This window comes from Desulfovibrio cuneatus DSM 11391, from assembly GCF_000430005.1.
In the GTDB taxonomy this organism is placed as follows: Bacteria; Desulfobacterota; Desulfovibrionia; order Desulfovibrionales; family Desulfovibrionaceae; genus Frigididesulfovibrio; species Frigididesulfovibrio cuneatus.
On the sequence record NZ_AUCY01000004.1, the window covers coordinates 57,672 to 173,014 of the forward strand.

General features: G+C 52.9%; 102 protein-coding genes, 1 pseudogene and 1 riboswitch (2 of these 104 cut by a window edge). Of the genes and pseudogenes, 52 read left to right on the forward strand and 51 right to left on the reverse strand.

Annotated features, from left to right (window positions below; translation table 11 throughout):
- From G497_RS0100235 to G497_RS0100245, 3 genes are all read left to right on the forward strand, one after another.
- On the forward strand, positions 1 to 2,180 hold the 3' portion of the coding sequence (locus G497_RS0100235) for a hypothetical protein (protein WP_027186633.1). The gene continues 373 nt to the left of window position 1, outside the view; only the last 2,180 of its 2,553 coding nucleotides appear in the window; its start codon lies beyond the left edge, outside the window; it ends in the stop codon at positions 2,178 to 2,180.
- Positions 2,181 to 2,292: 112 nt separating this feature from the next.
- A complete protein-coding gene (locus G497_RS0100240; RefSeq protein ID WP_027186634.1) occupies positions 2,293 to 2,811 on the forward strand; it encodes a hypothetical protein in 519 nt (172 codons plus the stop codon).
- Positions 2,812 to 2,961: 150 nt separating this feature from the next.
- Complete coding sequence (locus G497_RS0100245) at positions 2,962 to 3,480, forward strand: hypothetical protein (RefSeq protein ID WP_027186635.1); 519 nt, start codon at positions 2,962 to 2,964, stop codon at positions 3,478 to 3,480.
- A 455-nt stretch (positions 3,481 to 3,935) separates the two neighbouring features.
- Here the strand turns inward: G497_RS0100245 and lpxB are convergent, their stop codons facing one another.
- The 3 genes from lpxB to rfbB form a co-directional block, all read right to left on the reverse strand.
- Positions 3,936 to 5,060, reverse strand: a complete 1,125-nt coding sequence (gene lpxB, locus G497_RS0100250; RefSeq protein ID WP_027186636.1) for a lipid-A-disaccharide synthase — start codon at positions 5,058 to 5,060, stop codon at positions 3,936 to 3,938.
- A gap of 91 nt (positions 5,061 to 5,151) precedes the next feature.
- Positions 5,152 to 6,024: a dTDP-4-dehydrorhamnose reductase gene (gene rfbD, locus G497_RS0100255; RefSeq protein WP_034635915.1), complete on the reverse strand. Its 873-nt coding sequence runs from the start codon at positions 6,022 to 6,024 to the stop codon at positions 5,152 to 5,154.
- A complete protein-coding gene (gene rfbB, locus G497_RS0100260; RefSeq protein ID WP_027186638.1) occupies positions 6,024 to 7,043 on the reverse strand; it encodes a dTDP-glucose 4,6-dehydratase in 1,020 nt (339 codons plus the stop codon). The genes rfbD and rfbB overlap by 1 nt, the downstream gene beginning before the upstream one ends.
- A 200-nt stretch (positions 7,044 to 7,243) precedes the next feature.
- Between rfbB and G497_RS15920 the strand changes: the two are divergent.
- Positions 7,244 to 8,560: pseudogene (locus G497_RS15920) on the forward strand (endonuclease Q family protein); the annotation flags it as partial.
- A 193-nt stretch (positions 8,561 to 8,753) separates the two neighbouring features.
- Positions 8,754 to 9,542, forward strand: a complete 789-nt coding sequence (locus G497_RS0100270; RefSeq protein WP_034635963.1) for a sirohydrochlorin cobaltochelatase — start codon at positions 8,754 to 8,756, stop codon at positions 9,540 to 9,542.
- A gap of 221 nt (positions 9,543 to 9,763) precedes the next feature.
- Here G497_RS0100270 and tatA read toward each other — a convergent pair whose 3' ends face one another.
- Positions 9,764 to 9,958, reverse strand: coding sequence for a twin-arginine translocase TatA/TatE family subunit (gene tatA, locus G497_RS0100275; protein ID WP_281171036.1), 195 nt, complete (start codon positions 9,956 to 9,958; stop codon positions 9,764 to 9,766).
- 340 nt (positions 9,959 to 10,298) lie between these two features.
- Between tatA and G497_RS0100280 the strand changes: the two genes are divergently transcribed.
- Positions 10,299 to 11,993: a rhodanese-like domain-containing protein gene (locus G497_RS0100280; protein ID WP_027186641.1), complete on the forward strand. Its 1,695-nt coding sequence runs from the start codon at positions 10,299 to 10,301 to the stop codon at positions 11,991 to 11,993.
- Between the two features lie 63 nt (positions 11,994 to 12,056).
- Here the strand turns inward: G497_RS0100280 and G497_RS0100285 are convergent, their stop codons facing one another.
- From G497_RS0100285 to G497_RS0100320, 7 genes are all read right to left on the reverse strand, one after another.
- Positions 12,057 to 12,530: a hypothetical protein gene (locus G497_RS0100285; RefSeq protein WP_156907854.1), complete on the reverse strand. Its 474-nt coding sequence runs from the start codon at positions 12,528 to 12,530 to the stop codon at positions 12,057 to 12,059.
- Positions 12,531 to 12,821: 291 nt separating this feature from the next.
- Positions 12,822 to 13,373, reverse strand: coding sequence for a 4Fe-4S single cluster domain-containing protein (locus G497_RS0100290; RefSeq protein ID WP_245576322.1), 552 nt, complete (start codon positions 13,371 to 13,373; stop codon positions 12,822 to 12,824).
- Complete coding sequence (gene nrdD / locus G497_RS0100295; RefSeq protein WP_211228729.1) at positions 13,363 to 13,491, reverse strand: anaerobic ribonucleoside-triphosphate reductase; 129 nt, start codon at positions 13,489 to 13,491, stop codon at positions 13,363 to 13,365. The genes G497_RS0100290 and nrdD overlap by 11 nt, the downstream gene beginning before the upstream one ends.
- A gap of 140 nt (positions 13,492 to 13,631) precedes the next feature.
- Positions 13,632 to 15,881, reverse strand: a complete 2,250-nt coding sequence (locus G497_RS0100300; protein ID WP_027186645.1) for an anaerobic ribonucleoside triphosphate reductase — start codon at positions 15,879 to 15,881, stop codon at positions 13,632 to 13,634.
- 138 nt (positions 15,882 to 16,019) lie between these two features.
- Positions 16,020 to 16,201: riboswitch (cobalamin riboswitch) on the reverse strand.
- A 728-nt stretch (positions 16,202 to 16,929) separates the two neighbouring features.
- Positions 16,930 to 17,364: an META domain-containing protein gene (locus tag G497_RS0100305; protein WP_051257674.1), complete on the reverse strand. Its 435-nt coding sequence runs from the start codon at positions 17,362 to 17,364 to the stop codon at positions 16,930 to 16,932.
- Between the two features lie 251 nt (positions 17,365 to 17,615).
- Complete coding sequence (locus G497_RS20005; protein ID WP_156907855.1) at positions 17,616 to 17,870, reverse strand: hypothetical protein; 255 nt, start codon at positions 17,868 to 17,870, stop codon at positions 17,616 to 17,618.
- 490 nt (positions 17,871 to 18,360) lie between these two features.
- Entirely contained in the window at positions 18,361 to 19,020 is a 660-nt protein-coding gene (locus G497_RS0100320; protein WP_156907856.1) for a hypothetical protein, read from the reverse strand.
- A 203-nt stretch (positions 19,021 to 19,223) separates the two neighbouring features.
- On the opposite strand from G497_RS0100320, the gene G497_RS0100325 reads away from it, so the two are divergent.
- Both G497_RS0100325 and G497_RS0100330 read left to right on the forward strand, forming a co-directional pair.
- Entirely contained in the window at positions 19,224 to 20,798 is a 1,575-nt protein-coding gene (locus G497_RS0100325; RefSeq protein ID WP_027186648.1) for a fused MFS/spermidine synthase, read from the forward strand.
- Between the two features lie 160 nt (positions 20,799 to 20,958).
- Complete coding sequence (locus tag G497_RS0100330; RefSeq protein WP_027186649.1) at positions 20,959 to 22,398, forward strand: SDR family oxidoreductase; 1,440 nt, start codon at positions 20,959 to 20,961, stop codon at positions 22,396 to 22,398.
- Between the two features lie 29 nt (positions 22,399 to 22,427).
- Here the strand turns inward: G497_RS0100330 and G497_RS15925 are convergent, their stop codons facing one another.
- The 15 genes from G497_RS15925 to G497_RS0100405 all read right to left on the reverse strand — a co-directional run bounded on the left by G497_RS15925 (position 22,428) and on the right by G497_RS0100405 (position 34,494).
- Positions 22,428 to 22,745 (reverse strand): hypothetical protein, encoded by a 318-nt coding sequence (locus G497_RS15925; RefSeq protein WP_034635917.1) that lies wholly within the window; start codon positions 22,743 to 22,745, stop codon positions 22,428 to 22,430.
- A 2-nt stretch (positions 22,746 to 22,747) separates the two neighbouring features.
- Entirely contained in the window at positions 22,748 to 23,404 is a 657-nt protein-coding gene (locus G497_RS18760) for a hypothetical protein (RefSeq protein WP_027186651.1), read from the reverse strand.
- A gap of 2 nt (positions 23,405 to 23,406) precedes the next feature.
- Positions 23,407 to 24,735: a hypothetical protein gene (locus G497_RS0100345; protein ID WP_027186652.1), complete on the reverse strand. Its 1,329-nt coding sequence runs from the start codon at positions 24,733 to 24,735 to the stop codon at positions 23,407 to 23,409.
- Complete coding sequence (locus tag G497_RS0100350; RefSeq protein ID WP_027186653.1) at positions 24,732 to 25,490, reverse strand: hypothetical protein; 759 nt, start codon at positions 25,488 to 25,490, stop codon at positions 24,732 to 24,734. Before G497_RS0100350 ends, G497_RS0100345 begins: the two co-directional genes overlap by 4 nt.
- Positions 25,491 to 25,523: 33 nt before the next feature.
- Positions 25,524 to 26,039, reverse strand: a complete 516-nt coding sequence (locus G497_RS0100355) for a virion core protein, T7 gp14 family (protein WP_027186654.1) — start codon at positions 26,037 to 26,039, stop codon at positions 25,524 to 25,526.
- Between the two features lie 64 nt (positions 26,040 to 26,103).
- Positions 26,104 to 26,673, reverse strand: coding sequence for a hypothetical protein (locus G497_RS0100360; RefSeq protein ID WP_156907857.1), 570 nt, complete (start codon positions 26,671 to 26,673; stop codon positions 26,104 to 26,106).
- A gap of 89 nt (positions 26,674 to 26,762) precedes the next feature.
- The gene (locus G497_RS0100365; RefSeq protein WP_245576323.1) at positions 26,763 to 28,835 is read right to left on the reverse strand and encodes a phage tail protein; all 2,073 of its coding nucleotides are present in this window, start codon (positions 28,833 to 28,835) and stop codon (positions 26,763 to 26,765) included.
- A gap of 14 nt (positions 28,836 to 28,849) precedes the next feature.
- Positions 28,850 to 29,473, reverse strand: coding sequence for a phage connector family protein (locus tag G497_RS0100370; protein WP_051257675.1), 624 nt, complete (start codon positions 29,471 to 29,473; stop codon positions 28,850 to 28,852).
- Entirely contained in the window at positions 29,466 to 29,636 is a 171-nt protein-coding gene (locus G497_RS20010; RefSeq protein WP_156907858.1) for a hypothetical protein, read from the reverse strand. The genes G497_RS0100370 and G497_RS20010 overlap by 8 nt, the downstream gene beginning before the upstream one ends.
- Positions 29,637 to 29,799: 163 nt before the next feature.
- The gene (locus G497_RS0100380; RefSeq protein ID WP_027186658.1) at positions 29,800 to 30,201 is read right to left on the reverse strand and encodes a hypothetical protein; all 402 of its coding nucleotides are present in this window, start codon (positions 30,199 to 30,201) and stop codon (positions 29,800 to 29,802) included.
- 96 nt (positions 30,202 to 30,297) lie between these two features.
- Positions 30,298 to 31,212: a major capsid protein gene (locus tag G497_RS0100385; RefSeq protein WP_027186659.1), complete on the reverse strand. Its 915-nt coding sequence runs from the start codon at positions 31,210 to 31,212 to the stop codon at positions 30,298 to 30,300.
- An 88-nt stretch (positions 31,213 to 31,300) separates the two neighbouring features.
- Positions 31,301 to 31,936 (reverse strand): hypothetical protein, encoded by a 636-nt coding sequence (locus tag G497_RS15935; RefSeq protein WP_051257676.1) that lies wholly within the window; start codon positions 31,934 to 31,936, stop codon positions 31,301 to 31,303.
- A gap of 51 nt (positions 31,937 to 31,987) precedes the next feature.
- Positions 31,988 to 32,482: a hypothetical protein gene (locus G497_RS18765; protein WP_051257677.1), complete on the reverse strand. Its 495-nt coding sequence runs from the start codon at positions 32,480 to 32,482 to the stop codon at positions 31,988 to 31,990.
- A 67-nt stretch (positions 32,483 to 32,549) separates the two neighbouring features.
- Complete coding sequence (locus G497_RS15945) at positions 32,550 to 34,253, reverse strand: portal protein (RefSeq protein ID WP_051257678.1); 1,704 nt, start codon at positions 34,251 to 34,253, stop codon at positions 32,550 to 32,552.
- Position 34,254: 1 nt separating this feature from the next.
- Positions 34,255 to 34,494, reverse strand: a complete 240-nt coding sequence (locus tag G497_RS0100405) for a hypothetical protein (protein WP_027186660.1) — start codon at positions 34,492 to 34,494, stop codon at positions 34,255 to 34,257.
- A gap of 104 nt (positions 34,495 to 34,598) precedes the next feature.
- On the opposite strand from G497_RS0100405, the gene G497_RS0100410 reads away from it, so the two are divergent.
- From G497_RS0100410 to G497_RS0100440, 6 genes are all read left to right on the forward strand, one after another.
- Positions 34,599 to 34,880, forward strand: coding sequence for a hypothetical protein (locus tag G497_RS0100410; protein ID WP_156907859.1), 282 nt, complete (start codon positions 34,599 to 34,601; stop codon positions 34,878 to 34,880).
- A 519-nt stretch (positions 34,881 to 35,399) separates the two neighbouring features.
- Complete coding sequence (gene ald, locus G497_RS0100420) at positions 35,400 to 36,515, forward strand: alanine dehydrogenase (protein WP_027186663.1); 1,116 nt, start codon at positions 35,400 to 35,402, stop codon at positions 36,513 to 36,515.
- Positions 36,516 to 36,866: 351 nt separating this feature from the next.
- Positions 36,867 to 38,282 carry an alanine/glycine:cation symporter family protein gene (locus G497_RS0100425; protein ID WP_245576324.1) on the forward strand — a complete coding sequence of 472 codons (1,416 nt, stop codon included), beginning with the start codon at positions 36,867 to 36,869 and terminating at the stop codon, positions 38,280 to 38,282.
- Positions 38,283 to 38,584: 302 nt separating this feature from the next.
- Positions 38,585 to 39,208 carry a hypothetical protein gene (locus G497_RS0100430; RefSeq protein ID WP_027186665.1) on the forward strand — a complete coding sequence of 208 codons (624 nt, stop codon included), beginning with the start codon at positions 38,585 to 38,587 and terminating at the stop codon, positions 39,206 to 39,208.
- A gap of 2 nt (positions 39,209 to 39,210) precedes the next feature.
- Positions 39,211 to 41,418 carry a diguanylate cyclase domain-containing protein gene (locus G497_RS0100435; protein WP_027186666.1) on the forward strand — a complete coding sequence of 736 codons (2,208 nt, stop codon included), beginning with the start codon at positions 39,211 to 39,213 and terminating at the stop codon, positions 41,416 to 41,418.
- Positions 41,419 to 41,433: 15 nt separating this feature from the next.
- Positions 41,434 to 45,204: a hypothetical protein gene (locus G497_RS0100440; RefSeq protein WP_027186667.1), complete on the forward strand. Its 3,771-nt coding sequence runs from the start codon at positions 41,434 to 41,436 to the stop codon at positions 45,202 to 45,204.
- Between the two features lie 110 nt (positions 45,205 to 45,314).
- Here G497_RS0100440 and G497_RS18770 read toward each other — a convergent pair whose 3' ends face one another.
- Positions 45,315 to 46,280, reverse strand: a complete 966-nt coding sequence (locus tag G497_RS18770; protein ID WP_051257679.1) for a glucokinase — start codon at positions 46,278 to 46,280, stop codon at positions 45,315 to 45,317.
- A gap of 322 nt (positions 46,281 to 46,602) precedes the next feature.
- Here G497_RS18770 and G497_RS15955 point away from each other — a divergent pair, with 322 nt between their 5' ends.
- From G497_RS15955 to G497_RS18775, 6 genes are all read left to right on the forward strand, one after another.
- Positions 46,603 to 48,375, forward strand: coding sequence for a hypothetical protein (locus G497_RS15955; RefSeq protein ID WP_211228727.1), 1,773 nt, complete (start codon positions 46,603 to 46,605; stop codon positions 48,373 to 48,375).
- 12 nt (positions 48,376 to 48,387) lie between these two features.
- Positions 48,388 to 49,473, forward strand: coding sequence for an aminomethyl transferase family protein (locus G497_RS0100455; protein WP_027186668.1), 1,086 nt, complete (start codon positions 48,388 to 48,390; stop codon positions 49,471 to 49,473).
- 174 nt (positions 49,474 to 49,647) lie between these two features.
- Positions 49,648 to 50,367: a 16S rRNA (uracil(1498)-N(3))-methyltransferase gene (locus G497_RS0100460; protein ID WP_027186669.1), complete on the forward strand. Its 720-nt coding sequence runs from the start codon at positions 49,648 to 49,650 to the stop codon at positions 50,365 to 50,367.
- Complete coding sequence (locus G497_RS0100465) at positions 50,364 to 51,575, forward strand: replication-associated recombination protein A (RefSeq protein ID WP_027186670.1); 1,212 nt, start codon at positions 50,364 to 50,366, stop codon at positions 51,573 to 51,575. The genes G497_RS0100460 and G497_RS0100465 overlap by 4 nt, the downstream gene beginning before the upstream one ends.
- 47 nt (positions 51,576 to 51,622) lie before the next feature.
- Positions 51,623 to 52,441, forward strand: a complete 819-nt coding sequence (locus G497_RS15960; RefSeq protein ID WP_051257680.1) for a lysophospholipid acyltransferase family protein — start codon at positions 51,623 to 51,625, stop codon at positions 52,439 to 52,441.
- 134 nt (positions 52,442 to 52,575) lie between these two features.
- Positions 52,576 to 53,829, forward strand: a complete 1,254-nt coding sequence (locus G497_RS18775) for an HDOD domain-containing protein (RefSeq protein ID WP_051257681.1) — start codon at positions 52,576 to 52,578, stop codon at positions 53,827 to 53,829.
- Positions 53,830 to 54,183: 354 nt separating this feature from the next.
- Here G497_RS18775 and G497_RS20015 read toward each other — a convergent pair whose 3' ends face one another.
- Positions 54,184 to 54,360 carry a hypothetical protein gene (locus G497_RS20015; RefSeq protein ID WP_156907860.1) on the reverse strand — a complete coding sequence of 59 codons (177 nt, stop codon included), beginning with the start codon at positions 54,358 to 54,360 and terminating at the stop codon, positions 54,184 to 54,186.
- Here G497_RS20015 and G497_RS0100490 point away from each other — a divergent pair.
- The 15 genes from G497_RS0100490 (at position 54,359) to G497_RS0100560 (ending at position 69,569) form a co-directional block, all read left to right on the forward strand.
- The gene (locus tag G497_RS0100490) at positions 54,359 to 54,745 is read left to right on the forward strand and encodes a cytochrome c maturation protein CcmE (protein ID WP_027186671.1); all 387 of its coding nucleotides are present in this window, start codon (positions 54,359 to 54,361) and stop codon (positions 54,743 to 54,745) included. The two genes, G497_RS20015 and G497_RS0100490, sit on opposite strands and share 2 nt — an antisense overlap.
- Positions 54,746 to 54,995: 250 nt before the next feature.
- Positions 54,996 to 57,038, forward strand: coding sequence for a heme lyase CcmF/NrfE family subunit (locus G497_RS0100495; protein WP_027186672.1), 2,043 nt, complete (start codon positions 54,996 to 54,998; stop codon positions 57,036 to 57,038).
- Positions 57,039 to 57,101: 63 nt separating this feature from the next.
- Entirely contained in the window at positions 57,102 to 57,782 is a 681-nt protein-coding gene (gene ccmA / locus G497_RS15970) for a heme ABC exporter ATP-binding protein CcmA (RefSeq protein WP_034635921.1), read from the forward strand.
- Positions 57,779 to 58,453, forward strand: coding sequence for a heme exporter protein CcmB (locus G497_RS0100505; RefSeq protein ID WP_027186673.1), 675 nt, complete (start codon positions 57,779 to 57,781; stop codon positions 58,451 to 58,453). The genes ccmA and G497_RS0100505 overlap by 4 nt, the downstream gene beginning before the upstream one ends.
- 32 nt (positions 58,454 to 58,485) lie before the next feature.
- On the forward strand, positions 58,486 to 59,208 hold the full coding sequence (locus G497_RS15975; RefSeq protein ID WP_245576325.1) for a cytochrome c biogenesis protein: 723 nt from the start codon (positions 58,486 to 58,488) through the stop codon (positions 59,206 to 59,208).
- Positions 59,209 to 59,455: 247 nt separating this feature from the next.
- Positions 59,456 to 59,599, forward strand: coding sequence for a CcmD family protein (locus G497_RS19515; RefSeq protein ID WP_084515794.1), 144 nt, complete (start codon positions 59,456 to 59,458; stop codon positions 59,597 to 59,599).
- Positions 59,596 to 60,201 carry a tetratricopeptide repeat protein gene (locus G497_RS0100520; RefSeq protein WP_027186674.1) on the forward strand — a complete coding sequence of 202 codons (606 nt, stop codon included), beginning with the start codon at positions 59,596 to 59,598 and terminating at the stop codon, positions 60,199 to 60,201. The genes G497_RS19515 and G497_RS0100520 overlap by 4 nt, the downstream gene beginning before the upstream one ends.
- Positions 60,202 to 60,488: 287 nt before the next feature.
- On the forward strand, positions 60,489 to 61,952 hold the full coding sequence (gene guaB / locus G497_RS0100525; protein WP_027186675.1) for an IMP dehydrogenase: 1,464 nt from the start codon (positions 60,489 to 60,491) through the stop codon (positions 61,950 to 61,952).
- A gap of 2 nt (positions 61,953 to 61,954) precedes the next feature.
- Positions 61,955 to 63,496, forward strand: a complete 1,542-nt coding sequence (gene guaA / locus G497_RS0100530; RefSeq protein WP_027186676.1) for a glutamine-hydrolyzing GMP synthase — start codon at positions 61,955 to 61,957, stop codon at positions 63,494 to 63,496.
- A 123-nt stretch (positions 63,497 to 63,619) separates the two neighbouring features.
- Positions 63,620 to 64,330, forward strand: coding sequence for a twin-arginine translocase TatA/TatE family subunit (locus G497_RS19520; RefSeq protein ID WP_084515796.1), 711 nt, complete (start codon positions 63,620 to 63,622; stop codon positions 64,328 to 64,330).
- 392 nt (positions 64,331 to 64,722) lie between these two features.
- On the forward strand, positions 64,723 to 65,517 hold the full coding sequence (tatC, locus tag G497_RS0100540) for a twin-arginine translocase subunit TatC (RefSeq protein WP_027186677.1): 795 nt from the start codon (positions 64,723 to 64,725) through the stop codon (positions 65,515 to 65,517).
- Between the two features lie 101 nt (positions 65,518 to 65,618).
- Positions 65,619 to 66,215, forward strand: a complete 597-nt coding sequence (gene hisB / locus G497_RS0100545; protein WP_027186678.1) for an imidazoleglycerol-phosphate dehydratase HisB — start codon at positions 65,619 to 65,621, stop codon at positions 66,213 to 66,215.
- The gene (locus G497_RS0100550; RefSeq protein WP_027186679.1) at positions 66,215 to 66,856 is read left to right on the forward strand and encodes a hypothetical protein; all 642 of its coding nucleotides are present in this window, start codon (positions 66,215 to 66,217) and stop codon (positions 66,854 to 66,856) included. The genes hisB and G497_RS0100550 overlap by 1 nt, the downstream gene beginning before the upstream one ends.
- A complete protein-coding gene (gene hisA, locus G497_RS0100555; RefSeq protein WP_027186680.1) occupies positions 66,853 to 67,590 on the forward strand; it encodes a 1-(5-phosphoribosyl)-5-[(5-phosphoribosylamino)methylideneamino]imidazole-4-carboxamide isomerase in 738 nt (245 codons plus the stop codon). The genes G497_RS0100550 and hisA overlap by 4 nt, the downstream gene beginning before the upstream one ends.
- A gap of 233 nt (positions 67,591 to 67,823) precedes the next feature.
- Entirely contained in the window at positions 67,824 to 69,569 is a 1,746-nt protein-coding gene (locus G497_RS0100560; protein WP_027186681.1) for a YcaO-like family protein, read from the forward strand.
- 83 nt (positions 69,570 to 69,652) lie between these two features.
- Here G497_RS0100560 and G497_RS0100565 read toward each other — a convergent pair whose 3' ends face one another.
- On the reverse strand, positions 69,653 to 71,005 hold the full coding sequence (locus G497_RS0100565; RefSeq protein ID WP_051257682.1) for an SLC13 family permease: 1,353 nt from the start codon (positions 71,003 to 71,005) through the stop codon (positions 69,653 to 69,655).
- Positions 71,006 to 71,175: 170 nt separating this feature from the next.
- Positions 71,176 to 71,934: a sulfite exporter TauE/SafE family protein gene (locus tag G497_RS0100570; RefSeq protein ID WP_027186683.1), complete on the reverse strand. Its 759-nt coding sequence runs from the start codon at positions 71,932 to 71,934 to the stop codon at positions 71,176 to 71,178.
- 1,041 nt (positions 71,935 to 72,975) lie between these two features.
- On the opposite strand from G497_RS0100570, the gene G497_RS0100575 reads away from it, so the two are divergent.
- From G497_RS0100575 to G497_RS0100635, 12 genes are all read left to right on the forward strand, one after another.
- A complete protein-coding gene (locus G497_RS0100575; protein WP_439328852.1) occupies positions 72,976 to 73,935 on the forward strand; it encodes a TRAP transporter substrate-binding protein in 960 nt (319 codons plus the stop codon).
- A gap of 106 nt (positions 73,936 to 74,041) precedes the next feature.
- Complete coding sequence (locus G497_RS0100580) at positions 74,042 to 74,548, forward strand: TRAP transporter small permease (RefSeq protein WP_027186685.1); 507 nt, start codon at positions 74,042 to 74,044, stop codon at positions 74,546 to 74,548.
- On the forward strand, positions 74,548 to 75,846 hold the full coding sequence (locus G497_RS0100585) for a TRAP transporter large permease (RefSeq protein ID WP_027186686.1): 1,299 nt from the start codon (positions 74,548 to 74,550) through the stop codon (positions 75,844 to 75,846). Before G497_RS0100580 ends, G497_RS0100585 begins: the two co-directional genes overlap by 1 nt.
- 412 nt (positions 75,847 to 76,258) lie before the next feature.
- Positions 76,259 to 77,137 carry an NAD(P)-binding domain-containing protein gene (locus tag G497_RS0100590; RefSeq protein WP_027186687.1) on the forward strand — a complete coding sequence of 293 codons (879 nt, stop codon included), beginning with the start codon at positions 76,259 to 76,261 and terminating at the stop codon, positions 77,135 to 77,137.
- Between the two features lie 160 nt (positions 77,138 to 77,297).
- A complete protein-coding gene (locus G497_RS15985) occupies positions 77,298 to 79,025 on the forward strand; it encodes an L-aspartate oxidase (RefSeq protein WP_034635924.1) in 1,728 nt (575 codons plus the stop codon).
- A 41-nt stretch (positions 79,026 to 79,066) separates the two neighbouring features.
- Positions 79,067 to 79,405 (forward strand): succinate dehydrogenase, cytochrome b556 subunit, encoded by a 339-nt coding sequence (locus G497_RS0100600; RefSeq protein WP_027186688.1) that lies wholly within the window; start codon positions 79,067 to 79,069, stop codon positions 79,403 to 79,405.
- 91 nt (positions 79,406 to 79,496) lie between these two features.
- Positions 79,497 to 80,780: a 2Fe-2S iron-sulfur cluster-binding protein gene (locus G497_RS0100605; protein WP_027186689.1), complete on the forward strand. Its 1,284-nt coding sequence runs from the start codon at positions 79,497 to 79,499 to the stop codon at positions 80,778 to 80,780.
- Entirely contained in the window at positions 80,780 to 82,180 is a 1,401-nt protein-coding gene (locus G497_RS15990) for a cytochrome b N-terminal domain-containing protein (protein WP_051257683.1), read from the forward strand. Before G497_RS0100605 ends, G497_RS15990 begins: the two co-directional genes overlap by 1 nt.
- A 34-nt stretch (positions 82,181 to 82,214) precedes the next feature.
- Positions 82,215 to 83,096 carry a fumarate hydratase gene (locus G497_RS0100615; RefSeq protein ID WP_027186690.1) on the forward strand — a complete coding sequence of 294 codons (882 nt, stop codon included), beginning with the start codon at positions 82,215 to 82,217 and terminating at the stop codon, positions 83,094 to 83,096.
- A 10-nt stretch (positions 83,097 to 83,106) separates the two neighbouring features.
- Positions 83,107 to 83,700: a FumA C-terminus/TtdB family hydratase beta subunit gene (locus tag G497_RS0100620; protein ID WP_027186691.1), complete on the forward strand. Its 594-nt coding sequence runs from the start codon at positions 83,107 to 83,109 to the stop codon at positions 83,698 to 83,700.
- A 532-nt stretch (positions 83,701 to 84,232) separates the two neighbouring features.
- The gene (locus tag G497_RS15995) at positions 84,233 to 85,861 is read left to right on the forward strand and encodes a sigma-54 interaction domain-containing protein (protein WP_034635926.1); all 1,629 of its coding nucleotides are present in this window, start codon (positions 84,233 to 84,235) and stop codon (positions 85,859 to 85,861) included.
- Between the two features lie 288 nt (positions 85,862 to 86,149).
- The gene (locus tag G497_RS0100635) at positions 86,150 to 87,442 is read left to right on the forward strand and encodes a DUF401 family protein (RefSeq protein ID WP_027186692.1); all 1,293 of its coding nucleotides are present in this window, start codon (positions 86,150 to 86,152) and stop codon (positions 87,440 to 87,442) included.
- A 409-nt stretch (positions 87,443 to 87,851) separates the two neighbouring features.
- Here G497_RS0100635 and G497_RS0100640 read toward each other — a convergent pair whose 3' ends face one another.
- The 20 genes from G497_RS0100640 to G497_RS0100745 form a co-directional block, all read right to left on the reverse strand.
- Entirely contained in the window at positions 87,852 to 88,271 is a 420-nt protein-coding gene (locus G497_RS0100640) for a hypothetical protein (RefSeq protein ID WP_027186693.1), read from the reverse strand.
- A 354-nt stretch (positions 88,272 to 88,625) separates the two neighbouring features.
- Complete coding sequence (locus G497_RS0100645) at positions 88,626 to 91,241, reverse strand: PEP/pyruvate-binding domain-containing protein (protein WP_051257684.1); 2,616 nt, start codon at positions 91,239 to 91,241, stop codon at positions 88,626 to 88,628.
- Positions 91,238 to 91,615 (reverse strand): response regulator, encoded by a 378-nt coding sequence (locus tag G497_RS0100650; RefSeq protein WP_027186695.1) that lies wholly within the window; start codon positions 91,613 to 91,615, stop codon positions 91,238 to 91,240. Before G497_RS0100650 ends, G497_RS0100645 begins: the two co-directional genes overlap by 4 nt.
- A gap of 79 nt (positions 91,616 to 91,694) precedes the next feature.
- Complete coding sequence (rapZ, locus tag G497_RS0100655; protein ID WP_027186696.1) at positions 91,695 to 92,573, reverse strand: RNase adapter RapZ; 879 nt, start codon at positions 92,571 to 92,573, stop codon at positions 91,695 to 91,697.
- Between the two features lie 177 nt (positions 92,574 to 92,750).
- Positions 92,751 to 93,293: a ribosome hibernation-promoting factor, HPF/YfiA family gene (gene hpf / locus G497_RS0100665; RefSeq protein ID WP_027186697.1), complete on the reverse strand. Its 543-nt coding sequence runs from the start codon at positions 93,291 to 93,293 to the stop codon at positions 92,751 to 92,753.
- A 206-nt stretch (positions 93,294 to 93,499) separates the two neighbouring features.
- On the reverse strand, positions 93,500 to 94,927 hold the full coding sequence (gene rpoN / locus G497_RS0100670; RefSeq protein ID WP_027186698.1) for an RNA polymerase factor sigma-54: 1,428 nt from the start codon (positions 94,925 to 94,927) through the stop codon (positions 93,500 to 93,502).
- Positions 94,928 to 95,448: 521 nt separating this feature from the next.
- The gene (locus G497_RS0100675) at positions 95,449 to 95,853 is read right to left on the reverse strand and encodes a hypothetical protein (protein ID WP_027186699.1); all 405 of its coding nucleotides are present in this window, start codon (positions 95,851 to 95,853) and stop codon (positions 95,449 to 95,451) included.
- Between the two features lie 237 nt (positions 95,854 to 96,090).
- The gene (gene rlmD, locus G497_RS0100680; protein WP_034635930.1) at positions 96,091 to 97,494 is read right to left on the reverse strand and encodes a 23S rRNA (uracil(1939)-C(5))-methyltransferase RlmD; all 1,404 of its coding nucleotides are present in this window, start codon (positions 97,492 to 97,494) and stop codon (positions 96,091 to 96,093) included.
- Between the two features lie 233 nt (positions 97,495 to 97,727).
- Positions 97,728 to 98,462: an outer membrane protein assembly factor BamD gene (locus G497_RS0100685; RefSeq protein ID WP_027186701.1), complete on the reverse strand. Its 735-nt coding sequence runs from the start codon at positions 98,460 to 98,462 to the stop codon at positions 97,728 to 97,730.
- Position 98,463: 1 nt separating this feature from the next.
- The gene (gene trxB / locus G497_RS0100690; protein WP_027186702.1) at positions 98,464 to 99,378 is read right to left on the reverse strand and encodes a thioredoxin-disulfide reductase; all 915 of its coding nucleotides are present in this window, start codon (positions 99,376 to 99,378) and stop codon (positions 98,464 to 98,466) included.
- Positions 99,378 to 99,701 carry a thioredoxin gene (gene trxA, locus G497_RS0100695; RefSeq protein ID WP_027186703.1) on the reverse strand — a complete coding sequence of 108 codons (324 nt, stop codon included), beginning with the start codon at positions 99,699 to 99,701 and terminating at the stop codon, positions 99,378 to 99,380. The genes trxB and trxA overlap by 1 nt, the downstream gene beginning before the upstream one ends.
- A 306-nt stretch (positions 99,702 to 100,007) precedes the next feature.
- Entirely contained in the window at positions 100,008 to 101,159 is a 1,152-nt protein-coding gene (locus G497_RS0100700; RefSeq protein ID WP_027186704.1) for a tRNA (adenosine(37)-N6)-threonylcarbamoyltransferase complex transferase subunit TsaD, read from the reverse strand.
- 80 nt (positions 101,160 to 101,239) lie between these two features.
- Positions 101,240 to 102,262, reverse strand: a complete 1,023-nt coding sequence (fbp, locus tag G497_RS0100705) for a class 1 fructose-bisphosphatase (RefSeq protein ID WP_027186705.1) — start codon at positions 102,260 to 102,262, stop codon at positions 101,240 to 101,242.
- A 322-nt stretch (positions 102,263 to 102,584) separates the two neighbouring features.
- A complete protein-coding gene (locus G497_RS16000; protein WP_156907861.1) occupies positions 102,585 to 103,367 on the reverse strand; it encodes a hypothetical protein in 783 nt (260 codons plus the stop codon).
- A gap of 128 nt (positions 103,368 to 103,495) precedes the next feature.
- Entirely contained in the window at positions 103,496 to 104,605 is a 1,110-nt protein-coding gene (locus G497_RS0100715; RefSeq protein WP_027186706.1) for a hypothetical protein, read from the reverse strand.
- Positions 104,589 to 104,915 (reverse strand): FtsB family cell division protein, encoded by a 327-nt coding sequence (locus G497_RS0100720; protein WP_034635937.1) that lies wholly within the window; start codon positions 104,913 to 104,915, stop codon positions 104,589 to 104,591. The genes G497_RS0100715 and G497_RS0100720 overlap by 17 nt, the downstream gene beginning before the upstream one ends.
- Before the next feature lie 2 nt (positions 104,916 to 104,917).
- Positions 104,918 to 105,196 (reverse strand): hypothetical protein, encoded by a 279-nt coding sequence (locus G497_RS0100725; RefSeq protein WP_027186708.1) that lies wholly within the window; start codon positions 105,194 to 105,196, stop codon positions 104,918 to 104,920.
- A 23-nt stretch (positions 105,197 to 105,219) separates the two neighbouring features.
- Positions 105,220 to 105,804 carry a CDP-diacylglycerol--glycerol-3-phosphate 3-phosphatidyltransferase gene (gene pgsA / locus G497_RS16005; protein WP_051257693.1) on the reverse strand — a complete coding sequence of 195 codons (585 nt, stop codon included), beginning with the start codon at positions 105,802 to 105,804 and terminating at the stop codon, positions 105,220 to 105,222.
- Positions 105,805 to 106,144: 340 nt separating this feature from the next.
- Entirely contained in the window at positions 106,145 to 106,978 is an 834-nt protein-coding gene (locus tag G497_RS16010) for an Mrp/NBP35 family ATP-binding protein (protein WP_156907864.1), read from the reverse strand.
- A gap of 390 nt (positions 106,979 to 107,368) precedes the next feature.
- Positions 107,369 to 108,013 (reverse strand): protein-L-isoaspartate(D-aspartate) O-methyltransferase, encoded by a 645-nt coding sequence (locus tag G497_RS0100745; RefSeq protein WP_027186710.1) that lies wholly within the window; start codon positions 108,011 to 108,013, stop codon positions 107,369 to 107,371.
- A 352-nt stretch (positions 108,014 to 108,365) separates the two neighbouring features.
- Between G497_RS0100745 and G497_RS0100755 the strand changes: the two genes are divergently transcribed.
- From G497_RS0100755 to tilS, 5 genes are all read left to right on the forward strand, one after another.
- Positions 108,366 to 109,037, forward strand: a complete 672-nt coding sequence (locus tag G497_RS0100755; RefSeq protein WP_027186711.1) for a precorrin-2 dehydrogenase/sirohydrochlorin ferrochelatase family protein — start codon at positions 108,366 to 108,368, stop codon at positions 109,035 to 109,037.
- Positions 109,027 to 109,845, forward strand: a complete 819-nt coding sequence (ccsA, locus tag G497_RS0100760) for a cytochrome c biogenesis protein CcsA (protein WP_027186712.1) — start codon at positions 109,027 to 109,029, stop codon at positions 109,843 to 109,845. The genes G497_RS0100755 and ccsA overlap by 11 nt, the downstream gene beginning before the upstream one ends.
- Before the next feature lie 2 nt (positions 109,846 to 109,847).
- The gene (gene hemA, locus G497_RS16015; RefSeq protein WP_051257688.1) at positions 109,848 to 111,212 is read left to right on the forward strand and encodes a glutamyl-tRNA reductase; all 1,365 of its coding nucleotides are present in this window, start codon (positions 109,848 to 109,850) and stop codon (positions 111,210 to 111,212) included.
- Positions 111,213 to 111,445: 233 nt separating this feature from the next.
- Positions 111,446 to 111,781: a hypothetical protein gene (locus tag G497_RS0100770; RefSeq protein ID WP_027186713.1), complete on the forward strand. Its 336-nt coding sequence runs from the start codon at positions 111,446 to 111,448 to the stop codon at positions 111,779 to 111,781.
- Positions 111,782 to 111,783: 2 nt separating this feature from the next.
- Positions 111,784 to 112,878: a tRNA lysidine(34) synthetase TilS gene (gene tilS, locus G497_RS16020; protein ID WP_051257689.1), complete on the forward strand. Its 1,095-nt coding sequence runs from the start codon at positions 111,784 to 111,786 to the stop codon at positions 112,876 to 112,878.
- A 110-nt stretch (positions 112,879 to 112,988) separates the two neighbouring features.
- Here the strand turns inward: tilS and G497_RS18780 are convergent, their stop codons facing one another.
- Positions 112,989 to 115,343, reverse strand: the 3' portion of a protein-coding gene (locus tag G497_RS18780) for a hybrid sensor histidine kinase/response regulator (RefSeq protein ID WP_051257690.1). 1,008 nt of this gene lie beyond the right edge of the window; 2,355 of the gene's 3,363 nt are visible here — the last part of the coding sequence; its start codon lies beyond the right edge, outside the window; it ends in the stop codon at positions 112,989 to 112,991.

The following is a 115,343-nucleotide window of genomic DNA, read 5'->3' on the forward strand; positions in this document are numbered from 1 at the left end:
CTGCCCCGGCGCTGCAAAAGCCCGGCACAAGGCATAAAAAAGAACGCAAGGGATTATTTTCCTTTTTAAAACGTATTGAAAAAAGTGCCACAATACCCGCCAATGCAGGTGCCACACCCGCGGGGGAATCATCCCCCCTGAACAAAGCCCATACCCTTGCTACACAGGCGGCCAGTGACCATTCGGAGGGCTTTCCCCCTACCCAGCCCCAAGAGTTATGGGAGCAGGAGCTGGAGGCACAACCGCAGCCTTTACCCGCCCCGCAGCAGCATAACCCGCCCCGTGCCCCCCAGCAGGAAGATTTGTTGCACCCTTTTCCGGCGGAACAGCAGGTGCCAGCCCATGCACAACCTGCACCACATAGCCTTAAGGCCACTGAACAAATAACGCAGCCAGCCACGCCGCTGGTAAATTCTGCCCCCGTTGCCTTGGAACAGCCCCAGCCTGTGCCGCACAACCATGACGAGCCCAAAGGAACTGAGGCCAGCACTTCTGCCAGTGCTCCAAAACTACAGCGCATTCGGGTGCAGGCTGTTATTGTTGAAGATGCCTCGCAACCCGCTGGGGGCCCAGCAACGGCTATGCAACCCATGGCCCGCACGTTACAAACTCCGGGGCACACACCCGCAGCAGGCCGCCCGGCACCACCACCCGGTTCCCCTGCTGCAAAACTGCTGGAAAAAGCCCGAGCCCTGCAAGAAGCAGAGCTTCAGGAAAATGCCGCCCTTGCAGCCCAGGAAGAACAAGCCCTGAACGCTGCCAGGCAGGCCGAAATGGAAGAGCAGGACGCACTGCGCGAACAAGCCAGAAACACTGTGGAGTTCACCAACGGCCTCCCCCCCCTGCTGGCAACGGAAATTCTTGGGGCAGAGAACGCAGAAGTATCCTGCATGCCCGTTACGGGCCAAAAGGATGAGGCACCCCCTGCCCCTGTAGCCAGCCAAATGCCCCCTTGGGCAGAGCAGGTACCCGCAAAAACATCTTCCGGGCATATGCTGGAAGAGAATGAACCTTCTCCCAGCAGTAATGTTGAACAAATTGAAGCCGATTTGCCAGCCGTGCTGCACGATGAAGTAATAGCACTGCAAGAACAGCAAAATAATACCTTGCCACAAAAAGAGCCTCAGGCAGAGACTGTTCCGGCCGGAGCTTTGCCGCGCATTCGGGTGCGCCCCGTGCGCCAGGAATATTTAGAACCAGAACCCCTTGCTGCAGAAAATAACGACACGGCTACTCCTGCCGTTTTCCCTGCTGGCAAGGAACCAAACCCAGCCGGGCGTTTTTTGGGCACTCTGTACCCGGAAATGGAAGACCGTCATGTTGTCACAGGAACTGAAGAACCAGCAAAGGACACTGACGAGAGCAAAGCTAAACTGACCCCCCGTGTTATGGTGGCACGCCTCCTGCCTTCCCCCCATGCAGCAGCTACCCCTAAAGAAGTGGAGCTGCGGCCTGATGCTGCTGATGAAGCGGTGCCGGGGAGTATAGAAGAAAAAGTAGCAGGCGACCTGTTGCTTATGCTTGCCCCTGCCCAGCGCCCTGTGCGCAACCTGGGCACCCTTGACGAATTTAATGCTCATGATAGGGAAGATGGCCCCCAGTTGCTTCAGGGCATTCCATGGGAAAACCTGCGCCAAGCGGGCTGGATTCGCGGTTTTTTTTCCACCATTCACATGGTTATGTTTAACTCTGCTTTTTTCTACTCCCATATAAAAGAACGCGGCAGCCTGACTCCCAGCTACCTGTTCATGCTGCTCCTTGGCTACATTGCCCTGCTGTGTTCTTCATTGTGGGTACAAGCCCTGAATGCCTTTATGGGGGAAAGCACTGCCCCGTTGCTTACCCCGGCTTTTGCCCTGCCCACCTTGCTGTTACTTACCCCTGTGTACCTGGGGGCACTACAAATTGTTACAGCCACACTCATTCAAAGCATCCTGCGGCTTTCCACTTCGGAAAAAGGGCAGTTTCCCCTTATTTTCAAAATGCTTGGTTATGCGTTCGCCCCGCTTGTGTTAAGCGTTATTCCCTTTGTGGGGCCAGTTGCTGGTGGGGTGTGGTTTTTCTTTTCCCTTGTCACAGGGTGCAGGGTTGCCCTTGGCCTTAGCTGGGGGCAACTTGCCCCGGCATTGTTGCTGCCCCTTGCCCTGGTGGGGGGCTGTGTCGCCTTGTTGTTCATGTAGCCTGCTGCATAGGTTCCCCCTGTAACAGGCAGCTCCATTTTTGCCCGCAACAGCTCTCCAACCTTGTTCAGGAAACCACTGCTTCTACCGCGTTTCCTCAGGAACCTTGCCCATGCGTGCCATAGCCCACCCCTTTTTTGAAACCCTGTATATAGACCCGGAAACCGGTCTTTATTGGGAAGAAGTAAAAAACTGGGGCAAGGGCAACTCCTGCCTGTTTTCCCTGCTTATTGAAGACCCAGCCAAGGTCACGCCCGAAGCTGTGGAATTTGCTGTTTCTGCCCTGGCCGACGTTGCCGCCCTGAACACCCTTGCCCGAAAAGCCCTGCAAAATAACAGAACCCACCAGCCCCATGGTCCTGTAGCGACGTTTTGTGAGCAGTGCGTTGCGCCTGTTTCCGGCTCATTACTCAGCCAAAGTATTCAGGAAGATGCCGCCCAAACATTGACCGAAGATAATTTTTTGCAGCTTCTGCGTCTACCATTGGTAGCCGTTTACCCGGAACAGGAAGAAGCCCCCCTGATGCTTGAGTATGCCCTGCCCTTGGGGTTTGAGTCCCAAAAAACGCTCCAGGTGCTATTTTCCCGGCTTGGCGACCCTTTGGATGTGGTGTTTAATAATGGATTATAATCTATTATTGCATATAGTCAAAAATTGTAACACGTCATACAATCCAAACCATTGCTTACGCTCACATGCCATTTGCAACATGTAACGCCTCAAACCCACGCTTGCAAAAAATTGAATATTCTATAAATGATGCAAAAAAGGAGATTGCTTATGTCTCGCTGGACTATCCTATTTTCTTTTGCTGCCTGGGTCTTTTTGCTAACAAATGCACACGCCGCCGCTACTTCGCCTCAGCTCTCTCCTGCAAGGGCTGCAGTGTTTGAATTATGCAACAGCCCTGATTTGGAAACACATCTCGCGGCGGTGCTTTTATCGACCGATCTGGCTAGACCTGACGAAATTGAACAATGTTTACTGGAACGTATGAAAACAACTACTGTTCCCTGGGCCAAGAGCATTCAACTCTACGCCCTAGCCAAGATACGGCTAGAGGAATCAGATGACCTCCGGTTTGTAGAAGGTTTGCCCAGCGACCAAAAAAACTTTAGGCAACTGATTGATTTTGAATCCAATATGTATCGCCATCCCCCCAGCCACATTCTTGGCTACCTGATGGACTTGGCTGAAAGAAAAGAACGTCCAGATTTGCAAATGAAAAGTAGAGCCAAGCAGTCAGCGCTTTTTGAGATGGCGGACGGTTGGATTGCGGACTTTTTACAGCCCCAATAAGTAAGGAGAGACACTATGCCTTGGTTATTTGATGGAGAGAATCTACAAGATGCAGCAGGCAATTCTTAGACAGCACTGAGCGGCCCCCATAAAAAAGGAAGTCTCCCCGCTGGAGAATACACCATTGGTACTGCTACAGCCATTGCCAATGTTGCCAGCAATAAAAGCTTTAAAGACCCATCTGGGAATTATTGGTGGTGCGACATAACTCCTAATTTTTCTACAGACAGGAAAGATCTTGGTATACACCCGGATGGTGGAACACGTGGAACAGAAGGGTGTATTGGTATGACAAGCTACAATACCATGGCAACATACAGGGCCCTGCGCGAAGCAAATGGCCAAAAGCTTGTTGTTAAATAGCCAACATACACCAAAAATAATGTACAGATTATACGAAAAAGCCCCAGCTTGCACTGGGGCTTTTTCGTATAAAAGAATGCACAACAAAAAAACTATTCTGCAAAATCACCCAGAATAAGATTAGCAGCCCGCTTCGGTGCGCCCTTTTCCCCCAGCATGGGGCGCAAGGTGGCAAGGGTTTGGCGTATGTCTTCCAGGGGGTTGCTGCCATCTGCCGGGGCAAGCCAGCGCAAAGCCGCTTCCGCAAGGGGCCCGGCATTACAGGCAGCTTGCAGCATTTCCGGGAATACCTGACGGTTTAAGATGAGGTTGGGCAAACTGATGTACGGCACCCGCACGAACTGCTTGAGCACATGGTAAGAGAAAGAGGAAAGCTTGTACGTAACCAGGGTGGGCGTGCCTGCCAGGGCACTTTCCAGGGTAACCGTGCCGGAAGCCACAATAAGCATTTGGCACTGGCGCATAAAGGCCCAGCGGTTATCCGGTTCTTGCAGGGTCATGGGCACGTCAGCAGGCCAAAATGAACGGATAAATTCTTCACTCAGCCCAGGGGCGCGGGTAATGGCAAAGCGCAAATGGGGCAAGCGCTGCAATAGAATGCGGGCTGCCCCGCCAAATTCCGGCAACAGGGCGGAAACCTCTTTTTTGCGGCTGCCGGGCAGCAAGCCAATAAGTCCAGGCTGCGGCGTTATGCGTGCCAAGGCGGCTTCATCCACCACATCCACCAGGGGGTTGCCCACATAATCCACTTCCATGCCAAACTTTTGGTAAAAGGGCACTTCAAAAGGAAGAATGGAGATAACCCTACGTACATTTTCTTTAATAAATTGAGCACGGTTCTGGCGAGAAGCCCACACCTTGGGGCTTATGTAGTAGTATACCGGAATGCCCAATTTACGGGCCGCCTTGATGAGGGGAAAATGGAAGCTTGGGGCATCAATGACCACCACAGCCTGGGGCCGCAGCCGGGCAAGGGTGCGTTCCATTTCCCGGAGCATACAAAAAATACGGGGCAGGTGCCCCAGTACTTCCGTAAAGCCCATAACAGAAAGAGACTCCGTGCGGAACAACGCTTCCAGCCCGGCGGCACGCATGGCAGCCCCCCCCATACCCTGGCACACAATACCGGGCTGGGCAGCACGCAATGCTTCCACCAAAAGGCCGCCGTGCAGGTCGCCGGAAGCTTCCCCGGCGCTAATCCAAATTCGTTCCAGCAAAATACCTACTCCCAATAATGTTCGGTTATCTTTTTGTTGCCGGGCTAGCTTCCCCTCCTTGCAATCCTGCTCATGCGCACGGTTGCAAGGCCTATTCCGTTAAAAATTCCCGAAACACATAGTCGCGCAGGGCCTGGGGCCACGGGCGCGGAGTTACCCCGGTAAGCGCGGTAAAGGCCGAAGTATTCAGCACCGAATAGGCCGGGCGTACCGCTTTTTGCGGATATGCGGAAGAAGGCACGGGCTGCACCGCGCAGGGAAGGCCCGCCAGTTGCACTGCCTCGTCTGCCAGTTCACACCAGCTTGCTTCCCCACTGTTCACCACATGAAATAACCCTTCCGCTTTTGCTTTCACCAGTTGCATGGAATGGGTGGCAAGGTCTACTGTGTAGGTGGGGGAGCCAATCTGGTCATGCACCACCTTCAATTCTGCGTTGGTTTTGCACTTTTCAAGAATGGTACGAACAAAATTGCCTTTGCCTGGGCCGAACAGCCACGCGGTACGCACCACACAGCAGCCTTTCAGCCCGGCCTGGAGTAATGCTTGTTCCCCGGCGAGTTTTGTTTTTCCATACACACTCAAAGGGCCTATTTCATCTTCCACCAAATAAGGAGTGCGTTTTTTTCCGTTGAAGGCAAAGTCTGTGCTGTAATGCACCAAATGGCAGGGGAAGCGGCGCAGCACCCGCGCAAGCAGGGCAGGCACCTGTACGTTGAGCAGGGAAGCTTCCTCCGGGCACTCTTCGGCCTTGTCCACCGCTGTGTACCCCACCGTATTGAACACGCAGCCAGGTTCCGTGCGCTCCACAAGGTTGGCCAGGGCCGTTTCCACCCCTTGGGCCGCAAAATCCACATCATGCCGGGTTGAAGCCGTTACCTCCCAGCCATTCTTGGCAAGCACTTCACACAAGGCCTGCCCCACAAGTCCGGTTTTTCCGCCAAGAACAAGAGCTGTGCGCTTCATTATTGCCTGCCCCCATACCACAGTTTGGCAAACTCGCGGTAAGCCCCGCTTGTTACATCCCCCACCCATTGCTGGTTGTTGGCGTACCAGTTCAACGTTTGTTCCAGCCCCTTCTCAAACGTCCAGGCCGGAACAAAGCCCAATTCTTTTTGGGCCAGGGAAAAGTCCATGGCATAGCGTTTGTCGTGCCCAGGGCGGTCTGTTACATGGCGAATAAGGCTGTGCGGCTTGTTGCAGTAATCCAAAATGCTGGTGACCACCTGCATGTTGGTGCGCTCTGCGTCGCCCCCCAGGTTATACACCTTGCCGGGGGTGCCGCGGGTAAGGGCCAGCCACACGCCGTTGCAGTGGTCTTCCACGTGAATCCAGTCACGCACGTTGGTGCCGTCGCCATACACGGGCAAGGCTTCTGCATTGCGGGCCTTGATATACATAAGGGGAATGAGTTTTTCTGGAAACTGGTATGGCCCGTAGTTGTTGGAGCAACGGGTTATGACCACGGGGTAGCCATATGTTTCATACCAGGCCCGGCAAAAAAGATCTGCCGAGGCCTTGGAAGCGGAATACGGGCTGTTGGGGGCAATGGGAGTACTTTCCGTAAATTTGCCTGTGGGGCCGAGGGTGCCATACACTTCATCGGTGGAAACATGCAAAAACTTGGCAACATCAAACGCTTTTGCAAGGGTAAGTAGCGTTTGAGTGCCTGTAATGTTTGTGCGCAAGAAGGGGGTGGGGTCGTGAATGGAACGGTCCACATGTGATTCAGCTGCGAAATTGACAATGGCATCAAAGGAATATTGCTTGAAAAGAGCCTGCATGGCGTCTTTGTCAGCAATGTCTGCCTGCACAAAGGCATACGCCCCAGCATATTTTTCTGCCACGTCACGCACGCTGGCAGGGTTGCCAGCGTAGGTAAGCAGGTCTACGTTCACCACGAATACATCAGGCATGGCCTTGTATAAAAAACGTATAAAGTTGCTGGCAATAAAGCCACAGCCACCAGTAACGAGAATTCGCATGTGTACTCCTTAGTATAAAAACATCAGCACCCTTATACCGTTGAAAAAAGACACGGTCAATTGCAGCGTTGCAACTTCCGTCTTGCCCTCCCGCCATATGCACGGTAAGAAATAGCAGGGCATTGCCTGCCTTATCGGCTGACAGGGCAAAAACACTACTACTAAAAACTCATCAGGCGCTCCTACCGCACAATTCCCACATGAACACACCACTTTTCCGTGCTGATTTGCACATCCATTCCCGCTATTCTCGCGCCACCAGCACCCGCCTTACACCGCGCAACCTTGCAGCCTGGGCAGCGGTAAAAGGGCTGCACGTGGTGGGCACTGGCGACATAACCCATGCCCGCTGGCGCGACTCACTACGCGAAACCCTGGAATGGGACGAAGCCAGCGGCCTGTACCGCTTGCGCAACCCACGGGGTTTTCTTGACGAATTGCCGGAATTTGCTCACCTGGAACGTAGCGTTCCTCCCCCACTCTTCATGTTGCAGGGGGAAATAAGCTCCATTTACAAACGCGGCGGTAAGGTGCGCCGGGTACACAACCTCGTATATTTCCCCACTCTGGAAGCGGCAGAAGCCTTTGCCACCCGCCTTGGCGGCATTGGCAACCTGGAATCAGACGGCAGGCCCATTGTGGGGCTGGATTCCCATGACCTTTTGGAAATGGTGCTGGAAACTGCCCCCGGTGCCTTTGTAGTGCCAGCACACATTTGGACACCGTGGTATTCTCTGTTTGGTTCCAAGTCTGGCTTTGACAGTATGCAAGAGTGTTTTGGCGACCTGACCCATGAAATTTTTGCCCTGGAAACGGGCCTTTCTTCCGACCCGGACATGAACCGCATGTGGAGCGCCCTGGACGCCTACCGCCTGGTTTCCAATTCAGACGCCCATTCCGGGGAAAACCTGGGGCGCGAGGCCACCCTGTTTTCCGGCACCCCCAGTTACCTGGGTATTTATAACTCCCTGAAATACCCGGAAACGGCTGGAGAAGGCTGTAGCTTCCTGGGAACGCTAGAATTTTTCCCTGAAGAAGGCAAATACCACTTAGATGGCCACCGGGCCTGCAACGTGGTGTTGGAGCCGGAGGAAAGCCGTAAGCGTGGAGGTATTTGCCCGGTGTGCGGCAAGCCACTTACCCTTGGGGTGCTGTACCGCGTGCAGGAACTGGCCGACAGGCCCGCCCCCATACACCAGCCAGGCAACACCTTTGCCTCTCTTGTGCCCCTGCCGGAACTGCTGGGGGAAATTTTGGGAGTAGGGGCAAAAAGCAAAAAAGTGGGGGCCTTGTATGCCAAGGCCTTGCACAAATTTGGTTCTGAACTGGACATTTTACAAACTATCCCCACAAGCGAACTGGAAAAATTCCACCCTGCCCTGGGGGAAAGCCTGCACCGCATGCGTAGCGGGCAAGTAACCCGCAAGGGCGGCTATGATGGGGAATACGGCGTGGTGCGTGTGTTTTCCCCGCAAGAACAACAATCCATCCGCCACGGTTCCCTGTTTGCCAGTGCCCGTCCCTTGTTTCCGCACCAGGAATGATGTATTCTCTAATACGTTCAATTTCTCCACAAAATCCAACTACATGCGGCGAACACACTGCCTACTTCACAAACGCTCAACCATAACGGCCCATTAGGTTCCTGGCACGCTCAAACGTTATTTCACGCTTCTCGCCATGGGCTTTTCCGTGCCGCAACACATTCCTATGACTACCCAAAATACTGCCATACTGCTTGCCGCCTTTGGGGCCACAACCGCCCTTGGCAGTTCTGCCATACATACATTTGAAGACGAAGTGCGCCGGGCCTTTCCTCAGGTAACGGTGCGTTGGGCTTATACTTCGCCCCTTGCCCTCAGGCGCCTTGCCAGTAGGAATATTGAGGTTGATTCCGTGGCAAAAGCCCTTACCCGCCTGCACCTTGATAACTTCACTCAGGTTGCCGTGCAGTCGCTGAACATTATTCCTGGCAAGGAATATGAAACGCTGCAAAAGCAATGCATGAACATTGCCAGGGAAACCGGCCTGCGCCTTTCCCTTGGCGCACCGCTTTTGGCCACTGAAGCAGACGTAGAACGAGCCGCAGATGTTCTGCTGCAACATTTACCCCTTGAACGCCAGCCGGATGATTTGGTGCTGTGTATGGGCCACGGCACAGCCCACAGCGCGGCAGCCAGCTATTCCGCCCTGGCCGATGCCTTGCAAAAACGTGACCCACGTGTCTTCATTGGCACACTTGATGGCGAACGCTGCATTGAGTTCATGCTGCCAAAGCTGCACGCAACAGGGAGTAAAACGGTATGGCTGTTGCCGTTACTTTCCGTTATTGGCAAACACGCGCAGCATGATATGGCAGGGGAAGAACCCGGCTCCTGGCGGTATATTTTAGAGCAGGAAGGCTTTACCTGCCACCCGGTGCTACGCGGCACGGCCGAATACAGCGGGTTTGCTCACATGTGGCTGGAGCACCTGGCAAAGGCCATGGCGGCGCTATAGCAATACACATACGCAAAAAAAGGCGGGTAGGAAAATTCCTTACCCGCCTTTTTATAGGAAGCAATTCAAACACAACCAGCATTTCTTTGCACGAAGTATCGGCTGATTCCCTACAATAATAAGGGGAAAAGTCTGTACAGCCTGTAAAGCAAAGCGCCATAAAAAGAGCTCATACCAAGCGACATTACACAACAACGCCCGCCTTCCCAAAACAAAAAAAGCTACGCTTCGTCGTCGTCGTTCTTTTTTGTGCCTGTTTTGGCATTTTTTTGCGGGGTAATGTCAATTTCGTCGGGTTCAGTTGTGGCTTTTTTAAAGTTCTTGATGGCACGTCCCACGCTGCTGCCAATTTCCGGCAGTTTTTTGGAGCCGAACAACACCAGCACCACCACAAGAATAAGAAGTATTTCAGACATGCTGGGCATTCCCATAACCAACCTCCAAAGCATTCGGGGCGCAATATTTACTGCGCTTCCCAGGTGAGTGCAACAACAGCGTGTGTGTGTAGTATTTTTACCACACCACACATACACGGTGTGCTTGTCATACCTGTGCAGGCGGCATTGGTCAAGATGCCTGAACACCTCTTGCACCCCTTGTGAAAAAAAGTTTTTAGACTTGGCAGCGGCTTGCAGGAAGAGTAAAAACAAGGTAGCATATTTTGTAGCTATCTTTTCCGCTATTTCCATAGGTTACGGCACACACTGCTGGCATGCCCGCCAGCTTAACGCACACAAGACGATAAGGAAAACGGGTATGAAAAGAATAGTTGTTATAGCCTCCAGCAACGCTGGAATAGAATGTGCCCTGGGCATTAAAAGCCGCCTGCCTGCCGATGAAATTAACCTGATACTTCCTGCCGGGCTTTCCTCTTTCCCCGACCCGGTAGGCCCTGCAAGCCAGCGCGCTGCTGCCTGCCTGCCCAACATAAACCAGCTTGCTGGCAGAGATATTGGCATTATTGAAGCACACGAACTTATGCCCGACCTTGCCAAAAACGAGGTAGTGGTTTCTTCTACCCGCGGGGTACTGCCCGTGCGCTTTCACCACCTAGTGGTGGAAACACAGGTCACAGCCCGTGTACCCCGTGCCATTGGGGCCATGGCAAACGTTTTTGCCTGGCCGCAGGAAGGGTTTGCAGCAAGCCCCCATGCTGTGGACAATGCCCTGTTTACCGCAGCTTCCCACAACACACCTGCCCTGGTGGTAGGCGCTGGCATGGCAGCCCTGGATGCCGTGCTTGGTGCCCATGAAGCCGGATGCGAAGTTGTGTGGCTATTCCCCGGTGCCTCGGCTGAACCATGCATTGCTTCCCACCTGCTGCGGTACACCCTGAAGGAACTGGGCAGCGCCGTGCGCTTTGTGCATTTGCCGGAAGCAGGCATTGAAGACTTTGCATTTGCCCTTTCACCTGATGGCTCGTTGCTTGAAGCTGTGGTGACCCCGGATGGCACCCCACACCCTGCCGGGGTATGCCTGTGGACAGCCCCCATGCTTACACGCCACCCATTATTGCGTGAAGAAGGCTTCAGCCTGGATGCCTATGGCCGAATTGAAGTGGACCCTGCCCTTGCCACGCAGGTTTCCGTAATTGGCAGCGGGGCAGCCATGCCCAGCTTTTTAGCCGCCGGGGGCACCCTGCCCTTGCCCGTGGCCACGGGCGGGCCGGAAAGCGCCCTTGCCACGGCGCATGCCTGTGCCTGGGCTGTAGCAGAAGATAAAGTGCCTGCCATTGACCTGCTGGGGATGCAACGTGCTGCCAACAGCAAATACTGTGTACTACGGGCCGGTTTTGGCACCCGCGAAGCGGAAAAACAGAATTTGGAAACTGAACAGGCTGTACAATGCCTTTCCATTGCCCTGGAGGGGGAAGCGGAAACCGCCAATACCGTGGTGGGTCAGGTGGCCTTACGCATTGTGTGCCACAGCCCCACCCACACCATTATTGGGGTGCAGGTGCTTGGCATTAATGCCCCTGAGGTGATTAGCACAGCCGTGTTTGACCTAGCCATTGCTGCCATGCGGGCAGCCACTCCCCTGGCCCAACTGGCCCGGGAAGAGTATGCGGGCCAAGCCGCTGACTTGCTGGCCAAAACCGCCACTATTGCCCTGCGTAAAATGGCAGGCGGCGTGTTTGGCATTAGCCCGGCAGAGCTTTTAGCTTCACGCCAGGCCGGGGCAGAGTTTTTTACCCTGGACCTGCGCCACCAGGACGAATGGGAAAGAGCCCACCTGGAAGGGGCATACAACATTCCATTTTTACAGCTCAAAAAACGGCTGCAAGATGAAGTACCCCGCTTTACCCCGCTGGTGCTGGTTTCAGACACCAGTGAAGCGGCCTATGCCGCAGCTTCCCGCCTGAGCGCCCTGGGTGCTGTGGATTTATATGTGCTGGACGGGGGCATGCGCCTGTGGCCCTACCCCACGGTAACCAAAGGCGATGACGAGTAACCTATTGAAACGAGAAAGGGGAGGCTTGGCCTCCCCTTTTTTTATGCAAACAACGGCATCAGCTTATTGCAGAGCCAGTTTATCGTTCTTGAATTTAATGGTTTTCAACGTGCTTGCAGCAGCATCCAGGTCGCCGCTTACCACCACTGTGGCCATGATTTTGCCTGTGGGGTCTGCCAGCAGCAGCATCTTCAAGGCAACCGGGCCTTGTGCTCCATGCAATTCTGCATAGTGTGCATCGGCTTTCACGATTTTCATATTCATGGCAACGCCTGCGGCCTCCATGTTCTTAACCGTGCCTTCTGCAAGGGTTTTGGCGTCTTCCCCATTGGTTGGGGCATAGGTAATATTAATGGCGCTTTGCTTGGCAGGGTTATTTACAATAACCATGATAGCACCCTGGTTTTGAATTGGATCGCTCACCATTTGCCACCCTTCACCAAGGTCAATGGAAAACTCGCCAAAATCTTTGGGGGCAGCCAGAGCAGCCGTGGAAAACAAACAAAAGGCCAAGGTCAGAAGAATCTTTTTATACATGAAATATTCCCTCAAAAAAGCCGCATTGTGTATAACAATTACCAAACCGGTGCCACAAGTGTATTCCCTAATGCCAATCATCGGGCATCTCATAGCATACGAGTCTGAATTTACCACAAAGGTATGCCTTGGACGGCCTTGTAAGTCAACATAAAAAATAACAAACAAAAACAATAACATGCGTCACTTTTTTTGCGAGGTACATGTAAACATATTCATAGAATACAGAAAAAAGGATTCCACGGGACTGGACAAAAAGAACTCAATCATAAATTCAATAAAAACAGAACCCTACCCATTCGGCACGTTTCCCTGGCGAAGTTGCAACACATTCCAGAGGGAACCAATGGCCTCGTTATCTAATATTCGCTGGTTACTGCTGCCTTTCAAGCCGGAATCCAGTTCCCGCAGGGCCGCTACATAGGGGCCATCAATAAGCAGGTCTGTTTGTTCCAGCAAGGAAGCCACAGCCGGGCGTTCCTGGGCAAGGGGGTACAGCGCTTCAAGGGTATAGCCGGTGTACACCACAACCGTTTTACCCAGGGCATGTACCTGTTTTGCCAAAAAAGCCAAAGGTTCTGGCTGTAAAAAGGGTTCCCCACCGGAAAACGTAACCCCGGCAAGCAAGGGGTTAGTGGCAAATTGCGTGAGCAACGCTTGGGGGGTGGTTTCATACCCTTCCCCAAAGCTGTGGGTTGCCGGGTTGTGGCACCCAGGGCACCCATGCAGGCACCCCTGGGTAAACACCACAAACCGCAAACCTGGGCCATCTACAATCGATTCTTCAACAACCCCATGCACCCGCAGGGAATGCACGCAGGGCAAGGAAGCGTTACGCTGCACCGTGCTTTACCCTTTCACGCTCTTCCGCCCGCTTGGCGTTGTTAAAACGCTCCAGGGTGCCCACAAGATAGCCCGTGATACGGCGGGTACGCTCAAACCCCTGCCCAGCACCCACCATTTTCACTTCTGTAGCCACTTTTTTGTCTGTGCACTGTGTATCTAAAAGCATAATGTCGCTCCTCCATTTGAATACTACGTATGATATTGGTGAGGGAAACACAGCTCCCCCGCAAGTTGTCGTTATTTGGGACGTACGGATTACATGGGCACGTCATGGTACTGCTTCTTCAACTGAAGCAATGCTTCCTCGCTTACCCCTTCCCCTTCTTTTCTGCCACAGCGCGGGCAGCAATCGTCAATAACGCCTATGTACCCGCACACAGGGTCTCTGTCCAAAGGGTGGTTAATGGAACCATAGCCCACACCCTGAGCGTGCATAAAACGTACAATAGTTTCAAACGCTTCCAGGTTTTTGCTGGCGTCACCATCCAGTTCCACATAGGAAATGTGGCCAGCATTGGTAAGGGCATGGTACGGGGCTTCCAACTGAATTTTGCGGAATGCAGCAATGGAAAAGGAAACAGGCACATGAAAGGAGTTGGTGTAATAGTCCTTGTCAGTAATCCCTTCAAGGGTGCCATAGCGCTGCTTGTCCAGGGCTACGAACCTGCCGGAAAGCCCTTCTGCCGGGGTGGCAATAAGAGAAAAGTTCAATCCGGTTTCCCGGGCTTTTTCGTCTGCCCGGCGGCGCAGGTGCTGCACAATTTGCAGGCCAAGAGCCTGTGCCTGTTCACACTGGCCGTGATGCTTGCCAAGCAGGGCATACAGGGCTTCGGCAAGGCCAATAAAGCCTATGGTCAGGGTGCCGTGCTTCAACACTTCTTCAATGGAATCTTCCCATTTGAGGTGTTCAGAATCCAGCCAGATGCCTTGCCCCATAAGGAACGGGTAGTTGTATACCTTTTTGGAACCCTGAACCTTAAAGCGATGCAGCAACTGCCGGAACACTAAATCAATGCGTTCATCCAGCAGGGTGAAGAAGGCGGCAGTATTGCCCTTGGCTTCCAGCCCCAGGCGAGGCAGGTTCACGGTGGTAAAGCTGAGGTTACCACGCCCGCAGGTTACTTGACGTTCCGTGTCGTACACGTTGCCAATAACCCGTGTGCGGCACCCCATGTAGGCCACTTCAGAGTTATAATCGCCTTCCCGGTAATACTGGGCATTGAAGGGTGCATCTAAAAAGCTGAAGTTGGGGAACAACCGCCGTGCAGATGTTTCCATGGCAAGGCGGAACAGGTCATAATTGGGGTCTTCAGGGTTAAAGCTCACCCCGGCTTTCACTTTAAATATTTGCACAGGGAAAATGGACGTTTCCCCATTGCCAAGGCCTGCTTTGGTGGCAAGTAACAGATTCTCCACTACCATGCGCCCTTCTGCGGAAACATCTGTACCGTAGTTCACGGAACTGAACGGCACCTGCGCCCCTGCGCGGGAGTTCATGGTGTTCAAGTTGTGGATGAAAGCTTCCATAGCCTGATACGTGCGCCGCCGTGTGGCCTGAATGGCCTTTTGGGTGGCATGCAGGTGGGTTTTGGCAAGCAGGGGGCGCATGGTTTCCCCATGGCAGGCAAGCAAAGCCTGGCCAAAGGCTTCGCCATTGCCAAGGGTTGGCTGGTAAGGCAAGCCTTGCAGCAACACTTCAGTTCGAGCAACAGCTTCAGCCGCATCCAGTTCATTCTTTACTTCAAGAAAGCAAGCAAAAGCTGCAACGTATTCCTTGCGGAAGGTTTTGTTCACCCCTTGGGCCATGGCAAAGTCAAAATTGGGAATGCTCTGCCCACCGTGCATTTCATTCTGGTTGGCCTGCAAGGCAATGCAAGCCAGGGCAGCATAACTTTCAATGGAATTTGGTTCGCGCAGGTACCCATGCCCAGTGGAAAACCCTTTCTTGAACAATCGGATTAAGTCTATCTGGCAGCAGGTTTCCGTGAGCATATAAAAATCTTTGTCGTGAATATGAATGTCGCCATTGGCATGGCCAGCGGCGGCATCTTTGGGCAACACGTAATTATCAATAAAGAACTTGGAGCCCTCAGAACCATAGCGCAGCATAGTGCCCATGGCTGTGTCCCCGTCAATATTGGCATTTTCCCGCTTGATATCTTCTTCTTTGGCAGGGGCCCAGGTAAGTTTTTTATAAATATCCATCAGGTACGTTTCAGCATCACGAATTTTCGTATGCTCTGCCCGGTACAAAATGTAGGCCTTGGCAGTTTTGGAAAATCCGAAGCGAATGAGCACCTCTTCAACCACGTCTTGAATTTCTTCAACATTGCTAAGGCTGCGTGCTTCCAGCAAGCGGCACACTTCTTCTGTAACAAACAAAAGGCCCGTGGCGGTAATTTCTTCTTCCCCCACAGCCTTGTTGGCTTTGGCAATGGCATTAAGAATTTTGCTTGAATCAAACAAAACGCTACAACCATCGCGCTTCACAATTTGTTTCGCCATTATGGTTCCGAAAAAGAACAGAGGCCCTGTTCCTGTGTATATGAGCCAAAAAAAAACCTCCGGCACGAAAAAGCCGGAGGAAACGCGTTTATCCTCGCTTGCAACCCTTCCGGTAAAGGCCCGTTACCGGTGGTGTGTCCTCAAGACAATGCTAAGGCAGGTCTTCCGGCTTGCCAGGTTCTTGTTCCACCTTCCCAGGAAATTTCCCAGTGGTATTCACTGAACAGAACACACATTTGGCATACGGCGGCGGGTCCGCTCTCGCTTTATACGAGATTCCCTATTAAGCCCCAAGGGGCACATTAGCAGAGGCAAACATGGCGTAAAACAGGGTCATTGTCAATGGGCAAGACGCTACATGTACTTCAACATCTTGGAATAAATAGATAAATTCATTGTACATTCAATGCGGTACCTGACGCAATATACGGGGCATAAAGCAACAATACTGGTACGCGCAGGGGAACTCTCTGTTTCATGAACAAATACACAAATGGCAGGAGAAAGCCATTGAGCAGTAAAAAATAGACCAGCACGCATATACATAGAGCTTACATGTATATTAAAATATCACATTTAACTGGAGGTAATACATGTATATAGTCATTTAAACGCTGTAACACAGTACTCAAAAAAGTTTCTAAAAACACTTGCCTTTTTCCGAAAAACACATATTTTCTTTAAGGGAGAGAAGGGAACCAGCTATAGCTGTTTTTCTTTTTCACATACATGAGTTATGCTGAATTACGACTAATCTTGTCGTATATTTTTCTTGCCCGTTGGGTATGCCTATACACAACTAAGAACAAAAATATACGGACAAAGCATGACAAAGATGAAGGGAGGCAGAAACTCACCTTTCTGCCTCCCTTACTTCCAAGGGAGCCAACCCCCTTGGAATCATCAGAAGCCTGCCCACGGACTCACCTTCCTGGGTGGGCTTCTTCATTGATGATAGTGTTCACTGGGTGTTTTGCAAAAGCAAGAGCCTTATGGAAATGCCATGGGCCAGTGCATCTGTTGCTTTTGCAAAACACATGGTAAAAAATTATTCTTTTGGCGTCCCTTTAAATTTGTATAGTAAGGTAGTACCGCCCTGCTCCAGGGTAAGCTGGTCATCTTCAAGGCGCACAGTAACCCCTGCGGCCATCATTTTGAAAAATTTCATTTCCAGTTGGGTCAAGTTTTCCTCTGGACACATCATCATGGAAGCCCCCATGGGGTCCACACGCAGCACATCATCTTTTAAAGTGCCTTTGCCAAAAAAACGGTTACATACAGAACCCACCACCTGCATATCTGTCAAAAAGGCAATGGTAGGGGTGTTGTCTTTAGCAACAAAAGCCGTACCATTTACCGTTTGCAAGGCAAATTCTTTATGCAACAGGTCTTTGGCAGTTACAGCCCCACCCTGAGCATTTCCTGAACAGCCACAAAGCAGTGCAAACACGCAGGTAACCCGCAACGCATTCCGAAGGTTCATAGCCTGCTCCTTTTTGGTATGTTGATATTTTCATGGGCATTCCCATTTATGAACATTTGCCTGATACAGAGAAAGCAAATTTACTGAACGCAATTACAGTATCACTATTTATACACGTTGAGCAATAAGGAATGCGCGTATTTGCACGCAAAAAAAGCTCTTTATGGAGCAAACCATAAAGAGCTTTTTAAATACACGCTAAGCACCCTTGTGCCCTACCTGGCAGGCACTACACCAGCAGATTAAGCTAATTAGCGCAAATCTTTTGGGTCAGTGGCGTGGGAAAATGCAGGAGGCGGTGAGCTTGGAGTTGTTACAGGCGGCGGCGTATAAGGCTTGGCAGCCTGGTTACGCTTTTCATTGTTATATCCATCACTGTACCCACGCTTCATGTCTGAAGCGCCGCTTTCTGCCTTGGCTTGTACATATCCTGCGGTCTCACCTATCCAGGCACAGCCCGAAAGTGGAACAAGAGCGAGAAGCAGACAAAATCCCAAAATACGCATGCTATTCCTCCAACCGAAGTGGTAAATTAAGCAACCATACACTAACGCACAGTATGTGTTCTTCACATACAGGAAAATGCCTCAAGACACAACGAGTAATTAGAGTTTCTCTAGATAATATTTAGACAAGATGCGTTTTTGTTCTCTGCCAAGGAAATTGCGCCTGCTTCGAGGTGTGTATTCTTACGGCAGTCAACTGAAAAAGCAGGCGCTAACTGATGCAGGCAGGAGCAAAAAGACACTCATGTAAACAGCATTTAAGGAGGCACTGATTAAATGGCATTTTGGAAACGCGTAGTTATTTCGTTTAGCAAGGAACAAGCTTTTTTTGAAGCAGGAGTGACCATTCTGCAGGAAAGCGGAATTGGGAACTGCCCGTAGGGCAGGAGCCGAAGGCCGAGGCCCAGGACGGGCCGAGTCAACTCTTCCGTCCTCGACTGTTTCAAAAAAAGTAAAGCAACGCCGCCAAACGGAATAAATCAGCGTTTCCCTAGAATGAAAGGCTGAAGCCGACACTGGCCCCCTGGGAAGAAGATGCACCAGAACTCATGCCTGCGCCTTCCACCGTTTTATGTTCCGCACCCAAGAGGACTTTCATGTTTTTTTCCACTTCCACGTCCAGCCCAACCCCGGTTGAAGCCACCTTGCCGCTTTTTTTATCCAGCGGAGTAAACAGTGGCGAGTTTTCGTCTTGCTGGTTCACCACAAACTTTGCCGAAGTGCCATTATGCATTTTATACTTCATGGCGATTTCTTTGGGGGCATCTTCCCCATACTCCGGCAGAACATTGGCTGCCCCAGGCAACGGGGAACGGTGCGGGCTTGGTGCTTTTGTATCCTTCCCACCGGAAAACTCCACCGCCGTTGGAAGGAAAATGGGCTTTTCCGCCACCTTGTCATGCTGCGGCCGTTTCATGAACGGGGAAGGGGCCTTGGGCATGGTAGGGTCTGCAAAGGCATTGAATTTCTTTTGTTCATTGGCAGAAATTTTGGGCAGTTTCTTTTCCGCTGGTTGGGTGGCATTTTTACTGCGGGGCGCAGAAAGGCCCTGGCTGGCACAAAGAAGAACAAGCACAATGCCCAGCACGCAACAACCCGCCACGCGGCGGCATGCACCATTATGAGTAAAAAATGAAAGGAGGGTATTCATAGTTAAGGCTCCCATACGAAGTGCTGCTTGCCCTGCATTGCACTCTTGCCACATTTGGGCCATACTTTACCTGCTACCCGGCCAGGTTCGCCGGAAAGCAATGGCCCCGGCACAATACCGCTGGGCTTTTGCAAGGCATAACGACAGCGCTATGCATGCACCCTAAATAAGATGTTTCCCAACACTTCGTCAAGAGGGCTTTTATGCTTCCCATTATTATGTTTATGAACGGGCTGTGCCTTATGGTGCTTGAAATGGTGGGTGCACGGCTGCTTGCCCCATGGTTGGGCACTTCTACCATAGTATGGACAAGCCTTATTGGCGTTATTCTGGCATTTTTAAGCCTTGGGTACTGGCTGGGGGGCAAACTGGCTGATAACCTGCTTACCCCGCGCCCAAGCGCCCACCATGAAGGTAAAGAAGCCAGTGCCCCCTCCCCGGCATTGCACAATAAAGCAAAGGGTGTGCTGGCCCGCCTGCTGCTGTGTGCCGCCCTTGGGGTTATGCTTTCCGCCCTGCTCCAGCAGCCTTTGCTTGGCTGGCTCACGGCGCAGTCCACCTCGCTTCACGTAAACGCCGTACTGGCTGCCGTGGTGCTTTTTGCCCTGCCGGGGCTGGTAAGTGGCATGATTTCCCCATTCACCATGCGCCTTGCCATAACCAGCCAGGCCAAAGCGGGCAGCACTATTGGCAGGCTTAACGCCATTTCCACCATTGGCAGCATTGTGGGCACTTTTTTAGGCGGCTTTGTGCTTATTTCCTGGTTTGGCAGCCGGGAAATAATTTATGCCATTGCCGCCTGTTATTTGCTGGTGGCCCTGTGCACCCACCGCCTGCCAGCTTCTGCCTGGGGGGCCGCCCTTGTTCTTTTTTGCGCCAGCCTTGGGTTTGAATGGATTGCCCAAGTGCATGCCGCTGCCACCCACACCACCACCCTGGAAACGCCCTACAATACCTTGCGTATTCAGGAAGGTTTTTATTCCGGCAGGCCTGCCCGTTTTTTATCTACCGACCCTGGCAGCGCGCAGTCCGGCATTTTTCTGGACAACCCGCAGGAACTGATGTTTGCCTACACCAAATTTTACCGCCTGGGCACGGCCCTTGTGCCGCACCCTTCCCGCGTTCTCATGCTGGGGGGCGGGGGCTATTCCGTGCCCAAATGGCTGCTGGGCAACGGTGGCCCGCTGGGGGCAGGGGCCAGCCTGGACGTGGTGGAACTTGACCCCGGCGTTACCCGTGTGGCCAAAGAAGATTTCAGCGCCCCCCTGGGCGATGCCCGCATGCAGGTATTCCATGAAGATGCCCGCACCTTTATTAACCGCGCAGCACGGGCAAGCAACCACCCTACCTACCCCCTTATTTTTGCGGATGTGTTCAACTCCCACTATTCCGTACCCTTCCATATTGGCACGCGGGAAGCGGCAGCCACCATGCGTAGCCTGCTGGACGACAACGGGGTGCTGCTTATGAATATTATCAGCGCTGTTGAAGGGGATAACGGCAGACTGCTGCGGAGTATTTACCACGCTTTCCAGGGGGAATTTGCCGAAGTGGTTCTGCTGCCGGTGCAAAGTAAATACGAGGGCACCATGGTGCAAAACGTCATGCTGCTGGCCTTCCCCCAAAAAGGCATGATGACGGAAGAAACCCTTGCCAACCTGCCGCCAGATGTGCGCGCCCTGTATGAAAACCGCTGGACCCGCCCTGTTGCGGAAGATGTGCCTGCATTGGCGGATAACTTCGCCCCTGTGGAGCGGTATATGCTGCGTACGCAATGAATAAGAATAAAACTTTGAGCCACATATCTACTATTTGTTTATAAAAAATTAACAACAAGATATTTACCTGAGCATAAATACTGCGTACGCTATGGAATATACGTAAGGAACGACTAGGCTATTGGCGTTTCCTTACATAATCCCCCCCCACGAGGCCCCCATGAAAATACTCCTTACTGGTGCCACAGGCTACATTGCCAAGCGGTTATTGCCTGTTCTGGCAGAGGCAGGGCATACCCTGGTGTGCTGCGTGCGGGACAAGAAGCGCTTTCATTACGCCCCGGAATATGCCGCGCAGGTGCAGGTGATTGAGGTTGATTTTTTGCAGCCCGCCAGCCTTGCTGCCATACCGAACGACATTGACGCGGCCTATTACCTCATTCATTCCATGACCACCACAACGGGTGATTTCAGCCAGTTGGAGCAGCAGTCTGCCGAGAATTTTGTACAGCGGCTGGAAGAAACCAACGCCAAGCAAATCATTTTTCTCAGCGGCATTGTGAACGATGACCATCTCTCCAAGCATTTACGGTCACGCAAGAATGTGGAAAGCATTTTGGCAGGGGGCAAAATACCCCTTACTACCTTGCGGGCTGGCATTATTATTGGTTCTGGCAGTGCCTCGTTTGAAATAATCCGCGACCTGGTGGAAAAACTGCCTGTTATGGTTGCCCCGCGCTGGCTGGAAACCCGCTGCCAGCCCATAGCCATACGCAACGTCATTCAGTACCTTGCCGGGGTGTTGCTCCATGCCGGCACCTTCAACCAAAGCTTTGACATTGGCGGGCCAGACATTCTCACCTTCAAGCAAATGCTGCTGCAGTTTGCCGAGGTACGAAAGTTGCGCCGCTTCATTCTTACTGTGCCAGTTATGACACCGCACCTTTCTTCTTACTGGCTCTATTTTGTTACTTCCACCAATTTTTCCCTGGCCACAAACCTTGTGCATAGCATGAAGAATGAGGTGGTGTGCAAGCCCAGCCCCTTGCCGGAACTGGTGCCGCTCTCCCTTATTCCCTACAAGCAAGCGGTGGCCCTTGCCTTTGATAAAATTGAACAAAACCAGGTGCTTTCCAGTTGGACAGACGCCCTGACCAGCCCCACGCTGTATAACGGCATTGCGGCCCACATTACCCCGCCCAGCATGGGCTGCTTTACCGACATGCAAAAGGTGCCCGTGCAAAACCCTGAAGTAGCCCTTGAACATATTTTTTCCATTGGGGGCAAGCGCGGCTGGTATTATGCTGACTGGCTGTGGAGCATACGCGGTGCCCTAGACAAAATGTTGGGCGGCACAGGCCTGCAACGCGGGCGTAAGAATGCAGATACCATTCAAGCGGGGGAAACCCTGGATTTTTGGCGGGTTCTTGTGGCAGATAAAGCCAATAAGCGATTGCTGCTGTACGCGGAAATGAAACTCCCCGGCGAAGCCTGGCTCGAGTTTCGCATCACCAACGGCAATGAACTGGTGCAAACAGCCACCTTCCGCCCCCTGGGGGTGCTTGGGCGCTTGTACTGGTATTGCAGCCTGCCCTTCCACCTGTTTATTTTCAGTGGCATGGCCCATGCCATTGCAGGTGGCAGTACAAAGCGCCCCTAGCATAACGCCCGTAAAGGTTGAATACGTTTTTATTCACCCGCCCAGTACCACCGCCCTGCCAGCCTTACGGCCGCCCACATGGCCCAGGCCCGTGCCCGCTTCCACCCGCCAACGGCCCCGGTGCATTGCCGCAGCTGCAAATCTGCTGCTTGGCGCATGGCCGGGGTGCCGCCTAGCTGGTAGTCAATATCGTGCTGGTTGCAACAGCCTTCACAACTAATACGCCTGCCGCCCAAGGCATAAATCCAGCGAATGCCCCCGGAACAGCCGTTCACCACCAAGGCCAGTTCATCTTCTGCAATGCCCTTGGCCTTAGCGTAAGCAATAGTTTTAGCATCATACGGCATGGTTATACCCGGTAGGCCACCTTAATAGCCTGCACGCCTTCCACCGTTTCTGCTATGTAGGCAATCTCTTCCATCACCTGCCTTTGGCCCGTAAGCATGGCTGCAATGGGTTCCCACGATGCCGCATTGACCAGAATGCGGGCGGTCATTTCTTCCACGGTAAGGTTCTTTGTGGCTGCAAGGCCCCGCACAAAGGCCGCTTCCGCTTCCGGGTTCTGCGTCAACTCCCGCGCCTGGGTGGCCTGCCGCTCCCAGGAGAGCACTTCTTCTGCTGGGTACCCGGCCTGAATAAACCCCATCACAGCGCTATAGCCTGCATTAATCTCTCCCAGTTTGGCAGTGCGGGCTTCATTCAGAGTGGGAGGAATAACAGGCTTTTCCACTGTCCATCCCTCTGGCAACGGCCCCCAGGTTTCTATTTTGCACGGGCTACCATCCGGCAAAAAGCCTTCCTGGCCCCGGTGGTCTGGCGTGGCAACCCATGCCCCTTGCACCAAGCGCCAGCGGTGGTGTTCCGGCAAATCATCGTCTGGTAGTGAGGTCAACACAGCCCCCAGCGCGTCAATCATATACTCCCCGGTAGCCGGGTTAAGCTGGGCTGGGCGAGAACTGGTTAAAAAGCTGTCTGTATCCAAAAAATAGAGTGTTGGCGCTTGCATAGTTAAACCTCCGTCTTATAGCGGCCCAAATAAATGGCCATGGGCTTGGCGTAACTTTGTGGGTGGGTTGTTGTGCCAAATCTGGCGCTGCCATATAGGCTGTCAGTGGCAACACCCACAACGTGATTGTAAAGCGTTGAATAGCCTGCCCCGCCTTCTCTTTTTTGCAGGTCATCATGAGTCGAATTAGGAGATGACGGGGCAACATAGTTAACAAGACCAATAATGCCATGCCTATGCCCTTGTATCTGGTCTTGTTGGTAGCTCCCCGCCTGCCTGCCCACGTCATATTTCATAGTGCCAGCTCGCCAAGCACGGGGGAACAGGCCGCCAACGTCTGGTAGATAAAGACCAGTTTTTGCATCGTTCAAAACCCAATAGGCTGGGAACGTTGCAGCATAAGCCTGTGTCGTAGACATAATATACCCTGCATCGTATTCAGCTTTCAAATCAGGCCAATCAGCAAACAGCACAAGGCTGCGGTCGGACCACACGCAGTTAGGGTATAATTTTATGCCAGCCAGGGGAACTTCCATGCCGGGGCGAAACTGCATGCGGGGATAAGCCCATTCCGGCCCCCGCGCCCCTATAAATAGCCCTTTGCCTCTATCTGCATCTGTAAACGCAGGCACAACCGCCGCGGCCCTGTCTGCTTCAGCTTTAGCCCGTGCCACCTGAATGCTGCCTTCTTCGCCAACCCTGGTCGCCTGCGCGTCGCCCACAGCAATAAGGTGTGCTTCCAGCCCTGTAATGTCTGCCTCAACTTTGTCTGCATACCCCATGGCTCTGTCAGCTTCTGTTTGGGCGGCCGTTGCATTTTGCTGCACATTGGCAGCATACTGCTGCACAACACCAAGGCTGGAAGCTGCTTCACTGGCGCTGGAAACAGCCATATCACGTGCTTGCAGCAATGAGGTACACAGTGCTTCCGGCGTTTCTGTGCTGGCAATATCCACCATCACAGCACGGGAAACACGCTCTGCAAGTTGGGCGCACAAAAGGGTGAGCTTATCAAGACCGTACTCCAGTACCTCGGCATCCAGAATTCCGTTGTTATACAAATCTATTTCCTGGGAATAGGGCAAATCCAGGTGCACCACGAGTTCATGGTTTGCTGGAACAAGATACCCCAGGCTTCCGCCGCGCCGTTCCGCATTGGTTTTTACTGTATACTCTGCGTTATAAAGCAAGGCTCGACCAGATCCCGAAGGGTCTACCAGCGTAGCCCTTACATGTTCTGGTTGCAAAAAAGGAAATGGCACGGGCCACTGGCTTTGTATGCCATCCCCTTTATACCTCTCCCGCCACATAACTGAGGCATTTACTGTCATTGTTTTGTCTCCGTTTTTTTGGCCCCTTGAGGAGCCGGGGAAAGTACCGTGTGACCTGGGTCGTTCACGGGCGTACCTACCGCACTTCCAGGGGGTGTATTTGCCAAAGCCTGTGCAGCGGGCACACCATTGCCCTGCTCGTTTCCAGCAGTGACGGGGCTCGCTGTTTCAGCGGCAGTGCTTCCCCCGAGCATTTTTTCTATTTGCGGGGTAAGGCCATAGCGCATTCCTGCTGCCAACATGGCCCCTTGCGCCCGGTGCAACAAGGCTGCTTGCTGGGCTGCCGCTTTTTTCGCTTCAGCCCGCAAGGCGGCATCTGGCGAATTCATTGCAGTATCAGCCAGCAATGTCATGTTTGTTTCCACATCCACCTTGCGCCGCTCCAGTTGCTCCATGCAGCCATCCAGGTGTTTTCTCACTGTCACATCACGGTGGCGCAAACTCACAGCTTCTAGGGTACCAGCAAGTTGCTGTTCCACTGCATTGCGGGTTTCCCTGTCTGTAGCCCGACTTGCCAGAACCTGTATTTTTTGTTGTGCCCGTGCGGCAAACCCTTCTTGCCCAGGGCGCATTTCTTCTTCAAGCATTTTCTTAAGGGCGGATTCTCCCTCTGCCACAAGGGAAAGTGCAAAAACCCCTTTGGCATCGCGGGCCTGGGTACTTTCCTGCGGCAGTTGTTGCCCGCGCCCCACCACAGCAGGGCCTTTGCCCAACCAGGTGCCTTGTTCACCCCCACCGGGAATTTGTAGTGCCATTGTCTTTTCCTGTGGTTACAGTGTAATATATGATTACGCCCTGGCAAAGCTGCCCAGCAATGACGTGCCAAGGTTAATGAACGGCGTGGCCTGCTCCAGCCCGCTTGGCCCTGCCTTGCCTTTATCTTTTGCGTACCCCGCCTGGGTCAGCAGGGTATTTTTTTGCGTCAGCAGGTCTGCATCGCGTTCCTGGCCGCTTCGGTTAATGGCAAACAGGTCTTCTGCCCCGCGTGAGGTATTGTTCAAAAGCATATCCAGGGCAGAGCCCGAGTTGCCTTCCACCCCGTTCACAGCAGAAAACAAGCGCAACTGCCCGGCCTGGGCGGCTGTTTTGCGCTGGGCATCTCGCTGGGCCAGCAAGGTGTCATAGGCATTTTTCTTGCGCTCGTTTTCCACCAGGTCAGCTTCATACTGCAACCGTGTAGCGTCATTTTTTGCAGTTTGCTTGGCTGCCTGCTGGGCAGCTTTCTGCTGCGAAGAGGTGTTTATGGTTTGTACCGCAGCCTGCACTGCGGCAAGAACAAGGGGAATTGCCATAATAGTGCACATGGTGGCACCTCCTTTTCACATAAAAGTTCATGCTATTCTTTCACTGTTCCAGGTTGTTTCCGGCCTAAAGCAATGTTTCGGCTTCCGGCAGGCAATAAAAAACGGCTGCACACCAGCCCTGGGCATGGTTTGTGGCTGCGGGCAAGGCCTGCACAGTAAACCCCATGGCAGCAAGCCAGGCAGGCAAAAGCATTCTATTGCGTTGCTCAGGCCATGCCACCATGTTGCACAGGTGGGGAAAACGGGGCTGCACTTCACGCCGGAAAAATGCCGCAATAGCCCCAAAACCACCGGGAAACCGATTCAGGCTTGTGGTGCCCACCATCCAGGGCACCCACCATGCTTGTGCCCCCCCCGGCAACGCCCCTTGTATAAGAGCCTGTGGTAGTGGACAAAGCCCCCCAACCCCCAAAGTACACTGCCCGCGTAGCAAAGCGTAGCGCACCGGGCTCTGCTGGAACGATTCATACACAAGTTGCTGTGCATTTTTTTGCCCACCAGCCAGTGTTTCCACATAGTTCGCTTCTGCGGCATCTTCCGGCCGCAGTTGGGCAAGTGTGGTGTGCAGGTGCTCCTGCCCTGCCGCCTGCATACAATAGGGGCCATAATGAACTTGCTCAGGCAACGGAACCATGCTGTTTGTATCCTGCATAGGTCTTTGCCCGTTTCCAGGTAACGAGGGAGGGATTGGGCAATGGCCTTGCCTTATGGGCGAATGCGGCATTACATCTCTCCTATTTCCACCTCACAGCTTACGGCTGTAAGCGTGAAAGGAAGGGGTTCAGCCTGCCGGAAACACACCCCGCCACGGGTGGAAATAATGGCATCCACCAGCACGGAATGTTCCCCTGAATACAGGTCACTGCTGGTGCCAAGTGGCTGATTCACGGTACGCAACAATAACGGGCGCATACTCCCACCTTCCGCACCCACCTGCCCGCCAAGGCTGCCATACAAAGCAAGGCGTACCCGCCCCACCCGCCGGGCCATGCCCAAGGACTTTCCCTGAAATTCAACAGGTTCTGTCATCATGGGAACAATATCGCTGGTGTAGCCAAGGCCCACATGCACAACAGAGGCAGGAAAATCCAACGAAACCGCACCGTTTTGCACCACCCGAGGGGGCAGCACCATGCCATTTGCCAGCAATTGCACTTCCATGCCTTCCAGATGGTGCAACCCAACAAGGCGAGAAACCGGGGCTCCGCGCCAGGTAAGACCGCAGTCCACAAAGAATGCGTCTTCCGCCTTGTCGCTTCTAAACATGGGGGCAAGGCGTTCCACACTGAGGAATGATTCAGGTTTACCGTTTTGCATTTTGCGTGTGCGGCGCACAAGCAACCATAGTTCGTCATCTTCCTGCCCGGGAATAACGGTTACAGCCTCCACAATCCCCTGGGTTTCATGCCTGTGCCAGGAAACCACGGTGTGTTCACGAATAAAGGTCAACCCCAACAGGGTGCCATTATCCAGCACGCACCACAGTACAGAATGGGGCGATTGCTGCCACACCCAGTCTATAATGCGCCTGCCAAGGAAAAAATGTTCTGCCAGCAAGGAAAGGTTTGTGCTGGCGTAGCTGTCGCTATCCAGGGCGTAGCGTAATTCACGCACGACGCGCCCCCCGCGTTGCACATAAATAACGGTGTCGCCAAGGGTTATGGCCGGCAGGCAGGCAGAACCATATGAACCATAGCGCTCCACCTGGCAGGAATTGGGGGCAAGGGGTTCAGACCCATAGCCTGAAATGGCCCACTCCCCATCTTCCGTACCCACCAGCAGTGTTTTGCCCCCAAGCATCCAGTTAATCTGGCTCACGCGCTCTGCTGCAATGGTTACGGTGCACGCATCATCGCCTTGCAAGGGGTAGGAAATGTTCATGTTGTGGTAATTGCCAGACCTGCTGGTCCATATGGTTTGCGGTGCTTCAAACGCTCCCCCAAAGCACAGGCGCTGCTGGTAAAACTGCACCGTCATGGGGTAGTTCCCTTTCTTGGTAAATACGGCCTTACTTTCCGGGGCACCCACGCTGAAGTCTGCGGCTTGTCCCCTGTCGGTATAGGAAGTGCCTGTGGCCCTTCCTATGAGGCCATAGTTGCCCACCCCGGCGTCCCCCCGGTAAATGCGGTATTCACGTGCCCCTTCCGCTTCTTTCCAGGAGAGTCTTATGTAGCTGCCTGTATTGAGTGCACTTGCTGCCATGCAGGTTTTCACAGGGCTGGGCAAACTTTCTTCATCTGTCTCTTTATTAATGGCTGTTACCACATAGGCGTACTCACGCTGTGCACTGCCTGTTACCGCAAGGCTGATGAGCTCCGGCGGGGCTTGGGATGCTTGAAAGGCAAGGGGCACAATTGTCCAGTTGGTGTGGCTGCGCCGCTCCAGCCTGTGGGGTGGGTAATGCGGGCTTACCATGTACATAACGTCTGCAGACTGACAAAAACGCAAGGAATTCACATGCTCCCCGGCATACGGGGTGGCAAGGCTCAGGGCAGCATTATTGCTGTCTGTAATCAGCCCCTGTTTATGCCAAAAGCGAATACATTTGTGTGTTACTTCCAGCACATAGGTTTGGTCTGTGTTAAACACAAAAGGAATAAGCCGGGCTGCCCCCTGGGTAGCGGTTGCGCTGGCTTCCCCCATATATTCCGTGCCGGGCCGCCGGTACGCGGGGCCATGGGGAAGTACCAGCATGTTTTTCAGGGTACGGCAGCCTGCGGCATAGCGGCCCTGGTCTGTACGGGCTGCCATGTGGGGGGAAAGTTCCCCCGCATTGAAGCTTGTTTGTACAATCATTGTTTTTGGCATGCTTACCTCGCAATCAGCCAGGGGTCTTGTTCTGCCGTTTGCGGGGCATGCCCACCCTGCACGGCATCGGCAAGGCGAGCAGCTTCAAATGCAGCAGAAAACCGTTCCGCCATTACCGCTTCCAACCGAATACTGTTGACCAGGGCAACAGCAAGGGAAGTTGCCAGCCTGTAGGCCAAGGCATCAATAAACAGCGGGGGGTACAAGGTTGCATCGGTAATACACACCGTTACTGCGGCTTGTGCAGGGGCAGCGTTTGTGTACACATAGCCCCCCTCACCCACTGCAAAAGAACTTTCCGGCACCAACCGCTGCACGGCAATACAATCCACAGGAATGCGGTATTTGTGGGCAAAGCCTGTGGCAAGACCTGCCTGCACAGGCCCATTCAGGGAAGGGGTTACAGGTTCTGCCACAGAAGCCAGATACAAATAACGGGTGGCAAATGCCCAATGGTGCATGCCCAAAAGAGTTTGGCGCGCATGGGGGTATGCCCGCAGGCACAAATCGGCTTCCCGTGTGTTCTGGGCAAGGGAAAGTACTTCTGCTGCACCCAAATGCCGCAACGCCATGTTGCAAATGGCAATTTCCCCCGCAGCCCCGCCATAAAAGGAAACGTTACTCATGATTTTCTCCCTTCTTGCTTCGTACAAGGGTGAGCATTTCACGCAGCACAGGCAAAGGCAGAGTGCGCTGCACCACCACCCCCTGCTGACGCAAGGCGGCCAGGAGTACAGATTCGCCAAACGACTGCACTGCACGCTGTATGCTTGTAGTGCTGGTATGCATGGTGGTCTCCTTATGTGTTATGGACCCGCTGATTCATCCGCGGTTTTTTATGCTTTGTTACCCTGGGGATACTTGCTTGCCAGGCATGGGGAAAGGCAACCTGCGCCTGCTGCCTGCCCAATTCCCCATGCCCTTTGTGGGGGAGGCCCCCCACATTCAATTTTTACCGTGGCAAGTAGCTAAAGGCCGCATCCACACTGCCCTTGGCAGCGGCATCGTCTGTGGCCAGGGTCAGGCGTACATAGCGCTTCAATTCAGAGGGAAGCGGCAACCTGCCAATAATATCGCCCTGTTCCCATGCCCGTGCTGTGGTGCCAGTTGCCAGACGAAAGGTAATGGGAACCGGAGTAAAACTGGTGTTGTCATCACTTTCTTCCAGGCCGAAGGAAACCGCTTTCTGCGCTTGCAGGGCAACCGGGGCAGAAGCAGTAAACACCACCTCAGCGGCACCCAACATGGAACCCGCCCGTTGCCCCCCGCCATTGCCCACGCTTTGGCTATTCTGCGGCAAGGGTTGTTCTTTGGCCAAATACTCTCCATATACACGCAACTGATGATTATACATGCTCGTTCCTTGTTCTGTGGTAAAGTTGTATGGGGTAGCTGTGCCGCCTCCCCCGTAATTCTCAGGCAAACGGCTTATTCGCAGGCCACAAAAAAGTTACAGGGCAACGGCTTTTTCCGTGCCATCCTGAAAGTTATAGGAAGTAACAATTTCAATGCCATTCCAGTGGGTTACCTGCCTGTCCAGGTCTTTGCCACCAGGGGTAATGTGCAGGGCAGAAGCCTTGTAGCGGCACAGCATGTTGCGGGCCTTTTCGTGCATGAACAGATAGGTTGAACCAGGAATCGCCCGCACAGAAGCCAGCAGATCATCCACCATAGCTTCCGTAGGCACATTGTCTTTATTCACGTTAACAAGGGCTGCTACAGAATGCTTATTGGCAATTTGAATACCAAGGTAGGCCTTCAGACGCATGCCATACACCAGCACACCCTGGTGCTTTCCGGTGGGGGCTTTGTACAAGTTGCCGCCGTTCATGGGTTCTGTGTTCAGAATGCTGCCCTGGGTAAAGCATTCAGGGGAATACAGGCCGCACGTTTCCGAAGAAATAAAGCGCACAGCAAGAATGCTGTAGTTGGTGTTAGAGGTGGAACCTGCACTCATGGCGCTTTTGTTTTTCAACGCATAGGCCCGGAAGTTGTCATACAAAATGCGCTGTTCTGCGCTCATACCCGACTTACGCACCACCTTGGGCAACTTGCGGGAAAAATAGGCTTCCTTGCCATGGAACATTTTGGCCATGTCTTCGGTGCATTCAATTTCCCCCCCCAAAATGGAAAGGTCTACCTTGCGCAGGTTGCCCACCACATCTACAGCGGGCAGGGGCGCGTTCATTTCCACCCAGCCAGCGCCAGTAATATCGTCCACTTCTTCATACATATTCCACAAGCCGTGGCTGGCCTGCTCAAAAGGAATAATGCCAAGAATGGGGGCTTCTTCCGTAAGCTGGTCCACCTGTTTTGGCTGGCGCTTGGCAAACTGCCCGGAAAGGTCTTTTAATGTTTCACCCATAATGCACTCCTTGAACGTGTTATAGTGTTGGCGAACTCACTGTTTCCAGCCCATGCAAGGGCACTGGGCCCAGCCTGGCTGCAAAGCATTACTTGTTTTTGAAAACCACTTTGCGCAAAAACTCTTCCGTGCTCATGGCCTCATTGGGGGCTTCGCCGCCTTTAGCGCCGCCAAAGGAATCTTCCCCCATGCTGGCCCCTACTTCAGCCATGAACTCTGCCACCACCGGGTGGTTTCCAAGGCCTGCGTTAAGCAGGGGCATAAGCCTTCCCCCCATGCGCTTATCAAACGCCACACAAGCCTGCCGCGCTTTGGACAGACGTTCCGGGTAGCGTTCCCGCCACAAAGCGCGCAACTGTGTTTCACACTGTTCATGCATTCCTTGAGTGGCAGAATCCTGCTCTCCCAGATAAAAATTTACCGCCTTCTGGGCTTGCTCCGGGCTCAGGCCGGAATCGGCACAAAATTGCTTGAACCGCCCCACAAGGGCCATATCCCGTGCCTCCTCTGGCAGGGAGTCTGGCAAGGTAATGGCGTAATCGTCCACTGTGGGCAAAGCGGGGGGTTGCTGTGCCTCTGGGGCCTGTGCATTCAAGGGGGCCTGTGTGCCCACGGTTTCTGCCATGGGGGCAATGGGCTGCCCTGGCTGTACTGGTTGGGCCCCTATATACCCGCTGCCAGGCAATGCTTCCCCTGCTATGGGGGCAACTTCAAACTGTTCCATGTGTGCACTCCTTTATTGTTGTGAAAAGCATGCTACAAATACAGAAAATCACTACGGCACAAGGGTTCTGCCCAGTGACCGGGCCTGGGCAAACTGCATACGTACATAGGCTTCCGGGTTTGCCTGGGCAATTTCAGCCAGCCGTTCCCTGGCGTAGTCGGCAAGGGCAGCGGCAGCAAATACTTGCGGTGCTGGCTGGCAGAGCAAGGCAAAACCATCTGCCGCTTCCAGCCAGTGCAGCAACACCCGCACCCCCACGCCCCCTGGCAACTGCAACACCATGTGCAATGCTTCCAGGTAGGCGGCATACCGCCTGCGCCGGCTGGCTGGTGCTTCTGCATTCTGGTCTGCCTCATGCGCCCCGTTTTCATAGGGGCCAAAGGCAAAGGTGCTGCCCTTTTCCGGCTGTTCACTGGCCCACAGCCCATGCAGAGCACTGCGCGCCGTGGCAAACAACGCTTCAAGTTCTGGTTCAAAGGTTAACGGTGAAGTTTCTGAACTGTTGGCTTCACCCGGTGCAACCGGATCTTCCGAAGAATGAGTCATGGTACGCGTCCTTATGAATGGGGTAGATGAACAAAAACAGTCCATTGTGGAATAAATGAGCGTTACCCTAGTTGCCGGCCCCAAGGGCTGCTAACAACTGGGCAGGAATACCACTGCCACCTGCCCCCCCTTGCCCCGCCATGGACGCAAGCATAGAAGCAAGGCCAGCGCCTGAAGCCGCACCGGAAGCACCGCCAGGGGCTGGCGCAGATGTTCCTGCGCTGCTTTCCCCTGCGGCAGCCGCTTTTTCTTCCCGCAGGCGCTCCACTTCGCTATCGGAGCGCACCACGCGGGAAGAAACGCCTGTGCCCTGGGCCATTTCATCCACCATCTGATCAAAGTCTATTTTGTCCAGCACTTGCGGGGCAATGCTGGCAATGCGGCCCACTTCCAGGGCAAGGTTGCGCATGGCCTCCACCCCATCAAGGCGCTGGGCCTGGGCAAGGGCGGAAACGTAATCAATGCGCACACTGTTGCCGCGCAGGCCTGGCGGCGCTTCTTCTACTTCCCCGCTGCGCAGTAACATGCCAAAGGAACGCACCAGTAGCGGGTTCAAAATTTCCGTTTGGTGGCGCTCAATCACAGGCCCCAGCATGAGCAGTTTTTCCTGCCCCCGCTCATGCACTTCTGTGGCGGTTACGTTGGAACGTTGCTCCCCTGTAAACATAAGGAACAGGTCGTTGAAAAAGCCCTGGCGCACAGCCTGGCGTACATCTTCAATCTTTCGCGAAATAGCGGTAAGGTCCGGGGATATCTGGTACAGCGGGCCAATGCCTTCTGGCTGATTCTGGGAAACGTAGTTTACAGCACCCGGAACAAGGGAAAGGCGCTGTTTGAACCCGGCCGGCACACGCATGGGCGGGTTCACCACTTTATGAATGGCAAGAATTTGGCTTTTCACCATTTCTTGCAGCAAGCGTATGTCCGGCAAAGATTCCATGGCCGGGGAGCGCCCATACACGTCGCCCCCCTGGGTGTCCCAGCGGGCACACAAATACGGAAATTCTTCATACCCCCCTTCATGCAGCAGGGTGTGCGCCCCCCCGCTGGCTTCCCACACATAGGAAGCGTAAGGCATGTGCTTCCCACCTTTTTTCAGTGGGTTACGAGCATGGCGTGGCTCCACAAGGTGCAGCATGTGCCACAACTGTTCCGGGTCTTTTTCCAGCGCCCTTCGTGTATTATGGCTCAGCCCTTCTTCACCCCAGCGTTCCGCAACCTGGCGCAGCGGCATACGCATGCGGCGCAGCACCGTGTCCACCTTGCCTGCCGCGTTGGTACTCCAACTGAATTCACCGCAGCGCAGGGTGGTAAAACGAGCCATTTGCTCGGCATCTTCTTCCATATACATGGCAGCAGAACCAAATACGGCAAGGTCTGCATACATGCTGTGCATGGCCTGATAAAAGTTGGAACCAGCAAACAGCGCATAAAGAGCCTCTTCCACTGTATCCAGCCACATACGTTCCGGACCAAATTCATGAATGCCGTTGTTACGCAGGCGAAACCATGGCCGTGCCGGACTTGTCAGGCCACTGTGCAGCCCTGCGGCAAGCAAGCGCAACGCCCTGGTGGCCGTACCATCAAGAATATGCTTCGCCCCTTCCATGGCTGTCTCTTGTGCGGCATTGCTCCCCCCCGTACCATCGGCATGGGGGCACAGCCACGGGGCAATCCAATGGGCTGTTTCTTGCCACACGGGCAGCCACGGGCGCTGGTTCGTTTCCAATGCGCTGGCACGCTTCTTCACATAGTCCAGATTTTTTTCCATGTTACTGCCCCAGCAACGTTTTGCGCTGCACTCCAGGGGTTGAAACATCACCCAAAGCCCCTGTAAGAATGGTTTCACGCCGTCCAGCCGCCAGGGCAGCGGCCTTTCTGGCTTTTTCATTGGATTCAGCTATAAAACCTGCCTCTGCCTGCTGCACCGTTTCCGGGCTTGCAGCTTCCGCCACTGGTGGGGGGGTGTAACTTGGAACACTGGGAGCTTTGCCTCCTCCTCCTCCGCCCATAATACCTCTCCTTTCTTGACAACACTGATAATGCAACAGAGTGCAACAGCCAGCCTTTCTGGCCCCTGCACCGCGCTGGTATGTGTTGGCTGCCAGGCGCACCCTTGCTCTACGCCCCCTTATTTTCACAAAACGACGAAATACCCTTCAGCGGTCCTTCACATGCATGTACAAAGCAAATGATGGGACCATTCCGCCATGCCCATGTTTGTGCTTTTAAAAGCTCCCTGCTCATGAAAAACCACGTAAAGGCTAAAACAATTTCCGACTTGAAGGTGCACGGTGAACGCACCGCCAATACCCGCAAAGCGTTTGCAAAAAGAGGGGACATTTTGAACAGATCAGGCAAGTCCGATTATCAGAAAAATGTTTACGCACAGGCGTAAAACAGGGAATGGGGAAGTTAAATAAACACCAATATTTTTCTTTACTTTTTCATTGTTTTTCGTAATCTTATTGCTAACGGAAGGCCCAGCTACCCATGCCGGGCACCATACAACCTCTTCATACCAACATGCGGTTAGGGTCTTTGGGCCGTTGCCTATTCCAAAGGAAACACTCATTGATTGGGGGTTCCGTACAGACTGTTGCCAGCCTCACCACGCACGGCAGTGGTTTGGCTTTCCTGGCAGCATTCCCGTGTGCTTTGCCCACCCAGAGTAACGCCACAATGCTTTTGCAATGCATGCACACAATGGGTAATTCCCCATGCACCTGGCAGCCCATTTTTGCTGCCTGCCACCAAGACCTTGCGGGCATGTGCCCTGCAGGATGCTTTTTGTGTTTAGCTCCTGTGGAATAATGGTATTCTGCCGTACGCTCCTTGCAACAAAACTGACTGCCACACAGTAATTGCAGAAAACACAAATTCTCAACCCTGAATCTTTTTTCCGAGGAGGCGTTACATGCGTATCGGGGTACCAAAGGAAATTAAAGCTAACGAACACAGGGTTGCCATGACCCCCGCGGGGGTTAAGGCGCTCACCCTTGCAGGGCACACAGTTGTTATTGAAACAGGTGCCGGGCAAGGCAGCATGATTACAGATGCAGCCTATGCAGCGGCAGGTGCCACCATGTTGCCCAATGCAGCAGACGTGTGGACACAAGCAGAAATGATTGTGAAGGTAAAGGAACCTTTAAAGGAAGAGTTTATCTACTTCCGTAAAGATCTTGTGCTGTTTACCTACCTGCACCTTGCAGCAGAAGGCCCACTGACCGACGCCCTGATGGACAATGACGTTGTAGGCATTGCCTATGAAACAGTACAGTTGCCAAACAGGGCCTTGCCTTTGCTGGCCCCCATGTCTGAGGTGGCAGGGCGCATGGCAATACAAATTGGTTCTGTGCTGCTTAGCAAGCAATATGGGGGAGCGGGCATTTTAATGAGCGGTATTCCCGGCGTGCAAGCAGCCAAGGTAACCATTGTTGGCGGTGGTGTTGTGGGAACCAGTGCGGCAAAAATGGCCATTGGGCTTGGGGCACACGTAACTATTTTGGACAACAACGTAGACCGCCTGCGCTACCTGGACGATATTTTTGGCTCCCGAGTGCAGACTATTGCTTCAAACCCCTTACACCTGGCGGAAAAAACGGAAGAAGCAGATTTGCTTATTGGGGCTGTGCTGGTACCTGGCGCCAAGGCACCAAAGCTGGTGACGGAAGAAATGGTTACAGGCATGCGCCCAGGCAGTGTTATTGTGGACGTTGCCATTGACCAGGGCGGTTCTATTGAAACCATAGACAGGGTAACCACCCATGCCAACCCAACCTATGAAAAGCATGGGGTTATCCACTATTCGGTAGCCAACATCCCAGGTGCAGTGCCGCGCACATCCACCTTTGGGCTTACCAACGCCACCTTGCCGTATGTTTTGCAACTTGCAAACTTTGGATGGAAAGAAGCGTGCCGTAAAAACCATGCCCTTGCCCTTGGCGTGAACACCGCCCAAGGGGCATGTGTTTATAAAGCAGTTGCAGAAACCTTTAACAAGCCCTTGGTAGAAATCCATACGTTGCTGTAACCACTGCAGCCCCGTCCACATACATTCCCTTTTTTCTTCCAGGCAGGAACGCACAGCCTGTCTGGAGGGAATGTATGTTGTCTTGTGCCCGTGCCAAAAAGATGCGCTTACAAGGCACACCTGCAAGTTAAGACTTGCTATATTATTGAATTAATAGCATCCGGCTATCTTTTCATTCTCTGCCAGGCATTGCCTTTAAAGAGAAGATAAAGAGGCGCGATAAAGGCAAACGACACGCTACGCGAGGCATTTTGCAAGCAAAATCGCCTCAATGCTATCCGGATTTAGCCGGACAGCATTGTAATTGAATCTTGATCGGCCTTTCAATGCAGGGCAAACATAGGAGGTTTCATGAGCCAGGAAATGACATTCATGCAGCAGTTAACGGCTTACACCGATACCATCGGTGGCTTTGTCTGGAGCTCCTACCTGTTGCAGCCCCTGCTGCTTGGTACCGGGGCTTTTTTGATGATAGGGCTTGGTTTTATGCCGCTGCGAAACATTGCACGTGCTATTCGTATTTTGTTTCAAAAAACAGAAGGGAAAGGAGAAATTTCACCCTGGCAGGCCATGATGACTTCCATGGCAGCCACTGTGGGCACAGGCAACATAGTAGGGGTTGCCACTGCCATTCTTATTGGCGGGCCAGGGGCAGTGTTCTGGATGTGGTGTACCGCGCTTGTGGGCATGGCTACCAAATTTTGTGAAGCCACCCTTGCTGTAAAGTACCGCGAAGTTACCCCAAATGGCAGCTATGTGGGCGGCCCCATGTATTACATTAAAAATGGCCTTGGCCCCAAATGGGCATGGATGGCCATGACATTTGCCATATTCGGTGCCATTGCCTGCTTTGGCCCTGGCAACATGACCCAGGCCCATGCCATTGCCACCAACCTGGAATCTTCTTTTGGTATTTCCAAAGTAGCCACCTCCATAGTCCTTTTCTTATTGGTAGGCAGCGTGCTTATTGGCGGCGTCAAGCGCATTGGTGCTGTGGCAGGTAAAATTGTTCCCTTCATGGGCATCATGTACATTCTTTTTGGCATTTGGGTGCTTGTGCTGCACCACGACCGCGTGCCCGGTGCCTTTATGCAAATTTTTCAATACGCGTTCCAGCCAGTAGCGGCTGCTGGTGGGGCCGCAGGCATTGCCCTTTCCAAGGCCATTCAAATGGGTATTGCCCGCGGCCTGTTTTCCAATGAAGCAGGCCTTGGCACAGCGCCCATTGCCCATGCCACCGCACAAACCGACTGCCCTGTGCGCCAAGGTTTTTTGGGTATGCTCGACCCCTTCCTGGACACCATTGTCATTTGTACAGTAACCGCCATGATCATTCTGATTGCAGGTGAAGTGGGTAACGTGGAAATTCACAACGCCTCCTTGCTTACTGCCAAGTCGTTTGAAACAGCCCTGCCAGGCACATTTGGCAAGTTTGTTGTTTCTGGCTCCCTGCTGTTTTTCGCCTTCACCACCATTCTTGGGTGGGCAGTGTATGGGGAACGATGTGCCATGTACATTTTTGGCTACAAAGTTTCCTTGCCCTACCGCATTCTGTTTACCTGCATCGTGCCTGTGGGTGCCTTGAACGAGCTGGCCTTTGCCTGGTCATTTTCCGACCTGTTTAACGGCCTTATGGCACTGCCAAACCTTGTGGCACTTTTGCTGCTCAGCCCGGTGGTCTTTCGCCTGACCAAAGAATACTTTGCCAAACTTGAAAAAGAAGAAGCGGCGACAGCCGCTCCGGCAACGAAGGCTGAACAGGCATAACCCACGCCTTTCCATAGAAAAAATCCCCCCAAAAAACCTGCAACTTGTGATATGCCCCATCAAGGTTGTAGCGTTTGCGGGGGGATTTTACGTTCCGTACCAAAAGCCTTACAGGCAACCAGTACCCTGCATGAAACTCATTTTTAACCGAAGGTCCCGAAGGCGGCAACGCAGTCATGTTCCCTTTGGCAGGGCACACGGCTTATTTTTGCGTTCTCCTTGCATTTTTCTGGCGATACCGCTATATTTACTGTAGTAATTAAACTAGTAACATAATCCATCTCACAACTATGTGGTGTCCCATGCATAAAAATACACTATGGCGTTATACAACCGCTTCCTTGCTACTGGCAGGTGCCGCTTTGCTGGTGCTGTTGTTACCCAGCACTTTAGAACGGCAACGCAACCAGCAGGCACAGGCCATTTTGCTTAAAACAAGCCAACAGCTTGAAGGTTCCCTTGTGCCGTTCCTTGAAGAAGGAAAGGTGGCAGACGCAGGTGAAGTCGCGGCCTTTTTGCAGCGTTTTTTATGGCAGGAACGGGTGCTATATGCCGCCGTTAGCGATGCAGCAGGCAATGTGGTGGCACATTCATTTGGCATGACTGTCCCCCTGGGCATGGCCGATTTCATGGTACAAGAAACAAACGCCCTTCCGCAGGTGCGCCACATTGCCTTTTCCCCCAGCAAACCTGCTTTGCATGCCATCTTGCCCCTGGCCCAAAGCGCAGGCCTTTTTTTGCATGTGGGCACTTCCGCACCGCGTGAACTGCTGTTCCCCCAAGGCATAATGTGGTCTATTTGGGTGCTTATTGGCTGCGCGCTGCTTGTTACCCTGCCCAGCCGCAAACCCGCCCCACAACCCGTTCCCGTTAAGCAAAACCCACCCCCCAACGGCAAACCCGGTGCCACCCCCCCACGGAGTTAGCAATGGCTACGGGCGAAGAGGCAAACACATATTTCAGTCTCGCACACATACAACGCACATGCGCCCTGGTGCATGAACCGGTATTGCTGCTTGACCCATGCCACAAAATTGTTTTTTGTAACGCTGCATTCATGCGTCTCTTCGGGTTTGCCGTAAACCCGGAAGGTCTGTTCCTTACGGAAGCATTCAGCCTTACCCATAAAAATGAAAGCGCTTTCCTTGGTGGTGCTGCTTACCCGGCCCCAAGGCTGGTTCACATGCTCACCACAGTGGTGCCGCCTGCTTCCTGCATGTTTGCCCTGGGTGCCCCTGGAAAAAAAGAACGCTATGTATGCACGGTTACCCCGGCAGCCTTGGGGCAGGGTGGCCTTTTTTCCTTTGTGCTGCTCATGCATGCAAGCACCTTTAACCTTGGCAGCGAAATGCAGCCGCAGGTTTCCCGTGAGCTGGATGTGTTACGAAGGGAACGGGCCCTGCTCTTGCTGGAAAATGCAGAAAAAACAGCCGTGGCCCAGGCATTGCGCCGGGCAGAAGCGCGTTACCGGGATATTTTTGACAATGCCAGTGAAGGTATTTTCCAATGGACTCCCCAGTGCACCCTTTCATGGAGTAATGGCACATTTGCCCACATGTTAGGCTTTGAAACGGTGAACAGCTTGCTTGCCCATTTCGCCCAACGGCCATTTGCCTTTATTGCCAGCCCGGAACAAGAACAGGAATTTATGCTTACCCTTGAGCAACAGGGGGCACTCACAGACTTTGAATGCCTCATCCAGCACCAGGAAGAGGCCGAAATATGGGCCAACATCAATGCCCGCCGGGTTCCCGGGCCTGATGGCAGCACAGCCTATTATGAAGCCTTTATTGAAAACATAACAACCCGCAAAAATGTTGAGGCCAGGCTCCTTTTCCAGGCATTTCACGACCCCCTTACCGGCCTTGCCAACCGTGCCCTGTTTACAGACAGGCTAAACATGACTCTGCGCCGCGCCATGCGGCAAAAAAACATTTCCTTCTCTGTTTGCTTTCTTGACCTGGACAAGTTCAAGCGGATCAACGACACCTATGGGCACAAAGCCGGCGATATTGTGCTGCAACATGCGGCAGCAGCACTACTTTCTTGTGTGAGAGATTCAGACACCGTGGCCAGATTTGGGGGTGACGAATTTGGCATTATTCTGGATAATACCACCAGCACATACATGGTGAATGAAATTGTGGGACGCATCCACATAGCCCTGTGCCAGCCTGTTACCATTAGCCTGGAAAAATCTGGCGGTGCTGAAGCCATCGTAAGCGTGGGTGCCAGCCTGGGGCTTGTACACAGTGCCGAACTGTATGACTCTGTTGACGCCATATTGAGTGATGCAGATACCGCCATGTACGCGGCAAAAGCCTCTGCTGAATCTTCCATCCAATTTTTTTCCCCTGCCATTGATGCCAGCGTTAAAAAACGTTCCCGGCTTGAAGAAGAGCTGCGCAGTGCCTTTGATGAACACAGACTGTTTCTTGAGTACCAACCCGTGATAACTGATGACCAGCCAGAGCCTGTTGTGCTGGAAGCATTGGTGCGCTGGAACAGTGAGCATGGCATACTGTACCCGGAAGACACGCTACAAAGCATTCAGGAGTTTTCGTTAGAAACAGAACTTTCACTTCACGTGTGGGAACTTGCCTGCATGCAGGTGGCAGAATGGCAGGTTACAGCCCAAAAGCCGTTCATTGTGCAGGTAAACATGCACGCGAACCAACTGCTTGACACACACATCACTGACACGCTGCAATTACTGCGACAAAAGCATGGAGCAAGTGCCCGTCACTTACGTATTGAAGTGAAAGAACTTGGCTTGCTTCGCCTTGCAGGAAAGGGTAAGCAAGCACAGCGGCTACTGGCTGCACTCCCCTTTGGCCTCGTGCTGGACGACATGAATGAAATATTATCCTCTGAAAAACACCTGGACACAGTGCCCTTTGCAGCCGTAAAAATTCCGCTATGGCATATTACTGAAAATGACTATACTCCCTTTGTGCAACACATGCTGCACAGTCTTTTCATCCTTGGGGCCAACCTCGGTATTCCCTTTGTGGCAGTTGGGGTGGAAAACAACACCCAACTCACCCTGTTGCGTGCTGCCGGGTGCCGTGCCTTCCAGGGTTTCTCTTTTTCTCATCCACTCCCTGCCCAAAAGGCTTTTGCCTTATTGCTGTAAGGAAGCCACCACCCCATGACCAAATCCCGCTCCCGTTTTCTCAAAAAATGCCTGCGCTTTTTGCGCTGGGGGGCTATCAGCCTTGCCCTTCTGTGTGTTCTCAGCTTTGGCGCAGCCTATATATTCTGTTACTGGAAAAACGACACCCTTACCCGGTATATTGTAACAACCCTTGAAAGAAATACCGGGTTTTCCTGGCGTGTGCAGGGGGAAGTGCGCCCTTCACTTATGCCCCCAGGCATTTCTGTGGGCCGCATCGCCCTTGTTTCCCTTTCGGAGCGTACCCGCAAAACAAAAACCCAGGCCCCCCTGGTTATGGTAGAACGCCTGGTTCTTGAGCCAGACATACGTGCCCTGCTCCGCGGTGAGCTGCTGCTGCAACTGGTGCAGGTTGAAAAACCCGTGGTGCGGTTCAGTTCATTCCAGCGTGGCACCCCTGCCAATAGCAATGCCGTGCCCCCCCCTACCAGCGGCAATGCCACGGGTACTGTAGCAGAAAACACCCCGCAGAACGCCTTGCCTGACCAGGAAACAACACAACCAGAATCGCAGGATACGTCTTTACCAGAAGCAGAAGACGAGCATTCCCCCGAGGAAAGCCCAGTAGAAGCCCTGCACCAAGCCGCCAAAGTTGTGCGCGCGTTACTCAGCCCCGCCAACATGGAAAAACTGCCTGAACTGCATGTGCATGGCGGGAAAGTGTTTTACGACTCCGGCAGCGCCCAGGGCATGGATTTTCAAGAACTGCGCGTTACGCTGCAACCTCGCAATAACACGCCATCCATCACCCTTTCCGGGCGTTTTACCCTGCCCGGGGAAGCGTTGGAAATTTCTCTGCACCTGGAAGCCACCCCAGGCACAGGAGAAGAACTGGTACGGGCCTCAGTGCAAACGGCTATTAGCATAACTCCCCCCGACAGCAGGCCGTTGCATGCCTCCATGGCCACCACAGCCATTTGGCGGGGCAATGGCCTTGAACTTTTCCTGCCCGACGTGCAGGTGGAGGCGGAAAAAGATGGCTTAACCGCTTCCATTCTGGCCCAGTTACACCAGGGCACCGCCCAAGGTACTGTGCAGGTAGACAACCTGAGCCTGCCCCGCTGGTTCGTTTTTGGCAGGAACTTGCCTCCGGTGTTGCAACATGCCTTGCACGCCATTCATGGTGAATTTGATGTTTCCTTTGAGAACAATGGTATATTTACAAAAAATATGCGTCTTTATGCCGGGGAAATTCCAGTAACCGGGCAACTGTACGTGGCAAACCTGCGCGAACCTGCTGTGGAAGCAGACCTGCACCTTGCCTATGCTGATGCCGACACCCTGTTTCCTTTTTTGGCAGCAGGTAGTGATCCGACCCCAACACCGCAGGAGCCCACCTTCACCCACCCACCCCTTGTGCCCTACCCTGAACGCCCCCTAGCCCCTGGGGAAATGGTAGAAGAGCTTGTGGATGTTGGGTACGACATTCGCATAACCGGGGACAAGGGCAAGGTGCATGGCTTACAAGGCGGCCCGTTGTTTGTACGGGTACACCCACAGCATGGGCTGGTAACGCGCGTTTCATTTACCGTGAACAACCTGGCTGGGGGAACTGGCAGCGGGTACCTGGACATAGACCACAACCTAGTGGTGATGCGCTTTGAAACACAACGCACAGAACTTTCCTTTCTTCCTGAAAATGAAGGAAGCAGTGTGCAGGTGGGGGGACTGCTTTCTGGTGTGTTTACCATGGGCATTGACGTGAAGGACGGTACATGGGCGCCAGACTGGCGCTTCACGGCACGAGCAGGGGTGGATAACTTTTCCGTAAAAGCAGGCGGGGGTACCTGGGGCCTTGGTAGCAAATCAATTACCGCAACGCATGAAGGAACAATCCATGCCGTGCGCAAGAATGGCATTCGTATAGCTGGCAACTGGAACGCCGTGGCCACAGGTTTTGCCGGTTCATGGAACCCCGGCGGCAACGATAACCTTACCCTTGCCCTGAATGGTGCTGTGGCATGGCCCCCCAAAGGCGATACCCCAAACCCTGCACAGCAAGGGGGCATCCAGTCTGTTTCCGGTGCGGTGCAAGCAAACGGTGTATGTACAGTCCGCCTTGGGCGCCTGCTTACCCCCCTTGCCGGAAAACTGCATGGAAACATGGCATGGAACATCCACAACGACACCTTTGCCATACAAAATTATGAATACACTGGGCTGGAAAGCACAATCAAAGGCTCACTCCAGCTTGATTATTCCAAAGACACGGTGGCAAACGGTGAACAGCAGTTTTCCATTGGCCTGCGCCACCTGCTTTCCCAGTGGGAACTTCTGCCCGGCGAAGGCATTGTCGTGCCGGAGCGGATTACGGGAAAAACAACGGTTACTCTTATGGGCGACACCCTTGCCCTGGACCCCTTACAGCTTGAAATGAATGGTGGTGTGCTTGAAGGTTCTGTCACCAATGTCTCTGATGCAAGTAGGTGGCACGCTGTTTCCCGCCTTACCCTGCCAAATAAAAGGGGAAACCTGATATTAGATCCCACCCGCTTTGTTTTTCAGGAAACAAAGCGTACCGGGAAGTCTTTTTCAGCGGTAAAAGATAGCTATGCCCAACTTTTCCCCTATTCCTTGCGCCAGGCCGCACAAGATACTGGGGTTACTCCCAAAGAACACGCCACTTCACCTGCCGCTCAACGGCAAACTACCCCCCAAAAAATTGTTCCGGCTCCCCCACAGGCACAGCCAGCAAACCAAGGTCGAAAAGTCACTCAAACAACTAAGGCGACTCCCGCCAAAAAAGCTAAGCCTTCCCCCTTGCGGGCTGGGCGCAGTAACCGGGTACTTTCCCCCTCATACTGGATGCTGGACATACGCGGGTCACTCTTGAACCTGGACGCATTCTTGCGCCAGAACCTGCCCGGCACCCAGCCCCCGGCCCCTTCCACAGAACCGTTTGACTGGAGCTTTGTGGACGACCTGAACCTGGATGCCCGGTTAGTGCTGGAAAATGTCATTTTACAAAAAGTGCAGGCAAAAAAGTCGGAAATGGGCCTGCGCCTTGGCAGCAATAAATTTATCTTCCAATGGGAAAGCCGTAACTTTTACCAAGGCAAAAGCCTGTTTACGGGCACAGGTTTTTTTGTACAGCCCTCTCAAATAGGTATTGAAAGCAGCATCTTGCATGCCCAGGGCTTTCAGTTACAGCCTGCCATGCAAGATGTTGCAGGCCAGGCAGGGTATGGCGGCGAAGCAACCCTGGACTTTTCCCTGCACGGGGCCATGCGTTCCCCGGCAGATTTACCAGGGGGGCTTTCAGGCGTATTTTCTTTGGGAATCAGAAATGGTATGTACCCGGCCTTTATGGGAAGCCAAACCCTTGGCCTGCGCAATACATTTGGGGCGGCTAACATCTCTGGCATCATGCAAAACGGTGTCCTGCACTCCCAGGAGTTCACCCTTTCTGGCCTGATGATAGACATGGCCGGCAATGGTTGGATAGACCTGCAACGACGTATGCTGGACATAACCGTTAATGTAACCCTGGCCAGGGTGCCAACACTGCCCGTGCGCTTTTCTGGGTCGTTTGATGCACCCACCATGTCGGTAAACGGGGTGCAAATGGTACTGGGCACGGCAGAAGCTGCCGGGGGTGCGGTATTTTCCCTCATTCGCGGGGTGCTGGAGCTGCCAGCACGAGCCATTATGGGGGTCGGTAGCATTATGGGACCGCAAAACAGTAAAAACACACCAAATGCCGCCCCAGCCGGACAAAATACCAAACAAAAACCATTGTCCAAGTAAAGACCGTTACAAACTACGTGTTGTGTCCTTTGTAAAGCGTTTTCCCTATGAGAAGACGCTTTACAACTTTTTTACAATAGGCGTAATCAATAGTGCTGCCCTTCGTGGTGCTATAGCTTCAATGCCGCATACACAGCCGCACCAGCAAGGCCGCTTCTGCCATCATGCAGGTGCCACACAGGCACCCGGCGCAGCAAGGCCTCTTGCTTATCATTGGTGTAAAACGTTCCTAAAAATGTTGGGTGCTGCAAAAACGGCACCTTGGCTGCAACGCCCCCCGTTACCACAAGCCCCTGCAAGGCAAGGGTGTCCAGCACATAATTACGGCAATAGCGGCCATAAAACCGGGCAAACCATTCCAGCACCATAGGGTTGCCCGGCAAGGCTGCACACGCTTCTTGCGGGGTGGCTTCCTGCCCGGTGAAAAAGGTATGCAGTGCGGCAAACCCGCTCCCACTAAGCACTGTGTCCCCCACAGGTACACGGCCAGTGCGCTTACGTAAATAGTGGGCAAATGCGAACTCCTCTTCTTCTTCAAAAGGAAAGCTGGTGTGCCCCCCTTCCGAAGGCAGCACAAGGCGGTGCAGGGGCACGGCCAGTGCCTTGCCAAACCCTGTACCGGCCCCTGCCACTGCCAGGGGAGCATGGCGTTGGGGAACCCCGGAAAACAACCGAGCGGCCTCCAGTTGCTGTAAAATAAAGGCGGCATGGGCTTGCGCGGTAAAGTCGTTTATAACAAAAACAGGTGGTTGCGCGCCCTGCCCGCCTAAGGTTTTTTGCACGGCACCTGGGGTAATCACCCAAGGCAGGTTGCTCATGCGGCATGTACCGCGCACCACAGGTCCGGCAGCAGCAATACACACCCCGTGCAGGCTGCGTGCTTGTTGCTGCCCCCCCAGGGCAAAGGTTGTAGCCACAGCTTCCAGCAGGTGAGAAAACCGCTTGAAATTTTTGCAAGAAAACACCTGCATTTGCCCCAACACAACCCGCGGCATGCCCTTTGGGCTGCCCCGATGCACAGTGCACAAGGCTACCCGTGCGTTGGTGCCACCAATATCTGCCACCAGCAATTGCATAGCTCCCTCCACATCCCATTCGCAGTGTTACGGAAACGGGGCATTGTTGCGTTTTCACCTCATGCTTTCCCAAAGCACCCTGGCACACACCCAGCATACCACCCAATTGCGCGCAAGGGCAAATTGCAGATCTCCCATTTTTTGCATATTGAGCAATTTTTACTCGCATTTTTTTGTAAAGCAGGCTAGTATTGCATTATTCTAAATATACTTGAACTTGTTGTGTGGCTTGATCTCATAACAAGAACACCTCCCCTCAAAAAAATACCCAGGTACACTCAAAACATATGTGCCTGTTTGTATAGCAACCTTGCGTGCAACCATGAAGAGAGATTGGAACTCCTTTTTTTCTGCGGCGGAAATGCCCTGGAAGGATAACATACCTGCTGCTGCGCCCCCGCCTACCCTTGCGGGGTTGAAGCAGTTTTTGGATTTGGCACACTGCAAGCACTGCCTGCTCAAGCCCTATACGCAATTGGCAAACTACCCCGTGGTAGACCTGCGCGAGCTTGTTCCTTCCTTTGAATCCGACCCCTATGAACATAAAGAACTGCCTGGCTTCAGCCTTGTGGCATTTGCACGGCCTATTCTTCCGTTTACGGAAATTTTCCAGTTCGACCAGCTTGCCCCCACCCATACTGCAGTGCGGGCAGACCTTGCCCAGGCCAACTTGCTGCGCAACCTGGAAACGGCACAAATTCGGTTGCCCCGCAACAAGGTGGAAGCCTTCCGGGCGGCATTTGGGAAAGAAGACATTACCCGCCTTGCCAACTACCCAGCTCTCCTCCCCTTCTTGCTTGACCTGGACAGGGCGCAGGTTATTGGGTTAAGCGGCTCCCACCCGCAAAACATGCGTTTTTCGCTTTGCGGGCTGTATGCTTCTTTCCCTTCCGACCTGGACGCGGAAGTAAAGCGCTATGGCCTGCGCATTGGTAAGTTCAGCGTAGATGCCCACGACATGTACGACCGCAACCGTCTGTTCGTATTACAACACCTCATGGAACTTTACGGTTACCCCGTTGCTTCTGAACGGCGCACATCCGCAGCCTTGTTTGCGCGCAGGCTACACAAAATGGGGGAATCGTTTCTGGTACGCACCCTTGGCCAGTCCGACAGAACCATTACCACCATTTGGAACGATGGTTCCCAGCGGCCCTACCCCCACGTGGAAAAAATTGCCATTGTACGCCTGGACGAAATGGACGCAGAAAACTACAATCGCCTGCGCGACAAAGGTTTTTTGCTAGACGAAGACGAGCGCACAGTGCTTTTGCGTGTTCTTTACCACCAGCACAAGTTCAGCGCGGAAAACGTGCGCCAGGAACGGGCTATTTCCGTGGCCGGGCAAGAGGTTATTCACCCCCTTACCGGGCAGGCCCTTGGCGGCATAAACATACTGCGTGAATCTTCCAACATGTTCTTGCGCCTGAACGACATTGTGCGGGGTGAATTTACAGGACGCATTGTGTACAAACGCAGCGAAGTGGTGGAAAATACCGACACCGACGAAAAGCGCCTGAAATTTTTGTATGCCTGGCTCACCAAGCACCAACGGCGTATTATTGGCTACCGCGACGAATTTTATGCAAAAATTCAAAAGGTGCTTGACAGTTACCTGCTCGACACCGAAAATTATGACAGCCTGGTGGCAATTAACGAACTCTACCAGGAAGTGCTGGACAGATATAGCTACATAGAACAGGCCCGCACTGTGCGCATGCTGGAAGACTTGGCAGAACGCACTGTAAAGGGAGAGCGCATTACCTACAAGCAAATGCTGGCAGAATCGGTAACGCTGTTCCACGACCTGCGCTTTGAAATTGTCAGCTATTTTGAAGGCCTTGTCAGCGCCTCCATTCATATTGGCGAAAACATGCTCAACGACAAGTACCTGATACGCAGTTACATTGAAAAAGAAGACACCCAGTTGAGCAAAAATGGCTTGGAAATTAAAAAACTTTATGGAAAACTGGTGACGTTGGTGGACGAACTGAAGGCCATCCGCAAAACACGCGGGGAAACAAAAACAGCACTGCCCGCAGCCGCCCCCCGCAGTAGCGGTGGCGACACACGCGTTGCCGCACCAAAGATATAAAGGAGAAGTCGTATGCCCCACTTCCACTCCCCCATTCAGGCATGGCACCTTGCCCACCAGGCGGTGCTCACCCCTGTTGCAGGCTGGGAAATGCCCCTGCATTTCGCCCAGGGAACACAGGCTGAACACCTGCATACCCGCACCAGGGCAGGACTTTCCGACTTCAGCCACATGGGTAAATTTCTGCTGGAAGGAAAGGGTGCCACGGTTGCCCTTAGCCGTTGCATAACCGCTAACCTAGCCACCCTCAAGCCCGGGCGCTGCCGCTATGGTTTTTTGCTCAATGATGCAGGGGGCATTCAAGACGACCTTATTGTCTACCGCCTGGAAGATGAAAAATTCCTGCTGGTGCTGAACCCGGAAAATACCGCCACCAAATTTGCCGAACTGCAAAGCGCCATGCCAGCCCCCCTGGCCTTGCACAACAATACGGAAGATACTGCAAAAATCGACTTGCAAGGGCCACAAGCCTTTGCCGTGCTGGAAGCCGTGCTGCCCGGCCCCTGGCGCAGGCTGCCTTTTTACGGGTTTACCACAGCAACATTTGAAGGTGCCCCCCTGATGGTTAGCCGCACTGGCTACACCGGGGAACTTGGGGTGGAACTTTATTGCCCCAACGAAAAGGCCCTGGCCCTTTGGGAATGCCTTATTGCCCATGAAGCCGTTGCCCCTGTGGGCCTTGGCGCACGTGACACGCTACGCCTTGAGGCAGGCCTGCCCCTTGCCGGGCGTGACTTGGATGCCCAGCATACTCCGGCAGAAGCCGGGTTTGCCGGGCTGCTCACTTCCCAGGCCGCCTACAAAGGGCACCAGGGCGCTTATGAAGTGCGCCAGCGCCTTACTCCCCTGAGCTTTAGCGGGCCGCATTTTGCCAACTGTGGCAGCGCGGTGCACACCCTTGATGGCGAAAGCATCGGGCACATCACCAGCAGTATTGTTTCCCCCAGCCTTGGGCACGGCATTGCTTTTGCCTACATTCTGGCAGCACATGCCCAGAACAAAGAGTTTGCAGTGGATACCACCACAGGCTCCCACCCTGCCCTGCGTGCCTCACTGCCCTTTTATACAGCAGGTACAGCGCGTAAAACACTGCTGTAGCATTCCCTGCGTAGCATCACTGGCTTCATCGTGCGCCCCTTGTTCTGCATTCGCCACAGGCAGCCAGTAGCAACAGCCCCCCACAATACCTCAACAGCCTCCTGATACAAAATACCAGCAGCCGCGGCAATTTTTGTGCCGCGGCTGCAAAAATGAAGCGGGAAAGAAACGGTTATGGCAACGGTACACACATTTTTTCTTGAGCCTGCCAAGTGGCAGGCCCCCTTTACCCTGCAAGGGGCAGAGGCACACCACCTTTCCCGCGTGTTGCGGGTGCGTAAGGGCGATACAGTACGGCTTTTGGACGGGCAAGGCAGGCTTGGCTTTTTTTGCGTTGCCAGCATTGAAAAAAATCACGTGCTTCTTTCCCTTGAGCATGAAGAGCTCACACCACGGCCCCCAGCTTGCACGCTGGCTGCCGGATATTCCAAAGCCCTGCGTCGCGGCTGGTTTTTGGAAAAGGCTGTTGAACTGGAAGCTGGAGCTTTGTGGTTCTGGCAAGGCGATTACAGCCAAGCCTCCTTGCCCGACACGGAAAAAGAAGCATGGCAAGGCAGCCTCGTGGCCGGAGCCAAACAAAGCGTTAACCCGTGGCTACCCCACATGGAATCAGTGACTGGCGGGGCTGCTGCTGTGGCTGCGCGGGCAAAAAATTTTGACAGAGCCTTTATGCTGTACGAAGGGGAAACTGAAGGCAGGCTGCTCACCCAGCAAGACCTTGCAGGCACGGATTCCACCCTGCTGGTTATCGGGCCTGAAGGGGGGTTTTCCCCGGCTGAGGTGACCACACTTATTGAAGCAGGCGTTGTTGCTGTAAGTCTTGGCAAGCGCATTTTGCGCTGGGAAACAGCCGCCGTGCTGGTTCTTGGCATGGCATGGTGGGCGCGCCAATGAGCATTCTTCCCCCCCTTCCTGAACGCCTGCGCCCCGGCACGCTGGAATTATTTGTGGGGCAAGAGCATATACGCCCCAAGCTGGAAAACTTCTTGCGTGCCCAGCGCCTGCCCAGCCTGTTGCTGTTTGGCCCGCCGGGGTGTGGCAAGTCAACCTTGGCGTTACTCCTTGCCCACGCCCACAGCCAAAAGGTGAAGCGCCTCAGTGCACCGGAAGTAGGGTTGCAACAACTGCGCCGCACCCTTGCCGACACGGACATTCTTATTCTCGATGAACTGCACCGCTTTTCCAAGGCCCAGCAGGATTTCTTCTTGCCCCTTGTGGAATCCGGGGAACTGGTGCTTATTGGCACCACTACGGAAAACCCCTCCTTCAGTATCACCCCCCAGCTTCTTTCCCGCCTGCATGTGCTGCGGCTGCGTCCGCTTGCTTCGGCAGACCTGCACAGGCTGGCACAGCGCGGGGCTGAACACCTGGGCTTTCAGCTTGAACCGCAAGTACAGGAATTGCTGGCCACCCTGTGCGGGGGCGACGCCCGCACCATGCTGAACCTTGTGGAATATATTGCGGCCCTGCCTGAAGAAACCCGCACCACCCAGGGTATCAAAGAAGCTCTGCCAGAAATTATTGCGCGGCATGACAAACAGGGCGACAAGCACTATGAGCTGGCCTCGGCCCTTATCAAGTCCATCCGGGGTGGCAACCCCGATGCCGCCATTTACTACCTGGCCTGCCTGCTGGAGGGGGGGGAAGACCCCCGCTTTATTTGCCGCCGTCTTATTCTTTCTGCGGCAGAAGACATTGGCCTTGCAGACCCTGCGGCCCTGCCCCTGGCCGTTTCTTGCCTGACTGCGGTGGAAAACATTGGTATGCCAGAGGGGTATATACCCATGGCTGAAACAGCCATTTACCTTGCCCTGGCACGCAAAAGTAATACCGCCTATGCAGCCTACGCCAATGCCTTACGGGAAATTAAAGCCGCGGGTGTGCAGGCTGTGCCCCTGCATTTGCGCAATGCCTCCACCCGGCTGCAAAAAGAATGGGGCTATGGCAAAGGGTACCAATACCCCCACAACTTTCCCGATGCCTGGGTTGACCAGGAATATATGCCGGCAGGACTTGAAGGCAGACAATTTTACTTCCCAAAATCGATTGGGTCAGAATCCGGCCTGAGTGCATGGTGGAAGCGCCTTACCGGGAAGAAATAACGAGAACAACACACAAATTGCCTGTGCCCCTTTCTAATGGAGTTTTTATGCCGTTACCTGCCTTGCCCTTGAGTAAAACAAGTTACACCACCCAGCCCAAAACAACTTCATGGTTAGGCCGGATTTTACCCAGCCTGTGTTTTTATATCAAGCTGATATGGCTTGTTTGCAGCCAAAGCCGCAGGGCCAATGCCGGGTGTTATACAGGGGCAGACTGGGCTTTTGGCAGCCTGCACGTGCTGCATGCCCTGGAAGAAAGCGGCGTGCAAGTGCAGGTAGAAGGGGTAGAGCACTTTCTGAACATTGAAGGCCCTTGCGTATTTGTGGGCAACCATATGAGCACTATGGAAACCATGGTGCTGCCTTGCCTTATTCAGCCCCTGCGCGAAGTCACGTTTGTGACCAAAAAAGAACTGGCTGAAATGCCCATTTTTGGTGCTATATTGCGCACCCGCAACCCCATTACCGTGGGGCGCACCAACCCGCGCGAAGACCTTTCCGCCATGCTGGATGGAGGGGCAGAACGCCTGGCTTCCGGCAGCTCGCTCATTATTTTTCCCCAAAGTACCCGCAGTGCCACCTTTGACCCTGCAAAGTTCAACAGTATTGGCATTAAGGTTGCGCGCAAGGCCGGGGTGCCTGTGGTGCCTGTGGCCCTGCTTACAGACGCCTGGGGCGTAGGCAGTATTGCCAAAGATTTTGGCCCCATCAACCCGGCCCGCCCAGTGCGCATTGCCTTTGGAGCACCGTTGTACATTGCAGGCCAGGGGAAAGAAGAACACGCCGCGGTATGCGCCTTTATTGAAGAAAAACTTGCCCAGTGGGCTGGGCACGATGCCCAGCCCAAAAGCATAGCTGCTTCTTAAAAAACGCCTTGTAATGAGGAAATAACGGACCCACACCGCTATTTAAGTGAATGCATTTCATACAGATGTATTGACTTAAAACTGCTTGATGAGTATATGTTAGAGCAGATTGACCTCCTCCATAGGATACTTTTATGATACGAATTCCCGTTTCCGAAGCAACGCCTGGCAAAAAGCTTGCTGAAGCCATTTATGATAAGAATGGCACAGTACTCTTTTTGTCTGGGGAAATACTTTCCCAGGATATGCTTTCGGAAATTGCCCGCCTGGGCATAGCAAACATACAAGTTCAGGAAGCGCCCGCCAGCGCGGCTCCCGCTGCCGCCCTCACTGAAACTTCAGACGACATGGTGGAGCTTGTAAACAAGCTCATTGCCGTCCGGTTTGGCACCTACGACCCCAAAGACTCTTATGTTGCCATGGCGCGTAACCTTGCCCTGGAAAGGGAAAGCCGCACCCTGCTCAGCCGCCATGGGAAAGTACCCAGTACCATGACAGGCTCCACCGTGCCTGCCTTTAAAACACAAAATCCCGGCCCTGTGCCCATGCAGCAATTACTGCGTGCCAGTGCAGACCTTGGCACCCTTCCTGTGGTGTTTCACAAGCTGGTGGCTGTTATCAACAGCCCCTATGCTTCTGCTTCCGATGCGGCCAATATTATTTCCACAGACCCTGCCCTTTCTGTAAAGCTGTTGCGCCTTGTAAACAGCGCCTTTTACGGCCTGCCCACTAAAATTGATACTATTCAGCGCGCTGTTACCCTTATTGGCACAGGTCAACTGGTTATGCTTGCCATGGGGGCCACCCTGGTTACCGCCTTCAAAGGGCTACCTGTTTCCATGGTAAACATGCAAAGCTTCTGGACACACTCCCTGGCCTGCGGGGTGGCGGCAAAGCTCATCAGCAAATTTGCCAAGATCCAGAACAACGACTCCTTTTTTGTCACGGGCCTCCTGCACGACATTGGACGCATGGTGTTTTACCACCGCTTGCCTGCCCAGTCGTTTTATATGCTTACGGAATCTCGCAGGCGCAACGTTTCCCTGCATGAACTTGAAAAGGAATGCCTTGGCTTTACCCATGAAGCCTTTGGCGCAGCCTTGCTGCGTGAATGGGGTTGCCCGGAAGAGCTGGCGCGCCGCATAAGCACGCACCACAGCCAGATTACGCCTAGCACCACGGTAGACAACATGGTAGTGCCTGCCGCCAATTTCATGGCCCAAAGTCTGGGGTATGGGTCTAGTGGCGACCAGATTGTGAGCTACATTCCCACTCCTTCATGGCAAAAGATGAATATTACCCCTTCCCTCCTGCCAGAAATTGCTGCACAGATGGAAGAACAAGTGCGGGCCCTGCGTTCCCTGCTCACCCACCCGGAATCAGCATAACGCGCGCTGCAAAAAAGTGGCTTACCAAACGCCAACCAACCACCAGGGCCAACTGCACATTTATTAATACATCTTGCTGCCTGCACTTTTTTTGCCTGCGTGGCTCCTGCCATGCGGCTTGCCCCCTGTGCCAAGCGCCATTTACTTGCATTTTTTCCCTTGTTACGGTATTCTTTATTCTTGATTGCTTCATAAGAACACCCCGCCTTGCCACACGGGCGACTGTGTTTGTATATACAGCAACTGGCTGGTTGTTTTATTGCATGCCTCTGCGCGTGTACGGGGAATTATTGCCGGGGGTTCTTCCGCAATAATACTCCTGTGGTTCAGGGAATTTCTGACCATGATGCAGAGCTAGTCAATAACCCCCCCGTTGTTGCAATGCCTATGGCTGCCTTGCGGTTTCTCCCAAGGCACATATACGCTCAATCGCTTGAGGCGTGCGCTTCCGGTTATTCCTTTTTTTTGCTGCACCTTGCGGTAAACAAACAGGTGTTCTTCTGGTTCGTCGCCGTAAGGAAACGCATTCATGAAAGTGGCAGCCCTTCTCTTTGTTCTTGGCATTGGGTACCTTACCTTTTCTGGCCTGTTTGAAAATTCCATTTACTATGTGGGCGTTGCTGAAGCCCTTGAACTTACCCCCAAAGACCTGACCACGGCGCGTATTTTTGGCACCGTAAAGCCGGAAGACCTTTCCCAGGCTGCAAATGGTCAAGGGGTAACTTTTTTTCTTGCAGACAGTGCCGATACTTCACGTGTTATACGCGTTGTATATAAGGGCATGGTGCCAGACACATTCAAGGCTGGGGCAGAAGTATTTGTGGAAGGCTCCATTGATCATGCAAATACCAGCTTTAACGCCAGCACCCTTGTCACCAAGTGCCCTTCCAAGTACCAAAAGGAAAACCGTACTTAGAGAAACGCCGCTTGAACGGCATGAAACGATTTTTGCCAGCCGGGTAAAGACTCTTTCATGCCGTTTTGCGCTTTTCTTCAGGCGTTTTATCGTTGCCAAACTTAAGAAATTGGCAGCAGCATGTTTATTTTGTTATAAAATCAACGTGCATAGCGTTTCACATACCTTCACAATCACGTCTTTTTGTCTCTTTTTTTGGTAACATGCCGCCCGGAACAAAAAGATAGCCGGACCGTATTGAGGAGTTTCTATGTATACTACCGCCCACCTTTTTCTGGTGGCGTCCTTTTTATGCGCGGTGTTCAGCACCGGGGCCTTGCTTACGCAATTGGCAACACAACGGAACAACCTGCTTGTATGGGCGGAACGAGCACACATGGCGCTCACCCTGCTTGTTACCGTGGCTGTGCTGGTATTGCTGTATGCCTTTACCACCTTTGACTTTTCTCTGGAATATGTTGCCCAGTATTCCGACCTTACCCTGCCCCTGTTTTACAGGCTAACAGCCTTGTGGGCCGGGCAGGCGGGCTCTCTGCTTTTTTGGGGTTGGTCTGTGGCACTTTGTGGCCTTGTTTTCATGCTGTGCCCTCCCTACCGCAACCTGAGTAACGAAACAAAGCTCTGGTACTGGGTGTTTTTCTTCACCATCATGGGTTTTTTCCTGCTGCTTATTACGGCCTGGAGCAACCCCTTTATTACCTTACCTGTTCCCCCGCGTGACGGCATGGGCTTGAACCCTTTGCTGCAAAACCCTGGCATGATATTCCACCCACCGCTCCTGTTTCTTGGGTACGGTGGTTTTGTGGTACCCGGCTGCCTTGCCCTGGCCCAAACCCTTTCCGGCCGCCTCCCCCCCAATGGCACGGGAGAATGTGTTGAACAACCCTGGGCCGAAACGTCCCGCGCCTTCATTCTGGTAGCCTGGCTTTTGCTTACCGCAGGCATTGTGCTTGGGGCATGGTGGGCCTACATGGAACTTGGGTGGGGTGGTTACTGGGCATGGGACCCTGTGGAAAACGCATCCCTCATTCCCTGGCTTGTGGCAAGTGCCTACCTGCACACCGGCATTGTGGAATCGTACCGTGGCAAGCTGCGCCTTACTAACGTTTTTCTCATGGCACTCACCACCATTTCCGCTTTTTTTGCCACCTACCTTGTGCGCAGCGGAGTTATCCAGTCGCTGCACGCCTACCCGGACGGCGGCGTGGGTAAACCTCTGCTTTTGTTTGTGCTTGCAAGCCTTTTGCTGGCCATTGTTATTCCTGCATGCAGCAAGGAGCGCTCACCAGAAATTGGCGGCGTGAATACCAAGGAAGGGCTTCTCAGCTTTGTGGCCTGGTTCCTGCTTGCTCTTGCTATTATCATTCTTATTGCCACCATTTGGCCTGTTATTATCGCTGGCGTTATTGGCATTAGCGACATTCTTCCTAAAACATGGCAAGCGGCCCTGCCCCAAAAACCCATGGGCCTTGAACCGGCATTTTATAACCGCACCTGCCTGCCCCTGTTTGCCTGCCTTGCGGCCCTGCTGATAATTTGCCCATTCCGCCAATGGAAAAATGGCTGGAACAACCCCAAGGCCCTTGTGGGGGCGCTGGCTGTTACCCTTTTTGCTGTGGCAATTTCATGGAAGATGGGCATAACCCATCCTGTGGCCCTGCTGGCAAGCGGTGCTTCCTTTGGGGCACTCGGTGGCATTGTACTGATGTTTGCCCTCAAACCCTCCCTGCTTACCATCAGGCAAACCCTGGCGGCCCATGGCGTACACATTGGCCTGCTCCTTACAGTGGCAGGTGTGGCGTTTTCCGGACCGTACCAATCTACCTATTCCCTTGTGCTGCATAAGGAAAAAAGCCGTGCAGCCACCATTAGCAGTTTTGTGAAAAGCCAAAGCCTGCTCCCCCTTTCCGGGGAATATACCGTTACCTTGAACGAACTGTATGAAGGGCAATCTTTGCACCAGGCCAATGGCGTGCCCCACTACCGCTTCCTCAAGGCAGAAATCAGCGTATTTCGCAACAACAGCTTTGTAGGTAAGCTGGAACCGCAAGTGCGGGTGTATTCCAGCAGTCCCAACCAGCCCTTCCGCGAGGTTTCCACGGTGTTCAGCCTTGGCAATGAACTGTACGCCACTCTTTCTCATATTGATGAACTGGGCAACGCACACCTGCAAATCAACGTGAACCCGCTGGTAAACTGGCTGTGGCTTGGCGGCATTGTCATGTGTCTGTTCCCCTTCCTTGGCCTTGCCCCGCGCAGGCGCAGGGGGGCGGCTACGGCCCAAGAGATTTAGTTTTTTTGGGGAGGCAGAGCCTCCCCAAAAAAATTCACTACCCCTTAACCACCTATTTTTGCCATGTATGCAGCCCTTCACGCAGTCACCCAGTTTTACGGCAGCCGCCTTGTGTTCAAGGGGGTAAGCTTGCGTGTGGAACCGGGACAAGTGCTGCTACTGGCTGGCCCCAACGGGGCTGGCAAAAGCACCCTCATGCGCCTGCTGGCCGGGCTCCTGCTGCCTACGCAAGGCACTGTCAGCTTTGGGGAAGCCTTGCAGCACAACAGGCAAGCCCTTGCCTACCTTGGGCACCAATCTTTTTTGTACCCGGAACTTACCGCCCTGGAAAATTTGCACTTCTGGAATGCCTGGGAAGGCGGCAAGGCCACCCGGAGCATGTGCGAAGCCGTGCTTGAAAGGGTAAACCTGCTCCCCTTTGCGGATGAAAAGGTAAAAGGATTTTCCCGTGGCATGGCCCAGCGCCTGACCCTTGCCAGGGTGTTGTTGCAAAACCCGCTCCTGCTATTACTGGATGAACCCGCCTCCGGGCTGGATACCCAGTCTTCCACCATGCTCCATGCTGAAATTGCTGCCGCAAAACAACGCGGCGCTGCTGTGGTGTGGATAAGCCACCACATTGCCCACGACATTGCTCTGGCAGATGCCGTGGCCCTGCTGGAACACAAACGCCTTGCCTTTTACGGCACTCCTGCAGAATTCGCTACCCGGAGCACAGCGGAACCCGCTGGAGGTGCCGCATGATGCGCTCTGCCCTGACTCTGTTCCAAAAGGATATCCGCCTGCTCCTCGGGCGCGGTTCAGGCCTTGTGCAGGCACTGCTCCTGGGCTTTCTGCTCATATTTTTGTTCAGCCTTTCGGCAGACATGGCAACCCCCACCACAGCCAAGGCGGCAGCAGCCATTTTCTGGATGGCTTCAGCCTTCTGCCAGGTGCTTATTTTCAACACCCTGTATGGCTATGAAGAAGGCCAGGGCCAGCGCCTTGGCCTGTTACTGGGCAAAACCCCGCCCCAGGCCGTATGGCTTGGAAAAGGGGCCGCAGCCCTGGTGGCCCTGCTGTTGGTTCAGGCCTTGCTGTTGCCTGCCATTGCTGTATTTTTACGCCAGGGGTTTGTGGCCCTGTGGCCCCAGGCCATTTTGGCCCTTGTGCTGGCAAACCTCGGGGGGGTTGGCCTTGGTTCGCTCTTGGGTGCCCTTTCCCAGGGGCAGGGGGCCAAAGAATCGCTCCTCAGCATAATTCTGTTTCCGTTGTTACTCCCCCTGTTCCTTATGGGCATTTTCGTGTTTGCCGCTGCCTTTACCGGGGAACACACCCAGGAAGTGGGCGCATGGTTACGCCTTGCCGCTGCCTTTGATGGAACCTTTTTAGGAGCCGCATACCTGCTGTTTCCTTACATATACACGGCGGAATAACCACCGCCATGGACTGTTTTACCAGGAAGACAATGATGCACACCCCCAAAAACAACGCCCTCCGCACCAACTACACTCCCTTTTGCCCCTGGGCCGGAATACTGGCCCTGCTAGGTGGCGTTGCCCTGGCAGCCTGCCAGTGGCTCATTTTTGTGTATGCCCCGGTGGAGGCCACCCTGGGCCTGCCCCAAAAGATTTTTTACCTGCATGTGCCCCTGGCATGGTGGGGCATGCTCAGCTTTTTCCTGACCTTTGTGGCCAGCGCATTATACTTGAAACATGGCACGCCCCGCTGGGACATGCTGGCAGAATCCGCTGCGGAAGCTGGCCTGTTACTGGCAGGCCTTGCCCTGGTGGCAGGCTCCTTCTGGGCCCGTGCTTCCTGGGGGGTGTGGTGGATTTGGGACGCACGCCTCACAACCACCCTTATCATGTGCTTTACCTACGCAGGCTATCTTATTATTCGCCGCCTGGACATGCCGGAAATGCGGCGCAACAAGGTGGCTGCGGTGGTGGGTATTGTGGCGTTCCTGGATGTTCCCCTGGTATACATTTCCTCGCGTTTGTGGAGCTTCATCCACCCGCCCTCCGTGCAGCTTGATTCCGATATGCGCCTTGTCATGTGGCTGTGTGTTGGGGCGTGCAGCTTCTTCTGGGCCGGGCTGGTCACCTTGCGCTTCAGCCTAGCCGCCACGGAACGCACCCTGAACACCCTCACGGCCCAGCAGTTAGCCGCCCAAAGCGCCAAAGAATAGGAACACTATTATATTCCCTTGGACAAGGCATGCTTTCCTCAAAAAATGCTTTGTCCTTAAGGAAGCATTGATGAATTAGCATGTTGGAAACGCGTAGTTATTTCGTTTGGCAAGGCACAAGCTTTTTTTGAAGCAGGAGTGGACTCTTCCGTCCTCGACTGTTTCAAAAAAAGCAAAGTAACGCCGCCAAACGGAATAAATCAGTGTTTCCTTAAAAAAACAACTGAATACCGTTAAGGAGTACCATATGAATAATGCTCTGTGGGTTATGTATGCTGGCATGGTTTGCTGGGGGGGCATTGGCCTGTACCTTTTTTTCCTTGCGCGCAAACAGCGTGCCCTTACCACCCGCCTGAATCGCCTTGCCCAACTTATGGAGAATGAAGAATGAGCAGCACAACCTACCCCAAAAGCGTTCGCAATGGGGTTCTCTCCCTTATGGTTGCGGCCATTGCCGCCATGTTCCTTGCCTCGTTCACCGCTTTTTTTCCTGGCACCTCTCAGCAGAGCAAGCAAGCTGCCACAGAACGTGGCACCACGGCCCCGAATACTGCCGAAGCGGAAAGCGCCGCCTTCGGTTTTTCTGCCCAAACAACCGACACCCTGGGCCAGCTCATGGGCCGCTTGCAGCGCGAACCAGACAACGTAGACCTGTTGCTGGACATAAGCACTCTGTTTTTAGACAACCAGGGCTATGACCAGGCCAAAAACTTCCTGACCCGCGCCGTAGTGACAGACCCCACCAACCTTGATGCACGCATGATGCTTGGGCGCTGCTTGTACCTGCAAGACAATGTAGAAGGCGCAGCACGGGCATTTGAAGACATTCTTGCCCTGCAACCGTACGCCCCTGCCATGATCAACCTGGGCATTCTGTACAAACACCACTTGAACCGTGTGGCAGAAGCCAAAGCCATTTTCGAAAAAGTTCTGCAAACTCCTGGGGTGGATGAAGAACTCACCGCCAAGGCCCGCCAGGAACTGGAAAAATAGATTCCTTGCAATACCCTGCATTTTAATATTCTGCACCAAACCCGCCAAGGCCAGTACAGGAAAAAGTCTTTCCCCTGCACTCCCCTTGGCGGTTTAGGTTCTCTCAATGGAATACTCTCCAAATAGGGCGCAATACCTGCAAATAAATCAGTATTCGGCCACCTTGCAGACGTGAGCCCTTGACACAGGCTTGCCTTGCGCCATAAAGTAGCAGATTACCTCGCGCGCTGCCTTTTGGTGCAAGGCCCGCGCATGTTCACAAGCGCCTGTAAAGTTGAGGCTTTTTTATGGGTACAATAACTATTAGTGAAGGGCTTACCTTTGATGACGTCCTGCTATTGCCTGCGTATTCGGAAACAACCCCGGACCAGGTAGACGTTACCTCCTTCCTTACCCCGGATATATGCTTGCCAGTTCCCCTTCTTTCCGCCGCCATGGACACGGTTACCGAGTCTGAAATGGCCATTTCCATGGCTCGAAACGGGGGCGTTGGGGTTGTTCATAAAAACATTCCCATCCCCATTCAAAAGCTTGAAGTGGAAAAGGTGAAAAAGTCTGAAAGCGGCATGATTCTGGCCCCCATTACAGTGGCCCCCAACGACACCGTGCAACACGCCCTTGAGCGCATGCGCGAATTCCGCGTTTCCGGCCTGCCTGTTGTGCGTGGCACGCGCCTTGTGGGCATTCTTACCAACCGTGATGTGCGCTTTGTCACCGACGCTTCCACCTCCAAGGTGAAAGATGTTATGACCAAACGCAACCTGGTCACTGTGCCCGTGGGCACTACCCTTGAACAAGCGAAGATCCACCTGCACAAAAACCGTATTGAAAAATTGCTGGTGGTGGATGAAAATAAAGAACTCAAGGGCCTTATTACCATGAAGGACCTTGATAAAATTAAACAATACCCCAATGCCTGCAAAGACAGCCAAGGCCGCCTGCGCGTGGGCGGGGCCATTGGCGTGGGGGGCGACAGCCTGCCACGGGCCGAAGCCCTGCTGGAAGCCGGAGTGGATTTTTTGGTGCTGGATTCTGCCCATGGGCATTCTGCCAACGTACTCAAGGCCATTGCTGAAATTCGGGCCACATGGCCCCAGTGCCAGCTTGTGGCAGGGAACGTGGCCACCTATGAAGGGGCAAAAGCCATTTTAAAGGCAGGTGCCAACACCGTAAAAGTGGGCATTGGCCCTGGTTCCATTTGTACCACCCGTATTGTGGCAGGTGTGGGCGTACCCCAGGTTACCGCCATTATGGAAGCTGTGCGCGCCGCCAAAGAACTTGACCGCTGCGTTATTGCAGACGGTGGTATCAAATATTCGGGCGATGTGGTGAAGGCCCTTGCCGTTGGCGCACACAGCGTCATGATTGGCAGCCTGTTTGCAGGAACAGAGGAAAGCCCCGGTGAAACCATTCTGTACCAGGGCAGAACCTACAAAATTTACCGTGGCATGGGTTCCATTGATGCCATGAAGGAAGGCAGCTCTGACCGCTACTTCCAGGAAAAAAGCAAAAAGTTTGTGCCGGAAGGCATTGTGGGCCGAGTGCCCTACAAAGGCCCTGTGGCAGAAAACCTGTACCAACTCGTGGGCGGCCTGCGTTCCGGCATGGGCTACCTTGGCGCTGCCACCCTGGCAGAACTGCGTGAAAAAGCCCAAATGGTTCGCATTTCTTCCGCAGGCCTGCGTGAAAGCCACGTACACGACGTTATCATTACTAAAGAAGCGCCTAACTATCAGGTGGACAGAGGCTAAATATGAAAGAACATCGCACCGTTCTTATAATTGATTTTGGTTCCCAGTATACCCAGCTTATTGCCCGCCGCGTGCGCGAAGCTGGAATTTACTCCCGCATTTTGCCCTGCACTTGCACGGCAGACCAAATTCGTGAAGCAAAACCCGACGCCATCATCCTTTCCGGCGGCCCGGACGATGTAGGTGAGCCAGGCGCCCCTACCCTGCACCCGGTGGTGCTGGAGCTTGGCGTGCCTGTGCTGGGCATTTGCTACGGCATGCAGCTTTTGGCCCACACCCTGGGCGGGGAGCTTGGCGTTTCCCACACCCGCGAATACGGCAGGGCCACCCTGGCACCCCAGGCCAACTGCGGCCTGTGGCAGGGCATTGGGGAAAAGGAATTTACGGTATGGATGTCGCATGGCAACACCGTAACCAAAATGCCCCAAGGCTTCACCGCCACCGCCTGCACCAAAGACCTGCCCCTTGCTGCCATGGCAGACGAAGCGCGTAAAATTTACGCCGTGCAATTCCACCCGGAAGTGCACCACACGGAGAATGGCACCTGCATGATCCAAAACTTCCTGTTCCGCATTGCCGGGCTGGAAAAAGACTGGACCATGACCTCGTTCATTGACACAGCCATTGCCCAGGCAAAAGCCCAGGCCGGTAACAGCAACGTGGTATTGGGCCTTTCCGGTGGTATTGATTCCACCGTGGTAGCAGCCCTGCTGCACAAGGCCATTGGCCCGCAACTGCACTGTATTTTTGTGGATACTGGCCTTATGCGTCACAATGAAGCAGAAGAAGTGGTGGCTGCCTTTAAAAAATACATGCCCGGCCTGAACCTGCACCACGTGAAAGCACAAGACCTGTTTCTAGGCCGCCTTGCTGGTGTGGAAAACCCGGAAGAAAAACGCAAAATTATTGGACACTCCTTCATTGAAGTGTTTGATAAAGAAGCCCACTCCATTGAAAATGTGGCCTTCCTGGCCCAGGGCACTGTGTACCCGGACGTTATTGAGTCTTACTCTGCCAAGGGTGTGGTCATTAAAAGCCACCACAACGTGGGCGGCCTGCCGGAAACCATGAAGCTTTCCCTTATTGAACCATTACGTGAACTTTTCAAAGATGAAGTGCGCGCCGTGGGGCTGGAGCTGGGATTGCCCGAAGAACTGGTGTGGCGCCATCCTTTCCCAGGCCCTGGCCTTGCCATTCGGGTGCTGGGTGCTGTTTCGGAAGAGCGCCTGGCTACATTGCGCCTTGCAGACCACATTGTGCAGCAGGAATTGCGCAGCACAGGCTGGTACCGCAAAGTGTGGCAAGGGTTTGCCGTGCTGTTGCCCCTGCAAACCGTTGGGGTAATGGGCGACGCCCGCACCTATGAAAATGTGGTGGCCCTGCGCATTGTAAATAGTGTGGATGCCATGACAGCCGACTGGGCCCGCTTGCCAGACGATGTACTGGACCGCATTTCTTCACGCATTATCAGTGAAGTGAAAGGTATTAACCGGGTTGTGTACGACATTTCGTCCAAGCCCCCCAGCACCATTGAGTGGGAATAACTTCCAAGTGTGTTTTGAAACCGCCTTGCCTTTACTTGTAAGGGCAAGGCGGCATTGAGTGGCCCGGCACTAGTGCCGTCATGCATGCGTTCCCGGCGCTACTGCCCAGGGTAAAGGTGAGTTATGTTTGGAATCGGATCAACAGAATTTATTGTTATTATCCTTGTTGCCGTGCTTGTTCTTGGGCCGGAACACTTGCCCAAGGTAATGCGAACATTCAGCAAGGTGATGTCTGACTTTCGCCGCGTCAGCACAGATTTTCAGCGCACCATGAACCTGGAAGCCCTGGATCTGGAAAAGCAGCAGGCCGCAGCCAAACCAAAAAAGAAAAAAAGCCTCAAAACCCCCAATGCGGCTCCTTCTGAAGAATTACAAGAAGCCACCACAGCAGAAACAGCCCCCCCCGCTCCAGCAAGCTCCCAGGCGGGCGGGCAAGATGATATGGTTGCTGCCGCCACCGCTGCAACGGAAGCGGCTGAAGCTGGCAACTCTGCCCAAAGTGTTGAGACCACGGTTACCGCAGCCACCATGGCTGCCAACACCCTTGCCCCAGGGCAAGAAGCGGCCCCTGCGCCGGAATACCCCGTACAGCAAGCAGAAACGGCTGCACCTGCCCAGCAAGGCACACCCGTTACGACTACTGCTGTGGCAGAGGCAACGCCACCAGCGGCACCCCATGCAGAACATTCCCCAAGCCATAACCTTGGTGTAAATACTGCCGCCCTGTTCGACCTGGCTGCCCTTGCCGAACAACAACAGCGTGAAGCCCTGGCCGAAGCCCAGAAAAAAGCTGAAGCAGTAGCACTGCAACAAGAGCAGGGAACGCCGGCATGAGCACCAACGCCCCCTTTGACGACAAATCGCACCCAAATACGCCTGAGAATACTGCTCAGGCAAATACCCAGCCTGAGCAATTGCCGGGTGAACAGTCCCCAAGCGAAGCAGATAATGATTCAGAAACAGCCCCTCCCCCAGCTCCATTTGACAGCACAGCAGACAGTTTTGGCGACAATGCCTTTGCCGCTCCCTCAGAGCAACCTGACAGTGCCGAAGCAAGCGTAAGCCAGGCCCAGGGCGAAGCAACAGACCAGAATGAAACCAGCGGGGAACATTTACCCGCCACACCTGGCCAGACCATTCCCGCGCAAGAAGAAGCCCCTGACGACCAAGAGGACGGAGACGAAGACAAGGAGGATGAGGCAGAGGAAGAAGAGGAAGACAAGCCCATGACCCTGCGTGACCACTTTACCGAGTTACGCAAGCGTCTTTTTTGGTGCTTTGCCTTTGCCATTGTGGGTTTTGCCATTTGCTATCCCTTTGCCCAGGAAATTTTTACCATTCTTGTGCACCCATTAGATGCCGCACTGCCCGCAGGAAGCAAATTCCAGTACACCGCCGCGCATGAAGCCTTCTTTACCTTCATGAAGGTGGCATTCATTGCAGGCATTTTCCTTACAAGCCCTTTTATTTTCTACCAGATTTGGGCTTTTATTGCCCCAGGGCTGTATGATTCGGAAAAAATGTTTGTGGTGCCCGTTTCCATTGCTTCTGCTGTGTTTTTCATCGGGGGCGGTGCATTTTGCTATTTTGTGGTGTTCCCCTTTGCCTTTGAATTTTTCATGCAATACAGTAACGACCGCATTATTGCCATGCCCACCCTCAATGAATCATTCGGGTTTGTGCTGCAAATGCTGGTTGCCTTCGGGCTGGTTTTTGAACTGCCCCTGTTTGTTTTTTTCCTTGCCCGCCTTGGGCTGGTAACAGCAGATTTTTTGCGTCAAACCCGCCGCTATGCCATTTTGGTTATTGTTATTGTTGCCGCCATTCTTACTCCGCCAGACGTCATTTCTCAAGCACTCATGGCCGCCCCTCTTTACCTGCTGTATGAATTCAGCATTCTTGTTGCCCAAGTATTTGGTAAAAACAAGCCCAAAGATACAGAGGACGAAGAAGACGAAGAAGACGAAGAAGATGAGGACGAGGCAGAGGAAGGAACCACAAAACCAGATTCCGCGGCTTAGTACCAAGGCAAATTTGCCGTTCATGCTGCCATTCATATGAGTAGCTGAACATACCGGATTCACCATAAGGACGCCGCAAGGCAAAGGATACGTGCGTGAGCATGCAACCTTCGTTCAGAGAAATTACCATGGAAAGGGAAACCCTGGAAACCAGCATTTCCCTGCGTATGAACCTTGATGGTTCCGGGCAGGTTTCTGTGGAAACAGGCTATGGCATGGCTGACCATATGATAACCCTTATGGCCTTTTGGGCAGGCTTTGACCTTTCCATTCAGTGCCGGGGCGATTTAGAAGTAGACGCACACCACACAGTGGAAGACATTGGCCTGCTCATTGGGCAAGCATTGCGCCGTACCCTGGGGGACAAAAAAGGCATTGCCCGCGTGGGCTGCGCCAAAGTTCCCATGGACGAAGCCCTGGCAGAAGTGTGCATAGATCTTTCCGGCAGGCCCTACCACGTTATGCGCGGCCAGGAACTGCTGCCCGCCATCATTGCCGGGGAAGAAAACGACTTGTGGCGCGAATTTTTCAAGTCCGTTGCCAATGAAGCGGGCATGAACTTGCATGTTTTGTTCCACTACGGGCAAAATGGGCACCACCTGCTGGAATCTGCCTTTAAAAGCCTTGGCCTTGCCCTGCGCAGCGCTATTCGGCAAGAAAGAACTCAACTGCTTAGCACAAAAGGGAGCCTTTCCTAATGCGTACACAACCTCGTTTTCTGCTTGTTTGCCTTGCCCTGTTGCTCCTGGGCCTTGCGGCCTGCAGCACCCCCAAGCAGCCCCCCCTTCCCGTGGGCGGCCTTACCCTTGGGGTGGCCCAGTTTACCCAGCCCACCATTTCAGGCGATATGCTGGCAGGCTTTATGCCGGAAAACACGCCGCGTGTAGACCAAGGCACCTTGCAAACTCTGGATAAACAGTTCGCCGCCCTGTTGGCGCAAGAATCCAAGCACCACTATGTGAGCGCGGAAAAAGCCCGCATGTGCTATGCCACCGCCACCCAGGGAAGCCCCAAACAGGCTGCCCTGCGCACGTGGTCGGCTGTGGGCCGTTGCATGGGCGTAGACCTGTTGCTGGTGCCCCAAATTATTGCCTGGCAGGAACGTGAAGGCAGCAACTTCGGCGCTGTTATTCCCGCTGGCCTTGCCATGGATTCGTTTGTAATTGATGTCAACAGCGAAACACTTATTTCCCGTTCCCATTTTGAAGAAATACAAAGACCCCTCAGTGAAAACCTGCTGAAGACCGGAACATTCCTGCGCCGTGGGGGCCGTTGGGTTACCACCTATGAACTGGCACAGGAAGCCATGCGCCAGGCAATAAAGGAGCTTGGCTTGTGATTATTTTTCCTGCGGTTGATATTAAAGACGGCAAATGTGTGCGCCTGCAAAAAGGCCGGGCCGATGCCACCACGGTGTTTGCAGAAGACCCCGTTGAAGCTGCCCTGCACTGGGAAAAGCAAGGGGCACGCTGGCTGCACCTGGTAGACCTGGACGGAGCCTTTGCCGGAGAGCCCGTAAACCTGCCCCTTATTACTCGCCTGTGCGCCGCCCTTTCCATTCCTGTGCAAATGGGCGGGGGGATTCGCAGCATTGAAACGGCCAAAGCCTACGTGCAGGCCGGGGTAACCCGCCTTATTATTGGTACCATGGCCCTTGATAACCCGGAAATGTTCCAGGCCATGTGCGCTGCCCTGCCGGGGAAAATTGGCGTTTCACTGGATACTGAAGGCGGTATGCTGAAAACAAAAGGCTGGGTGGCAGATTCTGGCCAAACCATTCAGGAAGTGCTGCCGCGCCTTGCCGGGCAGGGAGCCTCTTTTGTTATTCACACCGACATCGACCGCGACGGCATGCAGAGCGGGGTAAACCTTGCCCTGCTGGGTGAGCTTGCCAAAACAAGCCCCCTGCCCCTTATTGCAGCGGGCGGCGTTGCCACCCTGGACGACATTAAAAACCTGTACCCCCTAAGCAAAAACAGTAACCTGCAAGGGGCCATTACAGGCCGCGCTATTTATGAAGGCACACTGAACCTGCCGGAGGCTATGGCCTGGTTGCAGGCCCAGCCAGCGTAAGGAAACGCTGATTTATTCCGTTTGGCTGCGTTACTTCACGTTTCTTGAAGCAGTCGAGGGCGAAAGAGCCCACTCCTGCTTCAAGAAACGCTTGTGCCTTGCCAAACGAAAGAACTGAGCGTTTCCTAAAATATCATTCACGCCGAGACGCTTCTGCAGTAACAGTGAAGATGAAGTACAACGTCCCCCAATTTAAGTGACTCCTATTCATCAGATACCATTCACAGGACACCATGATATCCCTTTCCTCTACCCCCAAGAAATATCATACCGACCAGGACAAGGCCTGCACCCCACAGGAAACAGTGCGCCGGGTAAAGGCGGCACTTTCCGGGCTTTCTCTTTCCATTCTGGCCCAAACCCGTCGCATTGATAACGGCGTGCTGGGCATTCCTGTGTTCTTGAGCATATGCGGGGAAGACGCGCGCAGCGTTATGCCCACCCGCAAGCAAATGGGCAAAGGGGCCAGCCCGGAACAGGCTGAAGCTTCTGCCCTGATGGAGCTCATGGAACGCTATGGTTTTTTCACTTTCTGGCGTGACCTGCCTGAGGCCACCCAAACCACTTGGGAAGAAGCAAAAGTGCTGTTCCCCAAAACCCTCATGCCCCTTGATTTAGTGAACAAAGCCTGCGGCGACACCCTGCCCCACGACACCCTGGAGCGCATACTGAACCTGCGGCCCTGGCTATTTGTACCCACCACCCACATTGCCACTGGCAACACCGTGCATGTGCCCCTGGACCTGTTCAAGGTGCTCAATGAATTCAACGGCTCTTCCGCAGGTAACACCCATGTGGAATCCATTCTGCAAGGCACCTGCGAACTGGTAGAACGCCACGTGTGCGCCCTGGCAGACAAGCTGCACCCAGCCCTGCCAAGCCTGCCTGTGCAACCGGAAAGCACTAACGACCCGGTGCTGCGTGACCTTTTGGAAAAGTTCCACCACAACGGCATTGTGCTGGTGCTAAAAGATATGACCATGGGCATGCCCGTGCCCACCGTGGCAGCCCTGGCCATGAACCCGCTCACGTTTCCAGCCACCTCTGAAATTGTATTTACCGCAGGCACTGCCTGCACGCCGGAAAAAGCCGCTATCCGCGCCATTACAGAAGTGGCCCAGCTTGCCGGAGATTTTTGCACCTCTGCCTCCTATGAAGCTTCCGGCCTGCCCAAATATCGCAGTTGGGAAGAAACAGAATGGCTGCACCAAGGCCCACAAACCACTTATGCTGCCCTGCCCCGCATTGAACACGACGATATGCTGGAAGAACTGCAAGAAGTGGCGCAGCGCCTGGAAGCCCTTGGCTTCCCCCTGTTTAGTGTAAGCACCCAAAACCCGCAAACAGGCGTACCCAGCAACTACAACTTTGTGCCTGGCTTCCAGTTTCGGGAGCGAGACGAACACCCCAGCGTGGGTTTGTTTGTACTACGCCTTTTGCGTGAAGAAGCGAATGAAGAAGCCTTGCTGGCCGGCCTTGCCACCATTGAGGCTGCCTACCCTGAAAGCCACTTTATTCCTTTTTTCAAAGGCCTAATTGCCCTGGACATGGGGAATGTGGAAACTGCCCGTGCCTTTTTTACTGAGGCATTGCCCTTGCAGCCAGGGGCCACCGCCACAGCCCTGGTGGCTTTTTACCACGCCTACACCCTTACCCAGGAAGCACAGTGGGAAACGGCCATTCCCCTGCTGGATAACGCCATTGAAAGCGCCCCAGACCTGAAAGAAGCCCTTAACCTGCGCGGGGTGTGCAAGTTCAAGCTGGAACGCTACGCCGAAGCTGCGGAAGACTTCACAGAAGTTGTCAAATTCATTGACAAAAGCTCTGTTATGGACTTGTTCAACCTGGGGGTGTGTCACAAGCTCATGGGCAATACAGATGAGGCGAAAACCTACCTTACCGCAGCCCTTAGCATAGACCCCACCTTTGCCAAAGCCCAAGAGCATTTGGCAGAGCTTGCGTCACAAGTGCAAAGATAATCTGATTTACTCTTAATTCATGAATACCCCCTCGCCAGAAAAAGCCAGGGGGTATTTTTTTTGCCCTTCGCTACTCCAGCTATTTATAATTGAAAGGGCCAGATATACGGCACAAGCACCATGCACAACACAAGGGCGACAACCTGAAGAGCCCAACCATACTTGACATAGTCAAAGAACGTATAGTTACCGGGGCGCAGCACCAGCGTGTTGGAAGGTGTGGCAATGGGGGTAAGGAAGCAGGCGGAAGCTGAAGCACACACCCCCATGACGAAAGGAAGTGGGCTGTACCCCAAGTTCAGCGTCAGGGGAATAATCAGGGGCACCATAATGGCGGTTGTGGCCGTGTTGGACATAACGTTGGTAATAAGCCCGGTTATAATACAAGCAATGGCCAAAATAGCATATGGGTCAGAAACGTACTGGGTAATGGTGTTGGCAAGTAAAAGCGCTGCGCCGGATTTTTCCATGGCAAAACTCATGGATAACATCCCGGCAAACAGGTAAATGGTGGTCCAGTCCACTCCCTTAAAGGCATTTTCAACACTTATGCAGCGGGTTATAATGCACAGCATGGCCCCAAGCATGGCAGCAGAAGTCAGGGGAATAAGCCCGGTGGCCATGGAAATGATCACCATAAAAAAGATGGCCCCGGCAATAACGGTATACTTGGTAAAGGGGACATCCTCTTCTTCCACATGGAGTGCTGTGTCTGGCCGGTCGCCGGGCAAGAGCCACTTGGAAAACACGGTGTACATTATAATGGTAATAATAAGCAGGGGAACCCCGTAATAACCAAATTCAAAAAAACCAAAAACCCGCGTTCCAGGAGCCATTTTGGCAATAAGGGAATTGGCGACCATGTTTGGGGCCGTGCCCACAAGTGAAATACACCCCCCTACGGAAGCTGCGTAGGCTGTGGGCAATAATATGCGCGACGGGGAAAGGTGGGCCCTGCGAGCAATGGAAATAAGCATGGGCAGGGTAATGGCAGTTACCCCTGCATTGTTCAAAAAGGCAGACATAATACCGATCATGGCAATAGAAACAATAATAATTGAGTGCTGGCTTGTTCCGGCTTTACGAATAACCCAGGCCGCAGAACGCTGGGCAAACCCCGTGGCAAAGGTGGCTTCACCCAGCATAAACAACCCTACAATAGTAAGAATGCTGGTGTCGCCAAAGCTGATCCAGGCATCTTTCACCGATATAACACCAAATGTGCTTAACGCACAGGGAACCAGTACCGCAGTAACAGCAAGGGGAATGGCTTCTGTAAAAAACAACAGGGCAGCCACCAGCAGAATACCCAATGTCAGGTAAATGTGGACCATATTGGGGCCAGCAACGGCTGGTACCCCGCTGGCAGCCTGGGCAGTAAGGGAAAATACAACAGCACTCAGCAATATACCAAATAAGAGTCCTATGTCCTTCATAACCTGCTCCATACGTTAAGGGCAAATAATATTCATTGCCCGTGGTAAGCCCAAGGGAGCTAAGCAGCATTTACCCATAGGCATTGAAAAGCCCATGATACGTTCAGGAAAATACCTCCTTGTTAGTGTCTGTTTTACGTATTTTTTGTTAACAAAATAGTAAGGAAACGCTAAAAACACATATTGAGTGAAACAATAAAGATGGTCGCCAAAACAATTTTCCTGAACAGCACGCTGTTCAGTTTTTTATTGGCCAGGTTGCCAAGGTAGCTACCAAGAAAAACAAACGGAATGGCTGGCAACACGCTAAACAAAGAGCTTGGCGTAAGCATGCCTATATACAAATAAGCAATTGTTTTATATGTATTGGTTATAAAGAATAAAAGAACGATAGTGCCCACAAAAACGCGCTTATCCAAATTTCTGGTTACCAGATACAATGACCACACCAACCCCCCGGCATGTGCCAAAACAGTAGCCACACCACCCATGGCACCATAAATATAAATTTGCTTGTTCGCATACTTTGTATTGATGACAGAAGATATTTTTTTAATAAATACAATAGGTGGCAAGGAAGGCCACAGCATACCCACAGAATAGAGCATGCCAAAAATACCCACCCCAATGCGAAAGGCCTTGCCCGGAATAATAGGCAGCAATATGGTGCCTATCAGTAAGCCTGGCAAGGCAGAAAGTAAAATACGCATCAGCTCCGGCGTGCTTGTCCACTGCTTCCAGTAATACCGCATTCCTATTACATCTGAAGCCAGCATAAGCGGGGCCCCAAGCCCCAAAGCAACCTTGGCCGGGAATGCCAAAGAAAGTGTGGGCAAAAGAAAAATACCCGAACCAACCCCCACGCCATTTTTAATAATACCTGAACATAACCCCGCAATGGCAATAATACATACTTCTGTAACATTCATACGACCCTCACTTAGTACATAACGACACAGGGTTATTCCATACGCCCGATGCTCCGAAAGAAACAGTGCATACTGCATGATTAAAACGTGTGGTCATATTCTATTTCAAGGGAAATTCTCCGATTATATCTGGAGAACCGCAAACTGCCGCACAGCCGCCGTACCCTTCCAAAGCCTTCGGTTTTGGTCGTCGGCTCGTAAAAACTCCGTAGTAATACCACTGCAGTAAAGCTATGCCAGCAACAATTATGCCAAAGTATATTTCAAAATATACAACAACTTATGCCAATTACTCTTTGTATTTTTCCATAGTGCCCATATGTTGTTCAGTCTATGCCCATTAATCGTCCATTGCATGACCATATATTGGCATTTTATACATAATATTCTCGTTCAACTATACGATTTTTTACTTAACCCCCTCAAATTTGTTTATGCGGCAGCAAATATATGCCATGGCACAGTAGTTGCTATAACATTATTTACTGGAACTCTGTTTTCATACTTCATAATTTGTCAACGTTGTAACACACACACAAGGATATGCATTTTTGTAGAGCGAATTATGCATACACAGTACAAAAACTGTGCGAACCCACCACTTGCATGGGCTCACTGCTATGCTCAGCCTCCATTATACCCACAATGCTTGAAACACGATACCAGGCCTCGGTTTTTACAGTAACCTCAATACATAAGGCTACGCATGAAACAAGACTGGATCATATGCCTGGCAACCCGCATCTGCCACTTCCCCCTGCTGCTTATTAACCAGCAGGTGCCAGCTACTTACGGCTTATGGGGGGGGGACCCTTCTCCCATTCATCTTTCTCTTTGTTCATATTATCGATGTTTGCCCACCTTACCCTGCATAAGCAGTGTTTGGCGGTCTTTATATTGTTTTGTACGTAGCTTCGCCTCTTTCACAAAAGGCGCGGCTTTGTCTTTTTTCTGGGTTGGCCTGATGTTTTTATCATCCTCAACAGCGGAGACATCTTCATGAAGCGTTTATTGTTTTTTGCTCTTGCCTCAGTGTTGTTTATGTCCCCTTCTTTGTATTGTGGCGCCGCAACGTATAAAAAAATGACTATCCGTGCAGCAACTGCTAACCCTGAAGGGAGCTTGCACGCGACAGCTATCAACAAATTTAAGGAAATTGTTGAGAGAGAATCGGGTGGAGTCATCAAAGTACAAACGTTTTATGGTGGTTCCATGGGCGATGAACAAGCCAACGTAAAGCAGTTGCGCGACGGAGAAATACAATTGGCTGTGCTTGCCGGTGGCAACCTGACACCATTTGCCCCAAGGGCGGGTGCGTTCATTTTGCCTTACATTTTTCCCCATGAAGAAGACGCAAAAAAATTGTTCATGAATACAGAATATATGCAAAAATCTGCTGATGAAATTGCCAAGCAAAGCCGCACACGTCCTTTGTCGTGGCTGCTTGGTGGCTATAGGCACTTAACCAATTCCAAACGCCCCATCACCAAGATGGAAGACCTGCAAGGCTTAAAAATTAGAGTTCCCGTTGTAGAATTGCAGATTGAATCTTTCCACTCCTGGGGGGTGAACCCGCACCCTCTTGCATGGTCTGAAACCTTCAACGCGTTGCAGCAAGGCGTGGCAGACGGGCAGGAAACCCCTTATTCCGTTATTCGCGACCAAAAATTTTGGGAAGTACAAAAGTACATTACCCCCCTTCACTACCAGCTCTTTATAGCCCCTATGCTTGTGTCTGAAACATGGTACCAAAGGCTTGACCCAGACACAAAGGCGCTGGTGGATAAAGCCGCCATGGACACTGCTGCATATGAATGGAAGTGGATGGAAGAAGAAGATGCCCGTGCGCTTAACCAATGCCTTGAAAAAGGCATGATCGTAACAGAACTGACAGACGAGCCCAAGTGGGTAGAAGCCGCCCGTGGTATATGGCCCAAGTTTTATGACAAAGTTGGCGGGAAGCCGGCTGTGGATGAGATATTGGCCATTATAGCCAAGTAATGTTTTGAAACTATGTCGCCGTGAACGGCTTGATACAAGCTTTTCACGGTGACACCTTCTTAACGATATTGCTTTGCTATACAATCCAGAGCGCTGGGGAGGTTTTATGTTTCTACTCAAGAGCATTTATCATAATTTTGAGGAATACGTCTGCACAATTTTTGTAAGCTGCATGATTATTTGCCTTGGCTTGCAGGTAGCCATGCGTATAATTTCTGGCGCTTCTATTGGATGGTCGGAAGAACTTTCACGATATTGTTTTTTGTGGACTGTATACATTGGGGCAGCTTTGGCGGCCAAACGCAATGCTCATGTGCGTATTACCGCCCAATTTTCCCTCCTCCCGTTAGGGGGAAGGCTCTTCTTCCGCATTTTTGCAGACTGTGTATGGATTGCTTTTAACCTGTATCTTGCCTTCAATTGCATTAAAACCATTCAAAATGGCCTGCTATTTCCTGAAATTTCTCCCACCCTGGGTATTGTCAAGTCTTGGGTTGAAATGGTTATCCCCTTTGGCTTTATACTTATGAGCTGGCGCATTCTCGAGCAATACTACATCCACTGGACCAAAGGCTCACTGGCATCATTGGTCAATTACGAGGAGGGAATGTAATGAGCCCACTTGAAATTGCCCTCCTTTGCATGTTCCTCATGTTTTTATTGGGTTTGCCCATTTTTGCAGCCCTTGCCATTGCTGCCGCCACTACCCTTATTGCAGGCGATATTTTGCCCTTGACCATTATGCACAATTCGCTTTTTGACGGGCTCAACATTTTCCCGCTGCTTGCCATACCTTGTTTTGTGGTTGCAGGCACGCTTATGGAATATGGCAACATTACAAACCAAATTATTGATGTTGTAAAACAACTTGTAGGCCGTACTTACGGGGGCCTTGGTATAACAACAATTTTGGCATGTACTTTTTTCGCTGCCATTTCAGGTTCTGGCCCAGGCACCGTGGCAGCCGTAGGAACTGTGTTGATTCCTGCCATGCTCCGCAATGGGTATTCCAAAGAATATGCCGCATCGGTAGCCAGTTCAGGGGGCACAATAGGTATTTTAATTCCGCCTTCTAACCCCATGATTATTTATGCCATATTGGGCAACCTTTCTGTTACCGCCATGTTTACAGCAGGCTTCATTCCCGGTTTTTTGGTAGCATTTATCATGATCTCTACCGCATGGCTTTTAGCCAAGAAAAACGGCTTTCAGGGTGACGTTGATGCCCCGCCTTTTCAGTTGAGATCACTCTTGGTATCTTGCCGCAAAGGTTTTTTTGCCCTGGCAACCCCGTTTATTATTCTCGGTTCCATTTATTCCGGTTTTGCCACACCCGTGGAAGCCTCTGTGGTGGCAATTGCATGGTCACTACTTGTTGGTTGCCTTGTGAACAGGGCGCTTAAATGGAATCACATTTATAAAGCGCTCGTTGAAGGAACCATGGTATGCGGTGGCGTGTTACTCATTGTGGGAACCTCTACCCTTTTTGGCAAGATTCTTACCTACGAAGAAGCACCCCAACGCCTTACTGCCATGGTTATGGGTATTTCAAAAGATCCTACCATTGTGCTGTTCATGATTATTGCTGTTTTGTACGTTCTTGGCATGTTCATGGAAACGCTCTCAACCATCATCATACTTGTACCGGTGCTTTTGCCAATGATTTTGGAGCTGGGCATAGACCCAATACATTTTGGGATTATTCTGGTGGTTACCAACAACGTTGCCATGCTCACGCCGCCACTAGGGGTAAACCTCTTCGTGGCGTCACGTATTGCAAGCCTTTCAGTGGAAAAACTGTCTCTTGCTGTTATCCCGTATTTAATTGCGTTGACGTTTGCCATTATTATACTCACATTAATACCTGAGTTGAGTACTTGGCTGCCCTATACTCTGGGTTACGGTAAATAATTACTGCACATAAAATACTCAGCGCATTGCGCCCTTTGCGGTATCAAATGAATATAGTCATGTACTCCGGCAAACACCGGGGGCCATGACTATATTCACATGATACTCTGTTAAAATGAAAAGATAATTTACCTTTTGAATCCTGTAACGGTCATTCTGCTTCACAATATTGCCATGTAAACTACCCAATATTGGACAAAAAAGACCTTCATTACATGCCAATTATTGGGCACAGATTTTGCCTATTTATCATACAAATAATGCCCAATATTCAGCATTATAGCCTCCCGCGTCTCTCTTTCTTGCAAATAATCATTGTCCTGCAATGGTTGTACGTCATGGAATACATATTGCTATCTATTGGGTAACAACGCACGTCGCATTTCAACGTGCCAACAGTAAGGAGTACGCCATGCATGTAGGTTTTATCGGGCTTGGAATGATGGGCGGAGGCATGTCCAGCAACCTGTTAAAGGCTGGTCATACTGTTTCAGGGTTTGACCTTTCTCCTGCTTCCATGGAACGGCACGCCAAGGCAGGGGGTATTGTGGCGAAGTCTGCCAAGGAAGCGGTTAAAGACGCAGATGTTATTTTTACCATGCTGCCCAACGGGCCAGACGTGGAACACGTTCTGCTGGGGCCAGACGGCGTGGCAGCCCACATAAAACCGGGCGCTGTAATTGTGGATAGCAGCACCATTCTTCCCAAAGCAACAGACAGCATTGCCGCCCGCCTGAAGGCCATGGGTGTTGCCATGGTAGACGCTCCTATTGGGCGCACCTCAGAACACGCCTGGGCAGGCACCCTTATTTTTATGGTGGGTGGTGAAAAGGCTCACTTTGAAAAGGTGCTGCCCCTGCTTGAGGTAATGGGGGAAGTTACCTACCACTGCGGCCCTGTGGGTACAGGCATACGCACCAAAATCATCAACAACTACATGTCTATTGTGTTGAATGTACTCACAGCGGAAGCGCTGACGCTGTCTGAAAAATTTGCCCTGGACAGAGACACCCTCATCAAGGTGCTTATGGGCACCCCGGCTGGGCGTTCCCATTTAACAACCTCCTACCCGGCAAAAGTGTTCAAGAACGACGTAACAGCCACGTTCATGCTTGACCTGGCCGCCAAAGACCTGGGGCTGGCCATACAGGCTGGCGCAGCGGAAGGCGTACCCCTGGCAACAGGTGCCGCCGCCCAGCAAATATACAACATTGCCCAAAGCCACGGCCACGGCAAGGAAGACTGGACAGCCATGCTGGTGAACATGCGCGAACTGGCAGGTTTGAAATAACAAGCTGCCCCCCTGCTCCGGTTGTTGCTGCCTGCCATGGTGTGCAGGGGCAACAACCAAAGCAAATGTGACTGCACCCTGGAACATGCGTTACGGACTTTCTACGAAAACAAGAATTCAACGGCTTCTCTAACAAACAGCAACGACCAAGGTTGACCATATGACACCAAAACATACAGTGGACTTACTCATACTTGGCATGGGTGCTGCGGCAGAGCTTGCTGCCATTTACGCCTATGATGCGAACCCAAAACTTAATATTCTTATTGCTACCAAAGCCCTGAAAGGCAAGGGCGGTTGCAGCCGCATGGTGCAGGGTGGGTTCAATGTGGTGCTTGACTCAAGCGACTCACATGAAAAACATTTTATGGATACCCTGAAAGGTGGCCAGTACATAAACGACCAGGACCTGGCCCTGACCCTTGTGGAACAGGCCACCCCCACCGTGAAAGAACTGGAAACCATTAGCGGGTGTTTTTTCGACCGCCGCGACGATGGCCACATCCACCAAAAAGCCTTTGCCGGGCAAAGCTTTGACCGCACAGTGCACAAGGGCGACCTGACCGGCATTGAAATTATCAGCCGCACCACAGAACAGGTGTTCAAGCGGCGCATACCGGTGCTGGAAGAAACCAGGGCAGTGGAACTGCTACTGGACGAAACAGGCACCGTGGTTACCGGGGCTTTGCTGTTTGAAATGCGTACCGGAAAATTCATCGTGGTAGAAGCGGCAGCCACATTGGTGGCCACTGGCGGTGGCCCCACTCAATACCGCTTCCATGCGCCTGGGCCGGAAAAATCGGCAGACGGCATTGCCATGCTCTACCGTGCAGGCGCTGTTATGCGCGACATGGAAATGATCCAGTTCCACCCCACCGGGCTCATTATACCCGGCAGCGTGGTGGCTGGTGCTTTGCTGGAAGAAGGCCTGCGCGGTGCAGGCGCCCACTTGTACAACGGCAAGGGCGAGCGCTACATGAAAACCTACGCACCGGAAGTGGCGGAACGCGCCACCCGCGACGTGGTAAGCCGTTCTGCCTACCTGGAAATGATAGCTGGCCGTGCCTGCCCGGAAGGGGGCGTACACATTGACGCCGCCCACCTGGGGGCCGACTTTGTACTGAAAAACTTCCCCGGCATGGCTGAACGCTGCGCCCAATTCAACTACGACCTTGCCAATGGCAGGGTGCCTGTTTCTCCTTCTGCCCACTTTTTCATGGGCGGCGCTGCTATTGATAAAGACTGCTACGCCTCCCTGGGCAAACTGTTTGTGGCAGGGGAAGACGCTGGCGGCGTGCACGGGGCCAACAGGCTTGGGGGCAACGGCATTTGTGAATCGTGCGTGTACGGAAGGCAGGCAGGCATTTCCATTGCCAAGTTCCTTGCCTCCAAAGAAAACCGCACCATCGTCAAAACAGCACCCAAAATGGCGGAACGCATGGCAGAACGCCTTGCTGCCCCCCTCACTGCCACAAGCGGCACATCCCCCCTGGAAAACCGCCGCGACATTCAGGAAACAAACTGGCTGCAAGTGGGTGTGGTGCGTAACCAGAAAGACCTGCAAAGCGCCCTGGATTCCTTTACTGGCATGAGTGAAAACGTTGCCAAGGCCAAGGTTTCCGGGTCACAAGCCTATAATATGATTTATAATGTGCACCTAGATACCCTGAACATGATTGATGTGTCCATTATGGCAGCCACTTCCGCCCTGCAACGCGACGAAACCCGCGGGGCACACACCCGTAGTGATTTCCCGCAGCAACGCGACGATTACGGCCTGTTCAATACCTTTTTATGGCGCGGTGAAAGCAACCTGCCTGTTTTTGAAAAGCGAGAGGTGATTTTTAAGCACAAATCTCTGGAAACTTGCCAACAGTTCAAGAAGTAGCCTGGCCCTTCAACCTTAACAGTATGCATGGAGAATTTGCGATGAAAACACCCGAGATGGAAAGCAGAGAACCACTTCAGTGGGGTGAAATTGACCCATACCGCCGGGGGCGGGCTCATGTTGGCATGTGGGCCTGGCTGTTGCAGCGCATTAGCGCCGTGTTCATTTTGCTCTTTCTTGGCCTGCACCTGGCTTACACCTATAAGCCGTTCTTGCAGTTCATGCTCTTTCTTACCCTTATCTTCCACGCAGCTCTTGGCATTCGTGTCATCCTGCTGGACTGCAACCTGGTAAACATCAAGTACCAGCGCTACCTCATTCCTTGGGTACTGGGCATTGGGCTGGCTATTATGGCTGTGGTCTGGTTCATCATTTACTAGAAAACGCTGAGTTGTTCAGTAACTCTCTCGTAAATGACACGCCCACCGAGCAGTTTCAAAGTGAAATTGTGCTACTGAAGGAGCAAGCATCATGCAGTCCAAACAAACCTTGCGAAAGGTTAAAATATATCGCTACGACCCGGAAAAAGGTGGGGAAGGGCAGTTCAGCACCTATGATCTGAACATTGAAAACCCTGCCATTACCACCATTCTGGATGTGCTCATTCGCATTCAGAAAGAACAGGACCCTTCCATTTCCTTTCGCTATGCATGCCGGGTGAATATGTGTGGCTCGTGCGGCATGGTTATTAACGGCAGGGAAGGCCTTGCCTGCAAAACCAACGTAAGCCACCTGCCTGCGGGGCAGGACATTACCCTGCGCCCCCTGAACCACTTCCCCGTCATTAAAGACCTGGTTGTGGACATGGGGCCATTCTTCACCAAATATGAAGACGCCCTGCCCTTTTTTGAACCCAAAATGAAGCATGATGAGCCGTATATTATTAAGGCAGACGACCCAAAGCGGGTGGACATTGGCATGGCCACCGACTGTATTGCCTGCGGCTGCTGCGTTTCAAGCTGTACCATGGTGAATAACCATGAAGGGTATGCTGGCCCCGCAGCCCTGAACCGGGCCTTTACCCTGCTGGCAGACGAACGCGACGCGCTGTTCGTGCCTCGCCTTACCCGTGCCCTGGAGTCCTGCTACAATTGCCGCACAGAATTTAACTGTACGGAAGTATGCCCAAAACAGATCAGCGGCACACGCTCCATCAAGTATATTCAACGCCTGGCAGTAACCCACCTGAAAGAATTGAAGCCACTGGAGGCCCACCCGGCAGAAGAACTGCCCCCAAAACCACCCAAGGAAGAACCTGACACCCCCTGCTGCTGTAAGGCCGGGCACGCGGCAGACCCTTCCCGCCGGAGTTTTTTGAAAACGGCGGCAGGCATGGTGGGTATTGCCAGCTCTGTGGGTATTGCCGGGGTACTGGGTGTTGCGGCGGTTGCCCCCACACTGGCTTCCAACCCCAAGCAGTGGGTGCCCGCTGGAACGCTGAAAGATTTCCCCGTGGGCGGCATCAGCACCATCATGCTCAGCTATACCCGCACCCAGGGGTTCCACAGCGCTGCCGTGAATGCACCCATTCTGGTACGCCGTGATTCGGAAACAGAATTCCTGTGCTTTAGCAGCAGTTGCCCCCACCTTGGGTGTTCTGTTGCCTGGGACCCCCTTTCAGCCCGTTTTAAGTGCGCCTGCCACGGCGGTGCTTTTGATAAAGATGGCAACGTGCTTGCCGGGCCGCCACCGCGCGGGCTGGACCGCCTGCCCTGGAAAATTGAAGACGGTATTATCAAGGTGGAGGTGGTGTAATGAGCTTCAAAAAGAATATTGGCTGGGAAACCCATCTCAAGCCATTCCTCTACAAAAAACTGCCTGAAGGCACAGGTTGGAGCGCCATTCTTGGTACCCTGTGCGCCCTTACCTTTGGCATTCTTGTGCTCACAGGCATGGTGCTGGCGTTTTACTATGTTCCTTCACCAGACAAAGCCTGGCTTTCCGTGCAGTTCATTTCCAATGAAGTGCCCATGGGCAACATTGTGCGCGGGCTACACCACTGGGGTGCAGGGGCCATGGTGTTGCTGGTCTTCTGCCACCTTATGGTGACCTACCTGCACGGGGCTTACCTTGCCCCGCGCCAGGGCACATGGCTTACCGGGGCTTTTTTGTTCCTTATAGTACTGGGCCTTGGTTTTACGGGCTACCTGCTGCCCTGGGACATGAAGGCTTACTGGGCCACAGTGGTAGGTGCCAACATTCCCAGCCAGTACCCCCTGGTGGGCGGCTATATTTCCCGCTTTATTCTGGGGGGGGAAGGCATGTCGGGCTTTACCCTGACCCGCTTTTACTCCGTGCACACCCTGGTGTTGCCTGCCTGCCTGCTGCTGTTTGCAGCAATACACATTTACTTTATTCGCCTGCACAACCTTTCCGACCCACGTGAACGCCTTGCCGGGGAAAAATTACCCCCCGAAACAGGCATTCCGTATCGCTTTTTCCCCGAGCACATGAGCCGCACCATGCTGGGCTTTGGGGTAGTTGTGGGGGCACTGTTCCTGCTGGCAGCGTTCATTCCTGCCCCGCTGGAAGAAAAAGCAGGCACCTTTATAGCAGACTACTTGCCCCGGCCTGAATGGTACTATATGTGGCTGTTCCAGTTGTTGACCTATTTTTCCGGCGCATGGGAAATGGCAGGCAGCCTGCTCCTTCCTGTGGGCGGGGTGGCCTTGCTGCTGCTGGTGCCCTTTATCAGCGAAAGCCGCATGAAAGGCATGGTCAACAGGCCCATTTCCATGGCCATTGGCACCACTTTTATTCTGTGTGTGGTGTTCCTTACGGTTATGGCTTACTCCGACGCAGCCCCCTACAATAAAACCGTTGTCATTCCCTCTACCCCGCTCACCAAAGAACAGCAGGCCGGGCTTGCCGTGTTTGTGGAGCGCGAATGCTCTTATTGCCACAACATCATGGGCAAGGGTGGGCACCGCACTGGCCCGGACATGAGCAACATGGTGCGCAAAGGCCGCACGGCAGAATACCTTTCCAACTACATTAAAAAGCCTACCTCCATATTGGCTTCCAGCACCATGCCAGCCTACGAGCTAACGCCGCAGGAACTGGCTGACCTTTCCGCCTTTCTCCTCTCGCTGCATTTTACCAAGGGCGTTACTCCGGTGGAAGTTTCCACCGCCGATATCCTAAAGAAAAAATAGTTTATTCAGCAGCCTCATAGGCAAGGAGTGAACGATGAAAGAACTCGATTATAGCATTGTGGAAGAAGCAGCCAAGCAGCTGTATATTAAAGCCCTGTGCGAACTGCCACCCGATGTGCGCATTGCCCTGAAAAACGCCTATGCCAAGGAAACAAACCCGGCGGCCCGCAGTGTGTTTGATGCCATATTCAAAGCCATAGACATTGCAGACACCAAAAAAACGCTGCTGTGCCAAGATACTGGCCTTCCCATTTACAAGGTAAAAATCGGGTCCAAATACAATTGGAATGGCGCTGCCATCAAAAAATGCCTGTCTGAAGGGGCCCGCCGGGCCACCCAGGAATTTCCCTTCCGCAGCAGTTCCACCCACACCATTACCCGCATCAACCCCCAAACATCCGTGGGCCCCGGCCTGCCCGTTATTTACTATGACTTTGCAGACGACGTGGACACCTTGGATATTCTGATGGTTCCCAAGGGGTCTGGTTCGGAAAACATGAGCAAAATGCAAATGTTTTACCCGCAACACGGCATTAAAGCGGTGAAAAAGTTTATTCTGGATACGGTCATTGAAAGTGGTGCCAACCCCTGCCCCCCTGGCATTATTGGTGTTGGCCTTGGGGGTACTGCCGACCTGGTTATGAAGCTGGCCAAAGACGCCATTGTTCGCCCCGTGGGCCAACGCAACCCAGACCCCATGCTTGCGGAAATGGAAATAGAGCTGGAAGAAGCCATTAACGCCACAGGCCGTGGCCCCATGGGGCTTGGCGGCGACATTTCCTGCCTGGCGGTACATATTGAGGCGGCCTATACGCACATTACGCAAAACCCGGTGGCCGTGAACACCCAGTGCTGGCCTGCCCGCAGGGCACGCGCCATTATTACCCCCTCGGGCAACGTTACCTACGGGTATTAAGGAGAACGCCATGAGTAAAACGCACCACCTGACGTCGCCTTTTTCCGAAGAGGTCATTCGTAGCCTCAATGCCGGGGATATTGTCTACTTTGACGGCCCCCTGTTTGGCATTCGCGACCTGACCCAGATTCATATATTCGACAAAGGCAACCCACCCCCAGTGGACCTTACGGGTATGCCCTGCATTCACACCGCCCCAAGCTTGCGCCGGGTGGGCGACAAATGGGAAAAAATATGTGTGGGCACCACCACCAGCACCCGTATGGACCGATTTACCCCTGGGCTTATCGGCCAATACGGAGTGCGGGCCATTATTGGCAAGGGGGGGCTTTACCAGGGCAGCCTGGATGCCATGCAAAAGTACGGGGCAGTATACCTTGCCATTGTGGGCGGGGCTGCCTCCCTTGAAACAGAACAGATTGAAGAAGTGGAAGCCGTATATTTTGAAGAATTGCACCCGGAAGCGTTGTACCGTTTTCGCGTAAAAAACTTTGGCCCCCTGACCGTGGCTATGGATAGCCACGGGCGCCACCTTTATGAAGAAGTGGGTGCCAAAATCAAGGAAAAGCTACCAGAAATATACAAAAAACTCGGTGTCATATAGGTACTATTGTAGGGTTTGGGGGGGCATTGCCTTCCCAAGCCCTTTGCCATTCCCTTTGTGCCCGCACTCTCGCCTCAACCACTCTAGTATTTTGGGAGACACGGGAAAAGACCCTAGGCAACGAGTATTGAAAATGGTACGCTGATTCGGCAACAATGAGTTAGTAGTCGTTTGGAAACGCTCAGTGTTTCGTTTGGCAAGGCTCAAGCTTTTTTTTGAGGCGGGTGCTGGCAATTCCGTAGGCAAGCGGAATTGGAAACTGCCCGCAGAGCGAGAACCGAAGGCCAAGGCCCAGAACGGGCCGAGTCAACCCTTCCGTCCTCGACTGTTTCATTACAGCCTACGGCAGTCGCGAGCACAACGAGCCGTGGAGCGGGAGTGGAGGGTATGGGCAGCTTTGCTCACCATACATACCCACGAAGCTCGAGCAGAGAAAATGAAGCAAAGCCCCCAAACAGAATAACGCAGCGTTTCCAAAAGAAGTGTTCTGCTCCTCCCTGACAGAGCCATGCATTACCGCTGGAGGAAAGAGATGCGACACCTCTCTGATTCACTCTACCAGACATTACTGGAAATCAATAATATTCTGGTGCGCGAAGTAACACCCGAAGGGCTGTTCCGCTCCCTGGCAAAGGCATTGCAATCCATACTGCATTGCGACAGGTGCAGCCTGACCATTTATGAGCATGAAACAGACAGCCTTTCCTGGTTTGCCCGCTCCGAAGGCATTCGCGTAACCCGCATGGACAGCGAAGAACAGGCGCCCATTCGCGGCCCTTTGGCACGCAGGGCCATTACCACACGTGAACCTGTTATCATTCCCCGGCTGAAAGAGTACGCTGAAGATGAAGGCATTCAATTAATGCTTGATGCCGGGCTGCGCTCTTCCATGGTATTTCCCCTGCTCAATCGCAACAAACCCATTGGGGCTCTCTCCATTTCCTTTGCCCGCAACCTGGATGAATGGTCTGAAGAGCTTCGTGTCTCTCTTGAAAAAATGTCCGGTCAGGTGGCATTGGCCGTGGCAAACATGCTTATTCATGCCAAGCTGAACAAGCGCAATGAAGACCTGCATAAACAGGTGGGCACCCTGCTGAGCGGGGAAGACAGCCCGCAACACGCAGATTCACGCTTCTTTTTCCAATGCTCCACCATGAATTCCCTTATGGGGCAAATTCGCCTGCTGGCCAAAAGCGATGCTTCTGTCCTTATTTGCGGCGAAACTGGAACAGGCAAGGAATTTGTCGCCCGCTTTATTCATCGCTACAGCCCCCGCAAAACCTTCAATTTTGTCAAGGTGAACTGCCCGGCCCTTTCCCCCACCCTGTTTGAAAGCGAACTCTTCGGCCATGCCAAAGGGGCATTTACTGGTGCGGCCAGTGGCAGGGTAGGCCGTTTTGAACTGGCCGACAAAGGCAGTATTTTTCTGGATGAAATAGGGGATTTGGACATTATCCTTCAAGCCAAGCTTTTGCATGTACTACAAGACGCAAAGCTGGAACGGGTGGGGGAAAACCGCTCCATCAGCATTAACGCCCGCTGTATTTCTGCCACCAATGCCGACCTGCACCACCTGATGCGCGACGGGCGCTTCCGGCGCGATCTTTTTTATCGGCTTGGGGTTACCACAGTGCAAGTGCCCCCCCTGCGCGACAGGGAAGGCGAGCTCGCCCCCATGCTGGGGCACCTCATGCACATTCATGCAGGTGATATGACGTGTGCTCCTGCCACCTTCCACCCGGAAGCCTTGCACATGCTGCAAGAATATCATTGGCCTGGCAATGTGCGCGAACTTTCAAACCTGGTGGCCCGGCTGCTTATTCTGCACCCTGGGGGAGAAATTGGACCAGACAAGGTACGCCCCCTGCTGGAACAAAGCAGTAGCCAGAACAGCCCGGAACACGCACAAGCCATAGGATATTACCACTCCAGCTATTGTGCACCAGCGCAGGACCACACTACTGTGGGCACCTCCACCACGGCACACCAAGGGCACAGCCTGAATTCTGCAGAAAAAAAACACATTGAACGCATCCTTACCATAGTTAATGGCCGCATCAGCGGCAAATTGGGGGCGGCTAGCCTTTTATGTGTGCCCCGCTCCACCCTTCAGTACAAGCTGAAAAAACACGGCATTAACCCCAAACATTTTCAACGCTAACAGCAGTTGTGCAGTTTTTTGCAGCAGTAACGCCATTGCAACACGGTGCGTTGCGTGCGTTTGCATCATTTTCCGACGAATAGTCAACCCAAAGCTATTTTGCCTTTGTGTTACCATCCCCTTGTGTACTACCGTATTTTTGTTTATGTAAGCGCAGGAAGCACCACTATTGCATTTTGGGCATAATGGCCATGCAAGCCTGCACGTTTGCTGGCTTTTTTGTTGCCAGTAGCCTTTTGCTCGCCCACATTATGTTACCGGGCATTCTCCCGTCTTGCAGGTTTACTCATGCTGTTTTCCCCTACTGCCATTGCATTTGCTACGCTGTTTGCCGTGTTTGGCGTTGTTTTACTGTGCGTGTGGCGTAAGCTCCCCTTGTGGCTTGCCATTCTGGCCGGGGCGGGCAGTCTTGCTGCCTTCACCCACATTCCTGTTCTGTCCATGCTGGAACTGGCATTGCGCCCCCTGGCTGACCCAAGTTTTGTGCTGCTCTCTGGCATTTTATACCTTATTCTGGCGCTTTCCGGGGTGCAGGCAATTTCCGGCCAAACGGCCCGTTTGGTGGCAATGCTTGAAGAACGAATTCTTTCCCCCCGCTTACGCCTTGCCGTATTCCCCGCACTTATTGGCCTTTTGCCCATGCCGGGTGGGGCGCTCATTTCCTGCCCCATGCTGGAACAATCCGCCCAGCCCATGGGCCTCAGCCAAAAAGAAAAGGGAACCATCAATTACTGGTTTCGCCATATTTGGGAAGTCTCCTGGCCCCTCTACCCTGGCTACATTCTGGCAAGTTCCCTGCTGCACCTGCCCCTTTCCCGCCTTGCCGCCTTTACCTTTCCCATGGTGCTACTTTCCGCAATCATAGGCTGGCTGTTTTACCTGCCAAAGCAATGTCTTTCCGCCAGTAAACCTGCCGCCGGGCCCTGCACCCCTGTTCACCTTGTGTTGGCTGAAGCCCTGCCACTGCTGGTAACACTGCTGGGTGCCGGAGTATTTTCCCTTCTTTTTGACATGGCAACGCTCAACGTTCCTTCCCAGTTGCCATTTTTGCTCTCACTGTTGCTCGGGTTGGTCATTGCCCTGTGGCAGGGGCGGAAGACGACTTCTGGCCCGCTTCGGCCCATTTTTCTCAATGCCAATGCCCCACGCCTTATTTTACTGGTGTACGGTATTTTCTATTTTAAAGATGTTATTGAAGCCAGTGGTATTGTGCAGGCAATAGCCCACATTGGGAACAACGGAGTGGCCCTGTATGCCCTGTTCATCATACTCCCGTTTGTGTGCGGCTTGCTTACCGGCATTATGGTGGGTTTTGTGGGAGCTTCCTTTCCCATTCTTATTGGCACGCTTGCTCAAGCCGGTTTACAGGAACACGCCGTCCCTCTGATGATTCTGGCCCTGGCCGCAGGCAACTGCGGGCAACTGCTTTCCCCCTTGCACGTATGCCTGGTGGTAACGGCAGACTATTTTAAAACGCCCATGCACAACGTGTGGCGCGTGCTGCCCCTGCCCTTGCTCATACTTTTTTTAGGTAGCGTGGCATGGGTACTTTGCCTGCATTTTGCCGGAGCAACGTTTTAATACCAAGTTGCAACCTGTAGGGTTGTAACTTGGTATGAGGAGCCTGCACGGGCAGGCGACCGTAAGCGAAGCTTACGCAGGAGCCACGGCAGCTTTGCTGCCGGGCGACTCTTTGCAATCAAGGGGGATTATATCCCCATTGATTGCAACTTGGTATAAGAAACGATAAAGACCACTATTATGCCAAAAACAATGGGCTTTTACCCGAACCATGGGGTAAAAGCCCATTTGTTTGAATGAACTCTCAGCGTAACCTACTCTAAAACAAAAAAGTGCCTTAATAGCACTTCACAACGCATTCTCTTTCAAACTTCATTCACAGGCACCGGCTGCCCGTATTCTACAGCCTCACTGCCCCGCTCCAGGCAATGCGCTTGTTGGTAATGCAGTCCTGTTCCCACACAGCGGCCTAACTTGCCACGTAACGCTCCAGGGTTTGGGCTGAACATTCACGGCTTACCCAGTAAGCCGAAGCCCACACCATAAGCGCTGTGGCTTGGGTGTCGTCCAGGCGTTTTATTTTGGCTTCCAGGGCGTCACGCCCTACATTGTGCTTTTCATGCAAGGCAAACCGCTCACACATATCCCCGACCCGCACAAGCAAATAGGTAATTTTAGCGGTGTCTGGCATAAGTCGTAAATCTTTATGGGCATCCACAATCACTTTCAGTTCAGGGCTGGTAAATTGCTGTTTAAGCCCGGCCATAGCCCGGAAAAAAGTATCCACCGCCCAGGGAAGAATGAACTCTGCTCCGGCACTTTTTGTCCGAAAGTATTCTTTAAGCCATTGTTCCTGTTCGTTATTTATTCTTGCCGCTACTTGAGGCATAGCCGCTCCTGTTATGTAAATTACTTCAATGCTGTCCGGCTCAAATCCGGGCAACAGTGGGGTGATTTTGCTGGCAAAATCACCTCGCATAGCGAGTCGTTTGCCTCTCAATTCACTTCTTTGTGTCTCTTCGTTGAATAAAAAGCCTGCCCTGGAACAAAAAATAGCCGGACAGTATTGAAATTTGTTTTAGGATACCAGCCAGCATCGCTAAAATCAAGATTTTATCTAGAGCATTTTTATTCAGGCACTGCCTGCATCCACAAGTTGTCGCTTCCACGTCCAAGCAGATGCGCCAGCCCTTGCAATACAAAAAAGCCCTTATCAGGGCTTTTTTGACAACAATACCAGTGGTTAATCAACCAGTTGCGGTGGCGCCTGATACTTGCGGAGCGTTTCGGCAATGCCTTTGCGAAGCAGGTCGGCAAAGGTATTGCGGGCATCTTCGCCATGGAGTGAAGCATCCATTTGCCGGGTATGGATAATGAGGTACCCTAAAATAGCCAGCAGGGTGCAGGCATCTGCAGCGCTCAAATCTTCTGCCCTAGCGGAAACGGCATCTTCCTTCACATCCACAATAAAGCCATTTTCCGCCAATACGTCTGCCACCATATGCACACGGCGGCGGCGGCGGTCCATGTTGGCGGCCCCACCCTTAAAATGAAAACTCACATAGTTTTCCTGCTCCAACTGCCCTGTTTGGGCTTCCACCGTGCAAAAATGGTAGCCAAAACTGGCTTGCAGGTTACAGTATTCCTTGTCTATCATGAAGTAGTTGCGTGTCATGCGCATGGAAGAACTGGTTATTTCCAGGTCCGGGTTGGATGCGCTTTCCGCCATAACAGAAAAGAAGCCACGCACACTTGCTGCTGGTGGCCCTGCCCAGGGCACGGCTATCATACCTTGCCACAAGGCCAACATGGGCATACTGCACACCTTTTCAACGTCCAGGTACTTTCCTTCCACGGAGGAACAAAACCCTGCCCCCAGGTTCACCACAAAATACTGAAGCTTACTGCCTTTGTACCGCAACTGCTTACCACAACGCCCGGCAAACAGATTTTCATCCACACGGAACATTTCTTCCACCGCTTTTTCATGGCAATAGCGGGTAATGTCGTGCATGGTTTCACAATAGGCCGGAGCAAACGTGGGCGATTCCGGATAAAGCAAGTGCAGTGGGGCTATGTGGCTCATGGCTTTTGCCAGCACCGTATAGACTGGCGAGCCAGCAAACAGCGACTTTGGCGTATGGGTTTCCCGTGCCAGCACAACGTCCACTTTACCAGCATACACGCGGCAAGCGGCAGCTTCCAGGGTCACTTCCTGGCCTGGTTGCAACACTTCCAGGGCACCTTCCACTCCAAAAAGGGCAGGAATGCCATATTCCCTGGCCACGCTGGCAAGGTGGCCTGCGGTGCCCCCCAATTCGCTAATAACACCACTGGCGCGGGAAAGCACAGGGGCCCAGCGCGAGTGGGCTTGCTCCACCAGTAGAATCCCCCCCTTGGGGAAGTTCACCATGTCGCCATCGCGGCGCACCACCACCACCGGGCCGGAACACACCCCCAGGCTGGCGCACACCCCTTTTTCCAGCACGGGCACATGCCCAGCGGGAGGCGGGGGCACGGCTGCTTCCTGGTGGGAATTTTGCAAGGGGCGGCTTTGCAGCAAAATGAGGGTGCCCGCTTGGTCATAGGCCCATTCAATATCTTGGGGCATGCCATAAAAGGCTTCAAATTCCATGGCAATGGTTGCCAGCTCATGCACCTGTTGCGGGGTCAGGCTCGGTGTATCGGCTTCTTCCTGCGGAACAGGGGCTACTATTATACCTTCGCCACTGGAACACAACAAACGCTCTTTTTTCAGGCTAATGCGCTGCTCTAAAATTTCGTAAGGGGGAGTGCGGCTTACATGGAACACATCAAGTTCAGCAGTGCCGTCCACCACAGCCTTGGGCAAACCTGGCACAGCATTAATCACCACCCTGCCTTCTGGCTGGGTGGGGTCCTGGCTGTACACCACTCCTCCGGAAGTGGCCTGCACCATGCTCATGCACCCCACACACATAGGCACTTCATCATCAGGAATACCACGGTTCAAACGGTAGGACATGGCTGTAACGCAGTATTTGCTTGCCACCACCAGCTTGTAGGTTTTCAGCAGGTTTTCCCCGGTTATGTTCAACTCGCTCCGGTATTGACCAGCAAAAGAAACGCCGGGGCTATCCTCCCCAATGGCACTGCTGCGCACCGCAAGGTGCATAGGGCCATGTTGGGCCACCAGCTTTTTGTATTCGCCCAAAATGGCGTCTTCCAAATCTTGCGGAATAGTGGCAGCCAGCACCAGGGCTTGCAGGCGTTCACTTAACGCAAACATGGCATCCAGTTGGGTCAGGTCTGTCATTTGAATAAGGCGGGGAATTTCTTCATGCAACCCTGTGGCTTCCACAAACCGACGGAACCCACTGGCCGTAACCACAAACCCTGCGGGAATACGCCGCCCAAGCTTTTGGGAAGCTTCCCCAAGGCTTGCCATTTTGTCGCCTACTTCATGGGAAAAACTGGCGTTGAGCGTATCAAGAGAAATAACCAAAGGCCCCCCGGAAGGAAACACCTTGGGGGCAAGTTCTGCCTGAATACGTTCCTGAATAATCTTCCAGCGTTCAAACAATTCTTTGTGTTCGCGGTTTCCTGTTAACACATTCAAATATTTTATCATATTATACACATTCACCGTAACCGTGGTGCAATGGGCACGCACATGGCTCAGGCTGAAAAAATAACTCCCGCGCATGGCTTCTTCCATGCCAGCAACAGCTTCCAGGGCACGCTTGTTGGCGGAAAGCAGCAGCTTGAAGTTGTCTCCCCTGGTTTTAAAAGCCTGGCGAAATATTTCTTCTTCATCATGGCTTAACGGGGGTTGCCCTGCTTTGCCCAACAGCTTTTTGAAAAACTGTACAAATTTCATTGCACACCATGGGGTTTCTTTTTATTCACTACATCATTCAACCGCTCAATAAGATCATTAATGGGCACAGGCTTCAGCAGGTAATCTGCCGCACCCGTTTCCACCCCCAACACTGCGCTTTCCAAGCTGGCATGCCCGGAAAGTAAAATAACTTCCACCTCCGGGTGAGTCGCCTTTATGCGGCGCAGCACCTCAAGCCCATCCATGCCTGTCATTTTTACATCGAGAACAGCCACATCAAAAGCTTCTTTTTCAATGGCAGCCAGGGCATGCAGTCCACTTTCAGCGGTGGTTACCTGAAAGCCCCGTTTTTCCAAACGGTTTTTCATCAGTTCCAGGTAGTCAGCTTCATCATCAACAAGTAAAATATGCATAGCACCCCCTTGAATAGACCTTGTTTTGTGCGCCCCAGCATACCAGAAACCGTAATGCAACAGCAAAAAGCTGTGCAGGTTAGCCAAGCTCCAGGTGTCGGTGTTCAACACTCACCGCATACTGCTTTTGCCGGAAAACCAAGGCCAGGGCTTCCACCATGGCTACAGAACGGTGCCTGCCCCCGGTACAGCCAATGGCAACGCTCAGGCGAAAACGCCCTTCCTGTTCATTCTGCTTAAATGTAAAATCCAAAAATTCTTGCAATTTTGCAAAGAAGGCTGCCCCTGCTGTGCTGTTCAGAACATACTGGCTTACCCCTGCGTTTTTACCGGAAAGAGGCTTTAATTCTGGCACAAAGTAAGGGTTTGGTAAAAAACGCAAGTCGAACATCATGTCTGCATCTGCCGGGGCACCATACTTAAAGCCAAAACTTGTCAGGTGCAGGCGCAAGGAATGGGCGCTTTGTTCCAGAGTTTGCCATTTTTCCTGCAAGGCCCGGCGCAGGTCGTGTATGGAATAGAAGGAGGAGTCAATAATAAGGTCTGCACTGTCGCGCAGGGGCTGCATACGGCTGCGTTCAAGGGTAAGGGCCCGTTCAAGGCCCACCCCTTCACGTTCCAGCGGGTGGGGCCGCCGTGTTGCAGCATAGCGCTTCAAAAGCACATCTTGCTGCGCTTCCAGAAAAACAAGCTGCGGTGTAACACCTTGTTCTTGCAACGCTTCCAAAGCTTTATGATAATCAGCAATAAACTCGCTGCGCCGCAGGTCCATACCAAACACAAGGCCTTTGTATTCCACCCCCTGCTCAGAAGTGAACATGCCAGGCACCTGCGGGGCAAAAGAAACTGGCAGGCCATCTACCGCAACAAACCCCATGTCTTCAAACACATTAAGCGCGGTACTTTTGCCAGAGCCAGAAAGGCCAGTGACAATAATAACAGGAAAATGTTGGCCCATGAAACATGCCTTTGCGCGCCCCGCGCTTTGGGGTGTTACTTGGTTATGTACCCAAAAGCTTCTTCCACCTTGCAGCATTCCACCAGGGCCTAGCTGCTGCCCACTGCTCCTGTATGCGTAACAGTAAAGCAGGGCACCCGTTGGCAACAATCGCACAACAGGTGCCCTGCACTAAGGTTATTCAGTCATTTCAATAAGGTACAGTTCTCCGTTGGCTTTGCGGTATATCATGTGCACCGTAAGGTATTCCGCATGCAAAAACACAATGTGTTCCAAGCCCTCGCGTTGCAGTTTTTCTGCAGCTTCTTCGGGCAGTAACGGGTCTGCAACCTCTTCCCCTTCCAGGGCAAGCTGCCTGCCTTCACCTTTTCCGCTCAGTACGTAACGTTCCGCGGCAAGGTCATCACGCTCTTTGCCGGCTCGGCGTTTTTTATCAATGCGCCGCTCGCTCAGCTTTTTCACCTGGGCGGTAACGGTATCAAGCACCATATCAATGGAGGCATACATATCCTGGGAAACTTCTGTGCCGGTAACGTCCAAGTGGTCTGCCGTTATGCGCACATCAGCTTTCTGCCCAAGTTTACCAACAGAAAGCACCACATGAATGTTGGCGTTTTCCGCTTTTCCCAAAAAGCGCCCAAGCTTGCCAAGGCGCTGTTCTGCATACTTTCGCAAATGGTCTGAGGGTGTGAAGTCTTTGAAGGTAATGTTGAAGTTCATGGCGTTTCCTCCTTAACTCATTGAGCAACAAAAGGTGGATAAAGCGCTGTATTCCATTGCTAAGTAAAGCTGGCGTTTCCATGTGGAGAGCCACTCACGGCGGCACAGCCGCCTTGCTCCTCCAAAACTTTCGTTTTTAGTCGCTTGCTTACGCAAACGTCGTAATACCATTTCTGGCAATGGTCCCTGAAATTGGTATTACTTTCCTAAAAAAACGCACGCCGTTTTGAGGAAGAAGGAATATCAAGCGCGGTGCGGTATTTGGCAACTGTGCGTCTGGCTATGGTTACCTTTAACGCATCTTTGAGCATTTCGGCAATAGCGTCGTCGCTGAGAGGAGATTTTGCATCCTCGTCATCAATATATTTCTTGATGAGCGCCTTAACGCTTTCAGAACCCACTTCAGTACCATCTTCCAGGGCCAAGGCACTATTAAAGAAATACTTTAACTCAAACATGCCATGGGGCGTTGCCGCATATTTGTTGGAAGTAATACGGCTTACAGTGGATTCATGCATGCCGATATCGTCGGCAATATCTTTCAAAATAAGAGGCCGCAAAAAAGAAACCCCTCGTTCAAAAAAGGCGTGCTGATACTTAACAATACTTTCCATGACCTTATACAAGGTACGCTGGCGCTGGTACAGGCTTTTAATCAGCCACGAAGCAGAGCGCATCTTTTCAAGAATATACTCTTTGTCCGTATCATTGGCAGCTTTCAGGGAATCCTCATACCAGGAGGAAAGCTGCAAGTGGGGTATGCCTTCTTCATTCAGTACAATAATAAATTCATTATCCAGTGGGTAAACAAATACATCCGGTGAAATGTAGTGTGCATCCCCTTCACCAAACATGGCACCAGGCATAGGGTCCAGGGTTTGAATAATATCCAGGTATTCTCGCAAATCTTCCGGGGTTAGCTTGAACTTGCGCAAAATGGGCTTATAGCGCTTGGTTTGAAGGTCTTCAAGGTGCTCGGTAACAAGGGCAACCAGAATAGGGTCCCTGTCGTAGCGCAGCACGGCAAGCTGGGTTAGCAGGCATTCTTGTGGTGTTCTGGAAGCAATGCCCACAGGGTCGAAGCGCTGAATTTGCAGCACCACCTCTTCCACAGCTTCTTCGGTGCGGCCACTCATTTCCGCAAGCTCGGCCAGGGAAGCATGCAAATAGCCAGAATGGTCAAGGTTCTGAATGATAACCTCGCCAATTTCCTTTTGCTCTTCTTTCAGGTTGGAAAGACGTAGCTGCCACATAAGGTGGCCTTGCAATGTGGGTTTTGTGGCATAGCGGGCATCATAGGCAAGGCCTTCTTCTGCGGCTTCAAATTCGCGCATAGAAGCCTGCCGGGAGGTGCTGGAAAATTCCCCCAGGTAATCTTCCCAATCGGCATTTTGTGTAATTTCGCGTGTATAGCCTTCATCAGCATCGGTTTTGGAAAGGGTTGAAATTTCATCCCGTGCTATGGGCACTTCTTCCATGGCTTCTTCTAAAAACGGATTTTCCAAAAGCTCTTGCTGTACAGTTTCCATAAGCTCCAGGCGTGAAAGCTGTAACAGACGAATGGCCTGCTGCAACTGGGGGGTCATCACCAGTTGTTGCGTCAATTTAAGCTGTTGCCGTAATTCCAAAGCCATAAAACTATCCTTTGCAACCTTGCCGGCCACCACCTAGGGGAAGTGCCGAAATTATCTTCCTGCGATGCTGCGCCAATGCCTTTTACAAGAACAATGAACGAATAACGTGTCTCGTCAAATAGACATAGGCGGGCTTTGCTCGCCGTTTAACGACTATTTCACGTGTAAAATGCTCTCTAACAGACAAACCAGAATGAAGCGACTGAGCTGCACAACACGTCTTAGCAAGTATTATGCCACAAATGAGATCTTAAGGCAAGCTTTGGCTACGTAAATGGCATTACGGGCTGCAAAACAGTGTACAATTTACGCATAATGTTTGGAAAAATTAGGGAAACGCTATTTAATCAATGGTTGCGCTTACATTTAAATTTCCCCCCCACAGCGCCACAAGGCAGGTGCCTGCATTTTCTCAGAAAACACGCATAGCGCATTTCACCGGTTAAAAAGCCGCACCTGCCATACCCTGCCCGGCAAACCACCGGGCACCATGGCATTTATGGAGTTACAAACTGTTTCCCTTACCCCTTGGCAGCGGCCAAATAGGCCTCTTGCAGGCGAGCAAGCAAATAGTCGCCAGCCTCCGGCCCTTCCACATCAAAACAGCAGGCATCTTCCCCCATGAGACCACCGGGAACCACGTCCCCCCGCTCTTGCGGGTCTGTAACCAGGTTGGCGTAAAAGCACACGGAAAGCCAACGGGCGGCAGGGGCATCATCAATAACATCCACCAGCACAAACAGAGGCCGGTTGCTTTGGGCAGTATGCTTTGCCCGCAAAGAATAGCTTACCCCCGGGCGGCCCTTAAATTCCAAAGTAACCCCTGGCAATGCCGCAAGTGCTGCATAGCAGGCATCAAACACAGGTTTTACGCCAAGGGTATCAGCACTCCAATCCTGCAAAAACACCTGTAACTCTTGGTTCATGGGTCCTCCTTTGGTTAGGCCATAAGCCTATTGCACACCGGGTTTTACGTATTTATGATAATATGTACTCTTTTCTTTTGCATAGCACAGCAGGGTAGGAACCGCCATAACAAAAGGGAACGCCTGGCCCTTTGGCCCAAAGCGTTCCCTGAAACAGCGAAGTACTGCGATTACATATAGCATTAGGCAGTAATGAGATTACATTTGCCTAGCCAAACGGAATATATGAGCGTTTTTCTAGCTCTGGCGGGTAAGTACCAAAATATTCTCCACATGCGGCGTATGGGGGAACATATCCACAGGAATGGCCCGCTCAGCCTGCCACCATGGTTGAAGCAGGGCAACATCGCGTGCTTGTGTGCCAATGTCGCACGAAATATAAATAAGCTTTTTCGCCGTGCTTTCCCGCAAAATACGCACCACAGCAGCATCCAGCCCGGCGCGAGGGGGGTCTACCACAATCACATCCGGGGTTTCTTCTTCTGCCCCAAGCAATTTTTCCATTTCGCCTGCCTTGAACTTGCAACGGCGCAGCTTTAACCGCTTGGCATTGCTGTTGGCAGCCCCAACGGCTTCGGGCTGAATATCAAAACCGCGCACGCTGGCGGCCTTTTCACCCAAAAACAACCCTACAGAACCAACACCGCAATAGAGATCCCACACTTTTTCTTCACCCGTCAGGGCTGCGGCTTCCGCTACTGCGGCAAAGAGCACCCCAGCAGCACCAGTGTTAGTTTGCAGGAAAACAGAATGCGGGGCAGAAAGGGTAATGTGCCCTATTTCCTCAAGGTATGCACCGACCCCTGCCACATAGACAACTTTCTCCCCTTGGGCAATAGCGGCGCGGTCTTTGCGTTGTGTGTGGGCCACTCCGGAAATGCCCAGTTCGGTATTGGCCACCAGGGCGTCCGCCAGAATATGCACAGGTTCAACGTACTGTTTGTTGCCTGCAAAGTTGGCCGGGGCTGTGATAATTTCCACCACACATTGCTCAAGCCCTTCCGGGGCATACTGTGGAAGGTGCAACACGAGAAAACGTAAATAGCCTTCAGGCCCAGAATATGCCGGAATGGGCCGGGCTTCCAGCAACTGGCGCACAGCTTGCAGCACCGCCCTGCCCCGCTCAGGCAACAAAGGACAATGGTCTACTTCCACCAAGTTGTGGGAACCCTTTTGGCGAAGACCCAGCACAGGAGTCCCTTCCGGCCCCTTTGCAAAAGCAAAGGCAACCTTGTTGCGAAACCCAAGGGAGAGAGGGGAAGCTGCCACAGGGGCTACATCAACCACCGTTTTTCCAATGCGGGCAAGGGTTTCCCGCACGTGGCGCTGTTTCCATTCATGCTGTGCCGCAAGAGAGAGGTTCTGCCAGCTACAGCCGCCACACAGGGCAAAGTGCGGGCACGTTGGGGCCACAGCATGGGGGGAAGGGCTCAGCACTTCTTCCACAGAGGCTTGCACCACACGCTTCTTCACCTGGGTAACCCGCGCTGCCACCGTTTCGCCCAAAATACCGCTTTCCAAAAAGACCACTTGCCCCTGGTGGCGGGCTACCCCACCCCCCTGAACAGTCATGTCAATAATCTCAAGCGGTTCTATACGCTGGCCAACCTCTAACATGGGGGTGCCTGCTTCATTTGTCATAATTAATCCTTCATGCCTGGCTGCAGGGCAACGAGGCGTGTTACTCAAAAACACTACAGGGAATCAATTCCCTGTAGTTGCAACAAGTTCTAGTACTTATTGCACCGGGAAAAAGACAGGCTGCCCGCATTACGCAGCCAGCCTGTCTTGCTCATTTGCTCATTGCAGGGTGAAAAGGAAACGCTGCTATACGCGGTAGCTTCCTTGCCCCCACCCGTGCACCTGGAAGTGCCCTAGAAAAAGTCTTTGACTGATTTCCAGAACGAACCTTCGCGGGTTTCGCGGGTTTCTTCTGCTTCCTGCTCCCGTGCCAATACGAATGTCGCTTTCGCCTTTTCAGCGGCATGGTCGTAAATTTCCGGCACATCGCTGTAGTGGTCTACAATGTACTGGTAGCGGGAAAGGGCTGAAGTATAGCGCTTCTGGCGGTAATAAAAGTCGCCATAGAACAATTCAGACTCTGCCATAAGGCGGCGTGCTTCTGCCATTTTTTGGGTTGAAGTGTCAGCATACTCTGTTCCGGGGTAACTTTCACGCAGCCGGGCAAAGTAGGAATACGCTTCTTCAACAGGCCCAATTGGTCTGTCAATGGAAGGGTAACCATTCATGTTGGACATACCAATTTGGAACAGCACGTAAGGAATGGCTTCATGCCGGGGGTGCATACCTTCAAATTCTTTATATGCATCAGAGGCCTGGCCCCATTCTTCATCCAGAAAATAACTGTCGGCCAAGGAAAGTTCAGCTTCAATGGTATACGGGCTGAAAGGATAGTTATCCTTCAAGCGGGTATAATAGTCCGCAGCTGTAACGTAGTTTTTTTCTCGCATGGCTTCATTGCCAGCCTCAAACAATTCTTGGGCGGTATCTTCCGGGGGGGGCAGGTAAAAATAGTCAATAACGCCACAACCGGAAAGAAAAACGGTAAATAAGGCAATGCAAAGCAAACGCGTAGATGTTAGAGCCATGCTAGTGTCCCAGGTAGAGGTAGGCGGAGTTAGCCGCAGTGACCCCGTCACCCACGGCTGTGGCTACTTGCCGACATGCTTTGGAGCGAATATCCCCAGCAGCAAACACGCCAGGAATATTTGTGCGCATTTCGCAGTCAGTTACAATAAAGCCGTTGGCGTCGCGGTTCAGCTCTGGCGGCAAATAGCCACCAGCAGGCAAAAATCCAATAAACACAAAAAGGCCATTCACTGCAAGGTAGTGTTCCTCACCAGTTTTGACATTTCTCACTGTCACGCCCTCAAGGCCAGTTTCCCCATGCAATGCAGTAATGACAGAGTCATACTCCACATGGATATTTTCCGTTTTCTTAACCCGCTCCTGGTAAACAGGAGCACCACGGAAGGAATCACGCCGGTGCACAAGGTGAACGTCTGAAACAAGTCTGGCAAGGTAGAGCGATTCTTCAAGGGCTGTGTTCCCGCCCCCTACCACAGCAACAGGCTGCCCACGAAAGAAGTTACCATCGCACAGGGCACAATAAGAAATGCCCTTGCCAATAAACTTTTCTTCCCCTGGTACGCCAAGGTTGCGGTATACCACACCAGAAGCAACAACGATGGAATCTGCCTCAATCCATTCATCATCCACGCGCACGCGCTTGGGTGATGTTTCCGCATGCAGGGCAGTAATTTCGCCACGTATGCGGTCAATGGGGTACGGCTCCAGGTGTGCAGAAAGCGCATCAGACAATTCGTACCCTTTAATCCCTTTGGGGAAGCCTGGGTAATTCTCGATATCGTCGGTAAGCAGCATAAGCCCACCATGAGCAAGCTTTTCCACAATAGCTACCGTAAGCCCAAAACGAGCCAGGTACAAAGCAGCGGAAAGCCCCGCAGGCCCTCCCCCGATAACGAGAGAATCATATCGTGCCATTAGCCAAGTGCCTTTTGGTTCAACAAGTCTTTCAGGTGTGCTTTGGAAATGGCCCCTGTTACCTGTTCAACAACTTTGCCGTCTTTAAACAGAATAAGGGTGGGAATAGCACGAATGCTGAACTTGCCAGGGGTAACCGGGTTTTCGTCCACATTCATTTTCACAATGCTCACTTGGCCCTTAAACTCTTCTGCAAGCTCGTCCACCACAGGGGTGAGAGCACGGCAAGGACCGCACCAGGGTGCCCAAAAATCTACAAGAACAGGCTGGGAAGCCTGGGTTACTTCAGCATCAAAGGTGGCATCTGTAACAGCGTGTGCCATGATAGCATCTCCTTACCGTTGGCGATAGGTTCAAACAGGGCTGTGTGCACCTGTTGGGGCGTATACAGCTTCTGACGTTCATCACAATGAGTCCGGCATCTCGTTAACCGACGCATAAAAGCCCAAAACGACCTTATTCAGAAGGCACGCTAACTTCATGTGCGCCGAAAAATTACGAGGTGCCGTTAAAGACTCTTCTTAAAATAAAAGTCTTATGCGGCACTGTCAAGTGCCAGCCTTGCTATATGCTGTTTTGCAAGGGACGCAAAGCCCCTGCAAGCCAGCACGAAAACAGGCAAAGGGTTGTCATACCCCAAAATGGTGCCAGTCGTTGGGCACAGCTTTTCCCCTAGGAATAGCTTCAAAAGAGAGAGTATGATAAAAACCCTCTTTTGCCAAGAGCCAGCCCAAAAAAGCTACCATGGCGGCATTGTCTGCGCATAACGCAGGGCTTGGGGCCAAAAAGGGCAGGCCATGTTCCGCAGCCAAAACCTGCATGGCATTGCGCAACATGCTGTTTGCCGCTACCCCTCCCGCAAGAACAAGCCCCTGCACGCCTGGTTGGCGTTGCAAGGCTCGGCGTGTTTTTTCCACCAGTGTGTCCACCACGGCCTGGGAATAGGCTGCGCATACGCTGCCAAGCTCTGCCCTGCCCTGTTCAGGTGTTTCCACCTCTCCGGTGGCGGGGTTCCAACGCACTGCGGGCAAAGGGTGCTTTGCCCAAAAAACTGACATAGAGGTTTTTAAACCGCTAAAGCTGAAATCAAGGGTATCATTGTCCAAGTAAGGCCTGGGGAACATATGGCCTATACGCCCTGGCTTGCCCTGGCCTGTTTTTTGGGTTGCCCCAGTTGAACTCTGCCCCAAGCTGGCTGCCTTTGCATTGGCATGGGCAGCTTCACGGGCCAGCGTGTCAATATGCACCCCGGCGGGGTAAGGCAAACCCATCATTTTCCCGGCTTTGTCAAAGGCTTCACCCGCAGCATCATCCAGGGTTTTGCCAAGCACGGTAAACTGCGTGGGGCTGTGCATGGCATACAGGTGTGTGTGCCCCCCAGAAACCAGCAACCCAAGGGCGGGGAACACCAGGGGCTGTTCCAGCCCATAAGCCAGCAAATGGGCATGCAAATGGTTTACCCCCACAAGCTTCGCCCCGGTGCCAAGGCTGAGGCCTTTGGCAAAGGCAACCCCCACCAGCAGGCTTCCCAAAAGGCCAGGGCCACGGGCAACGCTGATGCAGTCCAGATGGTTGGGAGCAAGGCCTTCATCCGCCATAAGGGTATCGAACAGCAAACCAAGCAGCCTGTGGTGCTCGCGCGAAGCGAGCTCAGGCACAACCCCGCCAAAAAGCGCATGCACCCGGGCCTGGGAAGCGGCCAATTGCGCACGCAGTTGGCCATTTTCCACAAGGGCAACGCACGTATCATCACATGAAGTTTCAATTCCCAAGCAAAGCACAGGCACCTCGCATGCAAGGGGTAAGTGCATTGCCAGAACCAGACGGAAACGCCGCGCAAAAACCACATGACACCATGAATTTACCCTTGGCGCAATTGGGCTTCAGCAAAGGCTACGTCGGCCTTTGCCCCAATGTACAAGGGCACCCGCTGGTGCAACTTTTCCGGCACAATTTCAAGAATACGCCCGGTGCCACTGCTGGCAGCGCCCCCTGCCTGCTCCGCAAGAAAGGCCAGGGGGGAAGCTTCGCACAAAAGGCGCAGCTTGCCCCGTGGCGCTTCCGGATTTTTGTGGTCCAGCGGATACATGAACACACCACCATATTGCAGGGTACGGTGAAAATCGGCTACAAGGGAACCCACATAGCGCGTGCTGTAGGGCTTTTTTTGTGGGTTATCATGCGCTTTAAACGATTCTACAATGCGGCGTGTGGGGGCGTCCCAGTAAGCGTGGTTTCCTTCGTTTACCGAATAGATGGCCCCAGAATTTGGAATGGTCATGTTGGGGTGGGAAAGCAGAAATTCGCCCACGCTGGGGTCCAGGGTAAAGCCATGCACCCCTTGCCCCGTGCTGTATACCATCATGGTGGAAGGCCCATACAGGAAGTACCCTGCTGCCACCTGCTGGTAGCCCGGTTGCAGCAATTCGTTGGGGTTTACCTCGCTAGTGCTGGCACTTTTACGGCGCATAATGGAAAAAATGGTGCCCACGTTGATGTTCACATCAATATTGCTGGAACCATCCAAGGGGTCAAAAACCAGAATATAGTCGCCCTTGGGCAAATGGGAAGGAATGGAAATAGGTTCCGGGTTTTCTTCCGAAGCCATCAGGCACAGTGCCCCACTGCGTTCCAAACGGTGAATGAGCACCTGGTTGGCATATTCATCCAACTTCTGCACATTTTCACCCTGTACATTCACTTCCCCGGTGCCCCCCAGTACGTCCAGCAGGCCAGCCTTATTCACGCTTCGCGTAATCAGCTTGGCTGCCAGAATAAGGTCATACAGCAACTGGGTAAACTTACCCGTTGCAGCAGGGGACTTTTTCTGGTGCAAAAGCAAATGCTCCACCACGGTAATTTGTTTGGTAGATCCAGCTTCCATGGCTGTTCCTTTTCATTAGAGCAATTTCACTTTGAAATGGCTCGGTGGACGCAACGCGAACACCCGCGAAGCGTGTCGTTTTATTACATTATAACAATACGTTACAATGTAAAGTTCCATGCAGTATATGGCAGGTGAATATACATTCTCAACGTTTACATGCTCTCGCTGAACGGTTACACGGCAAGGGCATGTGGTGCACGCTCAAACGGCGAGCTTTGCCCGCCGTTATTCTCTTGCCAGTGAATCAGCAACTCCTGACAGCATTTGTTTATTGGTTGTCCCCTTGGCCGTTTCGCAAGGGATACTCTATGCAAAAAACTTATTCAGCCTTCTTTGCCTTGGCAGAAGAAGAAGCAGAATCAGGAATAATGTACACCAGCGGCAGGTTGCCCACATAACGGGTTACCCAATAAAACCCACTGCCAGAGCTGCCCACATGGCCACTGGAATGCTTGCGTACTTCTTCTTCCCAGTTCATGCTACCCGCAGCACCACCGTTGCCTGCCCACAGAACACCCTGGCTGGATGCAATGGAGAACCCACCGGGGTTGGGAGACTTCATAAGCAGGTTACGCGGGTCGAACCGGGCTACAACAAGGCCACGCATTTCTTCACCACGGAACACCGGGTTCCCCACATAAATGCTGGTGTGGTCGCCTTCCTGGCGGGCATACCCACGCAGTGCGGCCATGCCTTGCTTGGGGTCTGCCTGCAACAGCGGGGTAGCGTCAAAATCTTTCCCGGCGTATTCAGGGTAATGGGCAATCACTTTCCCTTCACCGTCCACAAGGGCTACGCCTGTAAGCCAGGGGAAGCGCTGCATTACCTCAAATACCCATTCTGCATCAACATCACGGCCACTATTTTCAATGGCACGCATCATACCACTCAGTTCCCTGTCAATATCCCTCGCCGTTTCACCCAAGGCAAAGTGGTACTCCTCGCCGTCGCCTTTTGCGTCCATATCCAGGCTGGCCGGAGTGTTCAGATAGCTTTTATACTGCTTTACAGTATATTTCCAAGCTTCTCTGGTAGTTTGATTGCCGGAACAACCTGCCGCGAAAAATGCCAGCAAAAGAAATACAGAGGATAAACGACGCACAGACAACTCCTTATGGATGGACACGTTGAGAAAGCTCAACTCACCGAACGGCAAACGCACAGTGATGCGGCGCAAGGGGTCGGCTTTGAGGATTTGCAAAAAAATGAATAAACCACCTGCCCGCCACATTAATGGGCACGGTTTTCCAAGCGCTGAGCAAGCGATTCCAGCAAATCGGCTAACTTGCTGCTGTGCCCGGTGCTTGCGCTGTCAGCTTCTTGGCCAGCAGGTACAGCAGCACTTCGGCCTTGCAATTCGGTCATGCGTTCAAGCAACTCGCCCTTTTCAGCTTCAGGAGCATGGGTGGCAAGTTCACCATAAATTTCAGCAGCACCGGCAAAATCGCCTTGTTCGGCAAGCACTTCAGCCATGGAACGAGTGCGAATGGAAAAAGGCTCTTCCTCTCCTTCCTCATCCCCTTCATCCCCCCCTTCTTCCAGGGCAGGTGCAAGGTCATGCCCGGCACTAATCTGTTTTTCAGGTACTGGGGCAAATGCACCAGAACCATCTTCAAACACAGGCAGCTCCGATGCAGGGGCAGCCACCGCAGCGGGGGCTTCTGGCTGGTGTTGCTGCTCGTCAAAAACAAGGTCCGAGTCAGCCTCAAAGCCATCGCCAAGGTCAAGGGTGCTGTCAAGTGCAGCCTCAACCGCCGGGGTTTGCGGCGCGTCGTGCACAACATGAGGGGCAGGGGCTTCATGAACCTCTGCAACACGTGCCGGGTGGGACGGTACTTTTGGTGCCGCACTGGCAGCATACGCGTGGGCTGCTTCATGGGCAGCAGCGCCGTGGTGGCTATGGGCACCATGCACCACAGGGGGCAAAGCAGCGCCCGTAAGGGCAGCAAGGCCTTGTTCCATAATGGCACCCCACGAAATTGTTTTGCCTTGCAAAGCAAGGCCCACAACACGCATGGCAAGGGCAGCATCACGCATACCCGGTTTGGCGGAAAGAATGTTGCTCCAGGCGCCCCAGAATGCAGGGTAAGCCGAAAAAAGACGCCCTAGCTCGCTTGCTTCTCCTTCTGCGGCAGTTTGGTTGCCAGCCAGAAGCAGAAACTCAATAAGCAGAAGGCGTGCCTCTACGTGATCGGGGTGGTGTACAATGCCTTGTTGCAATGTACTTATAGCAACGGGAAGCTGCCCGTCAGAAGCCAAAAGACGCGCCAATGGAAAAAAGACGCGGGAACCTGGCTCTAGTGCCAATACTTCACGATACCATTCAATCTTTTGTTTCATCCGCAGCCACTCCTGGCCTTTCGTGAGCTTTTTGCTCAGGGAAGATATACAGGATTTCGGTTTCCCTAACATAGTTCAAACGATTTCTCACCACTTTCTCAACATACTTGTCATCAGATTGCAATAATCTGATTTCCTGACTTAACAAAATGTTCTTTTCGTCAAGCTCGGCAATTTGGCTTGTCAGGCGGTCGTGAAACGTTTTTAACCCTCTGTAAGCAAGAACACCCTGTTCCCCCCACACAAGACTATAAACAAGAACCACGTTCAAAAGAAGGGAAACAACCAATGCCACCTGTCGTGCTATCATATTTATTGCAACAACCGCAAGGGGTCTTTCCGGGTTTGCAGCCCACTTCCAAGGGGCTCTTGAATTTCAGCCAAAAATTTTCCTGTGGCAGCTTCTATTCGGCACACATCATCTTCAACCACGCGCACGCCATCTATATGAGAAAAAGCCTGGCGCAGGGTTTTCATTTCTTCGGCAAGGGCAGGACCAAGGTGGGAACAGGAAAGCGCTTCTTCCAGTTCAAGAATGGTTTGCAGGCAGTTGCGAAGGCGCAACACAAGCTGTTGTTTGTCTGCGGGCATTTTCGTTCCGGGTTTGGCAACCGTTACAGGCTGCTCGTTTTATTCTCTTGGTGAGGGTGTTTTTTCTCTTTGGTGGTGTAAAAAAACACAGCAAAGTAATTCCAGCCGGAATACACGGTAAGCGCTGTAGCAAGATACAGCAACCATGTACCAATTTGGTGTGAAGGCAAACCAAACAGCGGGTAATGCAACATAAGGGGCACCAGGGCCACAATTTGCAAAATGGTTTTGATTTTTCCGTATTTGTCTGCGGCAATAACCATGCCTTCATCGGCGGCAATGGCCCGAAGGCCTGTAACCATAAGGTCGCGGGAAATAATAATAATGGCCACCCAGCCACCTACCCAACCGAGCTGCACCAGCATAACCAGCACGGCGGAAATAAGCACCTTATCGGCCAGGGGGTCTACAAACTTGCCAAAGCTGGTTATTTGCCCAGCCTTGCGGGCGAGGTAGCCATCCACCATATCGGTAAGAGCTGCGGCAATAAACAGCAGCGCAGCAAAAAAGCACCCCCACCAACTTGCACTGGCAAGAAACAGCAGAATAATGGGCACCACCGCTATGCGCGAAAGTGAGAGTATATTAGGCAAGTTCCAGACAACCATGAACAGCACCCACAGCGATGTTAGCAACCTGCCAGGTTTTCACCTGGCAACACGAGCAAAAGCCACAAAAAACTCGGCAGGAGTCATAAAACTCAGGCGTACCAGCCAAAAACACTCCCTGCATTCTGCTTTCCTTTCTATACTACCTGAGAGCGCGACGAAGTGCAATGCCAGTTGGCATGTAAGCCTAAAAAGCTTTCATTTTGCCTGTTGCGAAAAGTCAAAAATGAGCCACTGGCAACGCGTTGAACAAAAAGAAGCCACTGCGTGCAGTGGCTTCCCTCAGGCTGGCAGGAAAAAACAGAAAGCGCCGCCCTGCTCCCTGCCTTACAGCGTATTCTTACTCTTTCGGCAAATGCATGCGTACAAAGCGCTCTTTGGCGCAGGCTTCAATTACAGTTTCTGCCAGAGCAAAAAACTGTTTTTTTGCAGCGTGTTCGCCTTCAAGAAGAACCACAGGCACGCCTTTGTCTGCCGCCACCACGGTGGCAGGGTCCAGGGGAATGGCCCCCAGAAATGGCACGCCGTAATGTTGGGCCAGTATTTCACCGCCGCCCTTCTTGAACAGGGGAATATCTCCTCCGCAATGGGGGCAGGCCAGCCCGCTCATGTTTTCTACCACCCCAAGCACCGTGCCATGGGCGTGCTGCAAGAAGTTCATGGCTTTTCGCACGTCGGCCAGGGAAATTTCCTGGGGCGTAGTCACCATAATGCTCAGTGCCTCCGGCAGGGTTTTCATGATGGTCAAGTGCTCATCCCCCGTGCCGGGAGGGGAGTCAATGACCAGAAAGTCCAAATCGCCCCACTTCACATCGCTTAAGAACTGGCGGATGGCGGCTGTTTTTTTGGGGCCGCGCCAAATAATGGCAGTGTCTTTGTCGTGCAGGAGCGAATCCATGGAAAGCACCTTCACATTGTCACGGTAAAGAGCAGGCAACAACGTTTCGCCATCTTCGTCCATATCAAGGCCACTGCCAAGGCCCAACAGGTTGGGTACACTGGGGCCGTGAATATCCACATCCAGAATGCCCACACGCTTTCCCCGTTCAGCAAGGGCTATGGCCAGGTTAACGGCCACAGAGCTTTTCCCCACACCGCCTTTACCACTCATAACAAACAGCACGTGGCCCATGTGGCCCACGGCCTGGGCAATTTGGGCATCCTGCATGGACATGGGGTCATTTGCCCCACGGCTGGAAGCACAACCAGAGCAACCAGAGCCGTCGTTACCGGCCTTGGAACAACTGGATTGAGAAGAACAACCCGCTGCCGGGGCTGTGGGAATGGAATCAGCCATTGTATGCTCCTTCTTCAAGTGAAAAAATCGTGTTATGAACAGAATGTTATATGTATGGGATGGAAAATTTTTGTTATTGGCCTACTCGACCCGAGTCAAAAGCGCTGCCCAACGAAGGCAAAAACGTTTCCTCTACAAGTGCAGGAGTGGATTTTTGCTTTTTGCCAAGGCGGGCAAGCTTTTGATGAGGCGAGTGTACTCTTACGGTACTCGACCCGAGTCAAAAGCGCTGCCCAACGAAAGCAAAAACAAAAAGACACCCTGCACTTAGGCCCAGCCGTGGGTGCCGACTAGATCCACAAACGAAACAGCATCCAAGGCGCGGCCTTGCACTTTGCCTTCTTCTTTGGTCACGCACACAAGGCGTTGCCCGCGGCGTTCTTCCCCCACAGGAATAACCATTATTCCCGGGTCGGCAAGTTGGGCCACCAGGGGCTTGGGTATGGAAGGGCCGCCAGCGGTAACAATAATGCGGTCAAAGGGGCCTGCTTCTTCCCAGCCGTGGGTGCCGTCTGCCAGCTTCAGGCGCAGGCCCCGGTAGCGCAGGCGCAGAAATAGGTCTGCGGCACGGGTGTACAGTTCAGGAATACGCTCTATGGAATACACTTCCAGCCCCATGCTGTGCAGCACTGCGGCCTGGTAGCCGGAACCGGTGCCAATTTCCAGAATACGCATGCCGGGCTTAGCCTGTAAAAGTTCTGTCATGGCAGCCACCACATGGGGCTGCGAAATGGTTTGCCCAAGACCTATGGGCAGGGGGTAATCTTCATAGGCGCGGGGCACAAGGGCCTCTGGCACAAACAAATGCCGCGGCACAGTACGCATGGCTTCCAGCACAAGCGGGTCGGTTATACCTCGCGTTATAAGCTGGTCGCGCACCATTCGGTCGCGGCTTATGCGGTATGCGGTCATGGCCTTTCCTTGAACAATATAGTTGCCTTTATGCCTTTGGCAGTACGTTACAAACGGGGACTAATGCCCACCGATGCCACACATGCCCCCGGCAGAGGGTGCCCTGCGGGCAAGAATGAAGCTCTTTTTGATAATCACGCCCTCTTGTGGAACAAATTTTCACGCGCAAGTCAATGCCTTATATGCCTAAAAGGCAGCAGGCAAGGCAAATGAGCCAGAACGGACAGCTTTGCCTTGCAGCAAGAATGGTTCATATGTATTATGAGGTTGTTTGCAGCGAAAGGAAATATGAGCACCCCCTGCCGGGGCGTTGTTGACCACACAGAGCAAAGGCAAGGAGTTTTTCAACGGCATGCAGTTCTACCCACTTTTTTTGAATTTACACAACAAGGAAGTCCTTGTGGTGGGCGGTGGTGCTGTGGGAGCCCGCAAAATTGCTTCCCTGCTTATGGCAGAGCCGCAAAAAATTATGGTGGTAGAACCTGCCCCAGGCACAGCCCTTGCCCCGCTTTTGCAAAACAGCTGTGTACACCTTGCCTGCCGTCCTTTTCAGCCAGAAGATATTTTGGGCAAAGCCCTGGTGTTTGCCGCCACAGGCAACCGCCAGGTAAACGAACTGGTGGCAGACCTGTGCGAGGCACGCGGAATTTTGTGCAATAGTGCAGACAACCAGGAAAAAAGCGCCTTTGTGGTGCCCGCGCATTTTCATAATGGCCCCATTTTGGCCGCCATTGGTACCCAGGGGGCAAGCCCGGCCCTTTCCCGGCGGTTGCGCCAGGAGCTGGAAATGTGGCTTGATAACCGGTTCACACGCCTAGCCCTGGTGCTGGGTAGGCTGCGCCCCCAGTTACTGGCCCAAGGCCTGCCGACAGAAGAAAACACCCACATTTTCAGAACACTGGTGAATGGCCCCCTGGCAGACCTGTTACACCAAGGGCGCTTTGAAGAAGCCCGCATCTATCTGGCCACAGTGCTACCAGAACCACTCCACCCCCACGTGGGAGATTTGCTCCATGAGCTTTGAATCAATACTCATCCTTTTGGTAATACTTTCGTATTCATTTGCCACCCTAGGTATTTTTATGGGTACCCTTGCCATGCGCCGCAAGGTTAAGGTGGCGGCAAACTGGTTTACTTTTGCCGGGTTTGGCCTGCATACCCTTGCTGTGCTTGTTACCCTGGTGGCGCACCCTTTTGCGGAACTTTCCGCCGGGTATTTCATGCAGTTACTTTCCTGGCTGCTTATCTTTTTATACCTTGCGGCATGGCGTTTTTTGCGCCTTCCCTTCCTTGCCCTAACAGCCGCGCCCCTGGCACTTTTGCTGTTTGTGCTTTCCCTGCGTCTTTCCAATGTTACCAGTGTGCTGCCGGAACATTGGGCCGTGCTGTTTTTTGGGCTGCACGTACTTTCCCTGTTCATAAGCCTTGGGCTTTTGGCCATGGCCTTTGGTTCTGGCCTGCTGTTTGTGTATATGGAACGTAAAATTAAAACTAAAATGCCTCTTGCAGATTTCGCCAAAGGGCTGCCGGGCTTAAGTATATACGATAAAGTGAATAAAATTGCGGTGGTTGTGGGCTTCCCGCTATACACGCTGGGGCTTATGTCCAGTTTTATCTGGCTGCCACTCAGCCAACACCAGCTTGAAAACCCTAAAGTACTACTTTCATTATTCACTTGGTTTCTGTACGCTTTGCTGTTCTACCAGCGCATGGCCCTTGGCTACCAAGGCAGAAAGACGGCTGTAATGGCCATTATCATTTTCAGTATTTCAGCTCTTTCCCTTACGCTGGACTTTTTCCTTTCCCACCACAGCACGTTGTTGCAGCCCTGATTATGGACAAATACCTTATTCTTGCCGGTTTAAATTACAAAACGGCCCCGGTGGAAGTGCGCGAGCGCTTCGCCCTAACTGACCCAGCCCTGAAAGAGCAAGGCATAATTCCCCTTGGCAAGGGCATTAACGAATGCATGGTACTTTCCACCTGCAACCGGGTGGAAATAGTGGCGGTTGCCAATGCGCCAGGGGCCAGCGAACAATTGCTGGAACACTGGGCCACATGCCGAAACCAGCCTGTAAGCGCCCTGCGCCCCTATGTGTATATTCACCATGGCCCTGCGGCAGTGGAACACCTGTTTACCGTGGCTGCCAGCCTGGATTCCATGGTGCTGGGTGAACCGCAAATTCTGGGACAATTAAAAGACGCCTACCGCTATGCCCTGGAACAGCGCCATGCACGGGTTATTCTGAACCGACTACTGCACAAGGCCTTTTCTGTTGCTAAGCGGGTACGCACCGAAACAGCCGTGGCTTCCAGTGCCGTTTCCATCAGCTATGCAGCCGTGGAACTGGCCAAACGCATTTTTGATGACATGAGTGACATTCGGGCCATGCTCATTGGCGCAGGGGAAATGGCGGAACTTGCCGCCACTCATCTGGTGAATGCGGGTATTAAGTCTGTGCGGGTAGCCAACCGCACCCATGAACGCGCACTGCAACTGGCGCGGCAATATGGCGGTGCGGCAGTGCCCTTTGAATGCCTTGCCGAACACTTGGCCGAAGTGGATATTGTTATCAGCTCCACAGGCTCGCACGAACCCATCATACGCGCCAAAGACATGCGTAACGTACTGAAACGCCGTAAAAACCGACCCATGTTCTTTATAGATATTGCCGTGCCACGAGACATTGACCCAGACGTGAACAGCCTGGATAACGTGTACCTGTACGACATAGACGACCTGAAAGAAGTGGTGGAAGAAAACCTTGCCAACAGGCGGGAAGAAGCGGGGAAAGCGGCGGAAATCGTCACGGCAGAGGCCGCCATATTCGTAAGCTGGATGGAAGAGCTGGACCTGCAACCCACCATTGTAAAGCTTGTGCGCCGCGCGGAACGTATTGCCAATGAGGAACTGGAGAAAACCTTGAAACGCATTGGCCCTGTTTCCGAGGATACCCGGCTCGCACTGGAAGCCATGCTGGCTGCGGTTATCAAAAAAACGAACCATGAACCCATTTCATTTTTGCGCCGCAGGTTTGCAGAGCAAAATGCGGCAGACACTGCCATTCATACTGTGCGCCGGGTGTTTAACCTGGACGTAGAAAACGTGCCAGAAGATGCCCACCTGGGCCGCCGTAAGTCGACATGCAGCAACAGCAGTTGTGGCACATGCCGGTCGTGCCGGGGCACTAAAAAGTAGAGCGTATTACACAATTGAAATTGTTGTACTTTACGTGGGGAGGCTCTGCCCCCCCCTCCGCCAAGGGCATCATGCCCTTGGAACCCGCATCAGCGTTCACTTTCCCGCCCTGCGGGGAAGTGAACATAAATGGGTACAAGGGGCGTTATGCCCCTTGCAGGGGCTGGGGGACAGCGTCCCCCAATAAAAGTCAATAAAATTCATTGTGCAATGGTTTAAAAGAGGGAGGGTTAATGCGTACATATACCATAGACCAGCTAAACGCCCAGGACATTACCGCCATCACCAAACACCTGCAAGGGCTTGGGCTTGGTGCCGGGCTGGAAGGGTTGTTCTGGCTGCCCGTGGCCCTGGAGCACCTTTCCCCCACCCAGCAGGAACATGCCGCCAAGTGCGGCCCCTATGCCCTGGGCCTGGAAGTAACAGAAGACGCCCTGCACCTTGAATTACTTGTGCGTGCCCGCAATGCCATGCGCTGTGAATGCATTGCCACCGCCCCCCCAGCCCTGCGCCAACACATTATGGACTACCTGGACGCCATGCTGGTGGAGCTGGGCATTCACGCTTAGCCATGCCCCACCCTGCCGATTATATGCCGGGCCTGCCCCCCGTTCCCCAGCTTCCCATTTCCTTACAGGCCATGCCCCCGGCAGCGGCCCGTTTTTGCTTGGCCACAGCAAGGTTCATGGAAGCAGAACTGGGCGTGCCCCTGGCAGGCACACATTTTTTAGTGGGTTTTTCCGGCGGGGCAGATTCACTGGCCCTGCTCACCTGCCTGCATGCCCTGGCCCCCCATAAGGGGTGCCGCGTGAGTGCGGCCCACCTGAACCACAGCCTGCGCGAGGCTGCCGGGGCGGAAGAAGCCTGGTGCAAAGCCACCTGCCATGCTGCGGGCATTGCCTTTTACAGCCACACAGCCAACGTGCCAGCCACCATGCAGGCCAATGGCATGGGCATGGAAGAAGCAGCCCGCGCCGCCCGGTACGATTTTTACCATAGCTCCATACAGGCCAGCGGGGCCACGTTTGTGGCCCTTGGCCACCACCTGAATGACCTTGCGGAAGATATGCTCATGCGTCTGGTGCGCGGGGCGGGCTGGCCCGGGCTTTCCGGCATGGCAGGCATATGCGCTACCCGCCAGTTGGTGCGCCCTTTGCTGCATACCCCCAGAGCCAGCATTGAGACCTTCCTACACACCCTTAAAATTTCAGCCCTTATGGATGCCTCAAACAACGACACGGCATTTACCCGCAACCGGATACGCCACACCCTGCTCCCCCTGGTAATGCAGGAAAACCCCCGCTTTTTGGAACATGTGGCCCTTTTATGGCGGCAAGGGCAAGGGGATGAAGCCTACTTTGCAGAGGCCCTGCACAATGCCGGGGCCAGCACAGCGCCGCCTCCCTCTTGTGTGCCACAGCCCAAGGCACAACCCCTTTTCCACACCACTCCCACAGCCTTTTTGGCCCCCTTGCCGCAAGCCTTGCGCCTGCGCTGGTATAAACAGCAGTTGCAGCGCTGGGGCGTGCCCCCCCTGGCAGCCACCCTGTTCCGGCTGGACACTGCCTGCATGGGGGAACAGTTCCCAAAAACATTCCAGTTTTCAGGTGGATGCACCGCCACCGTACATAAGCGGCACATTGAGTGGTGCTTGCCTGCGCCCTAAAAGCGTGCCCGCAGCCAGGGCAAAACAGAACACGCTATTCCGCATAGAGCATGCGTAATAGCGTGTTTATGCATATTCTCTCATGAAAATGCTGGGCGCTCGGGTGCGGATTATTGCACAGGCGGGGGAGAAAGTAACCGGTCGATGATGACCAGAACCTCTTCATAGTCACCAATAAGCGTATTATGCAGCACTGCTCCCAGGGCTGAAGAACCACTGGCTCCAGGCACCAGGGTTTGCAGCGCGCTCACGGCATTATCAATGGCTTCAGGATTCAACTCTTCTATGGCGTTGCGCAGGGCGCGTAATTCGGCCTGCACCTCCATTGTCACCTCGCCTTCCATTTGCGGCACCACGCCTTGCCCTGCCAGGGCAGCCTGTATGTTTTGCAACAGCGTTTGCAAATCAAATAAAAATGAACTGTGGTGCACCAGAATAAAGCCCATATCACTGCGCCTGCCTGCGTCTTCAAGTTGCGCTGCCCGCTGGGAAAGCCCTTCCGCCCCTATGCTGGCACAGGCGGATTTCAAGGCATGCACATAGGTTACATACAAAGGAGTGTTGCCTTCTTCCAGGCATTCACTCAATTCCGCCACCTTTGTCAGGCCATCTTCCATAAACACATACAGCGTACGCAGGTAGCCCGGCAGGGAACCGCCTGTACTGGCAATGCCAGCAGCAACATTCAAGCCATCAATAGTCATGTGGGTGCTCGCATCATGCCCCCCTTCTTCAATGGGGCTTTGCTGCTTTTGGCGTGGAATCCACTTGCGCAGCAACGTGCTGAGCTTCATCACATCGATGGGTTTTGAAAGGAAGTCATCAAAACCACTTTCCATAAACAAATCCTGCGCCCCAGCCACAGCATTGGCTGTGAGGGCCACAATGGGCACGGTTTCCAAGTATGGGTCCACATCGCCCATGCCACGAATAATCATAGTGGCCTCAATGCCGTTCATGCCAGGCATCATGTGGTCCATGAAGACAAGGTCATACTTGCGGGCCTGCACTGCGGTAATGGCGTCTGTGCCACTGCTACACAGGTCAATATGCATATGGTAAGGCAGCATCAGCCCTTCAGCCACTTTCAGGTTTGTTTTAATGTCATCCACAATAAGAATACGGGCAGAAGGCGCGGAAAAGCGCACTAATATTTCTTTGCCAGGGCTGTATGGGCAACTGGAAATTTGCCCATTTAAAATGTTGGCAATAGACATGGCATGGGCAGGCATGGCCAGGGTGTGCAGGCTGTGCTCTCCCACGGCCTCCCCAAATTCGGTAAGTAAAACCACCTTGGGGCTTACCCCCAGGCGGGTTATCACTTCTTTGGCACTGCCAAGCAAAAAGGAAGAAACAAACAGATAATCGCACGGGCCCTGGGCCAGCGCCAGGAACAGCTCATTATCTGTAGCAACAGTGGCGCACTGCACACCAAGGTTGTGCATGGTGCGTAAAATGGATTCCGCATATACTTCCCTACGCTCATACAAGAGCACACTTCTCTGGTCTGGCGCATCCACCACCGCCAAGCGCTCATATTCCTGCACTTTTTGCGGCAATGTTACGGTAAAAACACTGCCCTTGCCGTATTCCGATTCCACAGTAATTTTACCGTTCATGGCTTCCACAAAGTACTTGGTAATGGCAAGCCCAAGTCCGGACCCTTCAATACCCCGGTTTTTCACCAGGTCAAGCTGTACAAAGTCTACGAAAAGCATGCCCAAGTGTTCCTGGCGAATGCCTTTGCCGCTATCTGCCACAGAAATGGTGAGCAACGTGGTTTCTTCTGATTGTTGTGTGCAGGAAATATTCAGAGCAACAAAGCCTTTTTCCGTATATTTTACGGCATTACTCAGCAAATTTAAAATAATTTGGCGAATGCGCACTTCATCCCCAAACAGTTTATTGGGAATATTACAGTCAATGTTTGTTACAAAGCGCACAGGGGAATCAAGCACACGCATGCGAATAATATTAATGGCATCGTTCACCAGGGAAGAGAATACATAATCATCCAGCACCAGCTCCAGCTTGCCTGATTCGATTTTTGAAAAATCCAGAATATCGTTGATAATCGAAAGCAGGTTCATGCCTGCATGTTTTATCATAAGCACATGTTCATTGGCAGCCGCAGGCAGTTTTTCCCGCAGGGCCAGTTCTGCCATGCCAATAATGGCATTCATGGGAGTGCGTATTTCATGGCTCATTTTTGCCAGAAACATGCTCTTTGACCTGTCAGAAGCTTCAGCCTTTTCTTTTTCGTACATGGCTTCCATGGCTTCCATTTTCACCGTTTGCAACTGGTTAAGCTGGCGCAACATTTCTTTCAGGGCAAGAAACAGGCTGCTTATCTCGCTTTTCTGGTGTTTACTTTCAGCCACAAGGCTTAGCTGGGAATTCAGGTCTATGCTCAAGTCGCCATTGGCAATGCGGTACGCACTTTCGGTAAGCTGCTTAATGGGCTG

Bases quoted from the DNA above. Each gene is read 5' to 3' on its own strand.
- rfbB (WP_027186638.1), bottom strand. From the start codon at position 7,043: ATGCGAATTCTCGTTACTGGTGGCTGTGGCTTTATTGCCAGCAACTTT.
- trxA (WP_027186703.1), bottom strand. From the start codon at position 99,701: ATGGCACACGCTGTTACAGATGCCACCTTTGATGCTGAAGTAACCCAG.
- G497_RS0100460 (WP_027186669.1), top strand. From the start codon at position 49,648: ATGGCAACGGTACACACATTTTTTCTTGAGCCTGCCAAGTGGCAGGCC.
- G497_RS18765 (WP_051257677.1), bottom strand. From the start codon at position 32,482: ATGACTCATTCTTCGGAAGATCCGGTTGCACCGGGTGAAGCCAACAGT.
- G497_RS0100465 (WP_027186670.1), top strand. From the start codon at position 50,364: ATGAGCATTCTTCCCCCCCTTCCTGAACGCCTGCGCCCCGGCACGCTG.
- G497_RS0100440 (WP_027186667.1), top strand. From the start codon at position 41,434: ATGACCAAATCCCGCTCCCGTTTTCTCAAAAAATGCCTGCGCTTTTTG.
- ccsA (WP_027186712.1), top strand. From the start codon at position 109,027: ATGAGCTTTGAATCAATACTCATCCTTTTGGTAATACTTTCGTATTCA.
- G497_RS0100615 (WP_027186690.1), top strand. From the start codon at position 82,215: ATGAAAGAACTCGATTATAGCATTGTGGAAGAAGCAGCCAAGCAGCTG.
- G497_RS0100755 (WP_027186711.1), top strand. From the start codon at position 108,366: ATGCAGTTCTACCCACTTTTTTTGAATTTACACAACAAGGAAGTCCTT.
- G497_RS0100385 (WP_027186659.1), bottom strand. From the start codon at position 31,212: ATGGGTGAAACATTAAAAGACCTTTCCGGGCAGTTTGCCAAGCGCCAG.
- G497_RS0100280 (WP_027186641.1), top strand. From the start codon at position 10,299: ATGAAAAGAATAGTTGTTATAGCCTCCAGCAACGCTGGAATAGAATGT.
- G497_RS0100585 (WP_027186686.1), top strand. From the start codon at position 74,548: ATGAGCCCACTTGAAATTGCCCTCCTTTGCATGTTCCTCATGTTTTTA.
- G497_RS0100560 (WP_027186681.1), top strand. From the start codon at position 67,824: ATGATATCCCTTTCCTCTACCCCCAAGAAATATCATACCGACCAGGAC.
- G497_RS0100365 (WP_245576323.1), bottom strand. From the start codon at position 28,835: ATGATTGTACAAACAAGCTTCAATGCGGGGGAACTTTCCCCCCACATG.
- rfbD (WP_034635915.1), bottom strand. From the start codon at position 6,024: ATGAAGCGCACAGCTCTTGTTCTTGGCGGAAAAACCGGACTTGTGGGG.
- G497_RS20010 (WP_156907858.1), bottom strand. From the start codon at position 29,636: ATGCATACCAGCACTACAAGCATACAGCGTGCAGTGCAGTCGTTTGGC.
- G497_RS0100300 (WP_027186645.1), bottom strand. From the start codon at position 15,881: ATGGCGAAACAAATTGTGAAGCGCGATGGTTGTAGCGTTTTGTTTGAT.
- G497_RS0100435 (WP_027186666.1), top strand. From the start codon at position 39,211: ATGGCTACGGGCGAAGAGGCAAACACATATTTCAGTCTCGCACACATA.
- G497_RS20015 (WP_156907860.1), bottom strand. From the start codon at position 54,360: ATGAATGCGTTTCCTTACGGCGACGAACCAGAAGAACACCTGTTTGTT.
- G497_RS0100360 (WP_156907857.1), bottom strand. From the start codon at position 26,673: ATGGTTCCGTTGCCTGAGCAAGTTCATTATGGCCCCTATTGTATGCAG.
- G497_RS0100330 (WP_027186649.1), top strand. From the start codon at position 20,959: ATGAAAATACTCCTTACTGGTGCCACAGGCTACATTGCCAAGCGGTTA.
- G497_RS0100685 (WP_027186701.1), bottom strand. From the start codon at position 98,462: ATGGCTCTAACATCTACGCGTTTGCTTTGCATTGCCTTATTTACCGTT.
- G497_RS15960 (WP_051257680.1), top strand. From the start codon at position 51,623: ATGCCGTTACCTGCCTTGCCCTTGAGTAAAACAAGTTACACCACCCAG.
- G497_RS0100320 (WP_156907856.1), bottom strand. From the start codon at position 19,020: ATGAATACCCTCCTTTCATTTTTTACTCATAATGGTGCATGCCGCCGC.
- rapZ (WP_027186696.1), bottom strand. From the start codon at position 92,573: ATGGGCCAACATTTTCCTGTTATTATTGTCACTGGCCTTTCTGGCTCT.
- G497_RS0100580 (WP_027186685.1), top strand. From the start codon at position 74,042: ATGTTTCTACTCAAGAGCATTTATCATAATTTTGAGGAATACGTCTGC.
- G497_RS15935 (WP_051257676.1), bottom strand. From the start codon at position 31,936: ATGGAACAGTTTGAAGTTGCCCCCATAGCAGGGGAAGCATTGCCTGGC.
- hpf (WP_027186697.1), bottom strand. From the start codon at position 93,293: ATGAACTTCAACATTACCTTCAAAGACTTCACACCCTCAGACCATTTG.
- rpoN (WP_027186698.1), bottom strand. From the start codon at position 94,927: ATGGCTTTGGAATTACGGCAACAGCTTAAATTGACGCAACAACTGGTG.
- G497_RS0100325 (WP_027186648.1), top strand. From the start codon at position 19,224: ATGCTTCCCATTATTATGTTTATGAACGGGCTGTGCCTTATGGTGCTT.
- G497_RS15925 (WP_034635917.1), bottom strand. From the start codon at position 22,745: ATGCCGTATGATGCTAAAACTATTGCTTACGCTAAGGCCAAGGGCATT.
- G497_RS19520 (WP_084515796.1), top strand. From the start codon at position 63,620: ATGTTTGGAATCGGATCAACAGAATTTATTGTTATTATCCTTGTTGCC.
- G497_RS0100550 (WP_027186679.1), top strand. From the start codon at position 66,215: ATGCGTACACAACCTCGTTTTCTGCTTGTTTGCCTTGCCCTGTTGCTC.
- G497_RS15995 (WP_034635926.1), top strand. From the start codon at position 84,233: ATGCGACACCTCTCTGATTCACTCTACCAGACATTACTGGAAATCAAT.
- trxB (WP_027186702.1), bottom strand. From the start codon at position 99,378: ATGGCACGATATGATTCTCTCGTTATCGGGGGAGGGCCTGCGGGGCTT.
- G497_RS0100720 (WP_034635937.1), bottom strand. From the start codon at position 104,915: ATGATAGCACGACAGGTGGCATTGGTTGTTTCCCTTCTTTTGAACGTG.
- hisB (WP_027186678.1), top strand. From the start codon at position 65,619: ATGCAACCTTCGTTCAGAGAAATTACCATGGAAAGGGAAACCCTGGAA.
- guaB (WP_027186675.1), top strand. From the start codon at position 60,489: ATGGGTACAATAACTATTAGTGAAGGGCTTACCTTTGATGACGTCCTG.
- guaA (WP_027186676.1), top strand. From the start codon at position 61,955: ATGAAAGAACATCGCACCGTTCTTATAATTGATTTTGGTTCCCAGTAT.
- G497_RS0100430 (WP_027186665.1), top strand. From the start codon at position 38,585: ATGCATAAAAATACACTATGGCGTTATACAACCGCTTCCTTGCTACTG.
- G497_RS0100270 (WP_034635963.1), top strand. From the start codon at position 8,754: ATGACTACCCAAAATACTGCCATACTGCTTGCCGCCTTTGGGGCCACA.
- ald (WP_027186663.1), top strand. From the start codon at position 35,400: ATGCGTATCGGGGTACCAAAGGAAATTAAAGCTAACGAACACAGGGTT.
- G497_RS0100640 (WP_027186693.1), bottom strand. From the start codon at position 88,271: ATGCCTCAAGTAGCGGCAAGAATAAATAACGAACAGGAACAATGGCTT.
- G497_RS0100635 (WP_027186692.1), top strand. From the start codon at position 86,150: ATGCTGTTTTCCCCTACTGCCATTGCATTTGCTACGCTGTTTGCCGTG.
- G497_RS0100405 (WP_027186660.1), bottom strand. From the start codon at position 34,494: ATGGGCGGAGGAGGAGGAGGCAAAGCTCCCAGTGTTCCAAGTTACACC.
- G497_RS0100715 (WP_027186706.1), bottom strand. From the start codon at position 104,605: ATGAAACAAAAGATTGAATGGTATCGTGAAGTATTGGCACTAGAGCCA.
- G497_RS0100770 (WP_027186713.1), top strand. From the start codon at position 111,446: ATGCGTACATATACCATAGACCAGCTAAACGCCCAGGACATTACCGCC.
- nrdD (WP_211228729.1), bottom strand. From the start codon at position 13,491: ATGGTGGGTGCTGGGCAGGGGTTTGAGCGTACCCGCCGTATCACGGGC.
- G497_RS0100370 (WP_051257675.1), bottom strand. From the start codon at position 29,473: ATGAGTAACGTTTCCTTTTATGGCGGGGCTGCGGGGGAAATTGCCATT.
- G497_RS0100495 (WP_027186672.1), top strand. From the start codon at position 54,996: ATGTATACTACCGCCCACCTTTTTCTGGTGGCGTCCTTTTTATGCGCG.
- G497_RS16010 (WP_156907864.1), bottom strand. From the start codon at position 106,978: ATGTCCATGCAGGATGCCCAAATTGCCCAGGCCGTGGGCCACATGGGC.
- G497_RS15990 (WP_051257683.1), top strand. From the start codon at position 80,780: ATGAGCTTCAAAAAGAATATTGGCTGGGAAACCCATCTCAAGCCATTC.
- G497_RS15975 (WP_245576325.1), top strand. From the start codon at position 58,486: ATGATGCACACCCCCAAAAACAACGCCCTCCGCACCAACTACACTCCC.
- tilS (WP_051257689.1), top strand. From the start codon at position 111,784: ATGCCCCACCCTGCCGATTATATGCCGGGCCTGCCCCCCGTTCCCCAG.
- ccmA (WP_034635921.1), top strand. From the start codon at position 57,102: ATGTATGCAGCCCTTCACGCAGTCACCCAGTTTTACGGCAGCCGCCTT.
- G497_RS0100590 (WP_027186687.1), top strand. From the start codon at position 76,259: ATGCATGTAGGTTTTATCGGGCTTGGAATGATGGGCGGAGGCATGTCC.
- G497_RS20005 (WP_156907855.1), bottom strand. From the start codon at position 17,870: ATGCGTATTTTGGGATTTTGTCTGCTTCTCGCTCTTGTTCCACTTTCG.
- G497_RS0100570 (WP_027186683.1), bottom strand. From the start codon at position 71,934: ATGAATGTTACAGAAGTATGTATTATTGCCATTGCGGGGTTATGTTCA.
- G497_RS0100605 (WP_027186689.1), top strand. From the start codon at position 79,497: ATGCAGTCCAAACAAACCTTGCGAAAGGTTAAAATATATCGCTACGAC.
- rlmD (WP_034635930.1), bottom strand. From the start codon at position 97,494: ATGACAAATGAAGCAGGCACCCCCATGTTAGAGGTTGGCCAGCGTATA.
- G497_RS18760 (WP_027186651.1), bottom strand. From the start codon at position 23,404: ATGCAAGCGCCAACACTCTATTTTTTGGATACAGACAGCTTTTTAACC.
- G497_RS0100650 (WP_027186695.1), bottom strand. From the start codon at position 91,615: ATGCATATTTTACTTGTTGATGATGAAGCTGACTACCTGGAACTGATG.
- hemA (WP_051257688.1), top strand. From the start codon at position 109,848: ATGGACAAATACCTTATTCTTGCCGGTTTAAATTACAAAACGGCCCCG.
- G497_RS0100380 (WP_027186658.1), bottom strand. From the start codon at position 30,201: ATGTATAATCATCAGTTGCGTGTATATGGAGAGTATTTGGCCAAAGAA.
- G497_RS0100505 (WP_027186673.1), top strand. From the start codon at position 57,779: ATGATGCGCTCTGCCCTGACTCTGTTCCAAAAGGATATCCGCCTGCTC.
- G497_RS0100600 (WP_027186688.1), top strand. From the start codon at position 79,067: ATGAAAACACCCGAGATGGAAAGCAGAGAACCACTTCAGTGGGGTGAA.
- G497_RS0100490 (WP_027186671.1), top strand. From the start codon at position 54,359: ATGAAAGTGGCAGCCCTTCTCTTTGTTCTTGGCATTGGGTACCTTACC.
- tatA (WP_281171036.1), bottom strand. From the start codon at position 9,958: ATGTCTGAAATACTTCTTATTCTTGTGGTGGTGCTGGTGTTGTTCGGC.
- G497_RS0100745 (WP_027186710.1), bottom strand. From the start codon at position 108,013: ATGACCGCATACCGCATAAGCCGCGACCGAATGGTGCGCGACCAGCTT.
- G497_RS0100645 (WP_051257684.1), bottom strand. From the start codon at position 91,241: ATGAAATTTGTACAGTTTTTCAAAAAGCTGTTGGGCAAAGCAGGGCAA.
- G497_RS0100575 (WP_439328852.1), top strand. From the start codon at position 72,976: ATGTCCCCTTCTTTGTATTGTGGCGCCGCAACGTATAAAAAAATGACT.
- G497_RS0100345 (WP_027186652.1), bottom strand. From the start codon at position 24,735: ATGACAGTAAATGCCTCAGTTATGTGGCGGGAGAGGTATAAAGGGGAT.
- G497_RS0100245 (WP_027186635.1), top strand. From the start codon at position 2,962: ATGTCTCGCTGGACTATCCTATTTTCTTTTGCTGCCTGGGTCTTTTTG.
- G497_RS15955 (WP_211228727.1), top strand. From the start codon at position 46,603: ATGAAGAGAGATTGGAACTCCTTTTTTTCTGCGGCGGAAATGCCCTGG.
- G497_RS0100565 (WP_051257682.1), bottom strand. From the start codon at position 71,005: ATGAAGGACATAGGACTCTTATTTGGTATATTGCTGAGTGCTGTTGTA.
- G497_RS18775 (WP_051257681.1), top strand. From the start codon at position 52,576: ATGATACGAATTCCCGTTTCCGAAGCAACGCCTGGCAAAAAGCTTGCT.
- G497_RS15945 (WP_051257678.1), bottom strand. From the start codon at position 34,253: ATGGAAAAAAATCTGGACTATGTGAAGAAGCGTGCCAGCGCATTGGAA.
- G497_RS0100725 (WP_027186708.1), bottom strand. From the start codon at position 105,196: ATGCCCGCAGACAAACAACAGCTTGTGTTGCGCCTTCGCAACTGCCTG.
- G497_RS0100675 (WP_027186699.1), bottom strand. From the start codon at position 95,853: ATGAACCAAGAGTTACAGGTGTTTTTGCAGGATTGGAGTGCTGATACC.
- G497_RS0100350 (WP_027186653.1), bottom strand. From the start codon at position 25,490: ATGGCACTACAAATTCCCGGTGGGGGTGAACAAGGCACCTGGTTGGGC.
- G497_RS0100305 (WP_051257674.1), bottom strand. From the start codon at position 17,364: ATGAACCTTCGGAATGCGTTGCGGGTTACCTGCGTGTTTGCACTGCTT.
- fbp (WP_027186705.1), bottom strand. From the start codon at position 102,262: ATGGAAGCTGGATCTACCAAACAAATTACCGTGGTGGAGCATTTGCTT.
- pgsA (WP_051257693.1), bottom strand. From the start codon at position 105,804: ATGGTTGTCTGGAACTTGCCTAATATACTCTCACTTTCGCGCATAGCG.
- G497_RS0100355 (WP_027186654.1), bottom strand. From the start codon at position 26,039: ATGTGCACTATTATGGCAATTCCCCTTGTTCTTGCCGCAGTGCAGGCT.
- G497_RS19515 (WP_084515794.1), top strand. From the start codon at position 59,456: ATGAATAATGCTCTGTGGGTTATGTATGCTGGCATGGTTTGCTGGGGG.
- G497_RS0100455 (WP_027186668.1), top strand. From the start codon at position 48,388: ATGCCCCACTTCCACTCCCCCATTCAGGCATGGCACCTTGCCCACCAG.
- tatC (WP_027186677.1), top strand. From the start codon at position 64,723: ATGACCCTGCGTGACCACTTTACCGAGTTACGCAAGCGTCTTTTTTGG.
- G497_RS0100520 (WP_027186674.1), top strand. From the start codon at position 59,596: ATGAGCAGCACAACCTACCCCAAAAGCGTTCGCAATGGGGTTCTCTCC.
- G497_RS15985 (WP_034635924.1), top strand. From the start codon at position 77,298: ATGACACCAAAACATACAGTGGACTTACTCATACTTGGCATGGGTGCT.
- G497_RS0100285 (WP_156907854.1), bottom strand. From the start codon at position 12,530: ATGTATAAAAAGATTCTTCTGACCTTGGCCTTTTGTTTGTTTTCCACG.
- G497_RS0100620 (WP_027186691.1), top strand. From the start codon at position 83,107: ATGAGTAAAACGCACCACCTGACGTCGCCTTTTTCCGAAGAGGTCATT.
- G497_RS0100240 (WP_027186634.1), top strand. From the start codon at position 2,293: ATGCGTGCCATAGCCCACCCCTTTTTTGAAACCCTGTATATAGACCCG.
- G497_RS18770 (WP_051257679.1), bottom strand. From the start codon at position 46,280: ATGCAATTGCTGGTGGCAGATATTGGTGGCACCAACGCACGGGTAGCC.
- G497_RS0100425 (WP_245576324.1), top strand. From the start codon at position 36,867: ATGAGCCAGGAAATGACATTCATGCAGCAGTTAACGGCTTACACCGAT.